Source organism: Blastococcus aurantiacus (genome assembly GCF_900102425.1).
Classification (GTDB): Bacteria; Actinomycetota; Actinomycetes; order Mycobacteriales; family Geodermatophilaceae; genus Blastococcus; species Blastococcus aurantiacus.
In genome coordinates this window covers 1-112,192 of sequence record NZ_FNBT01000009.1, presented here as the reverse complement: position 1 = coordinate 112,192, position 112,192 = coordinate 1, and the positions used below count along the sequence as shown (strand labels likewise).

The window sequence follows — 112,192 nt, the reverse complement described above, 5'->3', positions numbered from 1 at the left end:
GCCCTGGCAGGAGGAGGGCGGCGTGAGGATCGCGGCGGTGCAGCACGACATCGTCTGGGAGGACCGGGCGGCGAACTTCGCCCGGCTCGCGCCGCAGGTGGCGCGGGCCGCCGGTGCCGGCGCCGAGCTGGTCGTGCTCAGCGAGACCTTCTCCACCGGCTTCTCCATGACGCCGGGAATCGGCGAGCCGGAGGGGGGACCGTCGGCAGCCTTCCTGGCGGGATGCGCCGCCGAGCACGGCATCTGGGTCGGCGGCAGCTGCCCGGAGGTCGCCGGGGACGGGGCGGGTGGTGAGGCGGCGCTGCCCTACAACTCCTTCGTCCTGGCCGGTCCGGACGGCGACGTGCACCGCTACCGCAAGCTGCACCCGTTCACCCACGGCGGCGAGCACGAGCGGTTCCGTGCCGGTGAAGGACCGGTGACGCTGACCGTCGGCGGCCTGCGGATCACGCCGTTCGTCTGCTACGACCTGCGCTTCGCCGACGTCTTCTGGGCGGCCGCGGCCGACACCGACGTCTACCTGGTCACCGCCAACTGGCCGGCCGCCCGCCGCGAGCACTGGACGACGCTGCTCCGCGCCCGGGCGATCGAGAACCAGGCCTACGTCGTCGGGTGCAACCGGGTCGGCACCGCCGGCGACGGCACCGCGCACACCGGCGACAGCCGGATCATCGACCCGATGGGCGAGGTGCTGGCCGCGGCTGCCGGCACCGAGACCGTCGTGATCGCGGACGTCGACGCCGCCGAGGTCGCGGCCACCCGCGACCGCCTGCGGTTCCTGGGGGACCGGCGCGGCTGAGCGGACGGCGGTACCGACCGCTCCGTCACCCGTCGTCGTCGGGCAGGTCCACCTGCACCACGAGGCCACCGTCGGGACGCGCGACCGCGTCCACCGTCCCGTCGTGGGCGGTCGCGATCGACCGGACGATGGTGAGGCCCAGCCCGGCTCCACCGCTGTGCACCAGCCGGTCGCCGCGGGCCCGCCGGAACGGCTCGAACAGGGTGGGCACCAGCTCGGCGGGCACGACCGGGCCGCTGTTCTCGACCTCCAGCACCGGCTGCCCGTCGGCCACCCGGACGCAGACCCAGCCGCCGGGCTCGTTGTACTTGACGGCGTTGTACAGCAGGTTGCTCAGCAGCCGGTCCAGCAGCGCGGCCTCGCCGGGGACGGTCACCGGTGCCAGTTCCGCGTGCAGCGTCACCCCGGCCGTCCGGGCCGTGTCGGCGTGCAGCGCGACCGCCGCGCGGGCCAGCTCGTCGAGCTGCTGCGGCGTGCGGGAACGCAGCCCCTGGTCGGTCTCGGCCAACACGAGCAGACCCTCGATGAGCTGCTCGTTGCGCTCGTTGGTCTGCAGCAGCTGGCGGGAGAGCAGCTCCAGCTGCTCCGGGGTCGGGTCGCCGGAGAGGCCGACCTCGATCAGCGTCCGCTGGACGGCCAGCGGCGTCCGCAGCTCGTGGGAGGCGTTGCCGGCGAACCGGCGCTGCCCGTCGTAGCCCTCGGCGACCCGGTCCAGCATCCGGTCGATCTCGGCCGACAGCCGGCGCAGCTCGTCACGGCGGCCGGGGGTCCCGATCCGCTCGGCCAGGTTCTGCGGCCCGAGCCGGCGCACCGTGCCGGTGACCTGGTTCAGGGGGCGCAGCACCCACCGCAGCAGCACGAACAGCCCGACCGCCACGACGGCGGTGACGCCCAGGAGGAGCGTGAGGCCGTAGGGGCCGAGGAACTGGACGTTCTCGCAGGCGTAGCCGAGCTCGCGCCAGTCGCCGTAGCAGGTCGTGTAGGACGGCGTCCCGACGTGGTCGATGAGGTTGGTGCCCAGGTGCCACGCCCAGTCGAACCAGAAGCGCCCCACGACCACTGTCAGCAGGACGGCGAGGACGACCCGGGCACGCAGGCCGATGCGCACTCAGGCCGCCCCGAGCCGGTAGCCCACCCGGGGCACCGTGTGCAGCACCGGCGGCTCGCCGAGCTTGCGGCGCAGGGTCATGACGGCCACCCGGACGGCGTTGGTGAAGGGGTCCGCGTGCTCGTCCCAGGCCTGCTCCAGCAGCTGCTCGGCGCTGACCACCTCTCCGCGGGCGCGCAGCAGCACCTCCAGGACGGCGAACTCCTTCGGCGTCAGGTTCAGCAGCGCGCCGTCCCGGGAGGCGCTGTGCCGGGGGACGTCGAGGACGATGCCGTCCTGCTCGAGCACGGGCGGTGCCGCCGCCCGGCTGCGGCGCGCCAGCGCCTGCACCCGTGCGACCAGCTCGGCGAAGGCGAACGGCTTGGTCAGGTAGTCGTCGGCGCCCAGGGACAGGCCGTCGACCCGGTCGCGGATGCCGGCGGCCGCGGTGAGCAGCAGCACCCGCGTCTCCAGGCCCGACGAGATGACGTACCGGCACAGGTCGTCCCCCGTGCGCCCGGGCATGTCCCGGTCGAGCACCGCCACGTCGTACCGGTTCACCGACAGCCGCTCCAGCGCGGCGTCCCCGTCGTGGCAGACGTCGACGGCCATCGCCAGCCGGCGCAGCCCGTCGGCCACGGTGTCGGCGAGCAGCCGTTCGTCGTCGGCGACCAGCACCCGCATGTCCGTCCCTCCCCGTCGCACCGAGCCGACCGTGCCCCCGGTCTGCCGGTCACGGGCGCCGCGCCGCCCTCGCCCGCTCGGCGAGGCCGGTCGAGCGTGACCGGCGGAGGATAAGAGAACGATAAGCGGAACGCTGACGTCCGCCGAACGCCCGCGCCGTCACCGTTCGCCCCATGACGCAGCACCCGACCACGCGGCAGCGCCCCGCCGCCCGCCGCAGCCACGGCCCGTCGCCGCGCGCTGTTTCCACCCAGCGCGCCGTTCCGATCCGGCGCCCCGCCCGGCCCGGGCCGCTCCCGGCCGAGCTCTCCCCGCGCCGCCCGGCCACCGGACCGGTCGGCGCGCGGCGGACCGGAGGGCGTCCCTCGCGCCTGCTGGTCCTGCTGCTCGGTGCCGCCCTGGCTGCCGGGCTCGGGGCGTGGCAGCTGGACCGCTACCGGGCCGACCACGGCTCCCTCACGGCGCCGGTCCGTGCGGCGGGGGACGCCGCGGGTGGCGAGATCGAGGTCGCCGTCGTCGGGCCCGGCGGCACGGTGGCGGAGTCCTCCGGCGCCTCGTCGCCGGTCTACACGGCCTCGCTGGTCAAGCTGCTGGTCGTCGAGCAGCTGCTGGAGGGGGCCGCCGAGGACGGGCTGCCGCTCGACGCCGCGGACCGCCGCGACCTCGAACGGGCCGTCACGATCTCCGACGACCAGGCGATGAACCGGCTCTGGGTCGCCTTCGACGGCGCCCGGCTGGTGCGGTCGGCCGTCGTCGAGTTCGGCCTCGAGCAGACCGCGCCTCCCGCGGTCCCCGGTCAGTGGGGGCAGGCCACGGCGAGCGCGGCGGACATGGCCCGCTTCCTGACCGCCCTCCCCGCCCATCTGGCCCCGGACGACCTCGCCGCCCTGAGCGGGTGGATGCGGGCCGCCTCCACCCAGGCGGCCGACGGCTTCGACCAGGGCTTCGGGCTGCGCTCGGCCGGGGTCGGTGCGCCCGAGGGCACCGCGGTCAAGCAGGGCTGGATGTGCTGCGTCGACGGGCACCGGCAGCTGCACAGCGCCGGCCTGCTGCCCGACGGGACCGCCGTGGTGCTGCTGGGCGAGTTTCCCGAGGAGGTCCCGTGGGACACGGCCCGGTCCGCGCTGGACGCGGCGGCCAGGGGTGTGGTGGAGGGGCTCCTCCCGGCGCTGGCGGCAGGCTAGCGTCCCGGGGGCATGGGACACGCGCCGGCCGGCCTCCGGGAAGAAGTCCGCACCCCGACGGCGCTGGGCGCGACGTGAGCGTCGTCGGCGGAGTCAGCCGCCCCCAGTCCCGTCATCTCAGCGGCCAGCTGTCCGCGCCCGTCCGCCGGCTGGTCCGGTCGGGTCTGGCCGGGGCGACGCTGCTGGTCGCCGCGACGCTCCTGGCCCTGATCTGGGCCAACTCCCCGTGGGGCGGGTCCTACGAGCGGCTGTGGCACACCGAGTTCGCCGTCCGGCTGGGCGACAGGACCATCGGCCAGGACCTGCAGCACTGGGTCAACGACGGCCTGATGGTGTTCTTCTTCTTCCTGCTCGGCATGGAGGTGCGCCGCGAGCTCTCGATGGGGGAGCTGGCCCAGCGCAGCCGGCTGACGGTTCCGGCCGTGGCCGCGGTCGGCGGGCTGGTCCTGCCCGCGCTGATCTACTACGCGTTCAACGCAGGCACCCCCGCCGCCCACGCCTGGGGCATCCCGATCGCCACCGACACCGCGTTCGTGCTCGGCGCGCTCGCAGTCTTCGGCCGGCATTTCCCGATCCAGCTACGGGTCTTCCTGCTCTCCCTGTCGGTGGTCGACGACATCGGCGCGCTCAGCGTGATCGCGATCTTCTACACCGACGACATCGACCTCGGCGCTCTGGCGGTGGCCGGCCTGTGCGTCCTGGTGTTCATCGCGCTGTCCAAGCTGCAGGTGTGGCGCGGTCCGGCCTACTTCGCCGTCGGCGTCGTCATGTGGTTCGCGATGTACCAGTCCGGCGTGCACGCCACCATCGGCGGCGTGGTCCTGGGGCTGCTGGTCAGCGCCTACCCCCCGCGCCGGGACGCGGTCGAGCTGGCCGGGTCGCTCACCCGGGCCTTCCGCCAGTCCCCCGACGTCGACCTCGCCCGGCAGGCCAAGCTCTCCGTGGAGCGGGCCATGTCCCCCAACGAGCGGATCGGCGCGGTCCTCGTGCCGTGGACCACGTACCTCGTCGTCCCGGTGTTCGCTCTGGCCAACGCCGGGGTGCGGATCGACGGAGACCTGCTGGACCGAGCGCTCGGGTCCCCGGTCACCCACGGTGTCTTCCTCGGCCTGGTCGTCGGCAAGCTGCTCGGCGTCGCGCTGGGTGCGATGCTGGCGGTCAAGCTGCGCCTGGGATCGCTGCCGCCCGGGGTGACGCTCGGCAGCGTCTGGGCCGGTGCGGCGCTCACCGGGCTGGGCTTCACGGTCTCCTTGTTCGTCACGGACCTGGCCTTCGACGACGAGGGCCTGCGCGACGAGGCGACGGTCGGCATCCTCGCCGCGGCGGTCGCCTCCACACTGCTGGGCGCACTGGCCTTCCGGCTGCTCACCCGCCGCACGACCTCGGCCGCCGCACCCCGGCCGGTGCGCCTCGATCCCCCGGTCGATCCCGCCGTCGACCACGTGCGCGGGCCCGAGGACGCGCCGCTCACCCTCGTGGAGTTCGGCGACGTCGAATGCCCGTTCTGCGGCCGGGCCACCGGTGTGATCGGCGAACTGCGCGGGCGCTTCGGCGACGAGCTGCGCTACGTCTTCCGGCACCTGCCGCTGGTCGACGTCCACCCGCATGCCGAGCTGGCGGCCGAGGCGACCGAGGCCGCCGGCGCCCAGGGCGCCTTCTGGGCCATGCACGACCGGTTGTTCAGCCACCAGGGCGAGCTCGACGTCCCCGACCTGCTCAACCACGCGGCCGCGCTGGGCCTGGACCTCGAGCGTTTCACCCGCGAGCTCGGCCGGGAGACGCACGCCGCCCGGGTGCGGGACGACGTCGCCAGCGCGGAGGCCAGCGGAGTGGGCGGCACCCCGACCTTCTTCGTCAACGGCATCCGGCACGACGGCCCGACGACGACCGACGCGCTGGCCGCCGCTCTCCTGCGCACCGATCCGCGCGGCGCACCCGGCGAGCGGCTGCCGGAACCGGCCGAGGCCAGGGGCGACGTGCCGATGGCCGTGCCGGTCTCGCCGCAGGCGCGCCTGGACCCGGTCGCCGAGCTGGCCGGCCTCGACGGCGCGGCGGAGACGCCGGACACCGACGGCTCCTCCCCCCGGCTGAGCGACTCGCAACTGGCCGTGCTGCACCGGTTCGGGCGACGGCGCCCGACGGCGACCGGCGACGTGCTGGTGAAGGGTGGCAACGCCGAGTGGGACTTCGTGGTCGTGCTGACCGGGACGGTCGCGGTCGTTGAGGACGCCGACGGGCCGGACGACGAGCCGCGAGTGATCTCCGTCGTGGGCCCGAAGCGTTTCCTCGGCGGGCTGAACATGCTGGCCGGCCAGCGCGCCGTCCGGTCGATCGTCGCGGCCGCGCCCGGGGAGGTGCTCACCCTGTCGGTGGACCGGCTGCGCGCAGCCCTCGCCGCCGACCGCGAGCTGTCCAACGCGGTCATGCGGGCGATGCTCATCCGTCGCGCCATGCTGATCGGCCGGGCCACCGGCATCCGCGTGCTCGGCGACCGGCGGTGGCCTGCCAGCGAGCGGCTGCGCCAGCTGCTGGCCGACCACGGCGTCGGGCACACCTGGCTGGACCCGACCGACGACCCGGCGGCCCGCACGATGATCGAGGAGCTGGAGGCTCCGGCGGACACGCCGGTGGTCCTGGCCGCGGACGGGCGGGTGCTGTTCGACCCGAGCGGCGACGACCTCGTGCGCCTCGGGTCCGCACCCGTCGGCTGAGCCGGGGCGCCGTCAGCTTCCGCGGGGGACGGCGTGCTGGTCGACGGTGACCTGCTCGCGCCGCACCGTCTCGGAGACCGAGGTCTGCCCGGCCACCACCTCGGTGGTCAGTCGCACGCGCTCGACGGGCACGACCTCCACCGTGACGACGGGACGCTCGGTGTGCAGCACGATCTCGTCGGGAAGCCCGTCGGTGAGGGAGCCGCCCGCGCGGGTGCCGCCCGCGAGCTCGTCCGTCGCGTATCCCGCCTGCAACGGCTCGCCCTCGGTGACCACGCCGCCGTCGGTGTCGAGGGCGTCCATCGGGACCTCCTCGATGCGGATCTCCTCCCGCCGGACGGGCACGGTGATCTGCACCTCCTCGGTGACCACGTACTTGACCACGCGCATGCGCTTGGCAGCCACCTGCTCGGTGCCCACCCGCAGCTGCTCCTCGCTGCGCACCATGCTGCCGTCGCCGCCGCCGGCCACGTCGTGCACCGGGGCTGCGTGGGCGGGAGTTCCGGAGGCCTGGGTCGCGGCGCCGTCCACGACGGGCCGGCGCTCGCTGTCGTCCACGACGGCCCGGCGCTCGACGTCGTCGCCGCCCGCGGCAGCGCCGCGCGCGTAGTGCCGGCGCAGCGCCTCCTCGTCCTCCGGCGCGAGGTGCTCGCCGCTCATCCGCGGCGCCTGGGACACCGAGTCGGCGGGCACGGACAGCTGCAGCCGGCCGTCGACGAACGTGGCGTCGTCCGCGGGGGCGATCGCCTGCTTGCGCCCCAGCAGGCCGCTGGACACCGAGACCCACGTCGTGGCTCCGGTGACGTCGTCGGTGTAGAAGGTCTCGACGGTGCCGACCGACTCGCCGTCACTGCCGTACGCGGTGCTGCCGATCGCCGCTGACACGTCTCGTTCGCTGACCATGGGCCGACCTCCAGCTTCGCGGTGCCCCGTCCCGGGCCCCGGCCTTCTGGGGCGTGCCCACCCCCGGACCGTCGTGAACATGGCGAGGGGTCCCGGACCAGCGGCGCGCGCCTCCTCGACGCTCCGCCGTACGGTTCCCTGGTGCCCGCCGACCACCTCGAGATCGAGACGAAGTTCGACGTCCCCCTGCCGTACGCGCTGCCCGAGCTGACCGCGGTGGACGGGGTGGCGTCGGCCGACGCCCCCGTCGAGCACCGGCTCGAGGCGCAGTACTTCGACACCGCCGACCTGCGGCTGGCGGCAGCGCGGATCACGCTGCGGCGGCGCACGGGCGGGCCCGACGACGGCTGGCACGTCAAGCTCCCCGCGTCCGGCGACGCCCGCCGGGAGCTGCACTCCCCGCTGGGCCGCGCGACCCGCCGCCCGCCCAAGGCCGTCGTGGCCCCGCTCGTGGGCGTGCTCCGGGGCGCGGCGCCGGTGGCCGTGGCGCAGCTGCGCACCCGTCGGGTGGTCACCGTGCTGCGCGACGTCGACGGGCGCCCGCTCGCCGAGGTGGCCGACGACTCGGTGAGCGCCACCCGGCTGTCCGGCCCGGAGGGCACGGTCGAGGTGCGCAGTTGGCGGGAGGTCGAGGTCGAGCTCCTCCAGGGGGACCGCGACCTCCTGACGCGGGTGGGCGAGCACCTGGTCGAAGCGGGCGCCGAGCGCACCTCCCGCGCCTCCAAGCTGGCGCGGGCCCTCGGGCTCGAGCCCGGGCAGCCGGATGCATCGGCAGCGGAGGTGGAACCGCGGCGGAAGAAGGGCGGGAAGAAGCACCGGGCCGCCGGACCCCCGGCCGGTGAGGTGGTGCTCGCCGTCCTCCGGGAACAGGTGACCGCGCTGCTCCTGGCCGACGTCGGGCTGCGCACCGGTGCCGACGACGGCCTGCGCCGGATGCGGATCGCCTGCCGCACCCTGCGCGCGACCCTGGCCGCCTTCCGGCCGGTCCTGGAGCGCGACGCGACCGAGCCTCTGCGCGCTGAGCTCGGCTGGCTGGCCGGCCGGCTGTCCGAGGCCCGGGACGACGAGGTGGCGTTCGCCGCGCTGCGTGCCGCGGTGGCCGAGCTGCCGGTGGAGCTCGTGCTCGGGCCGGTGGTCGCCCGGCTGCAGGCGGAGCAGGTGGCCGCCCACGAGCTCGGCCGCACCCGCGCCGTCGGCCTCGTGGCCGAGCGGCGGCACCTCGACCTGCTCGACGCCCTGCACGGCCTGCTCGCCGATCCGCCCCTGACCGAGCGGGCCGCCGAGCCCGCGGGCCCGGTGCTGGACCGGGTCCTGCACCGCGAGGCACGGCGGGTGCTCCGCGCCGCCTCGGCGGCCGAGGCGCTGGAGGGTCCCGAGCGGACCGAGGCGCTGCACGGCGTCCGCCGGGTGGCGCGGCGGGCGAGGCACGCCGCCGAGGCCGTCGCGCCGGTCGCCGGCGAGGGTGCGCGGGACGTCGCCCGGGCCGCGAAGAAGACGCAGCGGTTGCTGGGCGCCCTGCAGGACGTGGTCGTCGCCGGTGAGCACTGCCGGCAGCTCGCGATCAACGCGCACGCCGCGGGGGAGCCCGGCTTCACGTACGGGCTGCTGCTCGGGCGTGCGGAGGCGCGGGCCCGGGACGCCGAGCAGGCCTTCGCGGAGCGCTGGCCGGCGCTGGGCCGGCGGCTCGGCGGCTGACCGCTCCGGTGATCGGACTGCTGGTGTTCGGCACGGTCGTCCTGGCCGCCATGGCCCTGCTGCACGCCTACCTGTGGCTGCGGCTGGTCCGGGACACGACCCGCTCGGGCCGGGCCCGACGGCGGCTGACCGTGCTCCTCGCCGTCCTCGGGCTCCTGCCCGTCGCGGCCCTGCTGCTGCGGCGGACCCTCCCGCTGGAGGCCGCTGCTCCGCTGGACTGGGTGGCCTACTGCTGGCTGGGCGTCGCGTTCTACGCGTTCCTGTCGCTGCTGGTGCTCGAACCGGTGCGCTGGCTCGCGGCGCTCTCCCGCCGCCGTCGCCGGACGCGGGAGGTGGCCGCCGCTCCGGTGACCGTGGCAGGCGGGCCCGGTGATCCGGCCGGCGACGACGTCCCCGCACCCTCGCGCCGGTTGTTCCTCGCCCGGTCGCTGGCGGTGACCGCGGGCGCGGTGGCGGTCGGGACGGCCGGCACCGGTGCCTACTTCGCGAACAGCGCGCCGGTGGTCCGCCGGGTGCCGGTCACCCTGGCGGGGCTGGACCCGGCGCTGGACGGTCTGCGCATCGTCACCTTCTCCGACGGGCACCTGTCGGCCACCTACGGCGGACGGCGCTTCGAGCGCCTGGTCGAGCTCGTCAACGCCCAGCAGCCCGACGTCGTCGCCATCGTCGGCGACCTGGTCGACGGGGACGTCTCCGAGCTGCGCGAGGAGGTCGCCCCGCTCGCCGACCTGGTGAGCCGGCAGGGCGTCTACTTCGTCACCGGCAACCACGAGTACTTCGTGGACACGAACGCCTGGCTGCGCCACCTCCCGACGGTCGGCGTGCAGGTGCTGCGCAACGAGCGGGTGGCGATCGGCCGGGCGGGCGCCACGGTCGACCTCGCCGGCATCGACGACCGCACCGCGGCGTCCTCGGGGCTGGCCGGTCACGGGGCGGACCTCGACGCCGCGCTCGACGGCCGGGACGACGCCACCCCGGTGGTCCTGCTCGCCCACCAGCCGGTCATGGTCGAGCAGGCGCGGGCCGCGGGGGTGGACCTGCAGCTGTCGGGCCACACCCACGGCGGGCAGCTGTGGCCGTTCGACTACGCGGTGCGGCTGGACCAGCCGGCGGTCCAGGGCTGGTCCCGGCACGGGGACACCCAGCTGTACGTGACGCCCGGGGCGGGCTACTGGGGGCCGCCGATGCGGATCGGGGCCCGCCCGGAGGTCACCGTCGTGGAGCTGCGCTCGCCCTGAGCAGGGCGTCAGTCGGAGAGGGCGCGGAAGGCCCGGTCGACGGCTTCCACCAGCTCCAGCTCGCCGTTGCTGTCGGCCCAGTTCAGCAGGCCCGTGGTGTACGCGACCAGCGCGGCCCCGGTCTGGACGACCTCCACCGGCCCGGGCGCCTTGCCGGAGGACGACGCCAGGCTGTCCAGGAACATGCCGGCGGTCCTGCGCTCGAACTCCGCCGCCCGCGTGCGCAGCGTCGGCGTCGCGGCGATGATCCGCCAGCGGGCGCGCATCGCCTCCTGCTCGTCGGGCGGCATCTCCGCCAGGAACACGGGCAGGGCCCGGCGGATGCGTTCGCCCATCGGCAGCTCGGCCGGCTGGCTGGCGAGCAGCGCGCCCACCATCTCGGCGGTGGGCAGCGCCATGATCAGGTGTTCCTTGCTCGGGTAGTGCGCGTAGAAGGTCGGCACCGAGACGTCGGCCCGTTTCGCGATCTGGTTGACGCTCACCCGCTCGTAGCCGAAGTCCTCGAACAGGGCCAGAGCGGTCGCGAAGAGGCGCCGGTGGGTGGCCTCCCACCGGCGGGTTCGCCAGTCCGGCGTCTCGGTCACGCGGAGATGGTGCGGCCACACCCCCGTTTCGGCCACTCGCCGCTCCGGAAGGCCGCTGAGCAGCGGGTACGTTCGGGTCGTGAGCTCGGTGACCGGCACCCGCGAGCTGCCCGAGCGGCGGGACGACGTCTGGCGTGCGCTGGCCGTGCTCGCCCCCTACTGCCCGGTCTGCGACGTCTCCTACGTCGTCACGGGCTCGGGCCGGCGGACCACCTTCGTGGCGGTGCCCGGCCGGCCCGAGGGGGAGCCGCCGGAGGGGGCTCCGCGGGGGCGGATCGTCGAGTGGGTGCCTGGGCGCGTCGTCGTCACGTCGCTGGAGCTCACGCCGGAGACCTGGACGACGCGGATCGAGCTGGCCGACACCCCCGCCGGTGGCACGCAGGTGACGCTGACGATCACGCACGAGACGCGGGCGAAGGGCCGGCTGGCACGGCTCGTGCACGGCCGGGCGGCGCGCCCCATGGTCGCGCAGACGGTGGAGTCCGAGCTGGACAAGGTGCCCGCCCACGTGGCCCTGGTCCGCGGAGGCTGAGCGCCCCGGCTGCCCGGCCGTGATCACGAATGGGTCCCCGATCGGGCGAACGGCGCTTCGATGATCTTCTCCGGGGGTACCAGCTCCTCCGTGCACCGACGGCGTACCCGGCACCGTGCCGGGGACGGGCGCGTTCGTCGGCCCTAACGGAGGAGTCATCCATGGAGATCATCGGTCTCATCGTCGCGGGCATCATCATCGGCCTGCTGGGCAAGTTCGTCGCCCCCGGCGACAAGGACAACATCCCGATCTGGCTGACGGTGCTGTGCGGCATCGGCGGTGTGCTGATCGGCTACTACGTCGCAGGCGCGCTGGGCGTGGACAAGACCGACGGCATCGACTGGCTGCGCTGGATCATCTCGATCGCCGTGGCTGCGGTGCTGGTCATCGCCGCCTCCACCCTCACCGGTCGCAGCAACCGCTCCGTCCGCTGACGTCGCGCTCCGGGGGCACGGTCCGACGACCGTGCCCCCGGGGCCTCGTCACCGTCCCGGCCCGCTCGTCCGAGCGGCCGGGTCGACGCCAGTCCAGGCGTCCCCCGAACAGAACAGAACGAACAGAAGGAGAACCTCAGTGATCGGCTTTCTCGTCGCCGGGCTCATCATCGGCGCCCTGGCCCGCCTCATCGTGCCGGGCCGGCAGAACCTCGGGATCCTGGCCACCCTCGCGCTGGGCCTCGTCGGTTCGATCATCGGCGGGCTCATCGCCCAGGCGTTCAACAAGGGCGACATCTGGGAGCTGAACGTCGTGGGCTTCGTGCTCGCCGTCATCGCCGCCGTGCTGCTGATCGGCGTCGCCGAGGGCATCGCGGGTCGCTCGAAGCGCGGCGCCGTCCGCTGACGTCCCACCCGGGGGACGCGGCCGGGCTCAGAGCTCGACCGTGTCTCCCGGGGCCAGCCGGCTGAACGGCGTGGGCGTACCCGGCCCCCGTTCGCCGAGCAGCCCGGTGACCATGCCGAGGCCGATGTCGTTCAGCGCCCCGTCGTGCACGGCGAACGCCTGGTCGGCGTGCACCGCCCGCACGTAGTCGATCAGGTCGGCGGTGCGGGACCACGGCGCGTGCATCGGCACCAGCAGCGTCGCCACCGGCTCGTCGGGCACGGTGAGCGCGTCGCCGGGGTGGAAGACCTGACCGCCCACCAGGAACCCGATGTTGGTGATCCGCGGGATCTCCGGGTGGATCTCCGCGTGCAGCTCGCCGTGCACCTGCACCTCCACGCCGGCCACCGTGACCGCGTCGCCGTGACCCACGACGTGCACCCGCCCGGCCGGCCCGTCGAGCTGGCCGGCCACCGACGCGTTCGTCCACACCTCCAGGGCCGGGTCCGCGTCCAGCGCAGCCCGCAGCCGGTCGGGGACGAAGTGGTCGGGGTGCTCGTGGGTGACGAGGACGGCCGACGCCCCCTCGAGGGCCGCGGCGTCGGTGAAGGCCCCCGGATCGATCACCAGCCGCTGCGCGCCGTCGCTCACGACGACGCAGGCGTGGCCGTACTTGGTCAGCTCCATGCCCGCATCCTGCACCGGCTGCCGTCGCCCCGCGCCCGGTGGCCGCCCCACCCTTCCGGGGGAGGACGGCGGCCCGCGCCGTCACGCCGGTCGACCCGGTTGCCGACGTCGTCCCCATGATGCTGCAGACCACCGTGCACGCCCCGGCCCTCAGCCGCGCCCACGGCTCGACCGCCGCGCTCTGGCACGCCGTCGAGCTGCACCGGCCCGCCGCCGAGATCGACGGCGCCTGCGAGCTCACCGTCTGCGGCTCCCTGGCCCGCGTCTCCCCCGACGACTCGTGGCCGCGGACCGGCACGGACGTCTGCCCGGCCTGCGCGGCCCTGGCGGGCTGACCGGCTCACCCCGCCGTCGGGGTGCCGCACGCCTGCGGAGCTCAGCCGCTCTGCGCGATCTCGAGGCGGAGCCGCGCCAGCAGGTCGGAGCGGTTGCTGGCGCCCAGCCGCTGCCGGATCCGCGAGACGTGGTGCTCGACGGTCTTGGCCGAGATGAACAGCCGGCTGCCGATCTCGCGGTAGGTCTGACCGGCCACGACGAGTTCGGCCACCTCCCGCTCCCGGTCGCTGAGCCGGCCGGCCGGCGGAGGGGTGGACCCCGGCCGCCCGGAGCCCGGCCCGGTGGCCGCCGTCCTCGCGCCCAGGTCGTGGGCCTCCGCGAGCGCCCGGGCGCAGGACAGCAGCGTCGTCCGCGCCCGCGGGTCGACCGTGCGGGCAGCCGCCTGCCCGGCCAGCCGCGACCCGTCCCAGGCGAGCCCCACCGCGGCGAGGTCGTGCGCCGTGGACTCCACGACGCCCGCGACGATCTCGCCGGTGAGCACCTGCAGCCAGCACCGCCCGGCCCGGGCCAGGTTCGCCGCGTAGGGGCTCGTTCTGGCCGCAGCCTCGAGCGCCGCGGCGTGCGGTCGCAGCGCTGCGGGGTCGTCGAGCAGGATCGCGGCCTGCGCGCCGCTCCAGTGCAGCGGCGTGGCCCAGAGCTCGGGGGAGCCCAGCCGCTCGAGCAGGGCCTGCGCGTCGGCCACGTTGGGCGCGATCCGGTCGCTCTCGCCCAGCCGCGCACCGGCGATCATGAGCTCACCGAGCGGGAGCAGGCTGAACAGGTCGACCGGGTACCGCAGCAGGGCCTCGCGGGCGCGGGCCCAGGCCGCGGCCAGGCCGGGCGCATCGCCGCTCCGGCGGGCCAGCCCGACGTCGAGTGCCTGCAGGTACAGCTCGTCGCGTGGCTCCAGCGCGTGCTCGGGGTCCTGCGCCCGCAGCAGGTGCTCCCGCGCGCGGTCGAGTCGTCCGCGCAGCATGGCCGCCCACGCCAGCAGCAGGAGGTGCCGTGCGCGGTTGGGCGCTCCGCCGGTGTCGGCGGCGACGGCCCGGTCGAGCACGGACTCGGCCACCCCCAGCTCCCCGCAGTGCATCGCCACCAGCGCCGCGAGGGCCGACGGCGTCTCCTGGAGCAGCGCGCTGCGACCGAGCGGCTCGAGCATGGCGGCGGCGCGGGACAGCGTCGACAGGGCCGCGCTGATGTCGCCGCCCGCGTGCTCCCCGGCGCCGAGCGACTGCAGCACGCCGCGCGCCATCAGCTCCTCGCAGCCGGCCAGGAGACTCGGCACCTCCGCGGCATGGCCCGGGCCCGCCATCACCGCCCGGGCCTCGTTGGCCGAGCCCGTGCTGACCAGGGAGAGCGCCACCGCCCCGGTCCGCTCGGACCCGGCGAGCCGGTAGAGCCGAGCGCTGTGGGACGGCAGCCCGCGGTGGGCCAGCACCGTGGCGGCGACGCCCGCCGCCCGCGGACGGTCGAGGGCCTCGTCGTCGCAGAGCACGGCGTCGGCCCACCGCAGGGCGGCGTCGAACTCGCCCGACAGCGCAGCCGCCTGCGCCCGACGCGCCCCGACCACGGCACCCGGGGACCCGCAGGCGACCGCCGCGTCGAGCAGCCCACGTGCCGTGGCGGGGTCGGAGCGGAGCGCGATGTCGGCCTGCCGCTCCAGCAGCCGGGCCGCCGCCGTGTCGCGGACCCGGTCCGCCGCCAGCCGCCGCGCGAGGCCCACGGGCTGGTCCCCACGCCGGACCAGCACGTCGAGCGACCGGCGGAGGACGTCGTGGACGAGCTCGGGCGGCGACGTCTCCCGGAGCACCCGGGCGGCGAGCGGCACGACCGCGCCGCTGCCGAGCACCAGCCCGCTCGACCGTGCCTCGGCCAGCAGCTCGCCGATCACGTGCGGCGGGACCGCGAGCGCCGCCGCCAGCACGTCGGTCTCGAGCGGAGCGCCGGCCGACAGCGCCAGCATCATCGCCCGGGTGCCCGCGTCGAGCGTGCCCAGGGAGGCGCGGACGACGTCGAGGACGTCGTCGGGGACGGGCAGCCGACCGTCGGGGAACGCGTCCGGACGGGCGTGCGCCAGCGACCGGAGCAGCGGCTCGACCAGCGCGGGGAGCCCACCGGTCGCGGTGACGACGGCCTCCAGCAGCGCCGGGGGCAACGCCCCACCGAACCTCTCCTGCGCCCATCGCTGGACGGTTCCCCGGTCGAGGTGGCCCAGCACGAGCCGCTCGCCGCCCAGGGCGTGCACCAGCCCGGTCAGCGCGTCGGGGCGCGGCCACGGCCGGAGGCCCAGGGCCACCTGGGAGCTGCCCTCGTCCACCAGCCGCCGGAGCCGGTCGAGAGCCGCCGTGGACAGCCACTGCGCGTCGTCCACCACCACCGCGGACGGCCCCGGAGCCGCCTCCGGTGCGGGGTCCCCCGCCAGGTCCAGGACCGCCACGTCGAGGACCGTCGTGCCCGCGGACCGGAAGTCGTCGGCCATCCGGTCCAGCACCAGCGACTTCCCGGTGCCGCCCGGGCCCTCGACGACCACGTGCCCGTGGGGGCTCCCGGACGCCGGCGGTCGGCGGGTGCGCGCCCCGCGCTCGGGCGCCTGGCTGCGCGAGGCGGGCAGGTCGGTGATCACGGTGCGGCCGGGGGCTCGCTCGCCGGGGCCGGCGACTCGGCGGGCGGGGTCCTCACGGGGGGTTCCGGCTCCGGCTCCGGCTCCGGCTCGGGCTCCGGCTCGGGCTCGGGCTCGGGCTCGGGCTGCGGCTCGGGCTGCGGCTCGGGCTGCGGCTGCGGCTGCGGCTGCGGCGCGGGGGACGTCGAGGACGGCGAGCCGGCGGGCGGCGCCTGGGTCGTGGGGGATGCCTGGGTGGTCGGGGAGGGGCTCGCCTGGGTCGTCGCTGCCGGAGGTGCACCGGTGGGTCCGGGCGCAGTGGTCGTGGCGGACGGCGTCCCCGCGGTGGCAGGAGGCGAGGCCCCAGCGGGGGTGGGGGCCGACGGCGACGGCCCCGTCGGGGCAGGTGAGCCGGGCATAGCCGAAGACGTGTCCGCTGCCAGACGCTGGGCCGCGGTCCGCACCGAGGCCGCCGCTTGGGCGAGGGCCGAGGCCGGGGACGGGGCCTCCCGTCGGTCGGCTGCCGACCGCAGGCCGCTGCCGTCCGTGCCCGCGCGTTCCCCGGGCCCGGTCCGCGGCGCCGGGCCGGTCTCCGCGGCCGCTGTCTCCGCCTCCGCGGCAGGAGGGGCGCCGACCGGGCCGGGTCCGGAGACGAGGCCATTCGACAACGTGGGCGGGACGAGCACCAGCCCGAGCAGCAACCCCGCCACCACGACGGCGCGGCTGGTCGACCGCCAGGACGAGCGCCCCACGGGACGCGTGACCGGACGCCTGCGCCGTGCCGTCGGCGGGCGGGCCACGAGCAGGCCGCCGTCAGCGGGCCGGCTGCGCCCCGGCGCGAGGACGTGCGTCACCGCGTCCGGCGCCGGGCTCCCGTCCTCGAGCCGCGCAGCGGCGAGACCGTGGGCCAGGCGGGCCGCCCCGCGGGCCGCCGTCAGCTCGGGCTCGGGATCGACCACCAGGGGGCGCCCCAGCACCGCCGACAGGCGCTCGCCCACCAGGGGCACGCGCGCGGAGCCGCCCACCAGGACGACCGCGTCGATCCGGGCCGCGTCCAGCCCGGCGTCCTCCACCGTCGCCACCAGGGTGTCCACCGACTGCTCGATCCCGGCGCCGACGAGCTCGTCGAGCTCCTCGCGCGTCAGCCGCAGTCCGTCCGTGTGCCGGCCGGTCCCGGGAGGAGGGGCCATCGTCGTCGTGGTGTCCGAGCTGAGCGCCTCCTTGGCGGTGACCACCGCATCGCGCAGTGCGCGCCCGCTGTCCCGGTCGGGAGGGAGCCCGGCGGCCAGCGCCTGCACCACGTGGCCCATCAGTGCGTCGTCGATGTCCTCCCCGGCCCAGGGCGAGGGGGCCGGCGGCGTGCCGACGTGCCGGAGCTCGCCCCCGGGGACCCCCCGGACCACGGCGGTGTCGAGGGTGGAGGCCCCCAGGTCGTGGACGGCGACGGTGGCCGCGTCGGGCAGGCGTCCGGCGTGCAGGTGGGCGTAGGTGGCGGCCAGCGCTCCGGACACCACGGAGGTCGCCGGTCCCAGGGCGGCCGCGAGGGCATCGGCCAGCAGCCCGGTCCGGTACGCGCCCCAGGAGGGGGGGACCGTCACGACGGTCCAGGCCGGTGCCCGCCCGCGCTGCGCCTCCGCGGCCGCCCGGGCCGCGTCGACGACGTCCACGGCGATCCCGACGGCGGGGCGTCCCGTGCCGTCCTCGTACAGCGGGACGGGGGCTCCCACCCGCCCCATCACGCGTGCGGTGCGTCCGGCGGCGAGCGGCACCGGGATCGCCTCCGGCTCGTCGGCCGTCCCGGTGCAGGCCGCGACGGACACGCCGCCGGCGCCGATGTCGACGCCCAGTCCGTAGTCGTCCTCGTCCATCTGTCCCCCTGGCTGTGCCGTCCCCCCGGCCGGCCTGGTGGCGGTTCTGCTCCGGCCGGAAATTAGCGGCCGAATCGTGACCTGCGACAGGGCCATCGGATGTATTCGTCCGTACGGCCCGAGGAAGAGGCAACACCCCGGGTGCCCCTAACGGTCGGTGACCGCGAATCCCCCAACGTCGGGTGACAGACACCGGACCGTCCCCCGATGGGCCCCGGCCCCGACCGGTCCTTGACTGCGTCCGCCAGCCGGCCGACGGCGGACGGCTCGATCATCGGGAGAACGACATGACCACTGTGGCGAGCACCCTGCTCGACTTCATCCTCGGGCTGTTCGGCGACGAGGAGGCGGCCAAGGCCTTCGAGGAGGACCCCGAGGCCGCGCTGGCCGCGGCCGGGTTCCCCGACGTGGACCCGGCCACCGTCCACGCCCTCATGCCCGTCATGGCCGACTCGTCGCCGGCCGCCCACGGCCGCTACGGCGGCCACCGGGACGACGGCGACCACGACGACAAGGGCCACGGCGGGCACCACGGCGGGCACAAGCCCGTGAAGGACGAGGACTGCGACAAGGACGACGGCCACTGGCACAAGGTCTGGCACGACGACGACGACTGCGACGTCGAGTACAAGGACCACTGCGACGACGACGACCACGGCGGTCACGACAAGGACCACGGCGGGCACCGGGGCCACGACTACGCCGGGCACGGTCAGGACGCCGCGGTCATCCACAACGTCCGGTACGTCGAGAACAACTACTCGCACACCGACGTCGACGTCGACATCGAGAACGCGATCTGGGCGGGGGCCGGATCCCAGGTCGTCACCGGCGACGACAACGTCGTGGCCGGCGGCGGTTCCGTCGCTGCGGGCGACGACATCGAGGACAGCACCATCCACACCGGGGACTCCGACGACGACACGCTGAACATCAACAGCGGCAACACGATCAACAGCGGGAACGTCATCGGCAACGAGGACAACGACACCCTGAACATCGGCAGCAACAACCAGGACAACGACACCCTGAACATCGGCAGCCACAACCAGGACAACGACGGGTCCGAGGTGAACCAGGTCGGCCTGGTCAACACCGTCGGCGACGGCAACTTCGACGCCTCCGACGACGACGGCGTCGACCAGGACGGTCTCGTCAACGTCATCGACAACGACGGCGTCGACCAGGACGGTCTGGTCAACGCCAACGGCGACGGCAACTTCGACGCCTCGGACGACGACGGTCAGGACGTCGACCAGCACGGCCTGGTCAACGGCAACGCCGGCGGCGACCTGGACGCCTCCGACGACGACGGCATCGACCAGGACGGCCTGGTCAACGTCGGTGACGACGTGGACGCCTCCGACGACGACGTGCTCAGCAACAACGACGTGCTGAGCCACAACGACGTCCTCAGCAACAACGAGGACAACGACGTCAACGACCAGGACGGGCTCGTCAACAACTTCGACCCCGATCTCATCGACGTCGACGTGCCGGTGGCCCTCGACGCGGCACCCGCCGCCTGATCCCCCCTGCACCGACCCCGGTCCCGGCTGCCGCCGGGACCGGGGTCGGACCCTGTTCCCCGTGCGGACCCGGTGGTAGACCGGGGGAGGACCTCCCGAGGAGGGCACATGGCCGTGCCGAAGACCGAGCTGATCGACCGCGCCGCCGCGCTGGCCGCGGAGTGCGACCGGCCGGACCTGCAGCGCCGGCTGGACGAGGTGCGCCGGCGGGTGGAGCGCCCGAGCGTGCGGGTCCTCGTGGTCGGCGAGCCGAAGAAGGGCAAGAGCTCGCTGGTCAACGGCCTGGTGGGCGCGCCGGTGTGCGCGGTGGGCGAGGACGTCACCACGGTCGTCCCCACCGTGGTCGCGGGCGGCACCGAGCCACGAGCGGAGCTGGTCCACGCCGTCGACGGCGCGCCGGGCACGGGAGAGGCTGTCCGACGGGAACGGGTGCCGCTGTCCTCCCTGGCCTCCCGGCCGCCGGACCCCGACGACGAGCACCGGCCGCTGCGCATCGAGGTCACCCTGCCCCGGCGGGTGCTCGACGGCGGGCTCGAGCTGGTCGACACCCCGGGTCCGGGCGGCATCGGCGCCGTCCCCTCGCTGTCCGCGCTGGACCTCGTGCCCGGGGCCGACGCCGTCCTGGTCGTCACCGACGCGACGCAGGAGTTCACCGCGCCGGAGATGGCGTTCCTGGAGCAGGCCGCCGCGCTGTGCCCCACCGTCCTCCTCGCGATCACCAAGACCGACGTCGCGCCGGGGTGGCGGACCGTGGCCGAGCTCGACCGGCGGCACCTGGCCGACCGCGGAGTCGAGGCGCCGGTGTTCCCCGTGTCCTCCGCCCTCGCGCTCCTGGCCGCCCAGCAGGGGGACGCCGAGCTGCGCGAGGAGTCGGGGCTGGGGGCACTCGTCCAGCACCTGCGCGAGCAGGTCGTCGCCCGCGCGGAGGCCCTGGCCCGGCGCTCGCTGGCGCACGACGTCGCCACGGTCACCCAGCACCTGCGGCTGGCCACGCGCACCGAGCTCGCCGGCCTGGAGGACCCCGCATCGCAGGACGCGCTGGTCCAGGACCTGGAGTCGGCGCGGGCGTCGGTGGACCAGCTGCGTCGTCGCTCCTCCAGGTGGCAGCAGATCCTGGGCGACGGCGTGACCGACCTGATGGCCGACATCGACTACGACCTGCGCGACCGGTCCCGCGTCGTCACCCGGGAGGCCGAGGAGGCCATCGACGCGGACGATCCGGGCGCGCTCTGGCCCGAGTTCAGCAGCTGGCTGCAGCAGCGCATCGAGATAGCCGTCGCCGACAGCTTCGTGTGGGCCGAGCAGCGCTCCCGGTACCTGGCCGACCAGGTGGTCGAGCAGTTCGCCCGCGACGGCGGGGCGGCGCTGCCGGAGCTGGCCATCGGCGAGGCGACCGACGTGCTGGCCGCCGTCGTCGACCTGCCGGAGATCGACGACGGCTACCTGCGGCTGCGGGAGCGGTTCCTCATCGGCGTACGCGGCTCCTACACCGGCGTGCTCATGACCGGGCTGGCCACGAGCCTCGCCGGCATGGCCCTGATCAACCCGATCTCCCTCGCGGCCGGCGTGCTGCTCGGGCGCAAGGCCTACAACGACGACAAGGCGCAGCGCCTCCAGCGCCGGCAGGCGGAGGCGAAGTCGGTCGTCCGGCGGCACGTGGACGAGGTCGTCTTCCAGGTGGGCAAGCACCTCAAGGACCGGCTGCGCGTGGTCCAGCGGACGCTGCGGGACCTCCTCGGCGACACCGTCGAGGAGATGACGCAGTCGCTGACCGACGCCGTGCGGGTGGCCCAGCGGACGACCAAGGAGGCGGCCGGCGAGCACGCCGCCCGCCTGCGGACGCTGCGCCAGCGGCTCGAGCGCATCGACGCGCTGGCCGCCGAGGCGCGCCGACCGGCCCCGACGTCGCCGGCACCGACGTCCCCGGCACCGGCCCGCGCGTCGTCCGCACCACCCGGCGCCACCCGCCCGCTCACCGCGGCCGGCGGACCGCCCCGATGACCGGGAACCCGGCCGTGTGCGACCTGCTGGCGGCCACCCTGGACGCCCGCCGTGGGTACCCGCAGGTCGCCGCCCGGCTGGCCGACCACCGGGCGAGGCTCGACTCACCCGTGCGCATCGCCCTGGCCGGCCGGGTGAAGGCCGGCAAGTCCACCCTGCTCAACGCGCTCGTGGGTGTCCGCATCGCCCCGACCGACGCGGGCGAGTGCACCCGCCTGGTCACCGTCTACCGCCACGGGCAGTGGCCCCGCGTCGCCGCGCACACCGCGGACGGGGAGCGGCACCTCCCCGTCCACCGGGTCGCCGGAGGGTTGCGGCTCGACCTCGCGGGTCTGGACCCCGCCGACGTGGACCACCTGCGCGTCGACTGGCCGACGGCGGGGCTGGCCGAGGCCACGCTCGTGGACACCCCGGGCATCGCCTCCCTGTCCACGGATCTCAGCGCGCGCACGAAGGGGTTCCTGGAACCCGGCGACGCACAGCCGGGCGCCGACGCCGTCGTCTTCCTGACCCGCCGGCTGCAGGCGGAGGACATCGAGGTGCTGCGCGCCTTCCAGGAGCGGACGGGGTCGCGCGCCACCACGATCACCGTCCTGTCGCGGGCGGACGAGATCGGCTCGGGGAGCCTCGACGCGTTGCAGCGCGCCGCCGAGGTCGCCGGGCGGTGGGCCGCGGACCCGGCCCTGGCCGAGGTCGCCCCCACGGTCCTCCCGGTCACCGGCCTGCTGGGCCTGGCCGGGCGGACGCTGCGGCACGGTGACTTCGTCGCCCTGCGGAGCCTGGCCGGCACGCCCCCTGCGGACCTGCAGCCGCTGCTGCTGACCGCGGACCGGTTCGGCCGCCCGGACGTCCCGGGCGGGGTGGCGCAGGCGGTACGCCGGACGCTGGTGGAGCGCTTCGGGCTCTTCGGGGTCCGGCTCTGCATCGTCCTCGTACGGGCGGGGATCGACAGCGCGCAGGCCCTGGCGGACGAGCTGGTGCGGCGCAGCGGCCTCGAGGAGCTGCACCGCCGGATCACGGTGGACTTCACTGCGCGCGGCGCCCAGCTGCAGGAGGGCTCCGCGCTGGCCGCGGTGGAGTGGGCGCTGCGGACGGCGCCGGCCGACGACGACGGGCAGCTGTGGGCGGAGCTGGAACGCCTGCGCCTGGCCCGGCACGTCGTGGAGCTCTCCGCCTGCCATCCGGGCGGCGCCGTGAGCCGGCTGCCCGAAGAGCTCCGGGCGGAGGGAGCCCGGCTGCTCGGTGCGGACGGTGGCAGCCCGGCAGCGCGCCTGGGGATGCCGGCCGGCGACAGCACGCCCGACGCGCTGCGGACCCGCGCGGGCGAGACGCTCGACCGCTGGCAGGCGCACGCGGCGGACCCGCTGGCCCCGCGCACCGTGCGGGACGCGGTGGCGGCGGTCGTGCGGTCGCTGGAGTCGGTGCTCGCCGAACTCGACGCCGGATCTCCAGCCGACGCGGTACCTCCAGCCGACGCGGTGCCCTCAGCCGCGGCCGGGACGCAGCCACTGGCGGGATGACGGCCAGAACAGCGCCACCAGCGCCGCCACGACCAGCCCCGCCTGCACGACCAGGGCGCTGCGGTCCAGCTCGGCCCCGCCGGAGACGACGCTCTGCGCGACGTCGTCGGCCACCAGGACGAGCAGACCGGTGCCGAGCAACGGCCACCGTGCCCACGCCCGCCGGCGGAGCACCAGGGCCGTCCAGACGAGCAGGGCCACGCTCAGGACCGTGACGGACCCGAGCACGAGCCCTGTCGTCGCGGCCACCCCGTCCGCGATCGCGTCCGCCGGGAGATCCGGGTCCGCCTCGGTCGCCTCGGCGGTGAGCTTCGCCCGCAGCGCCTCGCGGTCGGCGAGGGCCCCCAGCACGCCGGCGCCCCCGGCGACCGCGGCCAGGACCCAGCCGGCGGCCGAGAGCCGCAACGACCAGGGGCGGGGGGCCACCGGCGTCCGCGCCGGCGGTGCGAGCCGGCTGGTCACCTGCGGCCGCGGTGGGGGGCCGGCGGTGGGTGCAGGGAGGGGCTGCTTGGGCACCCGCGGCCGGACGACGCCCTCGGACGGCGGCGACGAGCGGGCCCGGTCGGCCTCCGGGTCGGCCACGGGCTCCACCTCCGTCGGGCTCGACGTCCTCGCAGGGTGGCACCCTCGCACGGCCCCGAGACCGTCCGCGAGGGAAACGCGGGATGTCGCGGCCCGTGTCGATCACTTACCGGTTCTGGCCTCTTGCGGTCAGTGACCGGTGAACTGCGCGGGTCGCTTCTCCAGGAAGGCCGCCACCGCCTCGCGGTGGTCGGCGGTGCGCCCGGCCACCTGCTGCAGCCGCGCCTCGAGGTCCAGGGTCTCCTCGAGGGAGTCCGTCGCCGCCGTGGCCAGGACGGTCTTGATCGCGCGGTAGGCCACCGTCGGACCCGACGCGAGCCGGGCGGCCAGGGCGTACGCCTCCGCCCGGACCTCCTCGGCCGGCACCACGCGGTGCACCAGGCCCCAGTGCGCCGCCGTCTCGGCCAGGAAGGGCTCGGGCAGCAGCAGCAGCTCGGTGGCGCGGGCACCACCCACGCAGTGCACCAGCCGCGAGGCCACCGCCGAGTCGCTGGACAGGCCCACCCCCGCGAACGCCGTGGTGAACTTCGCGCCGGCCGCCGCCACCCGCAGGTCGCCGGTGAGCGCCAGCCCCATGCCGGCGCCGGCGCACGCGCCGTTGATGCCCACCACGAGCGGCACCGGCAGCCGGGAGAGCGCCAGGACCAGCGGGTTGTACTCGTCGACGAGCACCGCGAGGGGCTGGTCGGGCTCCTCCGGTGGCCCTGCCGGCGCCTCCCGGCGCGCGCGGGACTCGTGCAGGTCCTGGCCCACGCAGAAGGCACGCCCGGTGCCGGTCAGCAGCACCGCCCGCACCGACTCGTCGGCGGCGATGTCGCGGACGTACCCGAGCAGCTCCTGGCGGGAGGCAGAGGACAGACCGGGCCGCAGCATGGTCAGCGTGGCGACGCCGCCGGAGTCCTCCCTGGTCACGGTCTCGGCCATCGTCGTCCGCCTCTCGCGCGCTGTGGTCCGGGCGCCGGACCGCCCCCGTGGGCCCACCCTGCCACGCCGGTGGTCCAGGTCACGGTGCCGGCCGGAGGGTGGCGCACGACGGATCGACCGCGTCCGGGGTGCGCCTGCACTGCGGCCGTCCGGCGGGGCTCCGGTACGGCACGTCAGCGGCGGTGTCCGCCCCGCCCGCCGGGGATCCGGGCGACGACGCACACACGCTGAGCAGCCGCCGCGCCGGGCGCGCCGGGATGGTCGCGGGCGTCACGTCCGCCGGCCGAGGGCAGGGGCCGGCCCGCGGGCGACCATGGGATCCGGCCCTCGCATGTGTAGACCCGGCCGGGTCTGGACACCGTGGGGGGCGGGGAGCGGTCGCACCGGTCCCCGGTGCATCAACCGGACGTTGACGAGGAGTGGCCCCCGTGGTCGAACCAGGACGACGGTGCCTGGGCGACCGGTACGAGCTCCACCAGATGATCGCCGCCGGCGGCATGGGCCAGGTCTGGCGCGCGACGGACATCGCCCTGCACCGGTCGGTGGCGGTGAAGGTACTGCGCAGCGAGTACACCGGCGACCCGAGCTTCCTCGCCCGTTTCCGCGCCGAGGCGCAGCACGCGGCGTCCCTGAGCCACCCCCACGTCGCCGCCGTCTTCGACTACGGCGAGGAGACCGCCCAGGACGGCACGGGCGAGACGCTGGCCTACCTGGTGATGGAGCTCGTCGAGGGCGAGCCGCTGTCGGCCCTGCTGGCCCGCGAGGGCGCCCTGGACCCCGACACCACGCTGCGCCTGCTCCAGCAGACCGCCTTCGCCCTCGCCGAGGCCCACCGGATGGGCCTGGTGCACCGGGACGTCAAACCCGGCAACATCCTGGTGCGGGACGACGGCAGCGTGAAGATCACCGACTTCGGCATCGCCTGGTCGGCCCGCAGCGTCGCCCTCACCCGCACCGGCCAGGTGATCGGCACCCCGCAGTACCTCTCGCCCGAGCAGGCCGAGGGCCGGCTGGCCACGCCGGCCAGCGACGTCTACGCGCTCGGCCTCATCGGCTACGAGTGCCTGACCGGCCACCCCGCCTTCGAGGGCGACAACGCGGTCACCATCGCGCTCAAGCAGGTCCAGCAGGAGCCCGAGCCCCTGCCCGGCGCGCTGCCGCCCGGCGTCCGCACGCTCATCTCCCGCGCGCTGGTCAAGAACCCCGCGGCACGGATCCCCGACGGCGCGGCCTTCGGCGCCGCCATCGACGACGTCCTGGCCGGGCGCGAGCCGGCGGAGGTGCCGGCGCCCCCGACCCAGCAGGTCGACGCGCTGCCCCTCCCGTCCGGCGACGGCGCAGGGCCGACGACCGGGACGACCGTGCTCGGCCCGCCCGCCCCGCGGCGCGGTCGCCGGTTGGCGACGGCCGTGCTGCCGCTGGTGGCCCTGCTGGCCGGCGCGGGCATCGCGGCCGGGGTGCTGCAGACGATCTCCGACAGCCCGCCCGCGTCCACGGCGGTGGCGGCCGAGCAGCGGGACAGCGCGAGCGTGCTGCTCAGGGCCGGGGACCACGTCGGCCGCCCGGTCGACGAGGTCGCCGAGGAGCTCACCGCGCTGGGACTGGTCGTCGAGCTGAAGGCGGAGCCGTCCGCAGCCGTCCCGGCGGACCAGGTCACCGGCATCTCGCCGACCGGCCGGCAGCTGCGTGCCGGCGACGTCGTCGTCGTCCGCTACGCCGTACCGCTGCCGCGGACTCCGGAGAGCACGGGCGGCGGAGGTCCGCGGGAGGCCCGCGTCACCGACGCCGCCCCGGAGTCCGACGTCCCCGCGGGCGGGGACGCGGCCGAGGCGCCCGTGTCGTCGGAGCCCACGCTCCAGGCAGGGCAGCCCAGCGCGACGCCGACGGAGCCCACCGGGGAGCCGCTGCCCACGGTGACCCCCACGGAGCCGACGGAGCCGACGACCCCGACGGAGACCTCGACCCCCACACCGACGGAGACCTCGACGCCCACGACGACGGGGTCCTCGACGCCCACGACGCCGACGACCCCCTCGACCGGTCCCAGCCAGACCTGAGGTCCCTCGTACGGAGGACGGCGGTCGCGCCGACGGCCCCGGCCGGGTAGGACGAGCACGGAACGCGAGGTGAGGCCGGTGGCGGAGCCCGGACGGCGGCTGCTCGGCGGCCGCTACGAGCTGGACACCCTGCTGGCCACGGGCGGGCAGGGGCAGGTCTGGCGCGCCCGCGACACGGTGCTGTCCCGGCCGGTCGCGGTGAAGGTGCTCCGGAGCGAGTTCACCGGCGACCCGACCTTCATCGCCCGCTTCCGGGCCGAGGCCCAGCACGCCGCGCTCGTCGTCCACCGGCACATCGCCGCGCTGTTCGACTACGGCGAGCTCGACGACGCGCTCACCGGGGAGCGGCTGGCCTTCCTGGTCATGGAGCTGGTCGAGGGGGAGTCCCTGGCCGACCTGCTCGCGCGCGAGGGGCGGCTGCCGGCGTCACGCACCCTGGCGATCCTGCGGCAGGCCGCCGACGCCCTGGCCGCGGCGCACGCTGCCGGGCTCGTCCACCGCGACGTGAAGCCGGGCAATGTCCTCGTGGCCGCCGACGGCTCGGTGAAGCTGACCGACTTCGGCATCGCCGTGTCGGCCTCGAGCCTGCCCCTGACCCAGACGGGCCAGGTCGTGGGCACCGCGCACTACATCTCACCGGAGCAGGCCGAGGGGCACCGGGCCCGAGCGGCGAGCGACGTCTACGCCCTCGGGCTGGTCGGCTACGAGTGCCTGGCCGGGCGGCGTGCGTTCGACGGCGAGAACTCCGTGCAGATCGCCCTGAGTCACCTCCGGGACACGCCCGACCCGCTGCCCGACGACGTCCCGGAGCAGGTGCGGGTGCTGATCCGGCGCGCCACGGTCAGGGACCCGGCGCGACGGCTGCCGGACGGTGCGGCCTTCCGGGACGCGATCGACGACGTGCTCGCCGGCCGGCGGCTGTCCCCGCCGGCGCCGGACACCAGCCCGCTGCCCACCGGGCCGATAGCCGGCCGGGGGCGTCGCCGCACGCGCGTGCTGGCCCCGCTGGCCGCGCTCCTCGTCGGTGCGGGCCTCGGCGTCGGCGCGCTGCAGATGGCCCTCGACGCCCCTCCGGCTCCGGCGGCGGGGGCCGACACCGCCGATACCGTCCTGCTGGTCGCGGCCGACCACCTGGGACGACCGGTCAGCGAGGTGGAGGCCGAGCTCGGCCGGCTGGGCCTGCGGGTCGAGCGGGTCGCGGACGACACCGCGGACGGGGCGGCCGGCGCCGTCACCGCTCTGGGCCCCACGGGTGCGCTGGAACGCGGGACGCTCGTCCGGGTCACCTACGCCACGGGCCGGCCGGAGGCTCCCGCTGCGGGCGGTCCGGAGGTCTCCGACGTGACCTCGGAGGCGCCGGCACCGGCGTCGCCCGCACCGGTCGTGGTGCCCCCGGGCGCTCCGGCCGCGGGCGCACCCGGCACCGCTCCGCCGGCCGAGGCCCCAGTGACCGGCCGGCCGGCTGCCGAGCCACCACCGGCGCCGGCGGGCGGGAACGGCAACGCCCGCGGCAAGGGGAACGGCAACGGGAACGGTGCCGCCCAGGGGAACGCCGGCCGCGGCAGGGGCTGACCGTCCGGCGGCTCCCCGATCAGCTCCGGCGGCCCGGACCGGTCCAGAGGGCGCCACCCAGGCACGCCAGAGCAGCGGTGAGCAGGAAGCCGCGGTCGGTGGCGACGACGGGCAGCACCACGAGGACCCAGAAGACGGCGAGCCCGACCAGCCCGCCAGCGGCGATGCGCCAGGCGGTTCCCGCGCCGATCCGCCGGCCGCCGGGCAGCAGCGAGGCGGAGGCGGCGAGGCCCAGCGCGGTGCAGGCGGTGGCGAAGGCGGACCACAGCGGGATGTCCGACCAGAACGACTCCCCGCCGAACCGCAGCGCCAGGCCCACCTCCAGCAGGACGAGGGAGGCCAGCACCAGCCCCAGGACGACCAGGGACGACCGGTCGGGCGTCCGCCGGGCCGGCGGCTCGGCGGCGTCCTCGAGCATCGGGACCGGCCCGGTCACCAGCGAGTCGGGCCACCCCGCCGCGGGACCCGGCTCCTGCGGCGGGGGCGTGGACGCGGGCGGCGCTGCCGCCGGCCCGACGGCGGTCGCTCCAGCAGCGGTCGCTCCAGGATGCGGGGGAGCCCCGGGCAGACCCGGGACGAAGCCCACCGGTCCGGTCGCCTGCACCGTCGGCACGGGCGCCGGGCTGGTGGCCGCAGGGTGCGGCGGCAGCTGCGGTGCGGGCGCCGCCGGTGCGACGACCGGGATCTCCTGCGTGCGCGGTGGCGCGGTAGCCGCGGGCTCGGCCGGCGGCTGGGCGTCGTCGGGCGGCTGAGGGTCGGTCGGGGAACTCACGGGCCCTCCCTCGCAGCGTTCGGCCGGCCGTGCGGCCGGTCCGTCCCAGCACCGTATCCGGGCGAGTGCTCCGGGCGGGCCGGGCGCACCGGCAGCCGCCGTCCTAGGGTCGGGCGGGTGAGCATCCGCGCCGGCATCGTCGTCACCGGTACCGAAGTCCTCACCGGGCGCGTCGCCGACGCCAACGGGCCCTGGCTCGCGGAGCGGCTGCGCGAGCTGGGCGTCGACGTCGGCCACGTCGTGGTCGTCGGCGACCGCCCCGACGACCTGCATGCCGCCCTGGCCTTCCTCGCCGGCACCGGCGTGCCGCTCGTCGTCACCACGGGCGGCCTGGGCCCCACGGCCGACGACCTCACCGCCGACGTCGTCGGCGGGTACCAGGGGCGCCCCTCGTCGGTCGATGAGGCGCTGGAGCAGCGGATCGCCGCCGTCGTCGAGCGGCTCATGGCGATGCGGGGCTGGCGGGCCGACGCGGAGTCCACCGCGGCCGGGGTGCGCAAGCAGGCCCGGGTCCCCGACGGCGCCACCGTGCTGGACCCGGTGGGCACCGCGCCCGGGCTGGTCGTCCCGCCCGCGGAGGGCCGGCCGGGGCCGGTCGTGCTGGTGCTGCCCGGGCCGCCGGGGGAGCTGCGCGGCATGTGGCCGGCCGCGGTGGCCAGCGGACCGGTGGCCGCGCTGCTGACCGGCGCCCCGGAGCTGCGCCAGGCCACGGTGCGCATGTGGGGCACGCTCGAGGCGCAGCTGGCCGCCACGCTCCGCGACGCCGAGCCCGAGCTGGGCGGTCTGGAGATCACCACCTGCCTGCGCGAGGGCGAGCTCGAGATCGTCACCCGGTACGCCCCGGACGCCCAGCCGGCCTACGACCGGCTGGTCGAGGTGCTCACCGAGCGGCACGGGGACACCGTCTTCTCCACCGGGCCCGACCTGGACGCCATCGTGGCCGACGCCCTGTCCGGCCGGGGCCTCACGATCGCCACCGCCGAGTCCTGCACCGGTGGGCTGCTCGCCGGCCGGCTGAGCGCCCGCCCCGGATCCTCCGCCCACCTCCTGGGCGGGATCACCGCCTACGCGAACAGCGCCAAGGAGGCGCTGCTCGACGTCCCGGCCGACCTCCTCGCCGGGCACGGGGCGGTCAGCGCCGAGGTCGCCGCCGCCATGGCCGACGGCGCGCGGGCCCGGTTCGGCGCCGACGTCGGGGTGGGCATCACCGGCGTCGCCGGGCCCGATGGGGGCACGGCGGACAAGCCGGTCGGGACCGTGCACGTGTGCGTCGTCGGGCCGGACGGCCGGGTCGCCCGCGCCCTGCGGCTGCGCGGCTCCCGGACGGCCGTGCGGGAACGATCCGTCACGATGGCGCTGCACCTGCTGCGCGAGCTGCTTCTGGGCGGTCCACCGGCGTGACGGGCCGGCCGGACCTCCGTGGGCGGTCAGCCGGACGGACCGGGTCAGGAGTCGAGCGCGGGCGGCCCGCCAGGGGCGGCCGCCTTGCTGAGGGGTGCCCCGTCCAACCGTGCGTGCACGACGAGCCGCTGCTCGGCGGAGTACTTCGGATGGCAGGTGGTCAGCGTGAGGTAGGCGTCCGACGGCGCGGCCGTCGTCGGTCCACCCGGTGTCGGCGCGATCACGTCGACGTCGCCCGGGCTGACGATCTGCTGCCCCGGGATCCCGCTCGGGTCGCTGCCGAAGTCCCCGGTGGCCTGGTCGCCGAGCACCCGGTAGGTGAACCAGTCGCTCCCGGTCTCGACCACGATGGCATCCCCGGGACGCAGCCGGTCCAGATCCACGAAGGGTGAGCCACGGCCGACCCGGTGACCGGCCACCGCGAAGTTCCCCTGCTGCCCCGGCATCGCGGTGTCGATGTAGTGCCCCGGCCCCTGGTCGAGCTGGTCCTGTGCCGTCCCCTCCACGATGACGCGTGAGTAGTCGTTCCCGAGCGCCGGGACGTGGAGCACTGCGAACGGCTCTCCGACGTCCACCCGGACCGACTCCGCCGCGGGGCCTGGGGCGGGAGCGGGCGCGCTCTCCGGTGCCACCACGGTGGGTGCGTCGGCGGGCGGCACAGTGGTGGGTGGTTCGTCCGCCCACTGTTCCTCGATCTGCTGGGTGAGCTGGTCCTGTGCACGGGCGGCGAGGAGGTCCGTCGCCCACAGTTCGTAGACGACGAAGAGCAGGGCGACCAGCCCGAAGGTCATCAGCGTCTGGCCGATGCCGCGGCTGACAGTGCGCACCAGGTCGCCCCGTCGACGAGGTGCCCGCACGCGGGTCTCCCGCGGCGGCGCGTCGAGCTCGGCTTCGTCGCTCACCACGCACTCCCGTCTGCCGATGGCCCTCGATGGAGCGGACGCCGCCCGTTCGGAAGGTCTCCGTGCGGGCGACGTCCGAAGGTGGTGCCCGGCCCGCCGCCGTGGGTGGTTCCGGCGGCGGGCCGGTGGATCAGACCGCCGCGGTTGCGGTGCGGCGACGGCCGGCGAGGGTGAGCGCGCCACCCGCGCCGAGGGCGATCAGGCCCAGGGTGAGCGGGACCGAGGTCTCGGCACCGGTGTAGGCGAGCTGGCCCTTGGGCTGTGCGGAGGTGTTCATCGCCGCGGACCGGTGGGCGGCCGGAACGGCCACCTTCGTGGAGGCGACGTGGACGGCGTGGGCCGGCTTGTGGTGCTGGGCGACCGGGTGCACGACGTGAACGGGCTTGTGGCCGGCCGGCTTCTCGCCGTCCGTGCCGCCGTTGTTGCCGCCGTTGTTGCCGCCGTTGTTGTGGCCGTTCCCGCCGTTGTTGTTGCCGACCGAGGCGTTGCCCGAGTTCTCGACGGTGCCGCCGTTGGCGTGCTGGTCGATCGAGTTCCCACCGCTGTTGACGATGATGTAGCAGTCGATGTTGATCGTGGTGGTGTTCTCGCCGGCGTTGGCGATGCAGGTGAGGTCACCGCTGTTGCCGCCGGTGATGATGCCGGCGTTGTTCGTGCCGCCGCTGGCGTCGGTGTCCCCGCCGGTGGCGGTGTTGTTCTCCTCGTTGGAGACGTCGACGACGTTGGTGTTGGTGCTGTCCGAGGTGCTCGAGCCAGAGGTGGAGCCGCCGTCCTCGTCGTCGTCGGTCTCGACGGTGGAGGAGCTGGTGGTGGTGGAGTCGATCACCGCGGTGCCCGAGGCGCCACCGCCGCCGGAGGAGGGCGAGACGCCGGCGTTGCCGGAGTCGCGGACCGTTCCGCCGTTGGCGTGCTGGTCGATGGAGTTGCCGCCGCTGTTGACGACGATCGAGCCCTCCACGTCGGTGTTGCTGTCGCTGTCGTCACCCTCGCCGGAGGTGGAGGAGCTGGCGTCGACCGAGCCGCTGTTGCCGAGGGTGGCGATGCCGGCGTTGTTGTTGCCGCCGCTGGCGTCGGTGTTCCCGCCGGTGGCGGTGTTGTTCTCCTCGTTGGTGACGACGACGGTGTTGCTGTTGTCGCTGGTGGACTCAGCCGAGCCACCGGTGCTGCCGCTGCCGGAGCCACTGGTGTCCTGGGCGCTGGTCGTGTCCGAGACGATGGCTGCGTTGCCTTCGGCGCCGGTGTCGGCGCTGGCCACTGCCTGGCCGAGGAAGAGCATTCCTCCGGCCATACCTGCGATGGCGAGTCCGTTGCGCACGGAGCGATTCATGACGTGGATGTCCTTCGTGTCGTGTGGTGTGGGAGTGGTGCGGAGTGGAGTGCTGCGCGCCGCAGGGCCATGGATGGGCGCGTGGGAGATGCGCGGTGGACGAACCGCGACGTGGAACGGATGGCGGAGCAGGAGACGAGGCTCAAGGCGACCGCACCGGGTCGTGATGTGCCCCCCGTGGCACACCGGGACGGGTGCGGATCCGGGTGGCCGGAGCTCAGTCGGGTCGGGTACCGCGGTCGGCGACCGGGCCGCCGATGGAGCCCTCGAGAGGGGCGCTGCGTCCGGCGCTGAGGGCCAGGACGAGATCGACATGCGTGGCCGGGAGCACGACGGAGGTGTGCGAACCGCCCCCTGCGGAGCCGCCCTGACCGGCGCCGTTCGTTGCGCATCCCGTGGGCGCACCGGACGCCGCCGGAGCGGCGGGGGCCGGAGCCGGGAGCGGGAGGGGAGCGACCGGGTGGGTGGGCTGGGAGGGGTACTGGCCCGCATCCACCAGCACCTGTGGGGCGGGAGCCGGAGCCGCAGCGGCGACCTGACGGACCGCCACCGCGGTGCGGGACGAGGGGGCCGCGGCCGACGTCTCGACATCGGCGGCGGCCGCGGTGGCGGGGGCCGCGGCGGGATCCGCGACCGGGGTCGGCGCGGGCGTGGCAGCCGGAGCGGGCCCCGGGGACGCAGGGGGACAGTTCTCGCCGGTGTCGACGGCGGGTCCGGCGCCTGCGTCCTCCGCGGCGGACGCTCCGCACGACGAGGCGCCGGCGGTGGGTGTCGCGGCCACCGCGGGCGTCGTTCCCGTGGTGGCCTCCGAGACGGTCGAGACCGTCACCGTGGCGCCCTCGGTCGTGGTCGTGGTCGTCGTGGTGGTGGTCGTGGTCGTCGTGGTGCTGGACGGCGTCGCGCTGTCGGTCGTCGTCGCGGAACTGTCGTCCCGGGTGCTCGTGCTCGTCGTCGACACCGTGCTGGTCGTCGACACCGTGCTGGCCGTCTCGGCGGACGACTCGTCCCGGTCGGTGGTGCCCGGAGCCGCGTCGGTCCCGGCCTGCTCGTCCGTCGCGTCCGCGGGCGGGGCCGTCTGCTCCGCCGGCGCGCTCGGGACGGATTCTTCGGCGCGTGCGGTGTCGGCGGCCACGGCCAGCCCGGCGTAGAGCCCGGCGCCGAGGAGCCCGGCGGCCAGCGTGCGGCGGAGCCAGGGACGCCCGGCAGCGGGCAGCACGCGCCCGTCGTCGACTCCTGGGCGGTCCGTCACGCGGCGGACGTTAGGAACTGGTCCGTCTCGCGGCCAGTCCGCTCGGCCCGGCGAATCTCGGTCATCGGTGTGTCTTGAGTCACACACGATCGGGTGAATACGCACGGTCACGTCCGAATGTCCTCGCCGGTCCCGTGCGGCCGCCGCGGTGCCGTGCGCGGCGAGACCTCGACCTCCGGGCGGGGTGACGACGACGCGTGTCCAGCGCGCCCGGGCGGGGCACCTCCGGGCCGTGACCACGCTGACCCTGCACGCGACCGGCACCGCTCCACCCGCCGAGGTCTGGGAGCGGTACGCCGTCCCCGCCCGGTGGCCGGGGTGGTCGCCGCAGATCACCGGCGTGGAGCTCCCGGCGCACCGGCTGGCCCCGGGCCTCTCCGGGCGTGTCCTCGGCCCCTTCGGGCTGGCCGTGCCCTTCACCATCGAGGACGTCGACGAGGCCGCCCGGCGGTGGTCGTGGCGGGTGGCGGTCGGGCCGCTGGGCGTGCGGCTGCTGCACTGGGTCGCCGAGGGTCCCGGGGGCGGGACGACGACCGGGCTGCGGCTCTCCGGACCGGCTCCGCTCGTCCTGGCCTACGCCCCCGCCGCCCTCCTGGCCCTGGGGCGCCTCGTGCGCGCCTGACCCGCTCCTGGCGGGCGCAACGGGGGCCGCGATCGCGCCCGGCTGGATTACCGTGCCGTCATGCCCGCCACCCACGAGGTCACCAACCAGGTGCCGCCGCTGGCCGGCCACGACCCGATCGCGGGCGACGCCGCGCTGGCCGAGGCCTGCGTCCGGCACGCCGACCGGGCGACGCTGGACTCCCTCGCCGGGCTGGGCCGGCTGGCCGGCAGCGAGCAGGCCCAGGAGTGGGGCCGTCTGGCCAACGAGAACCCGCCCCGGCTGCGCACCCACGACCGCTACGGCCACCGGATCGACGAGGTGGAGTTCCACCCCGCCTGGCACGAGCTCATGCGGACCGCCGTGGAGCACGGCCTCGCCGGGGTGCCCTGGCGCGCCTCGGCCGCGGGGGACGCGCACGCGCACGTGCGGCGGGCGGTCGGCTACCTCGGCTGGACGCAGGTCGAGATGGGGCACGGCTGCCCCACGACCATGACCTACGCCGTCGTCCCGGCCCTGCGCCGGACGCCGGAGCTGGCGGCACGCTTCGAGCCGGGGCTCACCGCGGCGGCCTACCAGTTCGGGCTGGCCGAGCCCACCGGCAAGCGGGGCCTGATCGCCGGCATGGGCATGACCGAGAAGCAGGGCGGCTCGGACGTCCGGGCCAACACCACGCGCGCCGTCCCCCAGCTCGACGGCACCTACCGGCTGACCGGCCACAAGTGGTTCACCTCGGCGCCGATGAGCGACCTGTTCCTCGTCCTCGCGGTGCTCGACGAGGGGGTGTCGTGCTTCCTCGTCCCGCGGGTGCTGCCCGACGGGACGCGCAACGTGTTCCACGTGCAACGTCTGAAGGACAAGCTCGGCGACCGGTCGAACGCCTCCAGCGAGGTGGAGTTCGACGGCACGACCGGCTGGCTCGTCGGCGAGCCCGGACGTGGCGTGCCGGCCATCATCGAGATGGTCAACATGACCCGCCTGGACTGCGTCCTGGGCTCGGCGGCGACGGTGCGCGCAGCCCTCACCCAGGCCGGCCACCACGCGCGGCACCGATCGGCCTTCGGGGCGCTGCTGGCCGACCAGCCGCTCATGCAGAACGTGCTCGCCGACCTCGCCGTCGAGAGCGAGGCCGCCACGGCGCTGGCCGTCCGGCTGGCCGCGGCCGTGGACGCGGGGGAGACGGCGTTCCTGCGGCTCGCGGGGGCGGCGGCGAAGTTCTGGGTGTGCAAGCGGACGCCGGGCGTCGTGGCCGAGGCGATGGAGGTGCTGGGCGGCAACGGCTACGTCGAGGACTCGGGTCTCCCGCGGCTCTACCGCCAGTCGCCGCTGAACTCGATCTGGGAGGGCTCGGGCAACGTCATCGCGCTGGACGTCCTGCGCGCCCTGGGGCGTTCGTCGGAGTCGCTGGCCGCCGTCACCGCGGAGCTCGAGCTGGCGCGCGGCGTGGACGCCCGGTTCGACGACGCCGTCAAGCGCCTCTCCGCCGAGCTCGGCGACCCCGACCGGCTGCCGCTTCGGGCGCGCCGGATCGCCGGGCTCCTGGCGCTGTGCCTGCAGGGCTCGCTCCTCCTCCGGCACGCGCCGGCGCCGGTCGCGGACGCCTTCTGCGCCTCCCGTCTGGGAGGCGACTGGGGTGCCGTGCTGGGCACCCTCCCGGCCTCCACGGACGTCGCGTCGCTGGTCAGGCGCTCGTCGATCGAGGCCCCCGGCTGAGGGCCCCGCAGGCAGTAGTCTCGGTAGGCCGGAGCGCGGGCCCCACCCAGGAGGGCGGGGACGGTCCGGCGCCGGGATCCGTGCACACAGGGGTCCTGGGGCCAGGGGGACGGAGAGCGGGGAGCGTGGCTTCAGACGACGGGGCGCGACCGGTCCGACCGGACCTGGCCGCCGCGCCCGACGCCGTCTTCCGGCTCGATCTCGAGGGCCGCTTCACGTACGTGAACGCCGCCGCCGAGCTGCTGCTGGGGCACGGCGTCGACGAGCTGATGGGCCGCCGGGCCCGGGACCTGTTCCCGGCCGCGGTGGACACCCTCGCCGCGGAGCGGTACCAGCAGACGCTCGCCGACGGCTGCGCCCGGGAGTTCGACTACTTCTACGAGCCGCACGGCCGCTGGTACGAGATCCGGGTCTTCGCCGATCCGCCCGGGATCTCGGTGTTCTTCCGGGACGTCGACTCCCGGCACCGGGCCGATGCGGAGCGCGACGCGGAGCTGCGGCGGCTCACCTCGGTGCTGGAGGCGCTGCCCTCCGCGACGGTGCTCCTGGACGAGGACCGGCGCATCCTCACCGCCAACCGCGCGTGGATCACCGGCCGGACGCAGCCCGTCCAGTCGGCCGGGGTCCCCGGCAGCGACTACCTCGCCGCGATCCGGCCGGGGCTCGCGCCCGCCGACGCCGAGACGATCGAGGCCGGGATCGGCTGCCTGCTCGAGGCGCCGGCCGGATCGGCGGCGGCCGGCTTCGAGCACGAGTACCCCCGGTCGACTCCCACCACGACGGGCTGGTTCCGCCTCCAGGCGTCCCGGGTCGAGCAGTCGCGCCGGATCGTGGTGACCCATACGGACATCACCGAACGGGTGCGCAGCGAGCAGGCGCTGGCCTGGCGGGCGCGGCACGACGACCTGACCGGGCTGGCCAACCGCGGCACCCTGCTCGACCTCACCGCCGAGGCGCTCGCCGACGGACCGTCCGACGACGGTGCCGGCGCAGCCCTGATCGTGCTGGACCTGGACGGGTTCAAGACCATCAACGACTCGCTGGGCCACGGCATCGGCGACCAGTTGCTGCGCCAGGTGGGCCACCGGCTCGCCGGCGCACTCCGCCCCGGTGACGCGGTCGGCCGGCTGGGCAGCGACCAGTTCGTCGTGCTGGCGCGCGGGTGCCACGTTTCGGACGCCGCGGACCTCGCCTTCCGCCTGCAGGGCACCTTCACCCGGCCCTTCCCGGCATCCGGCATCTCGGTGCCGCTGTCGGCCAGCGTCGGTGTGGCGGTCGCCCAGCCGGAGGCGCGGGACCCGCACCAGCTGCTCAGCGATGCCGACGCGGCGATGTTCGCGGCCAAGAGCATGGGCCGGGACCGGGTACGGCTGTTCTCGCCCGGGCTGCGGGAGGCCGCCCGCTGGCGGCTGGAGGTCGCCACGAGGCTCCGCGACGAGGCGATCGACCAGCTGGTCGTCTACTACCAGCCCGTCGTCCGCCTCGACACCGGTGCGGTGGAGGGCGTCGAGGCGCTGGTCCGCTGGCAGCACCCCGAGCGCGGGCTCCTCGGCCCGGACACCTTCCTCTCCGTCGCCGAGGAGACGGGGCAGATCATCCCCATCACCCGGTGGCTGCTGCGCGAGACCACCCGTCGCGCCGCCGCGTGGGCTGCCGAGGGGCTGCCGCTGCGCATGTCGGTGAACATCAGCGCCCGGCACTTCTCGGCCGAGACCCTGGTCCGCGACGTGCGGCTGGCGCTGCGCGAGTCGGGCCTGGCCCCCGACCAGCTGGTGCTGGAGCTGACCGAGACCAGCGTCGCCGAGGACCCGACCCGCGCCGAGGACCAGCTCACCGTGCTGCGCCGGGCCGGCGTCCGCATCGCCATCGACGACTTCGGCACCGGCTGGTCGTCGCTGGCCCAGCTTTTCTCGCTGCCCATCGGGACGCTGAAGATCGACCGGTCGCTGTTGGTGGCCGCCGAGCAGGTCACCGGCGGCGAGGGCGGCGCCGTCCTGGCCGCGATCGTGGCGCTCACCCGGACGCTGGGCATCCGCTCGGTCGCCGAGGGCGTCGAGACCGTCGACCACCTGCGGATGGTGCGCGAGGCCGGCTGCGACATGGTGCAGGGATGGCTGCTCGGGCACCCCATGCCGGCGGACGAGCTGCCGGGCTGGCTGCGCCGGGTGCAGGAGGCGGGAGGCGACGCCTGCGCGCTGGCCGCGGCCCGCACCCCGGTCACCACCGCTCCGTGAGCGCCCGTCGGATCACCCGACGGGCGACGGCGCCGGCCGGACCCCCGGCTGCCCTCCGGCCGTCCCCACCCGCACCGCCGACGGCGGACCCGGGCCCGGCGGGGCAGACTGCTCCCGTGCTGGACAGTCCCCCCTCCTCCGCCCCGGTCGACGACGACGTCCGGGATCCGCTGCCGGCCGACGCCGCCGGCTCCGGCGAGAGCCGCCCGCGGCCTGCGCTGGACCTGCTCATCTGGGACGCCCCGAACATCGACATGACCCTGTCGACGGTCATCGGCGCCCGGCCCACGGCGGCGTCCCGGCCCCGCTTCGACGCCATCGCGGCCTGGTTCGTGGCCGCCGCCGGCGATCCGTCGGCCGCCGGGCGCGACGGCAGCGCGCCCGACGTCGAGGCGTGCGTCTTCGCCAACATCCCGCCGGTGCCGGGCACCCTGCAGCGCTGGGTGGAAGCGCTGCGGGGCTTCGGGTACGCGGTGTTCGCCCGGCCCAAGACCTCTCCCGACGACGACATCGACCAGGACATGCTCGACCACATCGCGGTCCGGGCGCACAGTCACCACCTGCGCCGGCTGCTGGTCTTCTCCGGTGACGGCCGGAACTTCGCCGAGCCGCTGGAGGACCTGGCCCGCCAGGGCACCCAGGTGGTCGTCGTCGCCTTCAGCGAGGTGGCCGGCTACGCGATCAGCTCCGACCTCATCCAGTTCATCGACATCGAGGACGTGCCCGGCGCGTTCACCGAGCCGCTGGACCGGGTGCGGCTGGACGCGCTGCCCGCCGACGGCGCCTGGCTGCGCCCGACGCGCAGCCTGCGGGACTTCGTCAGCTCCTACACGGCACGCCGCACCTGAGGGCACGCGCGCGCGGAACGGCGGATACCGTTCCCCACCGCGGGCGCCGGCCGATCGGGCGCGGCTCCGTGCGCGTGCGCGGACGAGAACGGAGATCAGCATGACGAGCGTTCCTGGCGTCGACCACCCCGAGGAGCAGTCCGACGCCGACGTCACCCTCGCGGCACGCGGCATCTCGGTGAACTCGCGGGTCGAGTTCGTCGGGGACGGCGTCATCGTGGTCCGGCCCTCGGCCGGTGACTACGTCGGGCAGTCGGTCGTCGTCCCGGGCGACGCCGTCGAGATCTACTGGAAGGCCGCCGAGACCCGTCGGGCAGTGCCCGCCGACGTCCTCGAGGTGGAGACCGGCACGATCGTGCGCTGGCGGCTGAAGGTCACCGGTCCCGCCGAGGACAGCCAGCGCAGGACGGCGGTCCGCGGTCGCGTCGTCCTCCCGGTCACGGCCGGCCACGGCGCCGTCGAGCTCGCCGGGGAGAGCGTGGACGTCAGCGAGAACGGGATCCGCGCCCAGTTCGAGAGCTTCGGGGTGCTGCCCGAGGCCGGGGCGTCGCTGGACCTCTCGGTCATGCTCGAGGACGGCGAGCTGCGCACCAAGGCGGAGGTCGTCCGCGCCCAGGCGCGGGGCGCCCGCTGGCTGATGTCGATCCGTTTCGTCGGCATCCAGGAGAAGGACCAGGACCGGGTGCGCCGGCGGGTGTTCCAGGCGCTGCGCGAGGAGCGCGCCAAGAGCATGGAGTGACGTCCGGCCCTACTCGCGGCGGATCTCGCCGGAGCGGGGCTCGGGGAGGCGGTCGCGCTGCTGACCCTGGGGGGACTCCGCCCGGCCGGACGGCAGCCGCGCCCACACGTGCTTGCGGCCGGGGCGCTCCTCCCAGCCGTAGGTGGTCGACAGCTGGGTCACCAGGTGCAGGCCCATGCCGCCGAGCGCCGGGTCGCGGTCGACGGCGGGGACCGGCGGGCGGTCGGGTGCCTCGTCGCTCAGGTCCAGCAGCCAGCCCTCCGGGCCGGCCACCACGAGGGCTCGGACGTCGCCCCCGCCGTGCCGGAGGGCGTTGGAGGCCAGTTCCTCGAAGACCAGCAGCAGCCCGTCCCGGGCGTCCTCGGTGGAGGCCGAGGCCACGGAGGGGTGGGCGATCCGCGCGCGCAGATCCGACCGCACCCGCGAGACGACGTGCATCGCCTCCAGCTGCCAGTGCCACACGTCGCCGGGGACCGACGGGACGGGCGCGGAGGGCCACGTGTCCCGGGCCGGCTCGTCGGCCATGGCATCTCCCTCGCGTCTGCTTCGCAGGGTGGCCGGGGGGTCCCGGCCGCGCCCCATCCTGACCGATAGGGCCTGGACGCGCGAAGGGGGGCCGGGCACGGCGGTCTGAGCAGGCAGACTGTGCCCATGGACGCGCTGTTGCGGGAGCTGAACCGGGTGACCTTCGTGGGCCGGACGCTCACCGAGGTGCTGACCGACATCACGCGGATCGCCACTGCCGGGATCCCCGGTGCCGAGTCGACGTCCATCACACTCCTGAAGAACGACAAGCCGTTCACCGCGGCCCACCACGGCGACATGGCGCTGGCAGCGGACGAGCTGCAGTACGAGAAGGGCTACGGGCCCTGCATGGACGCCGGCCGGGGCGGGGTGCTGCTGCGGATCGACGACGTGCAGGCCGAGGAGCGCTGGCCGGACTACGTGGCGCACGCCCAGGAGGTCGGTGTCCGCAGTTCTCTGTCGGTGCCGCTGCCGTACCAGGGTTCGAGCATCGGGGCGCTCGACATCTACTCCACGAGAGTGGCGGCCTTCGCCGGCCCCGAGGCGCTGGAGGCGGGGCTGGAGACGGCTGAGGTGGTGGCCGTCGCGGTCGCGAACGCCGACGCGCACTGGCAGCTCTCCGAGCAGACCCGCAACATGCGGATCGCCATGGAGTCCCGGGCGGTGATCGAGCAGGCGAAGGGCATCCTCATGGCTCAGCGGCACCTCACCGCCGAGCAGGCGTTCGAGGTCCTGCGCGGGGCCTCCCAGCGGTACAACCGCAAGCTCCGCGACATCGCCGCGGGCATCGTGGAGTCCACGCAGGAGAGCTAGCCCGGCAGCACCTGTCCGTCGAGCCGCGACAGCCGCGACACGAGGAACTCGACGGCCGCCTCGCTGTCGACGGTCTCGGCCACCTCCACCGCGGTGGGGGACGGCGAGACCGACCGCCGGTCGACCAGCGTCTGCCCGCGGCCGGCGCCCAGGGTCGTGTCGACGACGACGTCCCGGCGGACGGTGCCCAGCGTGCCGGGCGCGATGGCCTCGGTGAGGGCAAGCGCGTCGTGCACGACGACCCCGGGGACGCCGTAGGCGTCGCGCGCGTGGTCGAGGTACTGCTGGAGGATGGCGGCGGCGGTCGCACCGACCGGGCCGGCCGCGGCGAACCGTGCGATGCCTTCCTCGGACAGCACCGTGGGCAGCGTGACGTCCAGGCCCACCATGACCGTGGGGACGGTCGAGCCGAAGACCGCCGCGGCCGCCTCCGGGTCGGACCAGATGTTGAACTCCGCCGCCGCGGTGACGTTCCCGCCGCGTGCCGCCGAGCCGCCCATGACGACCAGCCGGTCGATGCGGGCCGCCGCCTCGGGGTAGACGGCCAGCAGCAGCGCGATGTTCGTGAGCGGCCCGATGGCCGCGACCGTGACCGGCTCCGGCGAGCCGGCGAGCAGCTCCGCGAGGGCCACCACCGCGGGGCGTGGGTCGAGCCGCGCCGGCGAGGGCGGCAGCTGCACGCCGCCCAGCCCCTCCGCGCCGTGCACGTGGCCGGCCCGCTCGGGCTGCGGGTGGATCAACGAGGCCCGGGCGCCCACCGCGACCGGGACGTCGGAGCGGCCCGCGAGCTGCAGCACCCGCAGCGCGTTCTCCGTCGTCAGCGCGAGGTCGACGTTGCCGTGCACCGTGGTGACCAGCCGCAGGTCCACCTCGGGGCTGGCCAGCGCCAGCAGAATCGCCAGCGCGTCGTCGATGCCGGGGTCGGTGTCGATCACCAGGGGGATGCGGGTCACCCCGGCATCCTCGCAGTGGCCCCGCCCCGGCGAGGAACAGGTCCCGCACCCCTCAGGAGGCGGTCGGGGCCTGCTCGTCGCGGACCCGCTGCGGCGTGGCCCGCCACCAGGGGGCCTGGGCGAGCAGGTACAGGGCGATGCCGACGACCAGGAGGATGGCGGCGCGGAACCAGATGCCCGCCTCCTGCTGCCACAGCAGCAGCACGCAGGAGCCGATGGCCAGCACCGGGACGACGGCCCACACCCGGAAGTGGTCGGCCGCGACCTCGTCCTTCCGCAGCACCAGGACGGCGATGTTCGTGCTGAGGAAGACGAAGAGCAGCAGGAGGACGACGGTGTTGGCCAGGTCGCCCAGGTCGCCGGTGAGCGTCAGCGCGATCGCCACGGCGGTGGTGACGACGATGGCCACCCACGGCGTGCGGCGGTTGGGCAGGACGGCGGCGAGCGGGCGGGGGAGCAGCCCCTGCTCGGCCATCCCGAACAGGAGCCGGCTGGACATGATCATGGTGAGCAGCGCGCCGTTGGCCACGGCGATCAACGCCACGGCGCTGAACAGCTTGTCGGGGACGCCGACGTCGGCGGCCCGGACGACCTCGAGCAGCGGTCCGGTCGAGCCGGCCAGCTCCTCCGGCGCGAGCACGATCGAGGCGGCGAGGCCCACCAGCAGGTAGACGACGCCCGCGACGAGGAGCGCACCGAACAGCGCCCGGGGGTAGACGCGGCGGACGTCGCGGACCTCCTCGGCGACGTTCGCGGAGACCTCGAACCCGACGAAGGAGTAGTAGGCCAGCAGCGCCGCGGCGAGGACCCCGGAGCCCACCGAGACGCCGTCGGGGAACTCCGTCACCCGGCCGACGTCCCCGTCCCCGCGGCCGAGGACCAGCGCGCCCAGCACGACCACGAGCACCAGGCCGGAGACCTCGATGACGGTCATGACCATGTTGGCCCGCACCGACTCCTTGATCCCGCGGGCGTTGAGCAGCGCCACGAGCACCAGGAAGACGACCGCCGCGAGGACCGCGGGCACGTCGAGGAAGACGCCCAGGTAGTCGCCACCGAACGCCAGAGACAGACCGGCCGCGCTGGTGACACCGGCGGCGAGCATGCAGTAGCCGACCAGGAACGAGACCAGCGGGCTGCGGAAGGCGCGCTGGGCGAAGACCGACGAGCCGCCGGCCTTCGGGTACTTGGTCACGAGCTCCGCGTAGGACGCCGCCGTCAGCATCGCGAGCACGAGCGCGACCAGCATCGGCAGCCACACCGCGCCGCCCACCTCGGTGGAGATCTCCCCGACCAGCGCGTAGACGCCCGCGCCCAGGACGTCGCCGAGGATGAAGAGGAAGAGCAGCCGCCCGGTCACCGAGCGCTTGAGGCGGGTGTCACCCCCGTCGGCCTGCGGAGGGGTGGCCGGCGCGTCCTGCGCGTGATCATGCACGGGCCGAGTCTCGGAGCCCGCCGCTGCGGTGGCAATTCGACGGAGCCCGATCGGGTGGCGCGCCGCTGCGGGCCCGCGACACGCGGGCGCGTCACGGACCGGCCGGGTGCCACCGGCCGGCCGGTCACGCGTGTCCACGCTCGGGGAGCGCCTCTTGTCGACAAGGACATCCCCTGGAGGACGGGTCACCGGCCGGTCCGGGACGGCCGGACAACAGTTGGGTCACGCGGGTCGGAGGAGGTGTCCGGAACGACGGCCGGAGGGCACCGGACTGCCTAGTTTTCTCCTTGTCCGCGACACCTTCCCCGGTCGCGGACGACGACCTGGAGGCGAGATGAGCAGCAGCGAGGCGAGCGTTCTGACGCCCGCACGCGGGGGCGCCTCCCCCGCCGAGCCCGGTGCCTCCCTGGCCGGCCTGATCGGTCTGCTGGACCGCGCCGACGGCGCACCGTCGGCGCAGCGGAGCCGCCCGGTCCACACCAGCGCCTACCGCGCCTCGGCGCGCGCCGTCCCGCTGCGGTCGGTGCCGGCGGCACCCACGGCCCGCCCCGGGCGCGTCCCCGTCGTCGCTCCGCGCAGGCCCACGGTCACCGTCGTGCCGGACCCGGAGCGCCGTCCCGTCACGGGGCTGCGCGACCTGGCCCGCCGCGCCGCCCTCTGGGGCGCCGGACCGCAGGGCGAGTACGCCGCCTGGCGGACGACGGAGCCCGCGCCCCGGCCCCCGCTGCGGCCACGGCTGCGGGCGCTCACCCGGCGGATCGCGCTCTGGGGCTCCGGGCCCCGGGGCGAGCACCTCGCCTGGGGCGGGCCCGCACCGGTGGCGGCGCCCCGGCAGGTCGACCCCCCCGTGGTGCTGCGCGAACTGCCCAGCACCCCCACGATCCGGCCCGCGGCGTCTTCCCCCGCCGTGGCGCTGCTTCCCGCACCGACGGTCCCGTCCCCCCGTACGGGTCGGACCGTCCTGCGGGCTCCCGCGACCGCCCCGGCGGCCGCGGTCCGGCCCACGCCGACCGGGCCCGTCGGTCCCGGGTGGGCACCGCCGCCGCCCGGCTGGCCCCAGCCCCCGGCGTGGGGCAGTCGCCGCCAGGTCGCCGTCCCGGTCGGCCGGACGACGGTCCTCCCACCGCTGCCGGCGGGTCCCCGGCGCACCGTGCCCGCCGCCCGGGCGTCCGCCGGTGTCCGCGCCGGTCCGGCCCGGGCCAGGGGCGACCCGAGGTCGATCCCCGCTCTGCGCCCGGCGCCCGCCGCGCCCGGCTGATCCTTCTGCGCGACCACGGCCACCGGGCCGTGCCGCCGTCCTCCGCTCCACCCGAGCACGCCGCGACCGTCCCCCTCATCCCGGGGATCGCGACCGCCTCGGTCGTCCGAGTGCGACCCTTCCGGGCCGACTCGGCCTCCACCTGGCCCACCCCGACGGTGCCCCTCCGGGCGCCGGCAGACCGCACCGCGCGACGAATCCCGCCTCGACCCACCGCCGACTGCCCAGCAGCGAGCGGACCCTCCAGGGAGGCGGAGACCGTGGCCGGCGCCGGCTGCCGGGAACCCGGATCCGCCGAGGCGAGACCAACAGGCCTGCCGGTACCCGGTGCGACACGACCCCCACTCGTGACCACCACCGGGTCTCTGACCGTCAGCACCTGGCCGGCTGGACGCCGATACGACCCGCAACGGCGACGCACCACGACCGGCGCGATCCGGAAGCGGCCTCCCCGGGAGGCGACGAGGCAGGACGCTCCACGGCCCTCGGGCCCGTGGCCGCGCAATGGGCGAGCACCTCGCCCGCACACCCCCGTCGAGCGGCGGGCGCCGTTCCCCCGGCGCCCGCCGCTCGGCCGTTCGCCCCTGTGCTCCGCCGGTCCCCTCCGCCCTCCGGTGCCCGGTCCGCCCCTTGGCCCGCGCAGCAGACAGAATGGGCCGGAGGCCCGATCCGGGCCGCGGAACCACCGGCCGACAGGGAGGGGACGACGTGACTCCCGTCGACCCCACGCCCGGCGCCGGTGAGCGGGTGGCCGCCGTCGCCCGCCTCGAGGCCACCGCGGTGGGCTCGCCCGCCCTCCAGCGGCTCACCGCCCTGGCCGTGCAGCTGCTGGGCGCCGATGCCGCGCAGGTGTCCCTCTTCGGGATCGACGAGCTGGTGCTCGGAGGCACGGGCCTGCCCCAGGGGACCGTGGGCATCCGGGTCCCGCTGGCCGAGTCGCTGTGCGCCGTCACGACCACCGCCGCTCCCGATCCGGTCGTGGCTGCGGACGCCCGCCTCGACCCGCGCCTGGCCGGCCTGCCGCCGGTGGCCGGGGGAACCGTGGCCAGCTACCTCGGGCTCCCCCTCGCCGTCTTCGACGGTCAGGTGGTCGGCGCGCTGTCGGCGTTCGGCCGCCGGCCGCGTGACTGGTCCGACGCAGACGTCGCCCTGCTCCGCCAGCTGGGTGACGCCGTGGCGGTCGAGCTGCAGCTGGCCGCCCAGGTGCGGGAGCTGGAGTCCAGCCGGCTGGCCTTCGAGCTGGCCATCGACGCCGCCGGCATCGGCAGCTTCGACTGGGACCTGGCCGGCGGCCGACTGGTGTGGGACGACCGCCTCCAGGAGCTGATGGGCTTCGAGCCGGACGCGTTCGACCAGACGATCGAGGCGTTCGCCGCCCGCTGCCACCCCGACGACCGGGAGCGGACGATGGAGGCGCTGCAGGCGGCCATCGACACGGTGGGGGAGTACGACGCCGAGTTCCGGGTCGTCCTGCCGTCGGGGGAGACCCGGTGGATCCAGGGCCGCGGTCGCGCCCTGGCCGACGAGACGGGGGTCGCCGTCCGCCTCGTCGGAGCCGGCTACGACACGACAGCCCAGCGGCACGCCGACGCCCGCGTCGCCCGGGTCATGGAGTCGGTGAAGTCCGCCTTCTTCAGCCTGGACCGCGACTGGCGGTTCACCTACCTCAACGCCGAGGCCGAGCGGGTGCTGCAGTCCTCCCGCGACGACCTGCTGGGCCAGGTGGTGTGGGACGCCTTCCCGGAGGCCGCCGAGGCGGAGTTCGGCGTCCGCTACCTCGAGGCCGTGGGGACCGGGCGCGAGCAGGTCTTCGAGGCGTACTACCCCGCCCCGCTGGACGCGTGGTTCGAGGTGCGCGCGTGGCCGGGCCCCGACGGCCTCTCCGTCTCCTTCCTCGACGTGACCGAGCGCCGCGCCGCCGAGGACCGCGCCCGCCGGAGCGCGGCGCGGCTGCGCCTGATCGCCGACACCACGGCCGCGATGGCCCAGCGGCTCGCCACCGGGGCCGGCGAGGAGGCCGCGCTGCAGAACGTCGCCGAAGCGCTGGTCCCGGTGAGCGGCGACTGGGTGATCGCCAGCCTGGTCGACGAGGACGGGCGGGTGCGCGACGTCGCCGTCCGGCACCGGGACGCCGCATCGACCCCGCTGGTGGAGCGGTACGCGGCCCTACGGCTGGCCGCGCTGCCACCCGGCGCGCCCGTTCTCGCGGCCCTGGCGACGGGGCAGCCCCGCGAGATCCCGGACGTCATGGCCGCCGTCGGCCGCTCCATGCCCTCGGGCGAGGCCGCCGAGGTGCTGCAGGAGCTCGCACCCAGGTCGGCGGTGACGCTCCCGCTCACCGCCCGGGGCCGCACGCTGGGCGCACTCAGCGTCTACCGGTCGGCCGATCGGCAGCAGGCCGACGCCGAGGACGTCGCCACACTGCGCGACATCGGCGACCGCGTCGCGCTGGCGCTGGACAACTCACGTCTCTACGAGCAGCAGCGCCGGCTGGCCGAGGGGCTGCAGCGCAGCATGCTCACCGAGCCGCCGGAGCCCGACCACGCCGAGATCGTGGTCCGCTACCTGCCGGCGGTGCAGGTCGCCGAGGTCGGGGGCGACTGGTACGACGCCTTCCTCCAGCCCAGCGGGGCCACCGTGCTGGTGATCGGCGACGTCGTCGGGCACGACACGGCTGCCGCGGCCGCGATGGGCCAGCTGCGCGGCATGCTGCGCGGGATCGGTTACCGGGACGGCATCGGCCCGGCGGCCGTCCTCGCCGACCTCGACGCCGCCATCGACGGCCTCGGCATGGGGACGATGGCCACGGCCGCGATCGCCCGGGTGGAGCAGACCCCCGAGGAGCGCGCGCAGGGGCTCAGCCGCCTGCGCTGGTCGAACGCGGGGCACCCGCCCCCGCTGCTGCTGCACCCCGACGGCCGGATCGAGGAGCTCGCCACCGAGCGGGCCGAGCTGATGCTCGGCGTCGACCCGTCCGCCCGCCGCACCGAGACGGTGGTCACCGTCCGGCGGGGCGCCACGCTGCTGCTCTACACCGATGGGCTGGTCGAGGGCCGGGACCTGCCGCTGGACGAGGGCATCGACCGGCTCCGGAAGGCCTTCGCCGAGCTCGCGGACCGGCCGCTGGCCGAGCTGTGCGACGAGGTGATCACTCGCCTGCGCCCGGAGGGTCTGCAGGACGACGTCGCGCTCGTGGCGATCCGGCTGCACCGGGAGGACCGCCCGCGCCCGCGGGAGGCCGGTCCGGAGCAGCTGCCGTCGCGGTTCGCCTGACCGCTCAGGACCGGGGGAGCAGCGCCCAGACGTGCTTGGCCCGGGCGCTGGCGTACCAGCCGTGCCGCAGGGCCATCCGGGCGATCAGGTAGAGGCCCAGTCCGCCCTGGCTGGGGTCGCGGTCGACCGCGGGTGTCGGGGGCCGCGCCGCCGCGGAGTCCGACACCTCGACGAGGTAGCCGGTGTCGGTCGTGCGGATGGAGGCCTCCACCGGTCCGACCCCGCCGTGCCGCAGTGCGTTGGAGGCCATCTCGTCCAGGGCCAGGATGATCTGGTCGAGGGCGTCGGAGTCGACCGTCGGCTGGAGTACCCGGCGCACCCGGCCGCGCATCGCCGGGAGCTCGGCCACGTCGGCCAGCTGCCACTGGAGGAGCTGCTCGGCAGCCGGAGGGGACGAGGACGGCCACAAGCTCTCCGCCGCCTGCCCTGTCACGTACTGCACCCTCGCATTCCCGGACACCGCACGCCGGCGGTCGAACAACTGTGTATGGGTTCGGCGGGGATGCGCCAAACATGAGTGCGACCTACATCACGTCGGGTACGTCGCCTCTCCCGCAGGCAGATCCCGCAGAGCGGAGACGTAGCCACGCATGGTCCGCGGATCCCGCATGACGGCGCCCATGACCGCGACGCCGTACGCCCCGGCCCCGAGGCAGCCCGGCACGTCCTCGGGGCGGATCCCGCCGAGCGCGAAGGCGCGGGGCGCTCCGGGCAGCAGCCGAGCCAGCCCGTCCAGCCCGAGGGCCGGGCCGTAGCCCGGCTTGGACGACGTCGCGAAGACCGGCGAGATCGTCACGAGGTCACAACCCTCCTCCCCCGCGCGCGCGAGCTCGTCGGCCGAGTGGCAGGACCGGCCCACCAGCCGTGGCCGGACGGCGGGGAAGGGATCGCTGCCGGACAGGTGCACCGCCTCGCTCCCGGAGCCACCGGCCAGGCCGCCGTGGATCAGCAGACCGCCGACCGGGTCCAGGACGGCGCGCAGCTGGTCGCCCAGCTCGCGGCGGGCGTCCTCGGGCAGGTCCTTCTCCCGGAGCACCACCGCCCGTGCGCCGCAGTCGACCGCGGTCGCCACGGCCTGCACGAGCGGGCCGGCGCACTGGGTCCGGTCGGTGAGCACGAGCAGACGGGGGAGGCTCACAGCTCCGGCAGCCCGGACATCTGTGTCGACGCCTCCGCGTGCCAGCGCCGGGGTATGCGGCCGGCACCCCGGGCCAGCCGCCCGGCCTCCACCGCGTGGCGCATCGCCAGGGCCATCCGCTCGGGTTCGCGGGCCCGCGTGACGGCGGAGGCCAGCAGGACGGCGTCGCACCCCAGCTCCATCGCCAGGGCCGCGTCCGAGGCCGTGCCGATGCCGGCGTCCAGCACCACGGGCACCGACACGGCGTCCCGCAGCAGCGCGATGTTGTGCGGGTTGCGGATGCCCAGGCCGCTGCCGATGGGCGAGCCCAGCGGCATGACGGCGGCGCACCCCGCGTCGGCCAGCCGGCGGCCGAGGATCGGGTCGTCGGTCGTGTAGGCCAGCACGGTGAACCCGTCGGCGACGAGCTGCTCGGCGGCGTCGAAGAGCTCGATCGGGTCCGGGAGCAGGGTGTGCTCGTCGCCGATGACCTCGAGCTTCACCCACGGGGTGCCGAAGGCCTCACGGGCCAGCCGGGCGGTGAGCACGGCCTCCCGCGCCGTCCGGCACCCGGCGGTGTTGGGCAGCAGCCGGACGCCGCACCGGTCCAGCACCTCGAGCATCGCCCCGCTGCTGGACGCCTCCACGCGGCGCAGCGCCACGGTGACCAGCTGGGTGCCGGAGGCCCGGATGGCCCGCTCGAGCGACTCCAGGCTGGGGGCCCCACCGGTGCCCAGCAGCAGGCGGGACGTGAACGTCTCGCCGCCGAGCAGCAGCGGGTCGGTGCTCTCCTCGTGGTGCAGGGCCGTGACGACCTCGGGCACGCTCATGCGTTCAACCTCCTGCGGTGGGGGCGAGGACCTCCAGGCGGTCCCCGGGGGTGAGCCGGGTGTCCGCCCAGCTGCTGCGCGGGACGACGTCACCGTTGCGGGCGACGGCCACCCGGTCGTGCCCGCCGGCGCGGGCCGCGACGAGCGTGGCGACGGTGGCGTCCTCGCCGACGTCGGTGGGGGTGCCGTTGACGGACACCTTCATGTCGGTCCTCTCCCGAACCTGTCGAGGGCGAACGGAGCGGCGAGCGCGGGCGGCTCGCCGGAGACGACGAGCTCGGCCACCAGCTCGCCGGTGAGCGGGGTGAGCAGCACCCCGTTGCGGTGGTGGCCGGTGGCCAGCACCAGCCCGGGCATCCCGGAGGCGCCCAGCACCGGGGCGTTGTCGGGGGTGCCGGGACGCCAGCGGGTGAGGGTCTCGGCCAGTTCCAGCTCGGTCACCCCCGGGACCAACTCGATCGCGTCGTGCAGCAGGTCGTGCACGCCGCCGGCGGTGACGGTGGCGTCGAAGCCCCGCTCCTCCACCGTCGCGCCGACGACGAGGCCGTCGTCGCCCTGGGGCACGAGGTAGACCGAGCGGCCCCGGACCAGCGCCCGCACGGTGCCCTCCAGCAGCCCCGCGGCGCCGCGCAGGCGCAGGATCTGGCCCTTCACCGGCCGGACCGGGATCGGCGGCGTCCCGGCGAGGCCGCCGCTTCGCGGGCCGAGCGCCAGCACCACGGTGGAGGCGCGCACCTCGCCGCCGCCGTCGAGCGCCAGCCCGCAGGCGCGCCCGTCCTCGGTGAGCAGACCCGCCACGCGCGAGCGGACCAACCGGACGCCGGCTCCCTCGGCCGCCGCCAGGAGCACCGGGTGCAGCTCGCGGGGGTCGACGGAGAGGTCGCCGGCGACGTGCAGGGCGCCGCGCACGCGCGGGCTCAGCGCCGGTTCCCGGCGGCGCACCTCGCGGCCCAGGAGCCGGTGCACCTCCAGCCCGAGTTCCACGTGGAACCTCTGCAGGTCCGCCAGCACCCGCATGTCGTCGTCGTCGAAGCCGACCACCAGCGTGCCGGCCGTCCGCAGCGGCACCCGGACGCCGGTGGCGTCCGCGAGCTCGTCCAGGAAGGCCGGGTAGCGCTCCAGCGAGGCGAGGCAGAGCCGCAGCAGCGCCTCCTCGCCGTAGCCGGCCTCCGAGACCGGCGCGAGCATCCCGGCGGCGGCCCGCGAGGCACCGCTGCCCGGGGCGTCGTCGACGACGGTCACCGACAGGCCCCGCTGGGCGGCCCGCCAGGCGACGGACAACCCGATCAGCCCTCCGCCGGCGACGGCGAGGTCGACCGGTGTCACCGGAGCTCCCGCCTCCGGCGGAGCGCGGACGGCGCCACCAGCAGCGCGGTGAGCGTCGCTGCGACCGCGAGGCTGATCAGCGAGGCCGACCATCCGTTCGCCGGGTCGATGCCGAGGTCGGCCTGCCGCGCCGTCCACCACGCCGTCCAGCCCGAGCCGGGGCCGCCGAAGAAGGTCGGCAGCGTGAGCTGGTAGGCCACGAACCCCGCGGCCCAGGGCAGCAGGAGCGCCGGCCGGGCGCGGGCGGTGTCGGAGGTGTCCCAGGCGCCCTTCGGGGTGAGCGCGTAGGCCACCCCGAAGACGCCGACGAGCGGCACGAACACCGCGCCGATGAGGAAGAGGAACGGCTCGTAGGCGACGATGTCGAAGCTCAGCGCCAGGAGCGTGGCCAGGGTGCCGACCACGAGGACCGCCACCCGGCGGTCCAGCCGGCCGACCACGTTCTGCGCCGACACCGCCGTCGAGTAGAGGTTCGCGAAGGCCTCGTCCAGTTCGACGGTGACGAGGATCAGCACCGCGAGCGCACCCAGCGGCACGGCCAGGAGGGCGTCGATGACGTCGAACCCGCCGCTGCCGTAGGCGGCCAGCGCGAGAACCCCGAGGGTGAACATCACCATCGTCGCCAGCCCGTAGCCGATGCTCGCGCCGGCGAAGGCGGCCCGGCCGCTGCGCACGTGCCGGGTGTAGTCGGCGGCCAGTGGGAACCACGAGATCGGCAGGGCGATGACGATGTCGGTCGCCGTCCAGAACGACGTCGCCACGCCGTCGTCCATCGTGTCCGGCAGCGGCTGGGAGAGGACCTCGACGAGCAGGTAGACGACCGCCGCGAGCGCCGCCCAGATCGCGTAGCGGGCGAGCAGGCGCACGACGCCGAGCGGGCGCAGGGCCATGAGGGTCGCCAGCACGCCGGCGGCCAGCACGAACGGCCAGCGCGGCGCGTCCAGGACCCGGGACGCGGCCTCGGCGATGATCACGATCTCGAACGTCGCCCAGCCGACGCACTGCACGAGGTTGAACCCCGTCGGCAGCCAGGAGGTGCGTCGGCCGAGGAGCCCGCGCAGCAGCACCATGGCCGGCACGCCCTCGCGGGCGCCCGCCGCGGCGCCGATCCCGAGCAGCAGCGCACCGATCACCGCCCCGACGACGACGGCGCCGAGCGTCTCGACCAGCGGCCGGCCCGGCAGGACGACGAACACCGCGGCCACGGGCAGCAGCAGGCTGACGCCGAGGTTGCCCCAGAGCCCCAGGGCGTCCCGGAACCCGAGCGTGCGGGCGGGCCGCTCGGTGAGGGTGAGGGGAGCGTCCCCCGAGGAGGACGCGCGGACGACGTCGGACGTGCTCATGACCAGCTCCCTACGCCGGCATTACCCGGACAGGTTCCAGCGGTCGGCGGCGCAGTCAGCCGCCCTCTCAGCCCGGTCCGCCCGAGCTCCCGCACATGTGCCACAGGACTCTAGACCCGCCCGTACTGTCGCGCCGTGCCGACGTCCGAACTGCTCCGCGACCACCCCGCCGCCTGGGATCACGCCACCCGCCACCGCTTCCTGCTCGGTGTCCGCGACGGCACCCTGCCCGCCGGGGCCTTCGACACGTGGCTGGTGCAGGACCACCACTACGTCGGCGACCTGCTGCGCTTCCAGGCCCGGCTGCTGGCGCGCGCCCCCCGTGCGGCGCAGGCGGTCCTCGCCGGTGGAGCGGTCGCCCTGGTGGAGGAGCTGGCCTGGTTCGAGCAGCTGGCCGGGCGCCGTGGCCTCGTTCTCGGCGCGCCCCGCCTCCCCGCCACCGCGGCATACGGCGAGCTGCTCGAGCGCCTGGACGCCGCCGACGTCCCCGCGGCCCTGACCGGCCTCTGGGCGATCGAGCGCGTCTACCTCGACGCGTGGACCACCGCGGCTCCCGGGGCGCAGGAGTACGCCGGGTACGTCGAGCACTGGACCGCGCCGGCCTTCGCCGGGTACGTGGACGGGCTGGCGGCCGCGGCCGACGCGCTCGGCGGGCGGCACGACGACGTGGTCCTCGAGGTGCTCGGCGCCGAGGTCGCCTTCTGGGACACCGCCTGGGCCGCCGCGTGAGCCTCGCCCGCCGCCTGTGGGCGGACACCAGCGACCTCGCAGACGCCACGCTGGCGCACCCGTTCGTGCAGGGCCTGGCCGACGGGTCGCTGCCGCGCGAGCGGTTCACCGGCTACGTCGCCCAGGACGCATTCTTCCTCCAGGCCTTCGCCCGCGCCTACGCCATGGCCGTCGTCCGCAGCCCCGACCGGGCCGGCCTGGAGGCGTTCGCCGACCTGCTGGCCGGCGTGCGGGAGGAGCTGCGGCTGCACGACGGGTACGCCGCCCGCTGGGGGATCGACCTGGCCGGAGTCGCGCCCGCCCCGGCGACCTCGGCCTACACCGACTTCCTGCTGGCCACGGCCGCGACCGGCGGACTGGGGGAGATCTGCGCGGCGATGACGCCGTGCATGCGGCTGTACGCCCACCTCGGGCAGTCGCTGGCCGGGCGCCCCGCCGGCACGTACACGGAGTGGGTGACCACGTACGCCGACCCCGGCTTCGAGGAGCTGGCGGCCACGCTGGAGCGCCTGCTCGACCGGTACGCCGAGGACACCCCGGACGTGGCGCGGGCCTACCGGCGGGCCATGGAGCTCGAGCTGGGCTTCTTCGCGGCGGCCTGGTCGCCGGGGGACGGGCGGGCCTGAGGGCGCGGGCGAGCTAGGCTCGTCCGCGACACGGGGTGCCCGCTGGCCGGGCTGAGAAGACACCCGTCGAACCTGCCCAGGTCATGCTGGCGAAGGGATGTCATCCGCTGTGGACCTCGATGCGCTCGCGGCCGCCCGTGCCGCACTGAGCACCAGCAGCCCGCTCGTGCACTGCCTCACCAACACGGTCGTGCAGACCCTCACCGCGAACGTGCTGCTCGCGGTGGGCGCGGCACCGGCGATGGTCGAGGCGCCCGAGGAGGCCGGCGACTTCGCCGCGATCGCCTCGGCCCTGCTGGTCAACGTGGGCACGGTGCACGGCCGCTCCGCCGAGGCGATGCGCGTCGCCGTCCGCTCCGCCGGCGCGGCCGGGACCCCGTGGGTGCTCGACCCGGTCGCCGTGGGCGGCCTGCGGTTCCGCACGGACCTCGCCGTGGAGCTGGCGGACAGCGGGCCGGCCGTGGTGCGGGGCAACGCCTCGGAGGTCATGGCGCTGGCCGGCGCCGGCGCGGGCGGGCGGGGCGTGGACTCCACGGCCACCGCTGACGACGCGCTGGAGGTGGCCGTCGTGCTGGCCGGGCGCACCGGCGGCGTCGTGGCCGTCAGCGGCCCGGTCGACGTCGTCACCGACGGCGCGCGAGTGGTGCGGGTCGGCGGCGGGCACCCGCTGCTCACCCGGACGACGGGGGCGGGCTGCGCGCTGGGCGCGCTCACCGCCGCCTACGTCGCCGTGGCCGGCGACCGGCTCGACGGCGCGGTCGCCGCGCACGCCCACGTGGCGCTGGCCGCCGAGGCCGCCGCCGCGGTCTGCTCCGGGCCGGGCACCTTCGCGGCCGCCTGGGTGGACGCCCTCGACGCCGTGACCGCCGAGGACCTCCTGCGCGCCGATGTCCGGGACGACACGTGAGGCCGGCCCTCGACCCGGCGCTCTACCTGGTCACCGACACCGAGCTCTCCCGCCCGCGGGCCGTCGCCGACATCGTGCGGGCCGCGGTGGCCGGGGGCGTGACCGCGGTGCAGGTGCGGGACAAGACCGCCTCCCGGCGCGAGCTGTACGCGCTCACCCTCGCCGTGCGGGAGGCACTGGCCGCGACGCCCGGGGTGGCGCTGTTCGTCAACGACGCGGTCGACGTCGCCCTGCTCGCGGGCGCCGACGGCGTGCACATCGGCCAGGACGACCTGCCGCCGGCCGAGGTCCGTGCGCTCCTGGGCCCGGACCGGCTGCTGGGGCTGTCGGCCGGGAGTGCGGCGGAGATGGCGGCCACGCTGGCGCTGCCCGCGGGCACCGTCGACGTCGTCGGCATCGGGCCGGTGTGGTCGACCCCCACCAAGCCGGACGCCGGCACCGGCCTCGGCCCCGAGGGCGTCGCGGCGCTGTCGGGGCAGGCCCGGGCCGCGGGGCTGCGGACGGTGGCGATCGGCGGCATCGACGCCGCCCGGGCGGCCTCGGTGTCCGGCGTGGACGGCATCTGCGTGGTCTCGGCGATCTGCGCGGCGCCCGACCCGGAGGCGGCGGCACGCGAGCTGCGCTCCGCCCTGGCGACGGCGGTGACGCCATGACCGCTGTTGCGCTGACCGTCGCGGGCAGCGACCCCAGCGGGGGCGCGGGGATCCAGGCCGACCTCAAGACCTTCAGTGCCCTCGGCGTCTACGGCACCGCGGTGCTCACGGCGCTGACCGCGCAGAACACCCGCGGCGTCACCGGCGTGCACGCCGTCCCCGCCGCCTTCGTGGGCGACCAGCTGCGCACGCTGCTGGACGACGTGCCGGTGGGAGCCACCAAGCTCGGCATGCTGGGCACGGCCGACGTCGTCCGGGAGATCGCCGCGGTGCTCGCCGAGCGGCGGCCCGGACCGGTGGTCTGCGACCCCGTCATGGTGGCGACCAGCGGCGACCGGCTGGTCGGGCCGGACGCCGTGGATGCCATCCGCGCCGACCTGCTGCCGCTGACGGCGCTGGTGACGCCCAACGTGCCGGAGGCGGCGGCGCTGCTGGACCGGGCGCCGGCGGAGTCGGTGGACGGGATGGTCGAGCAGGCGGAGGCCCTCCTCGGGCTCGGCCCGGGCGCGGTGCTGCTCAAGGGCGGCCACCTGGGCGGTGCGGAGAGCGTCGACGTCCTGGTCGACGCCGCTGGGGTCGTCGTGACCCGGCGCCCCCGGGTGGCGACGTCGGCCACGCACGGCACCGGCTGCACGCTCTCCTCGGCGATCGCGGCTCTGGTCGCGCGCGGGCAGGGCGGGCCGGGGGCGTGGGCTCCGGTCGTCGAGCAGGCCCGGGACTACCTGCAGGAGGCGCTGGTGGCAGGGAAGTCCCTGGGCATCGGCTCCGGGCACGGTCCGGTCCACCACTTCGTCCGCTGGTGGTGAACGGACCTCCCCCACGCCCGCTTTTCCGCGGAAGAGCCGCCCGCCTATCCGCGGAAAAGCGGGGGACCTCCTGTACAGGAAGTCCCTAGAGGACGAAGCCGAGGAGCAGGTGGCCGTTGAGGCCGATGATCAGTGCGGCGACGACGGCGCCGACCAGGGTCGTGGTCCGCCGGTTCACCCAGCCGCCCATGAGGTCGCGGCTGCCGGTCAGCCACAGCAGCGGCACGAGGGCGAACGGGATGCCGAAGGAGAGCACCACCTGCGACCACACCAGGGCGGTGGTGGGGTCCCCGCCGAACACCAGGACCGCCAGCGCCGGCGCCAGGGTGATCAGCCGCCGGGCCAGCACGGGGATGTGGCGGCGCAGGAACCCGGCCATGACCACCTGGCCGGCGTGCGTGCCCACCGACGAGGACGCGAAGCCCGAGGCCAGCAGCGCGAGGGCGAAGGCCAGCGCCGCCCCGGTGCCCAGTTGGTCGCCGAGGCCGGCGTGGATGCCCTCGAGGCTGTCGGCGTCGTTCCCGCCGGTGAACAGCTGGGCGGCGATGATCAGCATCGCGGCGTTGACGAGGCCGGCCAGGCCCATGGCCAGCAGCACGTCCAGGCGCTGGGCGCGGAGCAGGCGACCCCGGCCCTCGGCCGTGCGGCCGGCGGTGACGACGTCGCCGTAGCGGCCCGGAGTGAGCGCCGAGTGCACGTAGATGACGTGCGGCATGACCGTCGCGCCCAGGATGCCGGTGGCCAGCAGGACGCTGTCCGCGCCCTCGAACGAGGGCACCATGCCGCCGGCGACGCCGCCCATGTCCACGCCCGAGCCGACCAGCGTGTAGCCGAAACCCAGGCCGATGACGAGCAACAGGCCGGTGATGACCCGCTCGAAGGGCCGGTGGCCGCGGGACTGCGCCGCCAGCAGCACGAAGGCGACGACGGCGGTGATCACCCCGCCGATCGGCAGCGGCACCCCGAACAGCAGGTTGAGCGCGACGGCGCCGCCGACGATCTCGGCCACGTCAGTGGCGATCGCCACCGCCTCCGCCTGCACCCACAGCCCCCAGGTGACCGGCCGGGGGAACCGCTCGCGGCACAGCGTGGCCAGGTCGCGGCCGGTCGCCATCCCGAGCTTGGCGGTGAGCGACTGGATGAGCATCGCCATGAGGTTGGCCGCGACGATCACCCAGAGCAGGGTGTAGCCGAAGGTCGCGCCGCCGGAGAAGTTCGTCGCGAAGTTGCCGGGGTCGACGTAGGCCACCGCCGCCACGAACGCCGGGCCCAGCATCGGCCAGATCCGCCGCCGTCCCGCCGGGCCGGGGGCCGGTGCCACCGGGCGGGGCCCGGCGACGAGCGTGGTCGGCAGGACGGCGGCCTCGGTCTTGGACAGGTACACGGCGGCCTCGCAGCGGGGTCATCAGGCGAGCGGGTGGGCGGGCGCTCCTGTCCTGCCCGGCGCCGGTGACACGTCGGGGCCGACCCGTGGCCCCCGGGGGCCAAGCAAGGCTCACCGAAGATCAGCCCTGTCCAGAGGGGCCTCCCGGCCCCGGGAGACCCCGGCAGGCCAGTGCTCGTCGGGTGAACCAGCCCGACTTACTTGAAGTCTCAAGTACATGCGGGCACACTGAGGGTCCCCGTCCTAGGAGTTCCCGTGCCCGTCCAGCGCCTCAACCACGCCGTCCTGTACGTCCGCGACGTCGAGCGGAGCCTCGCCTTCTACCGCGACGTGCTCGGCTTCCGGGTGAAGGTGGAGATCCCCGGCCGGGCCGTGTTCCTGCAGGCGGAGGGGTCGACCAACGACCACGACCTGGGCCTGTTCGCGATCGGCGCCGGCGCCGGCCCGTCCCAGGCCGGCCACAGCACCGTCGGGCTCTACCACCTGGCGTGGGAGGTGGACACGCTCGCCGAGCTGTCCCGCATCCGGGATGCCCTGCTCGTCGCCGGCGCCCTCGTCGGCGAGTCCGACCACGCCACCACCAAGGCGCTCTACGCGCAGGACCCCGACGGCCTGGAGTTCGAGGTCTCCTGGCTGCTGCCGGCCGACCTGATCACCGACGACGTCCGGGCCCAGGGCGCCACCACCCGCCCGCTGGACCTGGCCGGCGAGATCGAGCGCTACGGCGCGGCCACCCTCGGGGGCATCGGGGTCTCGGTGCGCGCCTGAGGGTCCACCCCGCGAGTGAGGCGGCGGGCCGCGGGGCAGTGACGGACTGTTCCCGACTGCCCCCGGAGGCTCCCGTGTCCGCACCCACCCGCCCGCTCGCCCTCGTCACCGGTGCCTCCAGCGGCATCGGCCTCGAGCTCGCCAAGCAGTTCGTCCAGAACGGCTTCGACCTGATCGTCGTCGCGGAGGACGACGAGCTCGAGCCCGCGGCGGCCGAGCTCCGCGGCCTGGGCGCGGCCGTCTCCCCCGTCCGCGCGGACCTGACCCAGCGCGCCGAGGTCGAGAAGGTGGTCGCGGCGGTGCGCGGGGCAGGCCGGCCGCTCGATGCCGCGGCCCTCAACGCCGGTGTCGGCGTCGGCGGTCCGTTCATCGAGACGGACCTGGACGCCGAGCTGGACCTGATCGCGCTGAACTGCACGTCCACGATGCACCTGGGCAAGCGGATCGCCCAGGACATGGCGGCCCGGAACGCGGGCCGGATCCTGTTCACCTCGTCGATCGCCTCGCAGGCACCTCAGCCGTTCCAGGCGGTCTACGGCGCCTCGAAGGCGTTCGTCCAGTCGCTGGCCCTGGCACTGCGGGAGGAGCTGAAGGACACCGACGTGACCATCACGAGCCTGCTGCCGGGCGTCACGCACTCGGAGTTCTTCGACCGGGCCGGCCTCACCGACACCAAGCTGGGCGCCACCGAGCACAAGGACGACCCCGCCAAGGTGGCGGAGGACGGCTTCAAGGGCCTGATGAACGGCGAGGCCAGCGTCTTCGGCGGCTCGCTGACCAGCAAGGCGATGGGCCACCTGTCCGCGATGACGCCGGACAGCATCGCGGCGAAGACGTTCCGGCCGGTCGCCGAGCCCGGCTCCGCCGAGTAGCCGACCGGGAGGTGTCAGGACCGCGCTACGGCCCGCCTGCCCCGCCCGCGCCTGGTCACAGGGGCACGGCGAGGCCCTCCGGGCTCGGTCGCGCCAGGGCGTTGGAGATCGCCTCGGGCATCGGCTCGAGCCCCGTCCCGGCCAGGACGACGTCCGTGGCGAAGCGGTGCCAGCGCCCGGACCGCCGCACCATGCCGTGCCCGCCGGGAATGGTGAAGCGGGCCACGCGGGCGGAGGCCCGTCGGGCGCGGACGGCGAACTCGGCCGACAGACGGGGTGGCACCCAGCGATCGCCCAGACCGTGCAGGATCGCCACGGTCTGCCCGGCCAGGTGCATCACCGGCTCGCCGGGCGGGGTCCACGGAGCGAGCGCGCAGACGGCGGTGACCGATGGCTCCCCGCCGGCTCGCAGGGCGGCCCGGCCGCCCATGGAGTGGCCCACCAGCACGATGGGGACGTCGGCGCCGTGCTGGGTGCGCAGCCGGTCGACGGCCCAGCGCACGTCCTGGAACGCGTCGGCGGCCTCGCCGTTCCAGCCGGCCACGCGGTAGCGGAGCAGGGCCGTGGAGACCCCGCGGTGGGCCGTGCTGCGGTGCACGGCCTGCTCGACGCCCCGCATGCGGACCACCGAGAGGGCCCGCTCCCGGGGTGGCTCGATGCCGGCGACGGTGCCGCCGTGGCAGAACAGGGCGATGCCCCGGGTCTCCTCGGGCGCCGGCCGCTGTTCCAGCTCCGGGGAGCGGCGGGCCGGGCGGTCTGCGCCGGGGCCGTTCGGGGCGCTCACGGGTTGCGGAGCGGTCGACGCCGGGCCTTGCCGCCCAGCGTCACCCGCGCGCGCTCGCCGAACTCGCCCGCCTTGAGGAGGCCGTTGCTCACCACGGAGGGGCCGGTCCGCCGCTCCAGTGCGTGGCCGAGGCCACGGAAGACCCTGGTGGCCAGCGGGGCGAGGACGGTGAGGACGACCCACATGCGGAGCCGGCGGGTGAGGAAGAGCCACATGGCGTGCACCCTGCCCTCACCCGCCGGTGCTCAACCGGTCGGGCTCAAGCCGGGTCGTCGGCCAGCTTGACGATCATCTTGCCGGTGTTGCCGCCGCGCAGGAGGTCGAGGAACGCGGGCACCGCCTGGTCCAGCCCCTCGCGCACCGTCTCGCGGACGACGAGCTCGCCGGAGGTCACCAGCGGCGTCACCTTCTGCATGAAGTCCGCGCGCATGTCCGCGTGATCGCTGACGATGAAGCCGCGCAGGCTCAGCTTCCGGCCGACCATCAGCCCCATGTTGCGTGGCCCGGGAACCGGCTCCGTGGCGTTGTAGCTGGAGATGGCCCCGCACAGGGCGCCGCGGCCGAACTCGTTGAAGGCGCCGATGGCGGCCTCGAGGTGCTCGCCGCCCACGTTGTCGAAGTAGACGTCGATGCCGTCGGGCGCGGCCTGGGCGAGCAGCTTGGCGACCGGGCCGTCGTGGTAGTCGAAAGCGGTGGTGAAGCCGAGCTCCTCGGTCAGCCAGCGCACCTTGTCCGGGGTCCCGGCGCTGCCGATCACGGCGGCGGCGCCGTGCAGCCGGGCGAGCTGGCCCACGATGCTGCCGACCGCGCCGGCGGCACCGGAGACGAAGACGACGTCGCCGGCCTTGAACTCCGCGAGGCGGAACAGGCCGACCCACGCCGTCAGCCCGGGCATCCCGAGGACGCCGAGGTGGTAGCTGGGCGGGATGCCCGGGAGCTCGGGAAGGACCTGGACGGTCCGGGCGTCGAGGACGGCGACGTCGCGCCAGCCGGCGTTCGTGGACACCAGCGACTCGACGGGGACGTCGGGCGAGCGGGACTCGACGACGCGGCCGATCGCGCCGCCCTGCATCGTCTCGCCGACCTCCCACGCGGCCGCGTAGGACTTTCCCGCGTTCATCCGCCCGCGCATGTACGGGTCGACGGACATGGCCAGCATCCGGACGACGACCTGGCCCTCGGTCGGATCGGGGTGCTCGACCTCGACCAGGCGGAAGTCCTCGGGCTTCGGCTCGCCGTGCGGACGGGCCGCCAGCTGCCACTCACGTGTGGTTAGGGACACATGGCCGATCATGCCCGCGCCCCTCACCGGCCCCGAGGCGGGGTGATCGGGGTGTCCGACCGGCACGCCACCGGCGTCGCCCGCCCGGTCGGCCTTCCGGGGGTGCGGCCCGGCTGCTTGGGTGGGGGCATGGAGGCCCTGCGCACGCCCGACGAGCGGTTCGCCGATCTGCCCGACTTCCCCTACGCCCCGCGGTACGTCGAGGTCGACGACACCGAGGGCGGACGGTTGCGGGTCGCCTACGTCGACGAGGGACCGGCGGACGGCGAGACCGTCCTGCTCATGCACGGCGAGCCGTCGTGGTCGTTCCTGTACCGGCACCTGGTCCCCGTCCTGGTCGGGGCGGGCCTGCGGGTCGTGGCGCCGGACCTGGTCGGCTTCGGCCGGTCCGACAAGCCCGTGCACCGCGACGACTACAGCTACGCGAGGCACGTCGCGTGGATGCGCGAGGCGCTGCTCGATGGGCTCGACCTGCGGGACGCCACGCTCGTCTGCCAGGACTGGGGCGGGCTGATCGGCCTCCGTCTGGTCGCGGAGCACCCGGACCGGTTCGCCCGGGTCGTCGTCGCCAACACCGGGCTGCCCACCGGCGACCAGCCGATGAGCGAGGCCTTCCTCGCCTGGCAGCGGTTCTCGCAGGAGTCCCCCGACTTCCACATCGGCCGGATCGTCGGCAACGGCACCGCCCGAGGAGCCACCCCCGAGGTCGTCGCCGCCTACGACGCACCCTTCCCCGACGACCGCCACACCGCGGGCGCCCGGATCTTCCCCACGCTGGTGCCGACGTCGCCGGACGACCCGGCCGCCGCGGACAACCGTGCCGCCTGGGAGGTGCTCGGCCGCTGGGAGAAGCCCTTCCTCACCGCCTTCTCCGACCAGGACGCGATCACCCGCGGCGGCGAGCGGGTGTTCCAGAAGCTCGTCCCCGGCGCCCAGGGCATGCCGCACACGACGCTGGCCGGTGGCGGCCACTTCCTGCAGGAGGACGTCGGGCCGGAGCTCGCGCGCGTCGTGGTGGACCTGATCGCGGCCACGCCCCGGTGACCGCCTCCGACTTCTTCGACCGGCTGCGCCGCGCTCCCGACGTCGAGGCGCCCGAGCTGGTCGCGGTCGACGCCACCGACCGGCTGCTGCTCGACGAGGCGGCCGCGGCCCTCGCGCTGTGCGGGCCCGGTGAGGTCGCCGTCGTCGACGACTCGCACGGGGCGCTGACCCTCGGGGCGGTCGCCCTGCACGGCGCCCGCGACGTCCGGGTGGCCCAGGACCTGCTCGTGGGGGAGCGGGCGCTGGCCCGCAACGCCGAGCGCACGGGCCTGACAGGGACGTACCGGTCCGTCCCCCTGGCCGAGGCGCCCGCTGGTGCCCGCGTCGTCCTCGTGAAGGCACCCAGGGCGCTGGACGCCCTCCGGGAGATCGCCGAGCAGGTGGCCGCCACCGCGGCGCCCGACGTCACCGTCCTCGTCGGCGGCCGGGTCAAGCACATGACCCATGCGATGAACGACGTGCTCCGCGACTCCTTCGCCGACGTCTCCGCCACGCTGGCGCGGCAGAAGTCGCGGGTGCTGGTCGCCCGCGGCCCGAAGCCCGGCACGTCGTCGTTCCCGCGCTGCCATCAGCACGCGGACCTCGGGCTCGCCCTGTGCGCGCACGGCGCCGCGTTCGCCGGGACGAAGGTCGATATCGGCACCCGGGCGCTGCTCGGCCGGCTGGACGCCATGGCGCCCGGGGCCGCGACCGCGCTCGACCTCGGCTGCGGAACCGGTGTGCTCGCGGCGGCCCTGGCCGTGGCCCGCCCCGCGCTGGGTGTGCTCGCCGTGGACCAGTCGGCCGCGGCAGTGGCCTCCACACTGTCGACGGCAGCTGCCAACGGGCTCGGGGACCGGCTGCAGGTGATCCGCGACGACGCCGCCGAGTCCGTGCCCGCGGGGAGCGTCGACCTGGTGGTGTGCAACCCGCCGTTCCACGTCGGCGCCGCCGTCGTCACCACCGCGGCCGACCGGCTCTTCGCTGCTGCGGGCCGGGTGCTGCGGCCCGGCGGTGAGCTGTGGACGGTCTACAACAGCGCGCTCCGCTACAAGCCCACGCTGACCCGCCTCGTCGGGCCGACCCGGGTGGCCGAGCAGACCCCGAAGTTCACCGTCACGGTCTCCACGCGCCGCTGACGGACCGCTCCGGGATGCGGAACCGGAAAAAACGGCGAACTTCGAGCTCTCCGCTGTAGTCGATCCAGCCGGCGCCGATGCAGAGGATCGGGGGCACTCCCCCTTCCGCCCGGTGATGGAGTAACCCGATGTCGCGTTCCCTCTGGTCCGACCGTCCGCTCGGCGTGAAGCTGGCGGCGCTGGTCACCGCGGGCGCCGCGGCGCTCGGGGTGTTCGCGGTGGTCACGGTCGGCGCGCTGCAGGACACCGGCGAGCGCACCGACGAGGTGCTGGCCAGCGCCGAGGTGACCGGGGACGTCCTGCTCGCCGACATGATGCACGACGCCGTGCGGGCCGACGTGCTGCAGGCGCTGCTCAGCGACGGCGCGGGCGAGCTCTACAGCGGCGCGGTCAGCGACCTCGCGGACCACGCCGAGATCTTCCGCGGGATCATGGCCGAGGCGCTGGCCGACGATCTCAGCCCGGAGGTGACCGCGGCCGTCGAGACCGTCGTCCCCGCCGTCGAGGCCTACCTGACCTCCGCCGACGCGATCGTCACCACCGCGCAGAGCGACCCGGCCGGCGCCGAGGCCGCCTACCCGCAGTTCTCCGTGGCCTTCTCCGCCCTCGAGGAGGAGCTGCCCGCGATGGGCGACGCGGTGACCGCCTTCGCCGAGTCCGCCGCCACCCGGAGCAGCGACGAGCGCGGGACCGCGATCACGCAGGCGATCGTCGTCGCCACCGTCGGCGTGCTGGTGCTCGCCCTGCTCGGCTGGATCGTGACCCGGTCGGTCGTCGGCCCCCTGAACAAGGTGCGCGCCGTGCTGGCGGGGCTCGCCGAGGGAGACCTGCGCGGCTCCACCGACGTCACCAGCCACGACGAGGTCGGGCAGATGGCCGCCTCCCTGGAGGCGTCGATGGCCAACGTGCGCGAGGTCATGACGGCGATCGGCGACAGCTCCACGACGCTGGCGTCGGCCACCGAGCAGCTCACGGCCAGCGCCCGGGACATGGCCCGGCTCGCCGAGGAGTCCTCGCAGCAGAGCCGCATCGTGGCCACGGCCGCCGGCCAGGTGTCGACGAACGTGCAGACGGTCTCCGCGGGCTCGGAGCAGATGGGCGCCTCGATCCGCGAGATCGCGCAGAACGCCAGCGAGGTGTCCCGGGTGGCCGGGCAGGCCGTGGCCGCCGCCGACGACACGACGGCGACCGTCGCCAAGCTGGGGGAGTCCTCCCTCGAGATCGCCGGCGTGGTGAAGGTGATCACCAGCATCGCCGAGCAGACCAACCTGCTCGCGCTCAACGCCACCATCGAGGCCGCTCGGGCCGGTGAGGCGGGCAAGGGCTTCGCCGTCGTGGCCAACGAGGTCAAGGAGCTGGCCCAGGAGACGGCCAAGGCCACGCAGGACATCACCGCCCGGGTCGAGGCCATCCAGGCGGACACGCGGGGCGCCGTCCGGGCGATCGGGGAGATCTCCTCGATCATCGGGCTGATCAACGACTCGCAGGGCACGATCGCAGCCGCCGTCGAGGAGCAGACCGCCACGACGACCGAGATGAACCGCAACGTCGCCGAGGCCGCGGCCTCGGCCGGTGAGATCGCGGCCAACATCGACGCCGTCTCCACCGCCACGTCCTCGACGACCCGCGCGATGACCGACGCCCAGGCGGCCATCGACGAGGTCGCCCGCATGGCGACGTCGCTGCACGGGTCGGTCGCCCGGTTCCGCTACTGAGGTCCCTGATCCGCGCAGCCGGCGCGGTTAGACTCCCCGCGGCCACGGGCACGAGCCCGGACCGCTCGTCGTGCGGGTCGCCCGATTAGGGTCCCCCGGTCCCGCGCGAGCGGCCGGCGTGTCCGACACTGGATCGGCGTGGCCGGGACAACGGCCGGGACAACGGCCGGGAACGAGGACGAGGCGTCGGTGGAGCGAGCGGCGGGCGAGCAGGTGCAGCGCTCCGTGCTGCCCGTGCCGCGCCCACCGGGATCGGCAGGGGTCCGGTCGCACGCGGCGGCCGTGGTGGGCTCGGACGACGAGATCCTGGCGGCCGCTCTCCCCTTCCTCGCCGCGGGCCTCGAGGCCGGCGACACGACCGTGCTCGCCTGTCCCGACGAGCTCGCCGAGCTGATCCGTGCCGGTCTCGGGGTGCCGGCGGACACCCTGGAGAACCTCCCGCGCATCGGGCTGCTCGACACCCGTGCGCCCGACGCGCTCACCGTGACCCACCGGCTGCTCGAGCGTGCGCGCAGCACCGGGTCGGGACGGGTGCGGCTGGTCGGCCAGGTGCAGTTCGGGGAGCAGCCGCGGAGCTGGCGCGAGGGCGCCCGCTACGAGGCCGCGCGGAACGTGCTGCTGGCGAGGGAATCGCTCGCCGGCCTGTGCCTCTACGACTCGCGGATCCTGCCGGAGGAGGTCGTGGACGGCGCCCGAGCCACCCATCCCGAGCTCGTCGTCGGGGGCGTCCGCCGGAGCAGCGCCGAGTTCGCGGACCCCCGGGACTTCCTGCGCCGCCTCCCCGTCCACCGGGAGCCCGTGGAGGCCTCGGCCCCGGTCCTGGACCTCCCCGCCGCGACCGTCCTGGCCGACCTGCGGCACCGGCTGGGCGCCGCCCTGACGGCGCACGTGGCCGACGCCGACCTGGCCGACGACCTGCACCTGGCCGTCAGCGAGGTCGCGGCCAACGCCTTCCGGCACGGGGTTCCGCCCGTCTCCGCCCGCATGTGGGTCGGCCCCGACCAGTTGATCTGCGAGATCGGCGACCGCGGCTCGGCGTTCGCCGACCCGCTGGCCGGCTTCCAGCCCGCCCACGGGCCGGACCTGGGCCGCGGGGGCATGGGCCTGTGGCTGGCGCGCAAGCTGTTCGACCACGTCGACCTGCTGCCCGGCCCGGACGGGCTCGTCGTCCGGCTCGCCACCCGCGTCCCCTGAGCACGGTCCCGGTCCCCGGCGGCCCCTTGCCTCACCGGGGCTGCGCTGCTGAGGTGTCCCGGTGATCGTGGTGACGGGGGCGGGCGGTCGCGCGGGGGTCGCCGTCGTCCGGGCGCTGCGTGCCCGCGGGGAGCAGGTGCGCGCCGTGGTCGCCCGGCGCGGTCCGCGCCCCGAGCTGACCGACCTCGGGGCCGAGGTCGTGGTCGGCGAGCTGACCCAGCCGATGCCCTGGGCGAAGCTGCTCGACGGCGCCACCGCGTTCCACCTCCTCTGGCCGCAGTTCCACCCCGAAGAGGCCGAGGGCTCCGCCGCGCTGTTCGCCGAGGCGCGCCGGGCCGGCGTGGGCCGGGTCGTGTACCACTCGGTGCTGCGCCCCCAGACCCGTGTCCTGCCGCACCACGCGGCCAAGGACCGCGCGGAGGAGGCGCTGGAGAGCTCCGGGGTCGCCTGGCGGGTGCTGCAGCCGTGCGCGTACGCACAGGACTACGACACCGAGCTGCCGGAGGTCGCGCGCACCGGGGTGCTGCGCTCCCTGTGGGGTCTGCGCACGGCGCAGTCGCTGGTCGACGTCGAGGACGTCGCCGAGGCCGCCGCCGTGCTGCTGACCGAGGACGGGCTGGACGGCGGGACGTTCGAGGCAGCCGGGCCCGAGCCGCTGACCGCGGCGCGGATCGCCGAGCTGATGGGGGAGCGCCTCGGGCGGGAGGTGGTGGCCGACGACGTCATCCCGGCCGGCGAGCAGCCGAGCGCCTACGCCGCGCGGTGCCGGCGGGCGATGCTCGACCACCGGCGCGCCCACGGGTTCGTCGGCAGCCCGCGGGTGCTGACCGCCCTGCTGGGGCGGCCGCCAGGCACGTTCGCCGAGCACCTGGCCGGGCTGCCGCTGCCCACTGCGGACTGAGCGGCCGGCCGGGTCAGACGGTCGAGGCCGCTGCGCTGCCCAGCAGCGAGGAGGAGTCCTTGCCGGTCCGCTTCGCCTCGTACATCGCGGTGTCCGCGCGGTGCAGCAGCCGCTCCGCGGTGTCCCCCGGGGCGCCGAGTGCGCCGCCGACGCTCGCGGTCACCGACAGCGTCGTCCCGCCCAGCACCATGGGGGCGCGCAGCGAGGTGAGCAGCCGGCCGGCGACGTCCCGGAGGCGCTCGTCGTCGGCCTCGCAGAGCAGGACGGCGAACTCGTCACCGCCCAGCCGGGCGACGACGTCGTCGGCCCGGACGTCCCCGGTGAGCCGGCCGGCCACCGCGACCAGCAGGTCGTCCCCGGCGGCGTGGCCCAGCGAGTCGTTCACGCCCTTGAAGTCGTCGATGTCCACGAAGAGCACCGCGGGCGGTGCGGCGGGTTCGATCGAGGCGGTGGCCGCGGCCAGCCGTTCGGAGAAGGCGGCGCGGTTGAGCAGCCCGGTCAGGGGGTCGGTCCGGGCCTGCTGGCGCAGCTCGTCCTCGAGGCGCTTGCGGTCGGTCACCTCGCGGAAGTTGACCACCCAACCCTTGATGCCGGCGGCGTTCACCCGTCCGCTGATCCGCATCTCCACCCAGCGGGTCTCCCCGGAGACGTGGGAGACCCGGACGTCGGTGTCCACCGCACCCGCGTGGACGTCGGCGGCGTCGCCCGCGGCGGCCACGGCCGCGCGCAGGCGCGGCTGGTCCCGGGGGTCGGCCAGGTCGATGGCGTCCACGCCCAGGTAGTACGACGGCGGCCGGCCCAGCAGCGATTGCACGGCGGGGCTGATGTAGGTGATCGTGCCGGTCCGCGCCTCCACGATGGCGATGACGTCGGCGGCGTTCTCGAGCAGGAGCTGCAGCCGGGCCTCGCTGGCCGCCAGCGCGACGCGGGTCGCCTCCCGGTCGGCGTCGAGGGCCGCGAGCCGCCACAGCGCCAGGCCGGTCAGGGTGGCGGTGCCGAGGCCGAGGAGGTAGCCGAGGCCGCCGTTCCCGATGGTCCACAGGACCAGCAGGGCGGGGCTGATGAGCAGGGTCGTGCCGACGCCGAGGACCCGGGAGCCTTCCGCCTCGTCGTCCGGGTCCTGCCCGGCCCCCATCCGGGCGACGGACGGGTGCCGCGCGGCCACGGTCATGGCGGCGACGGCCAGGAGGGGGAGCGGATCGAGCAGCGGCAGCTCGCGCAGCGGCGCATCGGCGATCATCCGGCCGCCGTAGCCGAGGACGGTGAGGGCCGCCGCCGCCAGCAGGGCAGCCGTGGGGACCGAGCGGTGGTGGCGGGACATGGCCAGCGGGACGCAGACCATCAGCAGGACGACGCTGAGCACCGGGGTGCCGAGATCGAGTTCCAGCACCTCGCCGGCGGACGTCCGCCCGTTCCCGCTCACGGCGACCACGGTGAGCCCGCAGGCGAGGACCAGGGTCGCGGTGTCCAGCCACGAGCGGTCGCGGCGCCGGCGCTCGGCGCGGACGACGCCCAGGGCGCCGACGGCCATGGCGGCGTAGGCGGCGACGTCCAGGACCGCCTCCGCGGCACCCGAGGCGGCTGGCCGGATCCCGGCCAGCTCGAGGACCTCGGCGAGGCAGCTCAGCGCGAAGAAGGCCAGCCCCGCGCCCAGCGCCGCCCAGGCCGAGGCCGCGGGGGTCCGGTGGTGGACGATCGCGGTGCGGACGGCGGCGATGCCGAGGCAGAAGAGCGCGATCTCGGCCGCGGGGCGCCAGGGGCCCATGGGGACGGAGACGACGGCTGCCACCACCGCGACGACCAGCGCCCCGTGCAGCCAGGCGGCACGGGCGGTGGGTACGGCGGGAACGGTCACACCTACCCATCGACACCCGGGCCGCCGACCTTACGGTCGTTCACCCGTGAGGGGGATGCCGCCGCACGGCATCCGCCCAGGTCAAGGCAGGGGTGGGAGGTCCTCGACCCGCAGATCGGGACGCACGCGTAGGAAGCGCAGCGGGTGCCGGAAGACGCCCGCCTGCAGCGCGGCGTCGGCGCTCACCTCGACGACCACGTCCGGCCGCACGCGGGTGAGGGGCACCGAGAGCCGGCCCCCGCCGAAGCGGCCGGTGCCGATGCGGTCGGGCCAGGGGTGGTCGTCGTCCGCGGGACGGAGGACGGCGGCGAGCTCCTCGCTCTGCCGGGGCGCCAGCGGGCTGGTGCGCCCGACGACGACCAGCTCGCCGTCCCGGTAGCGGCCGGCCACCAGCTGGCTGGGCCGGTCCAGGGGGCCGATGACCCCACCGGCCACCACCTCGGTGCTCTCCCAGCTCTTCACTTTCAGCCATTCACGGCGGCCGGGCGCGTAGCGGCTGCCGGCCCCCTTGGCGACCAGGCCCTCGACGCCGGCCACCCGGAACTCCTCGAACCACTGCTGCGCGAGCTCGGGGTCCGCGGTGCTCGGGGACAGCTGCAGGGGCGGCGCCCAGCGGGCCGACAGGGTCTCCAGCTCGGCCCGGCGGCGGCCCAGGGTCTTCTCCCGGAGGTCGGTGCCCCCGAGGGCGAGCACGTCGAAGGCGACGTAGGAGGCCGGGTGCGCGGCGACCTGGGCGGCGATCCGCCCGGGCGCGGTGACCATGCGCTTCTGCAGCAGGCCGAAGTCCAGGCGGTCGTCGTGCCAGATCACGACCTCGCCGTCGAGCACCGTGCCGGCCGGGACCTGGGCGAGCGCGGCGGCGACGATGTCGGGGAACCGGTCGGTGAGGTCGCGGCCCTGCTTGCTCCACAGCCGCGTGGAGGCGGCGTCCCGGACGATCACGAGGCGGTAGCCGTCCCACTTCGGCTCGTACCGGCAGCCGCCCGGCAGCGCGTGGGGCGGGGGGATCTCGCGGACCGGCTTGGACAGTTGCACGCCGACGGGGCCGGTGAGCCCGGGCGGGAGGCCCGGGAGGCCGGGGGCGGTCAGCGGCACCCGGACAGCCTGGCGGCTGACCGGCGCGGATGCACGGCCGACCGGCGACGTCACACCCGATCGGGGGCGCGCCCGCACGCGCCGTGATCAGTCGAGGCGACCGGCCAGATCGGCGGCGAACCGCTCGGCGATGTCCAGCTGCTCGCGCAGTGCGTGCACCCGGGCGGCGGCCGCCTCGTGGAACATCCGCAGCCGGTCGGTCAGCGCGGCGTCCTCCGGGCGCTCGGTGAGGTCGGCCAGCAGGGTGAGCAGCTCCTGCATCTCCTCGAGGCGGAAGCCCAGCGGCTTCATCCGCTTGATGACCTCGAGCCGGGCGACGTCGTCGTCGCTGTAGAGCCGGAAGCCGCCACCGCTGCGCGAGGTGGGACGGACCAGTCCGTTCTCCTCGTAGAACCGGATGGTGCGCAGGCTGAGCCCGGTGCGCTCGGCGACCTGGCCGATCTGCAGCAGGCCGGTGCGGGCGACCATCAGTGCCCCGCCCCCAGTTGCCCGGTGTGCCGCTCGAACCGGGTCAGCGAATGATCGTCCAGGCCGACGATCTCCACCCGCTTCCCGCGGGTGGCGTACTTGTGCGTGATGGCGTCCAGCGCCGCGACGGTGGAGGCGTCCCAGACCTGCGCGTTCGACAGGTCGATGACCACCTCGGCCGGGTCCGCGGCGTACTCGAACTGGGTGTAGAGGTCGTTGCTCGACGCGAAGAACAGGGCGCCGTCCACCGAGTAGCGCACGCTGCCGTCGGCCCCGACGTCGCGGGTGACGTCGACGAGGTGGGCGATCCGCTGGGCGAAGAGCACGCAGGCGACGAGCACGCCGACGCCCACGCCGATGGCCAGGTTGTGGGTGAGCAGGGTGCCGGCGACGGTCGTGAGCATCACCGTGGTCTCGCTCTTGGGCATCTTGTGGATGGTCTGCAGGGAGTGCCAGTCGAAGGTCGCGATGGACACGAAGATCATCACCGCGACCAGGGCGGCCATCGGGATGGTGCTGACGATGTCCCCGAGTGCCACGACCAGCACCAGCAGGAAGACCCCGGAGAGGAACGTGGAGAGCCGGGTGCGGGCCCCCGACGCCTTCACGTTGATCATCGTCTGGCCGATCATGGCGCAGCCGCCCATGCCGCCGAAGAAGCCCGACGCCACGTTGGCAACGCCCTGGCCCATGGACTCGCGGGTCTTGTCCGAGTGCGTGTCGGTGATGTCGTCGACCAGCTTGGCCGTCATCAGCGACTCCATCAGCCCCACGAAGGCCACGCCAAGGGCGTAGGGGGCGATGATGCCCAGCGTCTCGAAGGTGAACGGCACGTCCGGCAGCAGGAAGAAGGGCAGGCTGTCGGGGAGCTCGCCCTCGCCGCCGACGTCGGGGATGTCCCAACCGACGGTCAGGACCAGGGCGGTCAGGATGACGATGGCGACCAGCGGTGCGGGGACGACGGTGGTCAGCCGGGGCAGCAGGAAGATGATCGCCAGGCCGGCGGCGACCAGCGGGTAGACCAGCCAGGGGACGTCGGTGAGCTGCGGCAGTTGCGCGGTGAAGATGAGGATCGCCAGGGCGTTGACGAAGCCCACCATGACGCTGCGCGGGATGAACCGCATGAGTCGGGCGAAGCCGAACAGGCCGAGCAGCACCTGGAAGATCCCGCCGAGGATGACCGCGGCGAAGAGGTACTGGACGCCGTAGTCGAGCGCCAGCGGAGCGACGACCAGCGCGATGGCGCCGGTCGCAGCGGTGATCATCGCCGGTCGGCCGCCGGTGAAGGCGATCACCACGGCCATGACGAAGGAGGAGAACAGGCCGACGCGGGGGTCGACGCCGGCGAGGATCGAGAAGCTGATCGCCTCGGGGATGAGGGCGAGCGCGACCACGAGTCCGGCGAGCACCTCGGTGCGGGCGGTGCGCGGCTCGAGCCACGACGGTCGGGTGAGGCGAAGGGCAGGCAGGACGGACATGCTCCCGTTTCCGGTCGGAGGGTGTGAGCTTCGCTCGACCGGCGTCGCGGCGAGCGGACTGGCCCCCATCCTGCCGCAACTCGACCCTCACGTCAGGGGAGAGTGGTTGAGTTCCTGGTCACGCACGCTCCAGCAGCAGGAGGGCGTACGCGGCCAGCGACGGGCTGTCGGTGATCCCACCGTCGCGCATCCTCCGGCGCAGCTCGGCCTCCGGGACGAAGGCCTGGCGCATGTCGGCCTCGGTCGCCTCCCGCGCGGTCGGTCCGGGGGTGAGGTCGGTGGCCCGCCAGACGTCGAACCGCTGGGTCAGGAGCCCGGAGGCGAGATCCAGCCGCCCCAGGTGCTCCCACCGTCCGGCCCGCAGGCCCGTCTCCTCGGCCAGCTCGGCCCGCGCCAGCTCCTCGGGTGACCCGGCCGTCCCGGCCGGCCACGTCCCCTGCGGGAACTCCCACGACCGGCGCCCCAGGGGGTAGCGGTACTGCTCGACCAGCCAGAAGCCGCCGTCCTGCTCAGGTAGCACCAACGCGAAGTCGGCCTTCTCGACGACGCCGTAGATGCCGGTCGAGCCGTCGTCGAGCTCGAAGGCGTCCTCCCGGACGCGTATCCAGTCGTTCCGGTAGACCTCTCGGCTGCTCGTCGTCCGCACCCTCCGACCCTGGCAGAACGGTGTCACGATGGAAGGGTGACCGAGCGGAAACCGCCGGGGATGTCCTTCGAGACATGGGTGGACCGGCAGATCGCCCAGGCGCAGGAGCGCGGTGACTTCGCGCGGCTCCCGAGCGGGCCGCTGAAGGGCCTCGACCGCGAGCAGACCGCCTACGACTGGGCGCTGGCCAAGGCCCGGCGCGAGGGCGTGGACACCGGGGCGATGCTGCCGCCGGGCCTGCGGCTGCGCCGCGAGCGCGACGACCTGCCGGAGCGGGCGGCGCGCCTGGCCACCGAGGCGGAGGTCCGGGCCCTCGCCGAGGACTACAACGCGCGGGTGGAGGCCTTCTGGCGGCTGCCGGCGGAGAGCAGGTGGGCTGCGGTGCCCGGCCTGGCCGACGTCGAGGCGCTCGTCGAGGGCTGGGAGCGCGACCGGCCGGCCCCGCAGCCCGCGCCGGAGGAACCGCCCGCGTCGCCGCCTGTGCGCCGGAGCTGGTGGCGCCGGCGCTGAGGGCGGCTGCCGGTCAGGCCTGCGCGTCGTCCTCGGCGGCGTCGTCCTTGTGCGCGTCGTGCTCGCGGGTGGCCATGCCGCCGTGGCCGCCCTCGTCGTGCTGGCCCGGGTGCAGGTTGTTGGCCTCGTCGTCCTCGCGCGGCTCGGTCACGGCGCGAGTCTCCCGCCGGCACGCACTCCGCGCACGGTCGGCCCCTGCCCACGGTGGTGGGCAGGGGCCGACCGTTCGCGGAACACCGGTCAGGCAGCGGCCGGCACCCGGTCGAGGAAGCCGAGCACGGCGCTGATCCGGCCGTCGGCGTCCAGCAGCGCCACGTCGGAGCCGACGACCGGCGCCTCGGCGCCCTCGGGCCCCAGCTCCCAGGTGAAGCGCAGCTGGTCGTGGTGGGGGTCGGCCGGCCCGGCCAGCCGGAAGACGAACCCCGGGAACTGCGCCTGGACGGCGCCGATCGTGGCGGCGAGCGCCTCGGCGCCCCGGACGTCGACCATCGGGTCGGTGTAGCGGACGTCGTCACTGAACACCTCGGCGACGGCGGCACGGCGGGCCTCCGGGTCGGTCTCGTTCCAGGCGGCCAGGTAGCGGTCGGCGTGGGCGGTGGTGGCGGTCATGTCGGTTCTCCTTCTTCGGGGCGGTGCGATACGCGGGACGGGGCGAACGGGGTGATCAGCGGCGGAGGCCGGCGACCTGGGCGGCGGCGAAGCCGGCGACGACGGCGGCCTGCAGGACCAGCCATCCCGCGCCGAGCCCGGTCAGCGAGCCGATGCCGACGACGGCGGCGGCGACGCTGCCGGCGGCCCACAGCAGGTTGGCGCCGATGACCGCCCCGACCGCCGCGCCGGGGATCCGGCGACGGGTCGCGACGAGCCAGACGGCGGCGGCGTAGACGAGCAGGAAGACGCCGACGCCGCGGAGCAGGCCGGGGGACAGGCCGAGCGGGCCGTCGAGCAGCGGGGCGCCGAGCAGGTAGGCGGCGCCGTTCGCGCCGGTGACGACGGCGTCGAGTCCGAGGGCGAGGCGGAGCAGTCCGCCGGCACGGGTGAGCGGGGAGGCAGCGGGTGCGGTGCGTGTCGTGGTCATGCAGCAACCGTGGACGCGCCGGTGCAGCAGGTCGATTACCTCCGAGGTAAGCGACAGCGCGCAGCCCGGTGGCTAGCGTCGCCCTCGTGACCAGCGCCGTTGCAGCAGACGCACCCGTCGGGGAGCTGCTCCGCCAGTGGCGGCAGCGCCGCCGGCTCAGCCAGCTCGACCTGGCCGGTGAGGCGGGCGTCTCTGCCCGCCACCTGAGCTTCGTCGAGACCGGCCGCGCCCGGCCCAGCCGCGAGATGGTGCTGCACCTGGCCGAGCAGCTGGAGATCCCGCTCGGTGCGCGCAACGAGCTCCTGGCGGCGGCCGGTTTCGCGCCGGTCTACCGGCGGCGTGACCTGGGGGACCCCGACATGACCGCCGTCCGGACCGCGCTCGACCTCGTGCTGACGGCCTACGAGCCGTTCCCCGCGCTGGTGGTCGACCGGTCGTGGCACCTGGTGTCGGCCAACCGGGCCCTGTCGGGGCTGCTCGACGGGGCCGCACCCCACCTGCTCGAGCCGCCGGTCAACGTGCTCCGGCTGAGCCTGCACCCCGACGGCCTGGCACCGCGCATCCTCAACCTGCCCGAGTGGCGTCGGCACGTGCTGCACCGGCTGGGGCGGGAGGCGCACCTCAGCGGCGACCTCGGGCTGGCGGCGCTGCACCGGGAACTGCTCGCGCTGCCCGGCGGGATGGACCGGACCCCGCCGAACGGCATCGCGGTGCCGCTGCGCCTCCGGTCCGGGGACGAGGTGCTCAGTTTCCTCAGCACGGTGACCACCTTCGGCACCGCCGTCGACCTGACTGCCGCCGAGCTGAGCGTCGAGGCGTTCCTCCCCGCCGACGAGGTGACCGCCGCCGCGCTGCGCCGGGCGGGCTGACCGCAGTCCGGGCCTGTTCGCCCGTGGCATAGCCGGGGTCGACGCTGCCGGGGCGGGGTAGGTGCCGGTTCCGACGCGCGAAGGAGACGCCATGACCGAGATCCCGGGAACCGACCGCGACCAGGCACGGAAGAACGTCGAGGAGGAGACCCCGCTGGTGCCCGAGGACGTGGAGGGCGCCGACGAGGACACCGCCCGTCCGCAGGGCGATGAGGGGGTCACCGGCGACGAGGCCAAACCGGCGCCGGGGAGCACCGACCTGGACGTCTGACGCCGGTCAGTCGCCCGTCGACAGGCTCCGCAGGGTGAGCCCGCGGTGGTCGGCCAGCCGCTCCGCCTGGGCCTCGACGGCGGCGCGCAGGCGGGACGGGAGCGGGCCGAAGGGCTCCATGGTCAGGTCCAGCGACGTCCCCGCCTTGCGCGCCCGCCAGCTGCCCACGACGTCGCCGTCGGCGAGCACCGCTCCCGGCCGGCCGATGATCCGCCACAGCTCCTTGGCGCGAGCGGCGTCGGGGACGATCGTGGCCCGGTCCCGGGCCTGGAGGAAGAGATCGTGGCTGCCCAGCAGCAGCGTCCCTCCCGGCGCCTCACCCGTCAGGCGGTCGGCGTCCTCGGCCAGGACCCAGCGCCGCTCCCCGTCGACCCGCACCTCCACCGCGTCGGTGGGCCAGTGGGCCTTGACCTCCTTCAGCGGCGCGTCCACGTAGCCCGCGACGTGCGCGGGGGTGGCGGGGCCGAGCAGCCGCAGGTAGCCCCGGACGACGTCGAGGTGCTCCGGCGCCGTCCCGGCCGGGGCGAACCCCGGGATCGGGCGCAGCACCGGCGGTGAGGTGCCCGGCTCCAGCTCCAGCCCGGCCCGCAGCGCGGCCAGCCGGAACGGCTGCTCGTAGGCGTGGACGGCGCCGCAGGGCACGCAGTTGCGCAGGTAGGGCTCCTCGAGGACGGCGGTGAGGCGGGTGGAGAGCTCGCCCTTGACCGTCGGCCGGTCCACGATCTCGCGCATCCGAGCCGCGACGGTGTCCAGCCCGGCCAGTGCGGGGGTGCCCGCCGCCTTCAGCGGACGGGCGGCGTCGAACATGCGCTTGGCGGCATCGGCGTCGGAGAACGGCGCCGTGGCCGCGGCGACCCCGCCCACGTCGGCCCGCCGGTAGGCGTGCGGTGCGCCGCGCAGCGTCCAGAGCAGCACGAGCTCGTCGGCCGGCGGGTCGGGCAGCCCGCGCAGCGCCAGGGCCCATGCCGCGCCGTCGGTACCGGTGTCCTGCACGCCGAGGTCCAGGACGGCGGTGTCCTCGAGCGAGCCCGCGTCGCGGCCCAGCTGCTGGGCGCGCGCCCGGAAGGCGAGCACATCCCGCCTGGTCAGGTCCACGGGAGGATCCTGCTCCGCGTGGGGTCGTCAGTCGAGGAGGGCGCCGAGCAGGCGAGCCAGGGTGGCGCGGTCGTCGGCGGAGAGCCGGGACAGCAGTTCGTCGTTGTCCGCCGCCCGTGCGCGGCCGACCTCGGCGCGGACGCGGCGGCCCTCCGCGGTCGGGCGCAGGATCACCGCGCGCCGGTCCGCCGGGTCGGGGGTGCGCTCGACGAGGCCTCGTGCCTGCAGGCCGTCGGCCACCTCGGTGGCCGAGCGCGGCGCGATGTGCAGGGACTCGGCGAGGTCGGAGAGGCGGACGCCGTCCCGCTCGACGACGACGCGGAGGGCGCGGGCCTGGTGCGGCGAGAGGTCCCACGGGGCGAGGGCCTCGCGCCAGCGGCGCCGCTGGTTCCGGGCGACACGCATGAGCAGCTCGCCCAGCTCTCCGGTCGCGTCGTCGGGCACGGGGGAACACTAGCGGAGGTGCAGGGGCTACCGGACCATGAGGTAACCTCAGCATACATTCTGGAGGTGTCGGTATCAGCGAGATGATGATGGGTGGCCGTGGCGGCGGCCCCGGCGGTGGCGGTCCCGGGGGCCGCAAGCCCGACCCGGCCGACCGCGCGCAGCTCGAGCGTTCCCCCGTCCGCTGGAGCCGGGTCGCCGCCCTGTTCCGGCCCTACCGCGGGCAGCTCGCCGTCGTGATGGCCCTGATCGTGGCCTCCTCCGTCGTCGCGCTGGCCACGCCGTTCCTCATCCGCATGGTCATCGACGAGGCGATCCCCGCGCAGGACGTTCCGCTGCTGCTGTGGGCGGTCGGCGGGATGCTGGCCGTCACCGTGCTGACGGCGGTCTTCGGCGTCGTCCAGACCTGGCTGTCCACGACGGTCGGCCAGCGGGTCATGCACGGTCTGCGGACGGCGGTCTTCACGCACCTGCAGCGCCAGTCGCTCGGCTTCTTCACCCGCACCAAGGGCGGCGAGGTCCAGTCACGGCTGATGAACGACATCGGCGGCATGCAGTCCGTGGTCACCTCGACCGCGACGTCCTTCGCCGCGAACGCCACCACCGTCATCGGGACGGTCGTGGCCATGGCGGTGCTGAGCTGGCGGCTGTCGCTGCTCTCGCTCGCCGTGCTGCCGCCGGCGATCTGGCTGACCCGCCGGGTCGCCCGCATGCGCCGCGCCCTCACCGCGCAGCGCCAGCGGCACCTGGCCGACCTGCACTCCCAGGTCGAGGAGGGGCTGAGCGTCAGCGGCGTCCTGCTCGGCAAGACGCTGGGCGCCGGCCCCGCGCAGTCGCGGCGGTTCGCCGGTACCTCGGAGTTCCTCGTCGACCTGGAGGTGCGCTCCCAGCTGGCCGGCCGTTGGCGGATGGCCACGATGAGCATCGTCTTCGCCGGCATCCCCGCCCTGATCTACCTGGCCGCCGGGCTGCCCGCGACGTCCGGCGGCATGACCATCGGCACGCTGGTCGCCTTCACCACGCTGCAGGGCGCGCTGTTCCGCCCGCTCATGCAGCTGCTCGACATCGGCGTCTCGCTGACCGCCTCGATGGCGCTGTTCAGCCGGGTCTTCGAGTACCTGGACCTGCCCGTCGACATCGACGACCGCGAACACCCGGTCGCGGTCGACCCGGCCGCCGTGCGCGGCGAGGTCCGCTTCGAGCGCGTCGGGTTCCGCTACCCCGAGGGCGCCCGGCCGGCGCTGAGCGACGTCGACGTCACCGTGCCCGCCGGGACGACGCTGGCGCTGGTCGGCGAGACCGGCTCGGGCAAGAGCACCCTGGCGTCCCTGGTGGCGCGGCTCAACGACCCGACCACCGGCCGGGTGCTCGTCGACGGCGTCGACGTCCGCGACCTCGCGCTGGCCGACCTCGCCCGCATCGTCGGCGTCGTCTCCCAGGAGACCTACCTGCTGCACGGCACGGTGCGGGAGAACCTCCTGCACGCCAAGCCCGACGCCACGGACGAGGAGATGGTGACGGCGGCCCGCCGGGCGCAGGTGCACGACGTCATCGCGGCGCTGCCCGAGGGCTACGGGACCGTCGTCGGCGCGCGCGGCCACCGCTTCTCCGGGGGCGAGAAGCAGCGCCTGGCCATCGCCCGCACGCTGCTGCGCGACCCCGCGGTGCTGGTGCTCGACGAGGCCACCAGCGCCCTGGACACCGTGACCGAGCGGGCGGTGCAGGCGGCCCTCGACGAGGCCGGCCGAGGCCGGACGACGGTCACCATCGCGCACCGCCTCTCGACGGTGCGCGACGCCGACCGGATCGTCGTCCTGGATGCCGGGCGGGTCGTCGAACAGGGGTCGCACGACGAGCTGATGGCCCGAGGCGGCCGCTACGCCCGGCTGGTCGGATCCGCCGAACGGGCGGTGGAGCTGGTCGGCTGGACCGCCGAACGCGCCACCGCCAGCGCGACCAGGGCGTCGGCCTCCGCTGCCAGCCGGCGCCGGTAACCGCCGGCCAGTACCGGATTCAGGACGGCGAGCAGCCCGGTCATCCGGACACCGACCTCCAGGACGACGGTGCAGCCGCCCCCGGCATCCGGGACGACGGTCCGGCGCCCCTCGACGACGGCGTTCGCGTTGCCTCCGGCGAAGGAGCCCGACCGCTCGTCCGCCGCAGTGATGGTCGTCGGCGTGACGAAGGTTCGGCCACCGAAGTGCAGCTCCTCGGTGATCCGCTGACCGATCCGCGCCCGGCCGGGCGGTTCGACGTCCATCCGCACCACCGCGGCCCGCCACTCGGCGTCCCTCGACCAGTCGAGGACGAGGGCGGCGGCATCCTCCGCGGACCAGGGCAGGTGCCGGCGCTCGACGTTCACCGCGCCACCTCCTCGGCGGGCTCGCCCCAGAACTCGTCCACCTCGTACTGGTCCCGGCTGTGCAGCCAGGACTCCGCGATCCGGCCGTCCCTGAGCCGGGCCACGTGGGCGAGGTTGTTCTCCAGCGGCCGGTCGCGGTCGGGGCGGGTGGCGCGGTAGGTGGCGAGGGCGACGCCCCACTCGCCGTCGTCCAGCACGCGGTGCACGGTCAGCTGCAGGGTGCCCCCGGTGACCTCGGCGGCGTGGCCGACGAAGCCGAGGACGGCGTCGCGACCGGTGTAGGTGCCGGTGTTCGTGCTCCGGCCGGGGACGTGCAGCACGGTGTCCTCGGTCAGGTTCTCCGCGGCGGAGGCGAGGTCGCCGGCGGCCAGGGCGTCGTACCACCGCGTCAAGGGTGAAGCCATGTCGTCCTCCAGGGGTGCCTGTGCGGACGGATCGCCGCCCGCTGTCGTTTCGACGTCGAAATGATGCACCCGGAGTCATTTCGATGTCAAACTGTTCCCGTGGCGGAGGCGGACGCGGTGGACGAGATGGTGCGGCAGTGGCGACGTGAGCGGCCCGACGTCGACCCGTCGTCCATGGCCGTCTTCGCGCGGCTCACCCGGGCGCACCTGGCCGCGTCGCGGGCGATCGAGGCGACGCTGGGCCGGCACGGCCTGAACCGCGGGGAGTTCGACGTGCTGGCGTCGCTCCGCCGCTCGTCGGCGCCCTACCGGCTCTCGCCCGGCGAGCTGGCGCGCGCCCTCGTGCTGTCGCCCGCGGCCACGACGAACCGCCTGCAACGCCTGGAGGAGCGCGGTCTCGTCGTCCGCCGGCCCGATCCGGCCGACGGCCGGTACGGCGTCGTGGAGCTGACCGGGGCCGGACGGGCGCTGGTCGACGAGGCGGTCACCGACCACGTGGCCACCCTCGACCGCCTGCTCGCCGACGTCCCCGGTGCCGACCGGGCCGGTCTCACCGCGATGCTCGCGGCCGTGGAGCGCACGGCGGTGCCGTGAGCCGGCCCCGGCCGGGATCACGGCCAGCGGTCGGCCGGGGTGCTCCTCCCGCGCTCGGTGGGCACGGGGACGGCGAAGCCGTCGGGCGTCGCGTCGGTCCAGCGCTCCGGCGCGGCGAGCAGGGCGCGGGCGTCCTCCGCCGGGATGCGCGGCAGCTCGGCGGCGGCGTAGTCGAGGTCGGTGGCCGGTGCGTCCTTCGGCGGATCGCGGTCCTGGTGCAGCTCGATCAGGCCGGCGTCGAACCAGCGCAGCAGCACCGCGGAGCAGTCCGCCGGGTCGAACGGCCCGCCCGGAGGCGCCTCGCCCTCCCAGTCGACGAAGTCGCCGTCGGGGATGTCGAAGAGCCATGCGTCGTCGTGCACCGAGCGGTACATCGCCCGGTGCAGGTCCGGTCCGGGGTCGTCCGCCCGCGGGGTGGGCTCCGGCGCCGGGACGTGCGGCTGCGGCCGTCCGGACACCATGCCGGGGATCTGCGGGATCTCCTCTGTGCCCCGCCCGAAGAGCCGGGCTAGGAAGCCGGTCACCGACTGGCCAGCCGGGCCACCCGCCGCTGCCAGGCCAGCAGGACCGGGATGCCCACCAGCTCGAGCGCCGTGGCGCCCACCAGCACCGGGTGCGGGCGGCCCGTGGCCCGCCAGGAGACGAGCCGGGCCAGACCGCCGAGGAAGACGGCGGCGGAGACGGCCCGCACGGCGGCCGCCTCCTCCTCGATGCGGGGAAGCGCGCGCCAGAGGGTCGGCGCCGCGGTGAACCACATCGCGTGCGTGTAGCGGTACTCGCTGTCGACGTCCGTGGGCACGGGCCCGTCGACGCCGGGAAGGGCGCGCGGCCCCACCAGGACCCCCGCCGCCCCGGAGGCGAAGGGAATCAGCGACAGGGTGCCGAGGACGATCTGGAGGCCGCGCCGGCCGCCGTCCGGAGTGGGGATCATGCCCGCACGCTGGCACAACGCGGCCGGACCCGCGCGGGCGGACCCTGACACGCCACTGGAGGGCTGACCGTGGTCAGCCCTCCAGCGAGGTCGTTCCGTGCTTGGTGCCCACGAGGCCCGTGGGCGGCCGGATCAGTGAGCGGTGCGTCCGGCGTCGACGCGGTGGGCGTCGTGCCAGTCGTCGTCACCCTCGGGCTCCTTGGCCAGCAGGAAGGCGCCGACGGCCCAGACGAGACCGCCGATCAGGCCGATGTAGGAGCCGATCTCGGAGGAGTAGTCGCCGCCGCGCTCGAGCGCACCGGGGGCGTCGATGACGTAGCTGAGCGCCACGAGGGTCGCGGCGACGCCGGCAGCCATGGTGACGAGGGACAGGCCACGGTGCTGGCGCCCGCGTGCCCGGTTGAGCGTGTAGAGCAGGGCAGCGGCGAGACCGATGCCGAAGTAGGCGAGGTACGGGATCACGGTGTCGGTCTCGTAACCGCTGCCGGTCACCGTGTCGTCCTGGGTGGAGACCCAGTCGAGGAAGACGCTGATCAGGAAGACGACGACACCGGCGGTGGCGACGTAGGCACCCATCGGGTTCGCCCGGCGGTCGTGCCGGCGATCGCCATCGTGCGAATGTGCCTGTGAAGCAGAGTTGGACATGCGCAGCCACTACCCATCACGACAGTCACAGGAAACTCACAGGCACCCGGACGGGTGAAGTGTGAGCGGCGTCTCCGCGCTGCGTGACCGCCCGGAACGGACCCGACACGCTGCCCGCGTTGTCGCTCCGGTGTGCTCGTGATGTCATCCCGGGACGGTGTGGCAACGGTGCCGCTCCGGGACGGAGGGCGGACATGGCCGAGGTCCACGGCTCGTGCAGCGAACGGTTCGCCGGCGTGCGGGAGGCGATGGCCCACCAGCTCGACGCCGGGGAGGAGCTCGGCGCCTCCGTCGCCGTCGACCTGGACGGGGAGACCGTCGTCGACCTCTGGGGCGGGCACCGCGACGCCGAGCGCACGAAGCCCTGGTCGGAGCACACGATCGTCAACGTCTGGTCGACGACGAAATGCGTGCTGGCGCTGGCCGCGCTGATGCTCGTCGAGAGCGGCGAGCTCGACCTCGACGCGCCGGTCGCTGACTACTGGCCCGAGTTCGCCGCCAAGGGGAAGAAGGACGTGCGGGTGCGGCACCTGCTGTCGCACACCTCAGGCGTTTCGGGCTGGGAGCAGCCCTTCTCGATCCGGGACATGTACGACTGGGACTCCGCGACCGAGCGGCTGGCCCAGCAGGCCCCGTGGTGGGAGCCCGGCACGGCCTCGGGCTACCACGCCAACAACCAGGGCCACCTGGTCGGCGAGGTCATCCGCCGGATCACCAACACCACGTTCAAGAAGTTCGTCGCGGACCGGATCGCAGGCCCCCTGGGGGCGGACTTCCAGATCGGAGCACGGGAGTCCGAGGTCTCCCGCATCGCCCCCGTCGTCGCCCCGCCCCCGCCGGAGACCGGCGCGGCGCCGCCGGATCCGGACTCGGTCGCCGTGAAGACCTTCACCGGCCCGCGCGCCTCGGCAACCGCGGCGAACTCCCCGGAGTGGCGGGCCGCCGACCTGGGCGCGCTCAACGGCCACTCCAACGCCCGCGGGGTCATGCGCGTGCTGCGCACCCTGAGCCTCGGCGGTGAGGCCGGCGGCGTGCGACTGCTCTCGCCGGAGACGGTGGAGGAGGTGTTCGCGCAGCAGTCCGACGGCGTGGACCTGGTGCTGGGCGTGCCGTTCCGGTTCGGGACGGGCTACTGCCTCGGCTCGCCGATCGTGCCCTACGTGCCGGAGGGTCGGACCTTCTTCTGGGGCGGCTGGGGCGGCTCGCTGGCGGTGATGGACCTCGACCGGCGGCTGACCATCACCTACATGATGAACCGGATGGGCAGCGGGATCCTCGGCTCGCCGCGCAGCGAGGCCTACGTGCGGGCCGTCTACGCCGCGCTGGCCTGATGGAGCTCGACGACGTCGTCCCGCGTCCGGACCACGTCACGCGGCAGGTCCGCTGGATCGCGGCGGAGCCCGCAGCCGTCTGGGACGCGCTGCACGGTGTGCGGTTCTCGGGACTCCCGCTCACGCTGGCGCTGTCGGCCGCCCGCTTCCTCCCGGTGGCGCTCTCCGGGCGGGGGCTGGGGCAGCTGCGCGACCGGCCGTTCCTCGAGGCCCTCCCCGTCCCGCTGCTGGAGGCGCGGCCGCCGTCCTCGGTGGTGTTCGGCGGCCTGCTCCAGCCCTGGCGCCTGACCGGCGGTGGGCCCGCGCCGGAGCTCGACGCCGCGACGCTGCGCGACTGGGACGGGCCGGGCTGGGTGAAGGTCGCGATGGACTTCCGGCTCACCCCCGCCCGCGGCGGCACGGAGCTCTCCTCGGAGACTCGGGTGAGGGCCACCGACGACGCCAGCCGCGCGGCCTTCGCCCGGTATTGGCGGGTCATCCGCCACGGGAGCACCGCCGTCCGCTGGGAGCTGCTGACGGCGGTCGAGCTGCGCGCGACCGCCTGAGCTGCGCGAGGATCGGCCCGTGGCCTGGACCGAGAAGGACATCCCCGACCTGAGCGGTCGTACCGCCGTGGTGACCGGCGCGAACGGCGGGTTGGGCTACCAGACGGCGCTCGCGCTCGCCGTCGCCGGTGCGCATGCCGTCGTCGCCGCCCGCGACCCGGAGAAGACGGCGTCGGCGACGGCGCGGATCCGCGAGCGCTACGCGGCCGCCTCGCTCGAGGTCGTGCCGCTGGACCTCGGCGACCTCTCGGTGGTCCGGGCCGCGGCGGAGGCCGTGCTGGCCGCGCACGAGCGGATCGACCTGCTCGTGAACAACGCCGGGGTGATGGCGATGCCGCAGCGGACCACGGCCGACGGCTTCGAGATGCAGCTCGGTGTCGACCACCTGGGGCACTGGGCGCTCACCGCGCACCTGCTCCCGGCCCTGCTGCGCGCCCCGGCGGCCCGGGTGGTCACCGTGACCAGCACGGCCCGGTTCATGGGCGGCCCCCTGGATCCGGCCGATCCACACATGCGCACGAAGTACCGGGCGTGGGGCTCCTACGCCCGCGCCAAGATGGCCAACTACCACTTCGGGCTCGGGCTGCAGCAGCACTTCGCGAAGGCCGGGCTCGCGGCGGCGTCGCTCATCGCGCACCCGGGGCTGTCGAACACCGACCTGCAGGCGCGCACGGTGCGCGAGGGCGGTGGCGGCTGGGTGGGTGCGGCGGCGCACGCGATGACGGCGCGCTCGGGCATGACGCCGCTCGAGGGCGCCCGGCCGCAGCTGCGGGCGGCCACCGATCCCGCAGCGGTCGGCGGCGAGCTGTACGCGCCTCGGTTCGGCTCGCACGGGCCACCGGTGCGCCGGCCGATCCTGCGCCGCTACGACCTGCAGAAGCAGATCGACGTCCTGTGGGAGGTCTCCGAGCGCGAGACCGGGGTGCCGCTGGTCGTGCCGCCCGCCTGAACGGCCGCAACTGCGGGGAAGTTGGACTTCTCGGCCGCTGGCTGAGCCCTGTTTCCCCGCAGTTGGGGACGACGTCAGGCGGGAGCGGGCTCGTGCCGGTCGCGGACGTGCCGCTCGATGCCCCGGCCCACCTTCTCGCCGCAGACGTCGCACACCCACGACGCCGTGATGCGGTGGCCGGAGTGGTGGAACTCGACCGGCGGCTCGTCGGCGACGTAGCGGTCGCCCCACTGCATGAGCGCCTGCAGCACCGGCAGCAGGTCCCGCCCGGCCTTCGTCAGGTGGTAGTCGGAGCGGGGCGGGCTGGCGCTGTACTGCCGACGCTCGAGCACCCCGGCGTCGACCAGCGCGTTGAGCCGCGCGGTCAGCTGTTCCCGGGGTGCGCCGGTGCCGCGCAGGATCTCGCTGAACCGGTGCGCGCCGAGCGACACCTCGCGCACGACGAGCAGCGCCCAGCGGTCGCCCACCACGTCCAGCGCGCCCGCGATGGAGCAGCGCCGGCCCGGCAGCTCGTCGAGTCGGTCCGTCATGCCGTCAAGGTTCGCATACCGAACCAACTCGTGTACGGTCCGGCTCAGTCGGTTCGAGGCACGAACCGAGGACGAGGCGGGGTGCCATGAGCGCGACGACGGATCCGGTCCCGATGGCGAGTCCCGCCCGCAGCCCGGGACTGGTGCTGCTCGTCGTCTCGGCGGCGGTCTTCCTGTCCGCGCTGGACCTGCTGATCGTCAACATCGCGTTCCCGACGCTCAGCGCCGAGTTCGACGCCTCGACCGTCGCCCTCTCCTGGGTGCTGAACGGCTACACGATCGTCTTCGCCGCGCTGCTGGCACCGGCCGGCCGGATGGCCGACCGGATCGGCCGGCGGCTGGTCTTCCTCGCCGGCCTGGCCACCTTCCTCGCCGGCTCGCTGGGCTGTGCGCTCGCCTGGGACGTGGGCAGCCTGATCGCCTTCCGGGTGGTGCAGGCGACCGGTGGTGCCATGGTGACGGCGACGTCCCTGGCGCTGCTGCTGGCCGCGTTCCCCCCGGCGCGCCGGTCGCAGGCGATCGCGGTGTGGTCGATGGTCGGGGGCGTGGCCGCCGCCCTCGGGCCGCCCATCGGCGGGCTGCTGGTGGAGATCTCGTGGCGCTGGATCTTCCTGGTCAACATCCCGGTCGGCATCGCGGCCCTGGTCGTCGGCCTGCGGGTGCTCCCCGAGTCGCGCGACGAGTCCGAGACCCGGCGTCCGGACTTCCTGGGCACGGTGCTGCTGGTCCTCGCCGTCGGCCTGCTGGCCTACGGGCTGGTCGCCGCCCCGGACCGCGGCTGGGACAGCGGCGTGGTGCTGGGCGCCTTCGCCGGCGCCGTCGTGGCAGGGGCGTTGGTGGGCCTGCGGGCGGCCCGCGCCCCGCGCGGCACCGTGCCGGTCCTGCCGCTCGCGCTGTTCCGGGTGCGGTCCTTCACGCTGGCCAGCCTGGCGATGGCGATCTTCATGGCCGGCTTCGCGGGCATGCTGCTGGGCAACGTCCTGTGGCTCACCGGTGGCTGGGGCTTCACCCCGACGCAGGCCGGATTCGCGCTGATCCCCGGCCCGGCGCTGGCTGCACTCACCGCCGTGCCCGCCGGACGGCTCGGCGCCCGGGTGGGGTGCGGGCCGGTCGCCGCGACGGGCATGACCCTGTTCGCGCTCGGCACCCTCGTCTGGTTCCTCCAGGTTGGCACCGAACCCGCCTTCGCCACCGAGTTCCTGCCCGGCCAGATCCTCACCGGGATCGGCGTGGGGCTCACGCTCACCAACCTGTCGGCGGCGGCGTCGTCATCGCTGCCGCCGGCGGCGCTGGCCACCGGGACGGCCACCTTCGGCGCGGCCCGCCAGATCGGCGCGACGCTCGGGGTCGCCGTGCTGCTGGCCGCGGTCGCCGGCCGGGGAGGGGAGCTCGCGGGTGCGGAGCGGGGATGGCTGCTCATCGTCTGCCTCGCCGTCACGGCTGCCCTGGTCGCCCTCGCCGTCGGCCGCGGGCACCACGCCGACCTGCAGGTGGTGCCCGCTCCCGTCTCGGTGCCCGCGCCCGTGCCCTCACCCGCGCCCGCGCCGGCCGCCGAGATCAAGGAGCTCCGATGAGCCTCGCCCCGTCGCCCGCGGCACCGGCCGGCACCTCCCGCCGGCTGGCGTTCGACCCCACGTGGCGCTCGTTCACCACCACGCAGGGCGGGCTGGTCATCGGCCACCTGCTCGCCGCCGCCGCGGACCTGGCCGGCGCTCCGCCCCGGGCCGTGACCGCGCACCTGCTGGGCGGCGTCGTCCCCGATGCCGAGGCCGTGGTCACCGCGGCCGCCGACCGGTCCGGCCGCACCGGCAGCGTCCGGAGCGAGCTGCGGCAGGACGGCGCGCTGCGGGCGGTCGCCCAGGTGCTCACGTCCGCCGGTCCCCCCGATCCGGTCACCGAGACGTACCCGCCGTCCTCCGTACCGGGGCTCGAGGACGGCGAGCCGTTCGAGCTGCCGCGCGATTACGTGCCGGTCGGCGAGCACACCGAGATCCGGGCCCTGGGCGCCTCGCGACCGATGGGCGGGGGCGACGAGCCGCGGCTGCACGCCTGGGTGCGCATCCGCGGCGCCGAGCTCCCGCCGCTGGTCCAGCTCGGCGTGCTGCTGGACGCGCTGCCGCCGTCGCTGTTCGCCGTCCGCACCGTGCCGGCGGCGATGCCGACCGTCGAGCTGACGGCCCACCTCGCCGGCCCGCCGCCGGAGACCGGCGCCTGGGTGCGGGTGGACCAGCGGACCGTCTGGTCCGACCACCGGGTCGCGGTGGACGACATCGAGCTGCGCGCGCTCGACGGCTCGCTGGTCGCGAGCGGCCGGCAGACCCGGCGGCTGCTGGGCGGTTAGGCGCCGTCGACCGCCCAGTCGGCGAAGACCAGGCTCACGGTGTGCCCGCTCGACGGCCAGTTCGGGACGTTGAGCGTCTGCGGCCGGTCGGCGTCGCCGCGGGGGAGGTTGCGGGCGGTGACGGTGCCGTCGGCGTCGGGGGAGGCCGGCAGGTACGCGTCGATGCCGCTCTGGAACGGCTGCTCGCCGAAGTACGGGAGCTTGGCCAGCGTGCTCTCGCCCGGGGTGGCGACGTCGTCGTGCACGTGGAGCCCGATCGCGCCGTTGCCGACGAAGTCGGTGATCACGTCCACCGGCTCGCCGCCGTCCACGCTGAGCTCCAGCACGTCGGCGTCGCCCTCCGAGTGCCACTCGCGCATGCGGCTGATGACCAGCGCGGTGTGCTCGTCGCCGATGTTGGTGTTCTGCCGGATGGTGCCGTCGGGCTCCGAGGAGAGCAGCCGCACGAAGGCGCTGCTGCGCACGTAGGGCTGCAGGTACAGGTGGTGGACGACGGGGGAGGCGTCGGAGCTGAGGGCGTACTCGTAGTGGGCGCCGCTCTCCAGCTCGATTGGGCCGAACTCCCCGTCGGGGCCGAGTTCGACGCTGGCGTGCGGCTCGTCCCCGGTGCGGGCACCGGTGTCGGAGTCGATGGCCCAGATGTCCAGCGTCGCCTCCCGTCCGGTGTTGGCGGGGAAGTTGACCGCCCGGCCCGAGATCTCCACCGGGTCGCGCTGCGGCACGATGTCGACCACCTCGGGCGCCTCGCCGACGAGGAACTCGTACTGCGCCGCGAACGACTCCTTCGACGTCGCCACCTCGACGTGCGTCTGCCCCGGGAACTGGGCCTGGTTCGGCGCGATGCAGGGGACGATCTGCGGCTCGGGGCAGGGCCGGCCGTCGATGGCGACGTACTTGGCCACCTTGGCGGCCTGCGCCGGGTCGCCGAGGAAGAGGTTCGAGACGGCGGTGCCACGCGAGTGACCGATCAGGTAGACCTGCTCGGCGTCGAACTCGGCCAGGGTCTCGTCGACGACCTCGGTCAGCCCGGCCGCGTAGCCGGGGATGTCCAGGCCCGCGCCGTCGTGGTCGTAGGCGACGACGCGGTCCGCCGGGTAGCCGTTCGCCACGAAACGCATGGCGTTGGACTCGACCTGCTGGGCCGAGCCGGCGAACCCGTGCACGAAGACGATCGGCAGGGCGATGTCGTCGGGCAGGGCGGGCAGCGGGTCGGTGCCCTCGGCCGCCTCGGTCCGGTCGGCGGCCTCGGGCGTGCCGCCGTCATCGGAGTCCGACGAGCAGCCCGTCAGCGCGAGCGCGGCCGCGACGAGGACGTAGAGCGGACGGCGCAAGCGGGAGTCGATCACGCCGACACCTTAGAGGCTCGAAGTGACCTGGGTCGCACCTCGGAATGCGGTCCGTGTCCGGCCGCCTTCGAGCCGTCGTGGACCTGTTCTCCCCCGTCGCCCTGGGCGACCTGCAGCTGGCCAACCGCGTCGTCATGGCGCCCCTCACCCGCCTGCGCGCCGGTGAGAGCGGCGTACCCGGTGACCTGATCGTCGAGCACTACGCGCAGCGCGCGAGCCTCGGGATGATCATCACCGAGGGCGTCTGGCCGAACCCGCAGGGCCAGGGCTACCCCGGCCAGCCGGGCATCGTCACCGACGAGCAGGTCGAGGGCTGGCGCCGCGTCGCCGGGGCCGTGCACGAGCGGGGCGGGCTGGTCGTCATGCAGCTGATGCACGCCGGCCGGGTCACCCACCCCGACGTCAACGGCGGCCGGGACGCCGAGGCGCCGTCGGCTCTCGCCATCGAGGGCCAGGTACGTACGCCGGCCGGCAAGAAGCCGTACCCGGTGCCGCACGCGCTGACGACCGAGGAACTGGCCCGCGTCCGGGACGAGTTCGTGCAGGCCGCGCGCAACGCGGTCGCCGCGGGCCTGGACGGCGTGGAGCTGCACGGGGCCAACGGCTACCTGCTGCACGAGTTCCTGTCGCCGGCGTCCAACGAGCGCACCGACTCCTACGGCGGCACGCCTGCGAACCGGGCCCGCTTCGTCGTCGAGGTGGCGACGGCGGTGGCCGAGGCGATCGGCGCCGGTCGCGTGGGCCTGCGCATCTCGCCGCAGCACAACATCCAGGGCGCGTTCGAGACCGACGAGGCGGACGCGCTGCTGACCTACGGCTCGCTGCTGGACCAGCTGCGCCCGCTCGGCCTGGCCTACCTCTCGGTGCTGCACGCGGAGCCCGGCGGCGAGCTGGTGCAGGAGCTGCGACGGCGCTTCGGCGGTCCGCTGGTCGCCAACAGCGGCTTCGCGTCGGTCACCTCGCGTGCCGAGGCGATCAGCCTGATCGAGGACGCGCACGCCGAGGCCGTCGCGGTCGGGCGCCCGGTGATCGCCAACCCGGACCTGGTCGAGCGCTGGGCCGGCGAGCACCCGGAGAACGAGCCGCAGCCGCACCTCTTCTACGCCGCCGGCGCCGAGGGCTACAACGACTACCCCACGCTGGAGCAGGTCGGCTGACTCTCGCATGATCACCACGCACTGAGGGCGCCTCTCCCCGCGCCGGGGAGAGCCCTCAGCGCGTTCTCGCGACGGCCGGCTCGGTCCGCAGGCCCTGGTCCCACAACTCCCAGGTCTGGCACCCCCAGAAGACGGCGAAGCAGCCGATCAGGCTCGCCTCGATGACGAGCAGCCAGTGCTCGACGCCCAGCCAGGCCAGGAGCAGGCTGCCGACGACGCAGGCGGCCATCGCCAGCGCGATCCAGGTGTAGCGGTTGAGCCGCCGGACGGGCGCATCGGTGCCGCGGCGCTCGTAGTAGATGTTCACCGCGTTGACGACGACGTTGACGAAGACGAAGACGAACATCGCGATGGCGGCGACCGGGTGGCCGTACCGGTCGAACCACTCCGGCTGCAGCCAGAAGACGGCGACCGCCGCGAGGAAGACCAGAACCGACTCCGCATACCCCAGGATCTCGATGCCGGTGGGCGCCGGTTCGTCGTTGCTGCTCCTGCGGTTGTGCCACCGGAGCGCGGCGAGGGCGACCAGCCCGGCACCGAAGACGACGAGCAGCGCGACGACGTTGTTCGCGATGTTCAGGTCCCGGTTGAGACCGTCGGTCACGACCCCGCACGCGCTGGGATCGTGGATGGGCACCAGTGCGACGAACGGCGCGCAGATGCCGGCGAAGTTCAGCAGCACGTCCTCGGAGTCGGTGTTGCCCTTGAGCGACACCAGGCACACGCCGATGGCGACCAGCGCGCCGACGAACAGGTTCTGGACCGGGGTGTAGTAGTAGCCGCTCAGCGAGGTCTGCCAGCAGGTGCCGTCGACCCGCAGCACCTCGTGGACCACGGCGACGGCCAGGCCGAGCACCATCGCGACCATCGCCAGCCGCAGGTACCGGTACGTCTTCACGGCGGCGACCGCCGGCCGCGGCCCGGGCGTCTGCCCGGTCGCGACGCGCTCCAGCCACCTCATGACCGCCCCCGTCCCTCGCCGGGAATGGTCGGGGCGGTGGCCGCCCGAGGCAATTCCGTGCGCCGGTCAGCCCTCGAGCAGGCCGGCCTCGTGGGCGAGGATCGCCGCCTGGGTGCGGTTGGCCAGGTCCAGCTTGGTGAGCAGCCGGGAGACGTAGGTCTTCACCGTCGCCTCGCTGACGAACAGCCGGCGCGCCAGGTCGGCGTTCGAGTCGCCGGTGCCCAGCAGCGCCAGCACCTCCCGCTCGCGGTCGGACAGTCCGGCGACCTTCGACAGCGCCTCGGCCCGTCGCGGGGCGGCCCGCCGGCCGACGTAGGACTCGATGAGCGTCGCCGTCACCTTGGGCGAGAGCGTCGCCGTCCCCTCGGCCACCGCCCGTACCGCCGCGGCGATCTCCCTCGGCGGCGTGTCCTTGAGGAGGAAGCCCGCGGCTCCGGCGGCGAGCGCGGCGTACACGTACTCGTCCAGGTAGAAGGTCGTGAGGACGGCGACCTGCGGCGGCTCCGGCAGCGCGAGCAGCTGCTCGGTCGCGGCGAGCCCGTCCAGCACCGGCATGCGGATGTCGACGAGCACGACGTCCGGCGCCTGCTCCCGGGCCGCCCGGACGCCGTCGGCACCGTTGCCCGCCTCGCCGACGACCTCGAAGTCGCCCGCGGCCTCGAGCACCGTGCGCAGGCCGAACCGCACCAGCTCCTCGTCGTCGACCAGCAGCACGCGGATCACGCCGGCAGCACCGCCTCGACGCAGAACCCGCCGTCGAGCCGAGGTTCCGCGGTCAGCCGGCCCCCGAGGGTCCTTACCCGCTCGCCCAGCCCCACGAGGCCGAACCCGCCGCCGGGCGTCGTCTCCGGGGCTGCGGACGTCCGGCCGTCTCCGTGCGGCGCCCCGTTCACCACCCGCACGGCCAGGTGGTCGCCGGTCCGGACGACCGTCAGCTGCACGGGAGCGCCGGGGGCGTGCCGCCCGGCGTTGGTGAGCGCCTCCTGGGCGATCCGGTAGGCGGCCCGGCCGACCGGCGGGGCGACGTCGACCGCCGGCAGGTCCAGCTCCACGGCCATGCCCGCCTCCCGCGCGTGGGCGACCAGTCGCGGGAGGTCCTCCAGCCCGGGCTGCGGGCCGAGCGGGGCCTCCTCGTCGAGGTCGCCGGCGCGCAGCACGCCGACCATCTGGCGCAGCTCGTCCAGCGCGCGGCGTCCCGCGGTCTGCACCTGTCCGGCCAGCTGCTCGACCCGATCGGCGTCCCGCGCCGCCATCTCGATCGCGCCGGCCTGGAGCACCATGAGGCTCACCCGGTGGCCGACGGCGTCGTGCATCTCGCGGGCGATGCGGGTCCGCTCGGTGAGGACGGCGTCCCGCGCGAGCAGCTCCCGCTCGGCCTCGGCCCGCTCGGCCCGCTCGCGCAGCGCGGCGAACAGCTCGGCGCGCGTGCGCTGCCAGACACCCAGTGCGCCGGGCAGCAGGACGAGGAGCGCCGCCGTGCCGATCCCGCCGATCCAGTCGCTGCGGGTCTCGAGCCCCCACGGCCGCAGCGCGAGCAGGCTCCCGATCCCCCCGGCGACGGCGAGCGTGCGCCACGAGGCGACGTACCGGGCGACGGCGTAGGCGGAGATCAGCAGGCCGGTGGCGATGCCGATGGCGCTCAACGCCGCACCGACGGCGAAGGGAACCAGGGGTGCCCGCCGCCGCAGGAGGAACAGCAGCACGCCGAGGACCAACCCGACGAGGACCAGCAGGAGCGAGCCCAGCGGCCCCGGGTTCACCGCGGCGACCTCGAAGGCGACGACCGCCGCGCAGCTCACCGCCACGTGCAGCTCGAGCCAGACGGCGCGCGCGCCGAGGCCCGGCCACAGGCGGTCCCGGAGCGTCATGCGGGGAGCGTATTTCCGGACGGACGGGCCGCGGGTCGCCCGTGCGTGCACTCCTGGGCCAACTTTCGGATGACGGTGCAGAGCCGTCCGCAGACCCGGTTCCGCTGCTCGCGGCCGACGCGGCAGCCCCCGCCGCCCCGGCAGGTTCGTCGTCACCACCTCGACGAACTGCGGAGGCACCATGATCACGGTCAGCGGGCTGACCAAGAGGTACGGCGACCGGACCGTCGTCGACGACGTCTCGTTCACGCTCGAGCCGGGCACGGTCACGGGCTTCCTCGGCCCGAACGGCGCGGGCAAGACGACGACGATGCGCATGATGACCGGGCTGGTGCCGGCGTCGGCCGGCGTCGCGACGGTGGACGGGCGGTCGTACGGCGAGCTGCCCAACCCGGGCGCCGTCGTCGGCACACTGCTCGACGCCTCCGCCGTGCACCCCGGGCGCACCGGACGCACGCACCTGCGGCTGCTGGCCTCCGCGGTCGGCGTCCCGGCCGCGCGGGTGGACGAGGTGCTGCACCAGGTGGGGCTGGCCGACGCCGCCCGGAGGCGGGTGGGCGGCTACTCGCTGGGCATGCGGCAGCGGCTGGGCATCGCCGGGGCGCTGCTGGCCGATCCTCCGGTGCTGATGTTCGACGAACCGGTCAACGGCCTGGACCCGGAGGGCATCCGCTGGATGCGCGACCTGCTGCGCGGGCACGCCGCGCGCGGCGGCACGGTGCTGCTGTCGTCGCACCTGCTGGGCGAGGTGGAGCACACGGTCGACCGGCTACTGGTGATCGGGGACGGACGGATCGTCGCCGACGGCTCGGTGACCTCGCTGCTCGGTGCCGACGGCGTGGCGGTCCGTGCGCTGCAGCCCCGCGCCCTGGCCGTGGCCCTCGAGGCCGCCGGGTTCCACGTGGAACGCGAGGACGACGGCGTGCTCGTCGTCGCCGACGCCTCGCCGGCCGAGGTCGGCGCGGTGGCCGCCGCCGGTGGCCACGTCCTGGTCGATCTGCGACCCGTGCAGCGCGGCCTCGAGGACCTGTTCTTCCAGCTCACCACTTCTCCGAAAGGGAACCTCCGATGACCACGACCCTGACCTCCTCCGCTCCGCCGCTCGGCGCCACCGTCGAGGTGCGCCGGACCGGTCCGTCCCTCCCGTCCCTCGTCGGGCTGGAGGTGCGCAAGTCCCTGTCCTCGCGCTCGGGCATCGCGATCGCCGCGTCGGCGGTGGTGATGGGCCCGTCCGGGTTGCTGCTGGCCGCGCTGGACGCCGAGTTCGGCTGGGTGGCAGCACCGATGGGTGTCGTCGCGATGATGACCGGGCTGGTGCTCCTGGCGCTGGGCGTCGTCTCGACCGCGGGGGAGTGGACCCACGGAACCGTGCAGACGACATACCTGCTGGTGCCGCGGCGCGGGCTGGTGCTGGCCGCCAAGTCGGTGGCCGTCGCGCTCCTGGGTGCTGCGTTGGCGGCCGTGTCGGCGGCGCTGTCGCTGGCGGTCATCGCCGCGGTCGGTGTGGACTACCTGAACTGGGACGGCTGGGTCCAGGCAACGGTGGTGACGCTGGCCGCTGGAGCGGTGTTCGCGGTGATCGGTGCCGGCATCGGAGCGGCCACCGCGAACACCACGGCCGCGCTGACCGTGCTCTACCTGTTCATCATGGGCGTGCTGCCACTGGTCCGGGTCGGGAAGCCCGAGCTCGGGGACGCGGTCGACCCGGCCCACGCCACCATGCTGCTGGCTCAGGGCATGGAGGAGACCCGGTCGATCCTCATCCTCGCCGGCTGGGTGGTCGTCTCCTCGGTGGCCGGCTGGACCCTCACCCACCGGCGCCCGGTGCAGTGACTCGCGGAGTGCGGTGATCCATCGGCCGGGGCGGAATGCCGCCCCGGCCGATGACTCGTCAGACCCGCAGTGCTGCGGCGACCGGGCCGAGCTGGACCGCCGACGGGGTGAAGCCGGTGACGATCAGTCGCACGGCGAGGCAGATCTCCCAGGCGGCGACGGGGATGGCGGCCACGAGGGCGACCGCCGACGTCTGCGCGTACAGCCCGAAGAGCACCGCGGTGGACGACGCGAGGACCAGCGCACCGCCCGCCAGCCCGAGGCGGGCGATCCAGCGGGGGACCAGTCCCGAGCGCAGCATCAGCCAGGCCAGCAGCATGCTGTTGACGCCGATGACCAGGCCGGGCCCGAGCAGGAACGTCCAGTCGTGCAGGGCGATCAGCGTCCGGGCGGCAGTGGTCAGGGCGTCGTCACTGCCGGCCGAGGCCTGGCGCAGGCTGACCAACGACAGCGTGGCCACGATGCCCACGCTGATGATCGCGGCCTCGAGCAGCCGCCCGCAGACGTAGCCGAGCGCGACGCTGGGGCCGTACTGCCTGATCACCGGGTAGAGCGCCACGCCGGTGCCGATGCAGGAGCCGGCGAGCAGCAGCTCGAGGAAGCCACCCAGGAGCACCTGCGAGTCGGCCCCGGCGCCGAGGACGTAGGCCGGGTCGCTCAGCGCAGGCTGGTACAGCGCCAGGCCGGCGATCGCGGCGACGAACGCGACGACGAAGAACCACCCTGCCGCGACGGCGTTCCCTCTGCTCGGTCCCATGGTGCTACCTCTCGATTGGCGGTGTACGGCGTACACCCGATGGCTCGAACGTTAGGTGTACGGTGTACGCCTGTCAACCATGGGGGTGCGGACGTTGACCGACGGGGTGGTGCGACGTACGCCGCTGAGCCGCGACCGGGTGCTGCGGGCGGCGGTCGACCTCGCGGACGTCGTGGGCATCGAGGCGCTGAGCATGCGGCGGCTGGCGCAGGAGCTGGGCGTCGTCCCCATGGCCCTCTACAAGCACGTCGCGAACAAGGACGAGCTGGTGGACGGCATGGTCGACGTCGTCCTGGGCGAGATCGAGCCCGCCGATCCCACGCCCGACTGGCAGGCCGCCGTCCGCCGTCGCCTGCTCTCGGCACGGGAGGCCGTGCTGCGCCATCCCTGGGCGCGCAAGGCGATCGAGTCGCGCACGCGGCGCACGCCGATGGTCCTGGGCTACATGGACTCGCTGGCCGGGATGTTCCGCGCCGGCGGCTTCTCGGCCGACCTCACCCACCACGTCATGCACGCGCTGGGCAACCGGATGTGGGGCTTCAGCCCGGAGCTGTTCGAGGAGGCGCGGGATCCGGACGCCCCGCCGCCCGCCGTCGAGGAGCAGGAGGCGATGGCCGCCGAGTTCGGCCGGAGATTCCCCCACATCCTCGAGATCGCGACGGTCGCCACCCAGGGGGATCTCTCCGGCGTGGGGGGTGGCTGCGACGAGCAGTTCGAGTTCGAGTTCGCCCTCGACGTCCTGCTCGACGGGTTCGAGCGGCTCCGCGTGCAGGGCTGGACGTCCCGCCGCTGAGAACGCGAACGGGCCCGCCTGCGGGTGCAGGCGGGCCCGGATCGGTTCCGCACGGGTCAGCCGGCGGCCTCGATGAGCTGGGCCATGCGCTCCTGCTCGCCGAGCACCTCGCCGATGCGGTTCTGCACCTCGTCGAGCCGTCCGATGATCTCGCCGGTCGTGCGGATGCCCTCGCCGACGGCCTTGCTGCTGGTCTGGATGCCGGCGATCTGGTCGGCCACCCGCTGGGTCGCCTTGGCCGTCTCCCGGGCGAGGTCCTTGACCTCGCTGGCCACGACCGCGAAGCCCTTGCCCACCTCGCCGGCCCGCGCCGCCTCGATGGTCGCGTTGAGCGCCAGCAGGTTGGTCTGGTCGGCGATGCCCGAGATGATCCGGATGACCTCGCCGACGGCGGCCGACGCCTCGTCCAGTGCGACGACGTCCCCGGTCATCGTCGAGGCCTGGTGCACGGCGCTCTCCGCCACGCGGCCGGCCTCGTTGGCGGCCTCGCGCAGCCTCGCGACGGTGACCAGCAGTTCGCGGGCCTGCTCCGCGCTCTCCTCGTTGCGGCGCAGCACGTCCAGCCGCTGCGACACCAGCTGCTGCACGTTGCGCAGGGACGCGGACCGGGAGTCGGAGAGCTCGATGGTCTTCGTGACGAAGAAGTCCATCGTGCCGACCACCTTGCCGCTCACCACGAGCGGGAAGCAGACGCCGGACTTCACGCCGGCGCGCTGGGCGGCGGGTGCGCGGACGCAGTCGGTCACCTGGCCGATGTCCTGCACGAACACCATCTCCTTGGCCCGCCAGGCGCGGCCGGACAGGCCCACGCCCTCGGCGAAGCTGGCGCTCAGGGTGACGGCGCGGAACTCCTCGCCCGCCGAGCCCGACTCCTGCTGGAAGCGGAGCACGTTCGCCGACTCGTCCAGTGCCCAGTAGGAGCCGTACGCCCAGCCGAACGCGCTGCGCACCGTGTCCAGGGCGACGCGCAGGGCCTCCTCCTGGTTGCGCGCAGCGCCGATCTTGGTGACGACGGTGGTCACGGCCTCGCGGTCGTGCAGCGTCTCCTGCAGGTGTGCGCGGGCGACGGCAGCCCGCTGGGCGTGCACGAGGACGCCGCGCAGTGCGCGCCACTTGGACGCCCGGGCGCCGACGAACGGCAGTTCGCCGGCGTTGTAGAACTCGTACAGGGAGACGACGGTGCCGCGCTCGTCGAGGATGGGCAGGACGCACCCCCGGGTGGCGCCGGCGGACTGTGCGGCCTTCCAGCGCCCGCAGAACGCCGGGTCGGTGGTCTCGTTGGCCAGGACGACGTCCTGCGTCTTGATCGCCTGGCCGGCCAGCCCCTCGGAGGGCAGGAGCCGCGCGACACGTGCGGCCTGCATCGTCTCCGTGTAGCCGCCGCTCTCGGCCGCCAGCGAGAAGCCGCCGTCGGCGTCGACCATCCAGGCAGCGCCGTAGTCGAGGCCCAGTTCCCGCGCCAGCGTGGTGACGATGGTCCGGTGCGCCTCGGTGGCGTCGCTCACGCCGGTGTCCAGCGCGTTGATGACCGCCTCGACCGCCTCGACGTCGCGGGGGACTGGAACGGGTGCGGTCCCGGGTGTGATCCCGCGCGTACGTCGGTTCATCGGTCTCTCTCGGCTCGCTCGTCGGACGGCGACCGGAGGCCGGGACGCCGTGAGGCGGTATCGGCAGCTTGAGTTCCGAGACGTACCGGAGACGCCTCGCTTCATGGCGCGCAACCGACACCGCCGTCAGGCGGTTCCCCGCCCCGCCTCACCGGCCGGCGTCGGGTCCTCCGCGCCGTGCACCGTCCCGAAGGTGGAGCCGGCGGCGGGGTGCGGGCCCTCGCGCGTCAGCGACGCCTTCATCTCCGCGGGGGCCAGCGCCCGCGCGACGTGCCAGCCCACCACCGCGACGATGGTGCCCAGCGCGATGCCGCCGAGGGAGAAGTCGTCGGTGATCTGCAGGAGAGGAGCGTCGTTGCCGGAGTTGCCGACGGCGATGACGATGCCGGCGGCCAGCGGTACGAGGTTGACCGGGTTGCCGAAGTCGACCCGGTTCTCCTTCCAGATCTTGGCGCCGAGCAGCCCGATCATCCCGTAGAGGACGACGGTGATGCCGCCGAGCACCCCGCCCGGGATCGCGTTGATCAGGGCGCCGAACTTGGGCACCAGGCCCAGGCAGATCGCGACCACCGCCGCGACGTAGTAGGCGGCCGTCGAGTACACCCGCGTCGCGGCCATCACGCCGATGTTCTCCGCGTACGTGGTGGTGGGGGAGCCGCCGACCGACGTCGCCAGCACGGTCGTGACGCCGTCGGCCAGCACCGCCCGGCCGATCATCGGGTCGAGGTCGCGCCGGGTCATCTCGGCCACCGCCTTCACGTGGCCGGCGTTCTCCGCGACCAGGGCGATGACCGCCGGCAGCACCAGCAGCGCGAAGTTCGCCGAGAACGACGGACCGGTGAAGTCGGGCAGGCCGAACCAGGGCGCGTTCCCGACCGCGTCGAAGCTGACCCGGTCGTGCGCGAAGGGGGCCGCCACGCAGTACGGGCCCTCGGCGGTGCAGGCCTCGCCGGAGGCGTCCCGCAGGTTCTGCCCCGGCAGGGCCGAGGTGTGCGGGCCCGCGGTGGCGTCGAGCAGGATCGAGAGCAGGTAGCCGAACACCAGGCCGAGCAGGATCGAGATGCGGGCCAGGAAGCCGCGCAGCAGCAGCGAGGCGACGACGACGAACGCCATCGTCGCCAGCGCCACCCACTGGTCCTGCTGCCAGTAGGTCGCCGTCGCCACCGGCGCGAGGTTGAAGCCGATGAGCATGACCACGGCGCCGGTCACCGCCGGGGGCAGCACCCGGTTGACCACCCGGACGCCGACCAGGTGGATGACCAGGCCGGCCAGCGCGAGGACGACGCCGGACACGAGCAGGGCACCGAGGACGTCGGCGTCCGAGCCTCCCGCGGCGCGCACCGCGACGACGCCGCCGACGAACGACGCGGAGCTGCCCAGGTAGCTGGGCACCTTCCCCTGCACGATCAGCAGGAACAGGATGGTCGCGACCCCGCTCATCATTATCGCGAGGTTCGGGTCCAGGCCCATGAGCAGCGGGAAGACGAACGTCGCCCCGAACATGGCGACGACGTGCTGCGCGCCGATGCCCGCCGTCCGCGGCCAGCTGAGCCGCTCGTCGGGGGCCACCGCCTCGCCCAGAGGCAGGGTCTTCCCGTCCCCGTACAGCTTCCACCCGAACGCCATCGGTGCCTCCTCGACCAGCACGGACGCCCGCGAACCGGCAGCGGGCGACGCGCATCGTCGCACCCCGGGACGGCGCCGCCCCGGGGGTGGTCGGCCCTCAGTCCAGAGCGCAGCTCAGCAGGCTCCCGACCGCGTCGGCGAACTGTTCGCTCCGGGTCAGCGGCTCGGGGAAGGCGACCCGTACGTCGTAGCCACCCCGCGGCGACTCCACCCGGTAGCGGACGCCGAACCGGTCCAGCCCGAGGAGCCGGACGTCGTCCCGCCGCCCGGCCCAGGCCTGCACCCGCACGCGCAGCCGGGCCAGCGCCTCCTCCTCAGCCGCCAGCAGGTCGGCCTCGGCCTCGGTGACCGGGTCGGGGGCGGCGGCCACGAAGTCCTCGGGTTCGACGTGCTCGACCGCGTGCGACTCGTGCAGGACGACCTCGGCGACGTCGAGCTGCAGCAGGGCGGCGGTCAGGCCCACCTCGAACAGCGCGTCGCACGGGCACGCGTCGGCGAAGGCCAGCACGGCGGCCGGCACGTCCGCGCCGGGCACCGGCGTCAGCCAGCCGGCGAGCTCCACCAGCGCGCGGATCGGCTGGCGCAGCCGGGAGGGCGCCCGGTCGGTCACGGTCAGCCGGGCGGGGAGGTCGCCGACCGGGGAGCCGGCGAGCGCCGGCAGGAGCGGTCCGGCGCACGGGACGACGACCAGCGTGCGGCCGTCGGACGTCGTCGCCGCTGCCAGGGCGGGCGTCGTGCCCGTGCCGAGGACGTGCAGCGCGGCCGTCGGCCGGGCCGCGACCGTGCGCGCCCGCTCGGCCGGCGACGGCTGACCGCCCGCGGCGGGGGGAGCGGTGACCGGAGCCGGTGTGCCGGCGCGGAGCCGGCTCGGCCTGCGACCAGTCGTCATGGGACCACCTCGGTACTCTCGGTCGGGGCTAGTAAGGTGAGCCTAACCAAAGACGGAGGTTCTCGTGAACACACCCCGGCCCAAGATCCGGATCAGCCGCGCCCTGGGCATCGCGCTCACCCCCAAGGCGGTCGCCTACTTCGAGCGCCGGCCCTACCCACCGGGCGAGCACGGCCGCAAGCGCCGCAAGGACAGCGACTACTCGACCCGGCTCAAGGAGAAGCAGCGGCTGCGAGCGCAGTACGACATCAGCGAGACCCAGCTCCGGGCCGCCTTCGACCGCGCGAAGCGGAGCGGCGGCAAGACCGGCGAGGCGCTGATCCAGGATCTCGAGTCGCGGCTGGACGCCACCGTGCTCCGCGCCGGCTTCGCCCGGACCATCTACCAGGCCCGCCAGTTCGTCACCCACCAGCACGTCCTGGTCAACGGCAGGCGCGTCGACCGGCCCTCCTACCGCCTGAGGCCGGGCGACTTCGTCCAGATCGCGGAGCGGTCGCAGACCTTGGAGCCGTTCGTCGTCGCCGCCTCGGGTGCGCACGCCGAGCCCCCGAAGTACCTCGAGGTCACGCTGGCCGACCTGGTCGCGCGCTACGAGCGGACGCCGACCCGCGACGAGGTCCCGGTCATCTGCGAGGAGCAGCTGGTCGTGGAGTACTACTCGCGCTGACCTCCGCCGGGTCGGGGCCCCGGCGCACACTTCCTCCCGTGGACGTCGTCCGTGCCAGCAAGCGGCTGTCGTACGTGCTGCGGCACCGGCCGGACTCCGTCGGGCTGGTCCTGGACGACGCCGGCTGGGTGGAGGTCGATGCTCTCCTGGCGGCGCTGGGCATGTCCCGGGACGAGCTCGAACGCGTCGTCGCCACGAACGACAAGCGGCGCTTCGCGCTCGATGCGACCGGCACCCGCATCCGGGCCAGCCAGGGCCACAGCGTCCGGGTCGACCTCGGCTACGCGGCCCGCCGTCCACCGGAGACGCTGTTCCACGGCACGCCGGAGCGCAACGTCGCGGCGATCCTCGCGGACGGTCTGCGGCCGGGGCGGCGTCATGCGGTGCACCTGAGCGTCGACGCCGCCACGGCCCGGCGGGTCGGGGAACGCCGCGGGAGGGCGGTCGTCCTGCGCGTCGATGCCGGGCGCCTGGCCGACGACGGGGCGGTCCTGACCCGCTCCGAGAACGGCGTCTGGCTGGTCGACGCCGTCCCGCCGTCCTACCTGTCGGTCCTCAGCGCCTGAGCTCGGCCGGCACCCGGACGACCAGCAGCGCGACGTCGTCCTCGGTGCCTCCGCCGAGCTCGGAGAGCAGCCCGTCGCAGAGCTCGTCCAGCGGCTCGCGTGCCCGCAGCTGGAGCTGGCCGAGCAGCCAGTCGGTGCCTTCGTCGAGCGTCCAGCGGCGTCGCTCGACGAGCCCGTCGGTGTAGAAGAGCAGCGTGTCACCCGGGCGCAGGCCCAGTTCGTGGTCCGTGCGCCGGGTCGCCGCGGCGACCCCGAGCAGCGGTTCGGGGGTTCGCGCCAGCAGTTCCGTGGTGCCGTCGTGGCGCACCAGCACCGGCGGTGGATGACCGGCGTTCGACCACCGCAGCGTCACGGTGCCTCCGCCCCCGTCCACGGTGGCGACGACGAGGGTGATCAACGTCGGCAGGCGCAGCCCGGTGAGCACGTCGTCGAGCCCGGTGAGCACCGCCGCGGGCGACGACGGGCCGGTCCGGGCGATCGCGCGGAGCATTCCCCGCGCCTCGGCCATCGTCGCCGCTGCCTCGGCGTCGTGGCCGGCGACGTCCCCGATGACCAGCACGGTGCCGCCGTCCGGGAGCCCGAAGCCGTCGTACCAGTCCCCGCCCACCTGCGCGTGCCGGCTGGCGGGCACGTACCGCACGGCGGACTGCAGCGCGGGCAGGTCCGGTGGCACGCCCAGGAGGTGCCGCTGCAGCGTCCGCGCCGTGTCGAGCCCGACCCGCGCGGCCGCTGCCTCCACACCGAGCCGGGCGACCTCGGCCTCTCGTCGGAGCCGCAGGGTGCAGGCGACGACGGCGGCGACGGTGCCTGCCGCGATGCCGATCAACCGGATCACCTGGGCCGTCAGCTGGGCGTCGGCGTACAGCCCGTCGTAGAGGCCCAGCAGCGCGCCGACGACGACCGCCAGCGCCCCGTGCGCCACGGTCGCCCGCCGGCCCAGCGCGGTGGCCGCGACGAGCGGCGCGATGACGACGAGCGTCAGGACCACACGGTCGCGCCCCAGTCCGACGTCGAGGGCGGCGACGAGGATCAGGACGCCGAGCGGCAGTGCTCGCTGGATGCGGTCCGAGCCGCCCAATCGTCGCTCCCCACAGCCGGGCCAACGGCCGCATCCGGACTTCGGTGCACCGTAGATGACCGGATGCCCACGTCCCGCGCACCGGGGTGGCGGGTCGCCGTCCTGGTGGTGGAGCGCCGCGCGCCCGCTGCTTCCTGCTTGCCGTGCGGTTCCCGGACCGACAGGCTCCGCGGCATGTGGAGTCATGCCTTCGGGAACGGCGACCCGGACCTCGAGCGACGGATGAACCGGCCGGAGAACGAGGTGCCGGCGGCGCTGCCGATGAACCGACTGCTCGTCCGCACCCCCGACGTCGCCGTGGCGCTGCTCGGGCTGCAGGTCTACACGACGGGCGTGGCCTTCCAGCTCGCTGCCCGGGCCAGGGGCCCCGAGGACCCCGCCGCCCCGGACCGCCTCGGCGACCTCTTCTGGAACCACCGCGGCGGCAGCCCGCGCTTCCTGCTCGGCGTGCAGTTCGCCGACGGTCGCCGGGCGAGCAACGTGCCGGTTCGCGGAGCCGACGGAGACCTGGTCTTCCACCCGGGTGGCGGCAGCGGAGGGTCGGTGTCGGTGGACCAGGACTGGTGGCTCAGCCCGCTGCCGCCCGAGGGGCCGCTGCTCGTCGTCGTGCGCTGCCCGGAGATCGGGCTGGAGGAGACCGGAACAGAGCTCGACGGCACGGCGATCCGCCGGGCCGGGGAGTCCGCGACCGTCCTGTGGCCCTACGAACCGCCTCTCGAGCAGCCTCACGAGCCGCCGCCTCCGCCCGACCTCCCGGCCGGCAGCTGGTTCGCCGGCTGACTCAGGCGTCGAGCAGGTCCTCGACGGCGGCCAGCCAGCAGCGTGGCGCGCGCCGCCCCGGGGTCGGCCAGGTCTCGGTCACCGTGCTTTCCGCGTCCGGCAGAGTCGACTCGGCTGCCCGCGGAGCGGTATTCCCGGGCGCCGCTCCCGCCTCCCCACCAGGGCGTTCGTCATTCCGCAGGAATGGCGGACGACGACCGATCCGCCGTGTCGACTCAGCGACTCGAGTTTCTTTTGGGACAGGAGTCAAGAACGGCGGAGCCCTGCCGAAAGCTGCTCCGTCAAGGATGACGGCGCAGCTTTCGCGAACCGGCTGAGAAGCATTCGGGCGGGTCTGGGCCACTGAGAGAACGGATTCCTCCCATGCGCCTGTCGCGCGTTCTGCTCGCCGGTGTCGCGGTCGCCGCTGCCGGCATCGCCACCTCCGCCTTCACCGCCAGCAACGACGTGCCCGACAGCGTTGCCGGCTACGGGCAGGGGCTGGTGACCGGTGCGGAGATCGACACGATCCACTACGTCCGCAACGCGGACGACGGCACGATCCTCGACGCCGTCGAGTTCACCGTGCTGACGGACATCTCGACCGCCACGTCCACCATGACGCTCAAGATCGGGGCTGACAGCCAGGGCGACGGTGGAACTGTCGTCGGGGACCCCTACGCCTGCACGGTCAAGACGCCCTGGAACGCCGGCGGTACCCCGCCCAGCCTGGTCCTGATCTGCGACACGACCGGTTCCGTCCGGAACTTCGAGGACTTCAACGCCGTCGGTCTGACGGTCGTGCAGTAACCAGGAGACCGTGCCCCCGTTATGAGCAACGCAGTCAAGGCCGCCAGCACCAGCGCCGTCGTCGCGCTGGTGCTGGCGGCTGTCTGGCTGTTCTGGCCGGTTCAGCTCGGCGGTGCCACGGTCTACGTCACCACGCACGGCGTGAGCATGGAGCCGGGCTTCTCCACCGGTGACCTCGCCGTGCTGCGTCCCGCCGACGCCTACGAGGTCGGCGACGTCGTGGCTTATCACTCCGGGACCCTCGACACGGTCGTCATGCACCGGATCGTCGCCGTGGACGGCGACCGGTTCGTCCTGCAGGGCGACAACAACGACTGGCTCGACGAGGACCGCCCGACGTCCGACGAGCTGCTCGGCCGGCTGTTCCGCCAGGTCCCCCAGGGCGGCAAGGTGCTGGCCGCCATCGCCTCCCCGTGGTCCCTGACCCTGATCGGCGCCGTCGTCGTCGGGTTGGTCGGTACCGGCACCGCCCGTCGGCCGAAGGGCCGGCACGCCGCTCGTCCGCGGGCCACAGGCTCCCGTGCGCCGGCCGCGCTGACCCTGCCGACAGCGTTCTCCATGCCCACCCGCGCGCAGGCCCGCCAGATCGCGGTCGCCTCCGGCGCCGTCGCAATCCTCGCCGCGGGTGCGGGCGCGGTGCTGCTCGCCCTGCCCTCGACGGAGACCCAGGTCCGCAGCCAGCCGGTGACCCAGGAGGGCCGGTACACCTACGCCGGTGTCGCCGAAGCGGGGACGACGTACCCGACCGGTGTCATCTCGACCGGCGACCCGATCTACACGAAGCTCGCCGACGCGCTGACGGTCTCCTTCGAGCACGGCGTGACCGCCCCTGGCCTCGACGAGGTCGAGGGCGACCTACGGCTCGACCTCTCCGTCGCCACCTCCGACGGCTGGACCGCCGCCCTGGGCAGCAGCCCCACCGTCCCCGTGCGGGACGGGACGGCCACCGCCACGGCCGACCTCGACCCCACCCTCGCTGCGGCCCTTGTCGGCCGGCACAACGCGGAGATCGGCGGCAACGCCGGTTCTGCCACCATCGTGGTCACGCCCGTCGTCGCGGTCCGCGGGAGCCTCCAGGGGAAGCCCTTCACCGCGGCCGACCTGGACCCGCTCGCCTTCACCATGGACACGATGTCGCTGCGGCCCCCCGCGGTCGACGCCGCCTTCACACCGGCCGGCTCGATCCCGGTGTCCGTCGACGAGGTCGTCCCGCGTTCGTTCACCGCGCTCGGCGTGGACCTGCCCATCGACGCGGCCCGGGTCGTCGCGGTTGCCGTCCTCCTCGCGGCCCTGCTCGTGACCGCGATCGCCGGTGGGATCAGCCACTCGACCAGCGGGAACGCGGCCGACGCGTTCGCCGTCCGCAACGCCGCGCGGATCCTGCCGGTCACCGGGCTCACCCCCGGGGGCAGCGTCGTCGACGTCTCCGACGCCCAGGCCCTGCGGCGGGTGGCCGAGCGGGTCGACGGACTGGTGCTGCACCACGCCGGGCCCGAGGGCCAGACCTTCGCCGTCCAGGACAACGAGACGACCTACCGCTTCGTCTTCCCCGACACCGCGATCACGCGGACGCCCCCGCCGCCGCCACCCCCGCCGGTCCTGGTCTCGCTGGCGGCGCCGGCCACCTCCCCTCTCCCGCGCATCGCCTGAGTGCGCCGGCGGCCGCTCAAGAGGGAGTCCCCGGCTGCCGACGACAGAGGTGTGACTGCAGCACCCCTCCTCGCCTCCGGCCCGAGCCCTGACCTGCTGCGCGAGTACGAGCTGCCCGAGGGCGCCCCGGCCGAGCAAGTGCGCGCCGTGACGCGCGTGGCCGCGACCGTCTGCGGCGTGCCCCATGCGGTGGTCAACCTGCTCGACGAGTGCTTCCAGCACCAGGTGGGTGAGATCGGCTTCCCCGGCTCGCGGTCCGATCTCTCGGAGTCCATGTGCGCGCTGGCCATGCGCGAACCCCGGCTGCGTCACGTCCCCGACGCCAGCAGCGAGCCCGCCTACGCGGGCAACCCCTGGGTCGACGGCCGCCTGGGCAAGGTGCGCCTCTACGCCACGGCGCCGATGCGGCTGCTCGACGGGCGGGTGCTCGGCACCCTGTGCGTCTTCGCCGAGGAACCCGGCTCGCTCTCGCCCGCGCAGCTGGGAGCCCTCGAGGATCTCGCTGCCCAGGCCGTGGCGCTGTTCGAGCAGGGGCGCCTGGCCCGCGAGCTCGCTGCGGCGAGGGACCAGGCGCTGGCCGCCACCCGCGCCAAGACCGCCTTCCTGGCCGCCGCGAGCCACGAGATCCGGACGCCGCTCAACGGCGTCCTGGGCATGCTCGAGGCGCTCGAGCTCGAGCGGCTCACCCCCCGCCAGGGCGAGTTCGTCTCCCTGGCCCGCAGCTCGGCGGAGTCCCTGCTCGCACTGCTCAACGACGTGCTCGACCTGTCCAAGGCGGAGACCACCGCCGTCACGCTCGCCGAGCGCGAGTTCCGGCCGGCCGACGTCGCCGCCGAGGTGGTCACCGCCCTGCTGCCCGTGGCCCGGCGCAAGGGGATCGAGCTGGCGGTCCGGGGCAGCGACGACGGCCTGCTCCTGGGTGACCCGGTGCGGCTGCGCCAGGTGATCATGAACCTCGTCGGCAACGCACTCAAGTTCACCGAACGCGGTCGGGTGCACGTCGCCGTCCGCATCGACCACGACCCTGACGCGACGGCAGCGCGACTGCGACTGTCCGTCTCCGACACCGGTGCCGGCATGGAAGCCGATGAGATCCAGCGGCTCTTCCGCCCCTTCGTGCAGGGGGCGCAGGGCGCGCGCTTCGGCGGGACCGGACTGGGCCTCGCCCTCAGCCAGCAGATCGTCGGGCTCATGGGCGGGCGGATCGACGTGGTCAGCCGCCCGGGCACCGGCTCTCTGTTCACCGTCGTCGTCGACCTGCCCGGGGCGACCGGCGACGCTTCCGCCGCCGTCCCGGCCGATCGGCCGGCCCCCGCGGCGTGGACCGTCCCGGGACCACGGGCGCCGTCGCGCCGCGCGGTCCGCGTGCTCGTCGCCGACGACAGCGAGGTGAACCTGCGCGTCGCCGAGGCGTTGCTCCAGGCCGAGGGCGCGGAGGTCGTGACCGTCGAGGACGGCGACGAGGCCGTGCGGACCGTGGCGGCGGAGCACTTCGACCTGGTGCTGCTCGACATGCAGATGCCCCGCATGTCGGGGCCGGACGCCGCGCGCGCCATCCGGGCACTGGACGGACCACGCTCCCGCACGCGGCTGCTCGCCCTCACCGCCGCGACCACGGAGGAGGACCGCGAGGCCTGCCTCGCGGCGGGCATGCAGGGCGTGCTGCTCAAGCCCGTGCGCCGGGCGGAGCTCCGGGCGGTCCTCGACGAGGCCACGCCCGCCTGAGCGCGGCGTCGGCGCTCAGCGGCGCCAGAAGTCGAAGCGGTCGCGGCCGGGCCGGAAGCCCGCCGCCTCCACGACGTCGACGGCGAGGTCGAACTTCTGGCCGACCGCCGAGGGGTTGTGGGCGTCGCTGCCGTAGCTGACCGCCTCGCCGCCCTCCTCGTAGAACCAGCGGATCTGGTCCGCCGACGCCAGCGGGCTGCTCGTGTTGATCTCCAGTGCCCGGCCGGACCGGGCCAGCGCGCGGAAGACTGCCCGGTACTCCTCCTCGTAGTCCTTCTCCACGAAGCGGTGCGTCCCCCCGGGCCAGTAGCGGCGCGGGAAGTCGACGTGCGCGAGCACCTGGAAGACGGCGCTGCTCTCGATCATGTCCACCAGCTCGGCGAGGTAGCGGCGCATCGTGCCGTCCTCGTCGTTCCACAGCAGGTGGCCGACGCCGTAGAGCTTGCCGTTGTGGGAGAGCGAGTGCAGCGAGCCCAGGACGCGGTCCACCGGGGCGTCGCGCAGGTAGGCGGCCACGCTGCTGCCGAACAGGTGCGGCTCGCCCGTCTCGACGCCGGAGAGGATCCGCAGCTCAGGGAAGCGCTCCCGGACCTCGGTCAGCTCGGCGAAGTAGCCCTGGACGTCGATCTCGGCGTGCCGGGACGCGTGCCGCTCGACCAGACCCTCGTCGGTCGCACGGTCGTCGGGGTCCCAGACGGTGAAGTCGAGGTGCTCGGTGAAGGCGATCGACGGCAGCCCGAGCTGGATCGCCTTCTCGCACGCCCGGCGCATCGTCGAGGAGTCGGCCGTGTCCCACGACCAGTGCGTGTGGACGTGGTTGTCCGGCGGTCGCTGTCGCTGATGTGCCATCGCCTGTGGATTCTCCACCGTCGCCCACAGGTCCCGCGCGCTGGTCCGTGCTGTCACCCGGGATGCCTACTGTCGGGGGCATGACCACCGCCGCGCCGACGTCCGAGGCCGCCAGCTCCGTGCACGCGGAGGCGCTGGCCGTGCTGCGCGAGCTCACCGGCCGGCCCGACGCCGTCTTCCGCGAGGGTCAGGACGCCGCCGTCTCCGCCCTGGTCGAGCGCTCCCAGCGAGCCCTGGTCGTGCAGCGCACGGGTTGGGGCAAGTCGGCGGTCTACTTCGTCTCCACCGCGCTGCTGCGCCGCCGGGGCAAGGGACCCACCTTGCTCGTGAGCCCGCTCCTGGCGCTCATGCGCGACCAGGTCGCGGCCGCGGCACGCGCCGGCATCCGCGCGGTCGAGATCTCCAGCGCCAACATGACGGAGTGGGACGACATCGCGGCCCGCCTGGTCGCCGACGACGTCGACGTCCTGCTGGTCTCGCCCGAGCGCCTCACCAACCCGCGGTTCCGGGAGGAGCAGCTGCCCGGGCTCGTGGCCCGCTGCGGCCTCGTCGTCGTCGACGAGGCGCACTGCGTCTCCGACTGGGGCCACGACTTCCGTCCCGACTACCGCCGCATCCGTGACCTGCTGGGCACCCTCCCGGCCGGGACGCCGGTGCTCGCGACGACCGCCACCGCCAACGAGCGCGTCGTCGAGGACGTCGCCGAGCAGCTGGGCGCCGGTGGGGTCGAGGTCACGACCGTGCGCGGGCCGCTGTCGCGGGACTCCTTGCGGCTGGGCGTGCTCCGGCTGCCGTCGGACCGGGCCCGGCTGGCCTGGCTGGCCGCGCGCATCGGCGACCTGCCCGGCAGCGGCATCGTCTACGCGCTCACCGTCGCCGCGGCCGAGGAGACCGCCGCGCTGCTGCGGGACGCCGGCCACGTGGTGCGCTCCTACACCGGGCGGCTCGACGACGCCGACCGCAAGGACGCCGAGGAGGCGCTGCGCAACAACGAGGTGAAGGCGCTGGTCGCGACCTCCGCTCTCGGCATGGGCTTCGACAAGCCCGACCTCGGCTTCGTCGTGCACCTGGGCGCGCCGTCGTCGCCGGTCAGCTACTACCAGCAGGTCGGCCGCGCGGGTCGCGCCGTCGAGCACGCCGACGTGCTGCTCCTGCCCGGGCCCGAGGACATCGCCATCTGGCAGTGGTTCGCCACCTCCTCCATGCCCCGCGAGGACCACGCCGCCGCGGTGCTCACCGCCATGGCCGACGGCAAGGCCTGGTCGGTGGCCCGGCTGGAGACCGTCGCCGACGTGCGCCGCTCCCGTCTGGAGCTCCTGCTCAAGGTGCTCGCCGTCGACGGCGCCGTGGAACGGGTGCAGGGCGGCTGGCGCTCGACCGGGCAGCCCTGGGTCTACGACGCCGACCGCTACGCCCGGGTCACGCGCACCCGGGAGGCCGAGCAGCGGGCGATGCTGGCGTACGCCAAGCCCGTCGACGAGGCCGAGTGCCGGATGGCCTTCCTGCAGTCGGCGCTGGACGACCCGACCGCGGCGCCCTGCGGGCGGTGCGACGTCTGCGCCGGTCCCTGGTACTCCACCGACGTCCCCGAAGCGGCTGCGGATGCCGCCTCGGCGGCGCTGGACCGACCCGGTGTTGAGCTGCCGCCCCGGGCGCAGTGGCCCACCGGCGCGGACCGGCTGGGTGTCGACGTGAAGGGGAAGATCGCCGCCGGCGACCAGCTCGAGCCCGGCCGCGCCGTCGCCCGGCTCACCGACCTCGGCTGGGGTCAGCGGCTGCGCACCCTGCTCGGTGACGACGGTGTGGGTGGGGTGGTCGCGCTCGACCTGGAGGCTCCCGGCATCGAGGAGGACCCGGACGCCGCCTTCGACGTGCCGGTCCAGCGCTCCATCTCCGATGTCCCCCCGGACGAGGAGCTGATGCGGGCCTGCGCGCGCGTGCTCTCGGCGTGGGACTGGTCCCAGCGCCCGGTCGCCGTCGTGGCGATGCCGTCGCGGCGCCGTCCCCGTCTGATCACCGGCGTGGCCCAGGGGCTGGCCCGCATGGGCCGGCTGGACTACCTGGGCGAGCTGTCGCTGGCGCACGGCGGACCGACCGGTCAGCCCGGCGGCAACAGCGCCTTCCGCCTGGCCGCCGTCTGGGACCGGATCGTCGTCGGCCCGGAGTTGCAGGAGCGGCTGGCCGCCCTGTCGGGCCCGGTGCTGCTGGTCGACGACCTGGCGGACTCCCGCTGGACCATGACCGTGGCCGGCCGCGAGCTCCGGCGGGCCGGGGCGTCGGCCGTTCTGCCCTTCGCCCTGGCGCTCACCGCCTAGCGAGCTCCGTCCACACCTTTTCGCACACCTGTGCGAAAAGTCGGGGTAGCGTCCACGGCATGGGACTCGCCCACCAGCCGTCGATGTGGGACGTGGCCGAGGAGGCCACGCTGACCCCGCTGGCCGGCCGCGTGCAGCGGCATCTGCTGAGCGCCGGTGCCTGGGTCGACCACCTGCCGGGCTGGGTGTCCGGCTCGGACGAGGTCCTCGAGGTGCTGCTCGGCGACATCGGCTGGCGCGAGGACACCCGCCAGATGTACGAGCGCGAGGTCGTCGTCCCCCGGCTGCTGCGCTGGTACGGCGGCGACGAGACGCTGCCGCACCCGCTGCTGACCGAGGCGCGGACGGCGCTGAACACCCACTACGGCCCGGAGCTCGGCGAGCCCTTCGTCAGCGCCGGCATGTGCCTCTACCGCGACGGGCGCGACAGCGTCGCCTGGCACGGCGACCGGCTGGGCCGGGGGCGGAGCGGCGACACGATGGTCGCCATCGTCTCGTTCGGATCACCACGCCCGCTCATGCTCCGACCGGTGACCGGCGGACCCAGCCTGCGGTTCCCGCTGGGGCACGGCGACCTGGTGGTGATGGGCGGGTCGTGCCAGCGCACGTGGGAGCACTGCATCCCCAAGACGACGAAGCCGGTCGGGCCGAGGGTCAGCGTCCAGTTCCGCCCCAGCGGCGTGGCCTAGGCCCGTCCTCGCGGTCGCCGGGGCAGGGAGAAGCCCAGGTGACAGGGGTTCGCAGGGGTCCTCGCGACGTCGTCGCGGGGCTGCGGGGGACCCCCCTGCAGAGGCCCCCGATCGTCATGTAATGTTCTCCATGCGCCGCGCGGACCTGAGGGTCTGCCGGACCGGGACCCGCCGCTGGCGGGGGCAACGGAAACCGGCGTAGTGTTGGACATCCAGCCAGGGACGACGCCCGGAAGGGTCGAGTGTCTGCGCGTCCGCTCTTTGAGAACTCAACAGCGTGCCGAAAGTCAGTGCCAAGTAATACCCCGTGTCCCGGCTACTTGTGGTCGGGGCAGGGATTCCTTTGGTTGATTGATATCGAGAGTGCTAGCTCTCGGTTCTCAGCTGCGATCAAATCATCTACGGAGAGTTTGATCCTGGCTCAGGACGAACGCTGGCGGCGTGCTTAACACATGCAAGTCGAACGGTGAACCC

At 74.9% G+C, this 112,192-nt stretch carries 109 protein-coding genes, 1 rRNA gene and 2 riboswitches; of the genes, 59 read left to right on the top strand and 51 right to left on the bottom strand.

Going from position 1 to position 112,192, the window contains the following annotated elements:
• Positions 1-22: 22 nt before the first annotated feature.
• Positions 23-799, top strand: coding sequence for a nitrilase-related carbon-nitrogen hydrolase (locus tag BLS70_RS17515; RefSeq protein WP_091770583.1), 777 nt, complete (start codon positions 23-25; stop codon positions 797-799).
• A gap of 25 nt (positions 800-824) precedes the next feature.
• Here BLS70_RS17515 and BLS70_RS17510 read toward each other — a convergent pair whose 3' ends face one another.
• Both BLS70_RS17510 and BLS70_RS17505 read right to left on the bottom strand, forming a co-directional pair.
• The gene (locus BLS70_RS17510; protein WP_091770580.1) at positions 825-1,907 is read right to left on the bottom strand and encodes a sensor histidine kinase; all 1,083 of its coding nucleotides are present in this window, start codon (positions 1,905-1,907) and stop codon (positions 825-827) included.
• Positions 1,908-2,591 (bottom strand): response regulator transcription factor, encoded by a 684-nt coding sequence (locus BLS70_RS17505; RefSeq protein WP_439645393.1) that lies wholly within the window; start codon positions 2,589-2,591, stop codon positions 1,908-1,910.
• Between the two features lie 152 nt (positions 2,592-2,743).
• Between BLS70_RS17505 and BLS70_RS17500 the strand changes: the two genes are divergently transcribed.
• Both BLS70_RS17500 and nhaA read left to right on the top strand, forming a co-directional pair.
• Positions 2,744-3,754: a serine hydrolase gene (locus BLS70_RS17500; RefSeq protein ID WP_091770576.1), complete on the top strand. Its 1,011-nt coding sequence runs from the start codon at positions 2,744-2,746 to the stop codon at positions 3,752-3,754.
• Between the two features lie 74 nt (positions 3,755-3,828).
• Positions 3,829-6,465 carry a Na+/H+ antiporter NhaA gene (nhaA, locus tag BLS70_RS17495; protein ID WP_091770574.1) on the top strand — a complete coding sequence of 879 codons (2,637 nt, stop codon included), beginning with the start codon at positions 3,829-3,831 and terminating at the stop codon, positions 6,463-6,465.
• A gap of 12 nt (positions 6,466-6,477) precedes the next feature.
• On the opposite strand, the gene BLS70_RS17490 is transcribed toward nhaA, so the two are convergent.
• The gene (locus BLS70_RS17490) at positions 6,478-7,368 is read right to left on the bottom strand and encodes a YsnF/AvaK domain-containing protein (protein WP_091770572.1); all 891 of its coding nucleotides are present in this window, start codon (positions 7,366-7,368) and stop codon (positions 6,478-6,480) included.
• Between the two features lie 141 nt (positions 7,369-7,509).
• On the opposite strand from BLS70_RS17490, the gene BLS70_RS17485 reads away from it, so the two are divergent.
• Both BLS70_RS17485 and BLS70_RS17480 read left to right on the top strand, forming a co-directional pair.
• Positions 7,510-9,063 carry a CYTH and CHAD domain-containing protein gene (locus tag BLS70_RS17485; protein ID WP_091770570.1) on the top strand — a complete coding sequence of 518 codons (1,554 nt, stop codon included), beginning with the start codon at positions 7,510-7,512 and terminating at the stop codon, positions 9,061-9,063.
• A gap of 8 nt (positions 9,064-9,071) precedes the next feature.
• Positions 9,072-10,301, top strand: coding sequence for a metallophosphoesterase (locus BLS70_RS17480; protein ID WP_255362550.1), 1,230 nt, complete (start codon positions 9,072-9,074; stop codon positions 10,299-10,301).
• A gap of 8 nt (positions 10,302-10,309) precedes the next feature.
• On the opposite strand, the gene BLS70_RS17475 is transcribed toward BLS70_RS17480, so the two are convergent.
• Entirely contained in the window at positions 10,310-10,885 is a 576-nt protein-coding gene (locus tag BLS70_RS17475) for a TetR/AcrR family transcriptional regulator (protein WP_176946472.1), read from the bottom strand.
• Between the two features lie 79 nt (positions 10,886-10,964).
• Between BLS70_RS17475 and BLS70_RS17470 the strand changes: the two genes are divergently transcribed.
• The 3 genes from BLS70_RS17470 (at position 10,965) to BLS70_RS17460 (ending at position 12,257) form a co-directional block, all read left to right on the top strand.
• Positions 10,965-11,417 (top strand): SRPBCC family protein, encoded by a 453-nt coding sequence (locus BLS70_RS17470; RefSeq protein WP_091770566.1) that lies wholly within the window; start codon positions 10,965-10,967, stop codon positions 11,415-11,417.
• A 161-nt stretch (positions 11,418-11,578) separates the two neighbouring features.
• Positions 11,579-11,851 (top strand): GlsB/YeaQ/YmgE family stress response membrane protein, encoded by a 273-nt coding sequence (locus BLS70_RS17465; RefSeq protein WP_091770564.1) that lies wholly within the window; start codon positions 11,579-11,581, stop codon positions 11,849-11,851.
• A gap of 139 nt (positions 11,852-11,990) precedes the next feature.
• Complete coding sequence (locus BLS70_RS17460) at positions 11,991-12,257, top strand: GlsB/YeaQ/YmgE family stress response membrane protein (RefSeq protein ID WP_091770562.1); 267 nt, start codon at positions 11,991-11,993, stop codon at positions 12,255-12,257.
• Positions 12,258-12,284: 27 nt separating this feature from the next.
• On the opposite strand, the gene BLS70_RS17455 is transcribed toward BLS70_RS17460, so the two are convergent.
• A complete protein-coding gene (locus tag BLS70_RS17455) occupies positions 12,285-12,923 on the bottom strand; it encodes an MBL fold metallo-hydrolase (RefSeq protein WP_091770560.1) in 639 nt (212 codons plus the stop codon).
• A gap of 38 nt (positions 12,924-12,961) precedes the next feature.
• Between BLS70_RS17455 and BLS70_RS17450 the strand changes: the two genes are divergently transcribed.
• Positions 12,962-13,258 carry a hypothetical protein gene (locus BLS70_RS17450; RefSeq protein ID WP_255362549.1) on the top strand — a complete coding sequence of 99 codons (297 nt, stop codon included), beginning with the start codon at positions 12,962-12,964 and terminating at the stop codon, positions 13,256-13,258.
• A gap of 41 nt (positions 13,259-13,299) precedes the next feature.
• On the opposite strand, the gene BLS70_RS21415 is transcribed toward BLS70_RS17450, so the two are convergent.
• Together BLS70_RS21415 and BLS70_RS17440 are read right to left on the bottom strand one after the other, a co-directional pair.
• Entirely contained in the window at positions 13,300-15,861 is a 2,562-nt protein-coding gene (locus BLS70_RS21415) for a helix-turn-helix transcriptional regulator (protein ID WP_091770558.1), read from the bottom strand.
• A complete protein-coding gene (locus tag BLS70_RS17440) occupies positions 15,858-17,705 on the bottom strand; it encodes an Hsp70 family protein (protein ID WP_176946471.1) in 1,848 nt (615 codons plus the stop codon). Before BLS70_RS17440 ends, BLS70_RS21415 begins: the two co-directional genes overlap by 4 nt.
• Before the next feature lie 287 nt (positions 17,706-17,992).
• Here BLS70_RS17440 and BLS70_RS17435 point away from each other — a divergent pair, with 287 nt between their 5' ends.
• The 3 genes from BLS70_RS17435 to BLS70_RS17425 all read left to right on the top strand — a co-directional run bounded on the left by BLS70_RS17435 (position 17,993) and on the right by BLS70_RS17425 (position 22,755).
• Positions 17,993-19,234 carry an IniB N-terminal domain-containing protein gene (locus BLS70_RS17435; RefSeq protein ID WP_143030446.1) on the top strand — a complete coding sequence of 414 codons (1,242 nt, stop codon included), beginning with the start codon at positions 17,993-17,995 and terminating at the stop codon, positions 19,232-19,234.
• 108 nt (positions 19,235-19,342) lie between these two features.
• Complete coding sequence (locus BLS70_RS21530; protein ID WP_091770552.1) at positions 19,343-21,235, top strand: dynamin family protein; 1,893 nt, start codon at positions 19,343-19,345, stop codon at positions 21,233-21,235.
• Complete coding sequence (locus BLS70_RS17425) at positions 21,232-22,755, top strand: dynamin family protein (RefSeq protein ID WP_091770550.1); 1,524 nt, start codon at positions 21,232-21,234, stop codon at positions 22,753-22,755. Before BLS70_RS21530 ends, BLS70_RS17425 begins: the two co-directional genes overlap by 4 nt.
• Here BLS70_RS17425 and BLS70_RS17420 read toward each other — a convergent pair.
• Both BLS70_RS17420 and BLS70_RS17415 read right to left on the bottom strand, forming a co-directional pair.
• Positions 22,720-23,337: a hypothetical protein gene (locus tag BLS70_RS17420; protein ID WP_143030445.1), complete on the bottom strand. Its 618-nt coding sequence runs from the start codon at positions 23,335-23,337 to the stop codon at positions 22,720-22,722. The two genes, BLS70_RS17425 and BLS70_RS17420, sit on opposite strands and share 36 nt — an antisense overlap.
• 129 nt (positions 23,338-23,466) lie before the next feature.
• Positions 23,467-24,261 carry an enoyl-CoA hydratase-related protein gene (locus BLS70_RS17415; protein WP_091770546.1) on the bottom strand — a complete coding sequence of 265 codons (795 nt, stop codon included), beginning with the start codon at positions 24,259-24,261 and terminating at the stop codon, positions 23,467-23,469.
• A gap of 428 nt (positions 24,262-24,689) precedes the next feature.
• Between BLS70_RS17415 and BLS70_RS17410 the strand changes: the two genes are divergently transcribed.
• Positions 24,690-26,318 (top strand): protein kinase domain-containing protein, encoded by a 1,629-nt coding sequence (locus tag BLS70_RS17410; protein WP_255362548.1) that lies wholly within the window; start codon positions 24,690-24,692, stop codon positions 26,316-26,318.
• Between the two features lie 78 nt (positions 26,319-26,396).
• On the top strand, positions 26,397-27,890 hold the full coding sequence (locus BLS70_RS17405; protein WP_091770544.1) for a protein kinase domain-containing protein: 1,494 nt from the start codon (positions 26,397-26,399) through the stop codon (positions 27,888-27,890).
• Between the two features lie 19 nt (positions 27,891-27,909).
• Here BLS70_RS17405 and BLS70_RS17400 read toward each other — a convergent pair whose 3' ends face one another.
• Positions 27,910-28,662, bottom strand: a complete 753-nt coding sequence (locus BLS70_RS17400; protein ID WP_091770542.1) for a hypothetical protein — start codon at positions 28,660-28,662, stop codon at positions 27,910-27,912.
• Positions 28,663-28,779: 117 nt separating this feature from the next.
• Here BLS70_RS17400 and BLS70_RS17395 point away from each other — a divergent pair, with 117 nt between their 5' ends.
• Positions 28,780-30,063 (top strand): competence/damage-inducible protein A, encoded by a 1,284-nt coding sequence (locus tag BLS70_RS17395; protein ID WP_091770540.1) that lies wholly within the window; start codon positions 28,780-28,782, stop codon positions 30,061-30,063.
• Between the two features lie 44 nt (positions 30,064-30,107).
• Here BLS70_RS17395 and BLS70_RS17390 read toward each other — a convergent pair whose 3' ends face one another.
• Positions 30,108-30,965: a class E sortase gene (locus BLS70_RS17390; protein ID WP_255362547.1), complete on the bottom strand. Its 858-nt coding sequence runs from the start codon at positions 30,963-30,965 to the stop codon at positions 30,108-30,110.
• A gap of 130 nt (positions 30,966-31,095) precedes the next feature.
• The gene (locus tag BLS70_RS17385; RefSeq protein ID WP_143030444.1) at positions 31,096-32,292 is read right to left on the bottom strand and encodes a hypothetical protein; all 1,197 of its coding nucleotides are present in this window, start codon (positions 32,290-32,292) and stop codon (positions 31,096-31,098) included.
• Between the two features lie 764 nt (positions 32,293-33,056).
• Between BLS70_RS17385 and BLS70_RS20560 the strand changes: the two genes are divergently transcribed.
• The 6 genes from BLS70_RS20560 to BLS70_RS17355 all read left to right on the top strand — a co-directional run bounded on the left by BLS70_RS20560 (position 33,057) and on the right by BLS70_RS17355 (position 39,676).
• Positions 33,057-33,440: a hypothetical protein gene (locus BLS70_RS20560; RefSeq protein ID WP_143030443.1), complete on the top strand. Its 384-nt coding sequence runs from the start codon at positions 33,057-33,059 to the stop codon at positions 33,438-33,440.
• Positions 33,441-33,773: 333 nt separating this feature from the next.
• On the top strand, positions 33,774-34,163 hold the full coding sequence (locus BLS70_RS17375; protein WP_176946470.1) for an SRPBCC family protein: 390 nt from the start codon (positions 33,774-33,776) through the stop codon (positions 34,161-34,163).
• A gap of 60 nt (positions 34,164-34,223) precedes the next feature.
• Positions 34,224-35,855: an acyl-CoA dehydrogenase family protein gene (locus BLS70_RS17370; RefSeq protein ID WP_091770534.1), complete on the top strand. Its 1,632-nt coding sequence runs from the start codon at positions 34,224-34,226 to the stop codon at positions 35,853-35,855.
• A gap of 125 nt (positions 35,856-35,980) precedes the next feature.
• Positions 35,981-38,089, top strand: a complete 2,109-nt coding sequence (locus BLS70_RS17365; RefSeq protein ID WP_255362546.1) for a putative bifunctional diguanylate cyclase/phosphodiesterase — start codon at positions 35,981-35,983, stop codon at positions 38,087-38,089.
• Between the two features lie 116 nt (positions 38,090-38,205).
• Complete coding sequence (locus BLS70_RS17360; protein ID WP_255362545.1) at positions 38,206-38,937, top strand: NYN domain-containing protein; 732 nt, start codon at positions 38,206-38,208, stop codon at positions 38,935-38,937.
• 100 nt (positions 38,938-39,037) lie between these two features.
• Positions 39,038-39,676 (top strand): PilZ domain-containing protein, encoded by a 639-nt coding sequence (locus BLS70_RS17355; protein WP_091770530.1) that lies wholly within the window; start codon positions 39,038-39,040, stop codon positions 39,674-39,676.
• A 9-nt stretch (positions 39,677-39,685) separates the two neighbouring features.
• Here BLS70_RS17355 and BLS70_RS17350 read toward each other — a convergent pair whose 3' ends face one another.
• Positions 39,686-40,201, bottom strand: coding sequence for an ATP-binding protein (locus tag BLS70_RS17350; protein WP_091770528.1), 516 nt, complete (start codon positions 40,199-40,201; stop codon positions 39,686-39,688).
• Positions 40,202-40,327: 126 nt separating this feature from the next.
• Here BLS70_RS17350 and BLS70_RS17345 point away from each other — a divergent pair, with 126 nt between their 5' ends.
• A complete protein-coding gene (locus tag BLS70_RS17345) occupies positions 40,328-41,014 on the top strand; it encodes a GAF and ANTAR domain-containing protein (RefSeq protein WP_091770526.1) in 687 nt (228 codons plus the stop codon).
• On the opposite strand, the gene BLS70_RS17340 is transcribed toward BLS70_RS17345, so the two are convergent.
• Positions 41,011-41,967: a nucleoside hydrolase gene (locus BLS70_RS17340; protein ID WP_091770525.1), complete on the bottom strand. Its 957-nt coding sequence runs from the start codon at positions 41,965-41,967 to the stop codon at positions 41,011-41,013. The genes BLS70_RS17345 and BLS70_RS17340 overlap by 4 nt on opposite strands.
• Before the next feature lie 52 nt (positions 41,968-42,019).
• Positions 42,020-43,402 (bottom strand): APC family permease, encoded by a 1,383-nt coding sequence (locus tag BLS70_RS17335; protein WP_091770523.1) that lies wholly within the window; start codon positions 43,400-43,402, stop codon positions 42,020-42,022.
• A gap of 334 nt (positions 43,403-43,736) precedes the next feature.
• On the opposite strand from BLS70_RS17335, the gene BLS70_RS17330 reads away from it, so the two are divergent.
• Positions 43,737-44,660: a hypothetical protein gene (locus tag BLS70_RS17330; RefSeq protein ID WP_091770521.1), complete on the top strand. Its 924-nt coding sequence runs from the start codon at positions 43,737-43,739 to the stop codon at positions 44,658-44,660.
• 708 nt (positions 44,661-45,368) lie between these two features.
• Positions 45,369-47,933, top strand: coding sequence for a SpoIIE family protein phosphatase (locus BLS70_RS17325; RefSeq protein ID WP_255362544.1), 2,565 nt, complete (start codon positions 45,369-45,371; stop codon positions 47,931-47,933).
• A 4-nt stretch (positions 47,934-47,937) separates the two neighbouring features.
• Here the strand turns inward: BLS70_RS17325 and BLS70_RS17320 are convergent, their stop codons facing one another.
• From BLS70_RS17320 to BLS70_RS17295, 6 genes are all read right to left on the bottom strand, one after another.
• Complete coding sequence (locus BLS70_RS17320; RefSeq protein ID WP_091770794.1) at positions 47,938-48,366, bottom strand: ATP-binding protein; 429 nt, start codon at positions 48,364-48,366, stop codon at positions 47,938-47,940.
• A 96-nt stretch (positions 48,367-48,462) separates the two neighbouring features.
• Positions 48,463-49,071, bottom strand: coding sequence for a thiamine phosphate synthase (locus BLS70_RS17315; protein WP_091770517.1), 609 nt, complete (start codon positions 49,069-49,071; stop codon positions 48,463-48,465).
• Positions 49,068-49,880: a thiazole synthase gene (locus BLS70_RS17310; RefSeq protein ID WP_091770515.1), complete on the bottom strand. Its 813-nt coding sequence runs from the start codon at positions 49,878-49,880 to the stop codon at positions 49,068-49,070. Before BLS70_RS17310 ends, BLS70_RS17315 begins: the two co-directional genes overlap by 4 nt.
• Positions 49,881-49,884: 4 nt before the next feature.
• The gene (gene thiS / locus BLS70_RS17305) at positions 49,885-50,085 is read right to left on the bottom strand and encodes a sulfur carrier protein ThiS (RefSeq protein ID WP_091770513.1); all 201 of its coding nucleotides are present in this window, start codon (positions 50,083-50,085) and stop codon (positions 49,885-49,887) included.
• Positions 50,082-51,206, bottom strand: coding sequence for a glycine oxidase ThiO (gene thiO, locus BLS70_RS17300; RefSeq protein ID WP_255362543.1), 1,125 nt, complete (start codon positions 51,204-51,206; stop codon positions 50,082-50,084). The genes thiS and thiO overlap by 4 nt, the downstream gene beginning before the upstream one ends.
• Positions 51,203-52,549: a purine-cytosine permease family protein gene (locus BLS70_RS17295; protein ID WP_091770792.1), complete on the bottom strand. Its 1,347-nt coding sequence runs from the start codon at positions 52,547-52,549 to the stop codon at positions 51,203-51,205. Before BLS70_RS17295 ends, thiO begins: the two co-directional genes overlap by 4 nt.
• A riboswitch (TPP riboswitch) is annotated at positions 52,540-52,652 on the bottom strand. It overlaps the preceding gene by 10 nt.
• Positions 52,653-52,684: 32 nt before the next feature.
• Here BLS70_RS17295 and BLS70_RS17290 point away from each other — a divergent pair.
• From BLS70_RS17290 to thiD, 5 genes are all read left to right on the top strand, one after another.
• Positions 52,685-53,278 carry a TenA family protein gene (locus tag BLS70_RS17290; RefSeq protein ID WP_091770509.1) on the top strand — a complete coding sequence of 198 codons (594 nt, stop codon included), beginning with the start codon at positions 52,685-52,687 and terminating at the stop codon, positions 53,276-53,278.
• The gene (locus tag BLS70_RS17285) at positions 53,275-53,904 is read left to right on the top strand and encodes a TenA family protein (RefSeq protein WP_091770507.1); all 630 of its coding nucleotides are present in this window, start codon (positions 53,275-53,277) and stop codon (positions 53,902-53,904) included. Before BLS70_RS17290 ends, BLS70_RS17285 begins: the two co-directional genes overlap by 4 nt.
• Positions 53,905-53,925: 21 nt before the next feature.
• Positions 53,926-54,019, top strand: a riboswitch (TPP riboswitch).
• Complete coding sequence (thiM, locus tag BLS70_RS17280) at positions 54,002-54,811, top strand: hydroxyethylthiazole kinase (RefSeq protein ID WP_176946468.1); 810 nt, start codon at positions 54,002-54,004, stop codon at positions 54,809-54,811. Its footprint overlaps the riboswitch before it by 18 nt.
• Positions 54,808-55,464 carry a thiamine phosphate synthase gene (thiE, locus tag BLS70_RS17275; protein ID WP_091770503.1) on the top strand — a complete coding sequence of 219 codons (657 nt, stop codon included), beginning with the start codon at positions 54,808-54,810 and terminating at the stop codon, positions 55,462-55,464. The genes thiM and thiE overlap by 4 nt, the downstream gene beginning before the upstream one ends.
• Positions 55,461-56,270, top strand: coding sequence for a bifunctional hydroxymethylpyrimidine kinase/phosphomethylpyrimidine kinase (gene thiD / locus BLS70_RS17270; RefSeq protein WP_091770501.1), 810 nt, complete (start codon positions 55,461-55,463; stop codon positions 56,268-56,270). Before thiE ends, thiD begins: the two co-directional genes overlap by 4 nt.
• Before the next feature lie 85 nt (positions 56,271-56,355).
• On the opposite strand, the gene BLS70_RS17265 is transcribed toward thiD, so the two are convergent.
• A complete protein-coding gene (locus BLS70_RS17265) occupies positions 56,356-57,654 on the bottom strand; it encodes an Nramp family divalent metal transporter (RefSeq protein WP_091770499.1) in 1,299 nt (432 codons plus the stop codon).
• A gap of 255 nt (positions 57,655-57,909) precedes the next feature.
• Between BLS70_RS17265 and BLS70_RS17260 the strand changes: the two genes are divergently transcribed.
• Positions 57,910-58,422: a VOC family protein gene (locus tag BLS70_RS17260; protein WP_091770497.1), complete on the top strand. Its 513-nt coding sequence runs from the start codon at positions 57,910-57,912 to the stop codon at positions 58,420-58,422.
• Between the two features lie 74 nt (positions 58,423-58,496).
• Positions 58,497-59,294: an SDR family NAD(P)-dependent oxidoreductase gene (locus tag BLS70_RS17255; protein WP_091770495.1), complete on the top strand. Its 798-nt coding sequence runs from the start codon at positions 58,497-58,499 to the stop codon at positions 59,292-59,294.
• Positions 59,295-59,349: 55 nt separating this feature from the next.
• On the opposite strand, the gene BLS70_RS17250 is transcribed toward BLS70_RS17255, so the two are convergent.
• Genes BLS70_RS17250 through BLS70_RS17240 form a run of 3 tightly spaced genes read right to left on the bottom strand, consistent with a single transcriptional unit; the run spans position 59,350 to position 61,360 of the window.
• On the bottom strand, positions 59,350-60,078 hold the full coding sequence (locus BLS70_RS17250; protein WP_091770493.1) for an alpha/beta fold hydrolase: 729 nt from the start codon (positions 60,076-60,078) through the stop codon (positions 59,350-59,352).
• Positions 60,075-60,293 carry a hypothetical protein gene (locus BLS70_RS17245; RefSeq protein ID WP_091770491.1) on the bottom strand — a complete coding sequence of 73 codons (219 nt, stop codon included), beginning with the start codon at positions 60,291-60,293 and terminating at the stop codon, positions 60,075-60,077. Before BLS70_RS17245 ends, BLS70_RS17250 begins: the two co-directional genes overlap by 4 nt.
• 44 nt (positions 60,294-60,337) lie before the next feature.
• Entirely contained in the window at positions 60,338-61,360 is a 1,023-nt protein-coding gene (locus BLS70_RS17240) for an NADP-dependent oxidoreductase (protein WP_218122472.1), read from the bottom strand.
• A gap of 51 nt (positions 61,361-61,411) precedes the next feature.
• Here BLS70_RS17240 and BLS70_RS17235 point away from each other — a divergent pair, with 51 nt between their 5' ends.
• The 5 genes from BLS70_RS17235 to BLS70_RS17215 all read left to right on the top strand — a co-directional run bounded on the left by BLS70_RS17235 (position 61,412) and on the right by BLS70_RS17215 (position 67,332).
• Positions 61,412-62,404, top strand: coding sequence for a haloalkane dehalogenase (locus BLS70_RS17235; protein ID WP_255362542.1), 993 nt, complete (start codon positions 61,412-61,414; stop codon positions 62,402-62,404).
• Entirely contained in the window at positions 62,401-63,522 is a 1,122-nt protein-coding gene (locus BLS70_RS17230) for a class I SAM-dependent methyltransferase (RefSeq protein WP_091770487.1), read from the top strand. Before BLS70_RS17235 ends, BLS70_RS17230 begins: the two co-directional genes overlap by 4 nt.
• Before the next feature lie 128 nt (positions 63,523-63,650).
• Positions 63,651-65,237, top strand: coding sequence for a methyl-accepting chemotaxis protein (locus BLS70_RS17225; RefSeq protein ID WP_091770485.1), 1,587 nt, complete (start codon positions 63,651-63,653; stop codon positions 65,235-65,237).
• A gap of 138 nt (positions 65,238-65,375) precedes the next feature.
• Positions 65,376-66,431: an anti-sigma factor RsbA family regulatory protein gene (locus BLS70_RS17220; protein WP_091770483.1), complete on the top strand. Its 1,056-nt coding sequence runs from the start codon at positions 65,376-65,378 to the stop codon at positions 66,429-66,431.
• Positions 66,432-66,492: 61 nt separating this feature from the next.
• Positions 66,493-67,332, top strand: a complete 840-nt coding sequence (locus tag BLS70_RS17215) for an SDR family oxidoreductase (protein WP_091770481.1) — start codon at positions 66,493-66,495, stop codon at positions 67,330-67,332.
• Between the two features lie 13 nt (positions 67,333-67,345).
• Here BLS70_RS17215 and BLS70_RS17210 read toward each other — a convergent pair whose 3' ends face one another.
• The 5 genes from BLS70_RS17210 to BLS70_RS17190 form a co-directional block, all read right to left on the bottom strand.
• A complete protein-coding gene (locus tag BLS70_RS17210) occupies positions 67,346-69,187 on the bottom strand; it encodes a sensor domain-containing diguanylate cyclase (RefSeq protein ID WP_091770479.1) in 1,842 nt (613 codons plus the stop codon).
• An 81-nt stretch (positions 69,188-69,268) separates the two neighbouring features.
• Complete coding sequence (locus BLS70_RS17205) at positions 69,269-70,282, bottom strand: ATP-dependent DNA ligase (RefSeq protein ID WP_091770788.1); 1,014 nt, start codon at positions 70,280-70,282, stop codon at positions 69,269-69,271.
• 87 nt (positions 70,283-70,369) lie between these two features.
• Entirely contained in the window at positions 70,370-70,750 is a 381-nt protein-coding gene (locus BLS70_RS17200; protein ID WP_091770477.1) for a MerR family transcriptional regulator, read from the bottom strand.
• Entirely contained in the window at positions 70,750-72,228 is a 1,479-nt protein-coding gene (locus BLS70_RS17195) for a SulP family inorganic anion transporter (RefSeq protein WP_091770475.1), read from the bottom strand. Before BLS70_RS17195 ends, BLS70_RS17200 begins: the two co-directional genes overlap by 1 nt.
• A 118-nt stretch (positions 72,229-72,346) precedes the next feature.
• Positions 72,347-72,874, bottom strand: a complete 528-nt coding sequence (locus BLS70_RS17190; protein ID WP_091770473.1) for an NUDIX domain-containing protein — start codon at positions 72,872-72,874, stop codon at positions 72,347-72,349.
• Positions 72,875-72,910: 36 nt separating this feature from the next.
• Between BLS70_RS17190 and BLS70_RS17185 the strand changes: the two genes are divergently transcribed.
• Positions 72,911-73,384, top strand: coding sequence for a DnaJ family domain-containing protein (locus tag BLS70_RS17185; protein WP_091770471.1), 474 nt, complete (start codon positions 72,911-72,913; stop codon positions 73,382-73,384).
• 13 nt (positions 73,385-73,397) lie between these two features.
• Here the strand turns inward: BLS70_RS17185 and BLS70_RS20900 are convergent, their stop codons facing one another.
• From BLS70_RS20900 to BLS70_RS17175, 3 genes are all read right to left on the bottom strand, one after another.
• Positions 73,398-73,535: a hypothetical protein gene (locus BLS70_RS20900; RefSeq protein WP_176946467.1), complete on the bottom strand. Its 138-nt coding sequence runs from the start codon at positions 73,533-73,535 to the stop codon at positions 73,398-73,400.
• Positions 73,536-73,624: 89 nt separating this feature from the next.
• Positions 73,625-73,993 (bottom strand): nuclear transport factor 2 family protein, encoded by a 369-nt coding sequence (locus BLS70_RS17180; protein ID WP_091770469.1) that lies wholly within the window; start codon positions 73,991-73,993, stop codon positions 73,625-73,627.
• Positions 73,994-74,048: 55 nt separating this feature from the next.
• The gene (locus BLS70_RS17175; RefSeq protein WP_091770467.1) at positions 74,049-74,462 is read right to left on the bottom strand and encodes a hypothetical protein; all 414 of its coding nucleotides are present in this window, start codon (positions 74,460-74,462) and stop codon (positions 74,049-74,051) included.
• Between the two features lie 86 nt (positions 74,463-74,548).
• On the opposite strand from BLS70_RS17175, the gene BLS70_RS17170 reads away from it, so the two are divergent.
• Positions 74,549-75,331 carry an MmyB family transcriptional regulator gene (locus BLS70_RS17170; RefSeq protein WP_091770465.1) on the top strand — a complete coding sequence of 261 codons (783 nt, stop codon included), beginning with the start codon at positions 74,549-74,551 and terminating at the stop codon, positions 75,329-75,331.
• A gap of 91 nt (positions 75,332-75,422) precedes the next feature.
• On the top strand, positions 75,423-75,602 hold the full coding sequence (locus BLS70_RS17165; RefSeq protein ID WP_091770463.1) for a hypothetical protein: 180 nt from the start codon (positions 75,423-75,425) through the stop codon (positions 75,600-75,602).
• 6 nt (positions 75,603-75,608) lie between these two features.
• Here BLS70_RS17165 and BLS70_RS17160 read toward each other — a convergent pair whose 3' ends face one another.
• Both BLS70_RS17160 and BLS70_RS17155 read right to left on the bottom strand, forming a co-directional pair.
• The gene (locus BLS70_RS17160; RefSeq protein WP_091770461.1) at positions 75,609-76,697 is read right to left on the bottom strand and encodes a DNA glycosylase AlkZ-like family protein; all 1,089 of its coding nucleotides are present in this window, start codon (positions 76,695-76,697) and stop codon (positions 75,609-75,611) included.
• A gap of 27 nt (positions 76,698-76,724) precedes the next feature.
• Positions 76,725-77,141 (bottom strand): MarR family winged helix-turn-helix transcriptional regulator, encoded by a 417-nt coding sequence (locus BLS70_RS17155; protein ID WP_091770459.1) that lies wholly within the window; start codon positions 77,139-77,141, stop codon positions 76,725-76,727.
• 89 nt (positions 77,142-77,230) lie between these two features.
• Between BLS70_RS17155 and BLS70_RS17150 the strand changes: the two genes are divergently transcribed.
• Positions 77,231-79,135, top strand: a complete 1,905-nt coding sequence (locus tag BLS70_RS17150) for an ABC transporter ATP-binding protein (protein WP_304457110.1) — start codon at positions 77,231-77,233, stop codon at positions 79,133-79,135.
• On the opposite strand, the gene BLS70_RS17145 is transcribed toward BLS70_RS17150, so the two are convergent.
• Positions 79,018-79,503, bottom strand: coding sequence for an SRPBCC family protein (locus BLS70_RS17145; protein WP_176946466.1), 486 nt, complete (start codon positions 79,501-79,503; stop codon positions 79,018-79,020). The genes BLS70_RS17150 and BLS70_RS17145 overlap by 118 nt on opposite strands.
• On the bottom strand, positions 79,500-79,907 hold the full coding sequence (locus BLS70_RS17140; protein ID WP_091770455.1) for a nuclear transport factor 2 family protein: 408 nt from the start codon (positions 79,905-79,907) through the stop codon (positions 79,500-79,502). Before BLS70_RS17140 ends, BLS70_RS17145 begins: the two co-directional genes overlap by 4 nt.
• Before the next feature lie 99 nt (positions 79,908-80,006).
• Between BLS70_RS17140 and BLS70_RS17135 the strand changes: the two genes are divergently transcribed.
• Positions 80,007-80,501: a MarR family winged helix-turn-helix transcriptional regulator gene (locus BLS70_RS17135; RefSeq protein ID WP_255362541.1), complete on the top strand. Its 495-nt coding sequence runs from the start codon at positions 80,007-80,009 to the stop codon at positions 80,499-80,501.
• Positions 80,502-80,518: 17 nt separating this feature from the next.
• On the opposite strand, the gene BLS70_RS17130 is transcribed toward BLS70_RS17135, so the two are convergent.
• The 3 genes from BLS70_RS17130 to BLS70_RS17120 all read right to left on the bottom strand — a co-directional run bounded on the left by BLS70_RS17130 (position 80,519) and on the right by BLS70_RS17120 (position 82,008).
• The gene (locus BLS70_RS17130; protein ID WP_091770453.1) at positions 80,519-81,025 is read right to left on the bottom strand and encodes a hypothetical protein; all 507 of its coding nucleotides are present in this window, start codon (positions 81,023-81,025) and stop codon (positions 80,519-80,521) included.
• Positions 81,022-81,432, bottom strand: coding sequence for a DUF4345 domain-containing protein (locus BLS70_RS17125; protein WP_091770451.1), 411 nt, complete (start codon positions 81,430-81,432; stop codon positions 81,022-81,024). Before BLS70_RS17125 ends, BLS70_RS17130 begins: the two co-directional genes overlap by 4 nt.
• Positions 81,433-81,564: 132 nt before the next feature.
• Complete coding sequence (locus BLS70_RS17120) at positions 81,565-82,008, bottom strand: hypothetical protein (RefSeq protein WP_091770449.1); 444 nt, start codon at positions 82,006-82,008, stop codon at positions 81,565-81,567.
• Positions 82,009-82,271: 263 nt separating this feature from the next.
• On the opposite strand from BLS70_RS17120, the gene BLS70_RS17115 reads away from it, so the two are divergent.
• Genes BLS70_RS17115 through BLS70_RS17105 form a run of 3 tightly spaced genes read left to right on the top strand, consistent with a single transcriptional unit; the run spans position 82,272 to position 84,902 of the window.
• The gene (locus tag BLS70_RS17115) at positions 82,272-83,408 is read left to right on the top strand and encodes a serine hydrolase domain-containing protein (RefSeq protein WP_091770447.1); all 1,137 of its coding nucleotides are present in this window, start codon (positions 82,272-82,274) and stop codon (positions 83,406-83,408) included.
• Complete coding sequence (locus tag BLS70_RS17110; protein ID WP_091770445.1) at positions 83,408-83,953, top strand: hypothetical protein; 546 nt, start codon at positions 83,408-83,410, stop codon at positions 83,951-83,953. Before BLS70_RS17115 ends, BLS70_RS17110 begins: the two co-directional genes overlap by 1 nt.
• Before the next feature lie 19 nt (positions 83,954-83,972).
• A complete protein-coding gene (locus BLS70_RS17105) occupies positions 83,973-84,902 on the top strand; it encodes an oxidoreductase (protein ID WP_091770443.1) in 930 nt (309 codons plus the stop codon).
• Between the two features lie 74 nt (positions 84,903-84,976).
• On the opposite strand, the gene BLS70_RS17100 is transcribed toward BLS70_RS17105, so the two are convergent.
• Positions 84,977-85,432, bottom strand: coding sequence for a winged helix-turn-helix transcriptional regulator (locus BLS70_RS17100; RefSeq protein WP_091770441.1), 456 nt, complete (start codon positions 85,430-85,432; stop codon positions 84,977-84,979).
• Positions 85,433-85,545: 113 nt separating this feature from the next.
• On the opposite strand from BLS70_RS17100, the gene BLS70_RS17095 reads away from it, so the two are divergent.
• Together BLS70_RS17095 and BLS70_RS17090 are read left to right on the top strand one after the other, a co-directional pair.
• The gene (locus BLS70_RS17095; RefSeq protein ID WP_176946465.1) at positions 85,546-87,006 is read left to right on the top strand and encodes a DHA2 family efflux MFS transporter permease subunit; all 1,461 of its coding nucleotides are present in this window, start codon (positions 85,546-85,548) and stop codon (positions 87,004-87,006) included.
• Positions 87,003-87,773: a thioesterase family protein gene (locus BLS70_RS17090; protein ID WP_091770437.1), complete on the top strand. Its 771-nt coding sequence runs from the start codon at positions 87,003-87,005 to the stop codon at positions 87,771-87,773. Before BLS70_RS17095 ends, BLS70_RS17090 begins: the two co-directional genes overlap by 4 nt.
• Here the strand turns inward: BLS70_RS17090 and BLS70_RS17085 are convergent.
• Positions 87,770-89,119, bottom strand: a complete 1,350-nt coding sequence (locus BLS70_RS17085) for an alpha/beta fold hydrolase (RefSeq protein WP_091770436.1) — start codon at positions 89,117-89,119, stop codon at positions 87,770-87,772. The genes BLS70_RS17090 and BLS70_RS17085 overlap by 4 nt on opposite strands.
• A gap of 77 nt (positions 89,120-89,196) precedes the next feature.
• On the opposite strand from BLS70_RS17085, the gene BLS70_RS17080 reads away from it, so the two are divergent.
• A complete protein-coding gene (locus BLS70_RS17080; RefSeq protein WP_091770434.1) occupies positions 89,197-90,276 on the top strand; it encodes an alkene reductase in 1,080 nt (359 codons plus the stop codon).
• A 55-nt stretch (positions 90,277-90,331) separates the two neighbouring features.
• Here the strand turns inward: BLS70_RS17080 and BLS70_RS17075 are convergent, their stop codons facing one another.
• The 3 genes from BLS70_RS17075 to BLS70_RS17065 form a co-directional block, all read right to left on the bottom strand.
• Positions 90,332-91,237 (bottom strand): hypothetical protein, encoded by a 906-nt coding sequence (locus tag BLS70_RS17075; RefSeq protein WP_091770432.1) that lies wholly within the window; start codon positions 91,235-91,237, stop codon positions 90,332-90,334.
• A gap of 66 nt (positions 91,238-91,303) precedes the next feature.
• Entirely contained in the window at positions 91,304-91,960 is a 657-nt protein-coding gene (locus tag BLS70_RS17070) for a response regulator transcription factor (protein WP_091770430.1), read from the bottom strand.
• Positions 91,957-93,105, bottom strand: coding sequence for a sensor histidine kinase (locus BLS70_RS17065; RefSeq protein ID WP_176946464.1), 1,149 nt, complete (start codon positions 93,103-93,105; stop codon positions 91,957-91,959). The genes BLS70_RS17070 and BLS70_RS17065 overlap by 4 nt, the downstream gene beginning before the upstream one ends.
• A 181-nt stretch (positions 93,106-93,286) precedes the next feature.
• On the opposite strand from BLS70_RS17065, the gene BLS70_RS20555 reads away from it, so the two are divergent.
• Positions 93,287-94,177: an ABC transporter ATP-binding protein gene (locus BLS70_RS20555; RefSeq protein WP_143030441.1), complete on the top strand. Its 891-nt coding sequence runs from the start codon at positions 93,287-93,289 to the stop codon at positions 94,175-94,177.
• Positions 94,174-94,938 (top strand): ABC transporter permease subunit, encoded by a 765-nt coding sequence (locus tag BLS70_RS20550; protein ID WP_143030440.1) that lies wholly within the window; start codon positions 94,174-94,176, stop codon positions 94,936-94,938. The genes BLS70_RS20555 and BLS70_RS20550 overlap by 4 nt, the downstream gene beginning before the upstream one ends.
• Before the next feature lie 58 nt (positions 94,939-94,996).
• On the opposite strand, the gene BLS70_RS17055 is transcribed toward BLS70_RS20550, so the two are convergent.
• On the bottom strand, positions 94,997-95,695 hold the full coding sequence (locus BLS70_RS17055) for a DUF4386 domain-containing protein (protein WP_091770426.1): 699 nt from the start codon (positions 95,693-95,695) through the stop codon (positions 94,997-94,999).
• Between the two features lie 94 nt (positions 95,696-95,789).
• Between BLS70_RS17055 and BLS70_RS17050 the strand changes: the two genes are divergently transcribed.
• Entirely contained in the window at positions 95,790-96,488 is a 699-nt protein-coding gene (locus tag BLS70_RS17050) for a TetR/AcrR family transcriptional regulator (RefSeq protein ID WP_255362540.1), read from the top strand.
• A gap of 56 nt (positions 96,489-96,544) precedes the next feature.
• On the opposite strand, the gene BLS70_RS17045 is transcribed toward BLS70_RS17050, so the two are convergent.
• The 3 genes from BLS70_RS17045 to BLS70_RS17035 all read right to left on the bottom strand — a co-directional run bounded on the left by BLS70_RS17045 (position 96,545) and on the right by BLS70_RS17035 (position 100,610).
• Entirely contained in the window at positions 96,545-98,095 is a 1,551-nt protein-coding gene (locus BLS70_RS17045; RefSeq protein ID WP_091770422.1) for a methyl-accepting chemotaxis protein, read from the bottom strand.
• Positions 98,096-98,221: 126 nt separating this feature from the next.
• A complete protein-coding gene (locus BLS70_RS17040) occupies positions 98,222-99,721 on the bottom strand; it encodes a uracil-xanthine permease family protein (protein ID WP_091770784.1) in 1,500 nt (499 codons plus the stop codon).
• 97 nt (positions 99,722-99,818) lie between these two features.
• The gene (locus BLS70_RS17035) at positions 99,819-100,610 is read right to left on the bottom strand and encodes a hypothetical protein (RefSeq protein WP_091770420.1); all 792 of its coding nucleotides are present in this window, start codon (positions 100,608-100,610) and stop codon (positions 99,819-99,821) included.
• Between the two features lie 64 nt (positions 100,611-100,674).
• Between BLS70_RS17035 and rpsD the strand changes: the two genes are divergently transcribed.
• Together rpsD and BLS70_RS17025 are read left to right on the top strand one after the other, a co-directional pair.
• Positions 100,675-101,277: a 30S ribosomal protein S4 gene (gene rpsD, locus BLS70_RS17030; RefSeq protein WP_091770418.1), complete on the top strand. Its 603-nt coding sequence runs from the start codon at positions 100,675-100,677 to the stop codon at positions 101,275-101,277.
• Between the two features lie 38 nt (positions 101,278-101,315).
• Positions 101,316-101,843, top strand: coding sequence for an RNA 2'-phosphotransferase (locus BLS70_RS17025; protein ID WP_091770415.1), 528 nt, complete (start codon positions 101,316-101,318; stop codon positions 101,841-101,843).
• On the opposite strand, the gene BLS70_RS17020 is transcribed toward BLS70_RS17025, so the two are convergent.
• On the bottom strand, positions 101,833-102,921 hold the full coding sequence (locus BLS70_RS17020) for a PP2C family protein-serine/threonine phosphatase (protein ID WP_255362539.1): 1,089 nt from the start codon (positions 102,919-102,921) through the stop codon (positions 101,833-101,835). The genes BLS70_RS17025 and BLS70_RS17020 overlap by 11 nt on opposite strands.
• Before the next feature lie 174 nt (positions 102,922-103,095).
• On the opposite strand from BLS70_RS17020, the gene BLS70_RS17015 reads away from it, so the two are divergent.
• From BLS70_RS17015 to BLS70_RS17000, 4 genes are all read left to right on the top strand, one after another.
• A complete protein-coding gene (locus BLS70_RS17015; RefSeq protein WP_143030439.1) occupies positions 103,096-103,701 on the top strand; it encodes a hypothetical protein in 606 nt (201 codons plus the stop codon).
• Positions 103,702-104,064: 363 nt separating this feature from the next.
• Positions 104,065-104,490 carry a hypothetical protein gene (locus BLS70_RS17010; RefSeq protein WP_091770411.1) on the top strand — a complete coding sequence of 142 codons (426 nt, stop codon included), beginning with the start codon at positions 104,065-104,067 and terminating at the stop codon, positions 104,488-104,490.
• 21 nt (positions 104,491-104,511) lie between these two features.
• On the top strand, positions 104,512-106,140 hold the full coding sequence (locus tag BLS70_RS17005; RefSeq protein WP_091770410.1) for a signal peptidase I: 1,629 nt from the start codon (positions 104,512-104,514) through the stop codon (positions 106,138-106,140).
• A gap of 51 nt (positions 106,141-106,191) precedes the next feature.
• Entirely contained in the window at positions 106,192-107,865 is a 1,674-nt protein-coding gene (locus tag BLS70_RS17000; RefSeq protein WP_091770408.1) for a GAF domain-containing hybrid sensor histidine kinase/response regulator, read from the top strand.
• Positions 107,866-107,880: 15 nt separating this feature from the next.
• Here BLS70_RS17000 and BLS70_RS16995 read toward each other — a convergent pair whose 3' ends face one another.
• Positions 107,881-108,771, bottom strand: a complete 891-nt coding sequence (locus BLS70_RS16995; RefSeq protein ID WP_255362538.1) for a histidinol-phosphatase HisJ family protein — start codon at positions 108,769-108,771, stop codon at positions 107,881-107,883.
• 23 nt (positions 108,772-108,794) lie between these two features.
• Between BLS70_RS16995 and BLS70_RS16990 the strand changes: the two genes are divergently transcribed.
• The 3 genes from BLS70_RS16990 to BLS70_RS16980 all read left to right on the top strand — a co-directional run.
• Entirely contained in the window at positions 108,795-111,029 is a 2,235-nt protein-coding gene (locus BLS70_RS16990; protein ID WP_091770404.1) for a RecQ family ATP-dependent DNA helicase, read from the top strand.
• Positions 111,030-111,088: 59 nt separating this feature from the next.
• Positions 111,089-111,718, top strand: a complete 630-nt coding sequence (locus tag BLS70_RS16985) for an alpha-ketoglutarate-dependent dioxygenase AlkB (RefSeq protein WP_091770402.1) — start codon at positions 111,089-111,091, stop codon at positions 111,716-111,718.
• A gap of 398 nt (positions 111,719-112,116) precedes the next feature.
• Positions 112,117-112,192, top strand: a 16S ribosomal RNA gene (locus tag BLS70_RS16980); the annotation flags it as partial.

Bases quoted from the DNA above. Each gene is read 5' to 3' on its own strand.
- BLS70_RS17500 (WP_091770576.1), top strand. From the start codon at position 2,744: ATGACGCAGCACCCGACCACGCGGCAGCGCCCCGCCGCCCGCCGCAGC.
- BLS70_RS17490 (WP_091770572.1), bottom strand. From the start codon at position 7,368: ATGGTCAGCGAACGAGACGTGTCAGCGGCGATCGGCAGCACCGCGTAC.
- BLS70_RS17465 (WP_091770564.1), top strand. From the start codon at position 11,579: ATGGAGATCATCGGTCTCATCGTCGCGGGCATCATCATCGGCCTGCTG.
- BLS70_RS17455 (WP_091770560.1), bottom strand. From the start codon at position 12,923: ATGGAGCTGACCAAGTACGGCCACGCCTGCGTCGTCGTGAGCGACGGC.
- BLS70_RS17440 (WP_176946471.1), bottom strand. From the start codon at position 17,705: ATGGACGAGGACGACTACGGACTGGGCGTCGACATCGGCGCCGGCGGC.
- BLS70_RS17435 (WP_143030446.1), top strand. From the start codon at position 17,993: ATGACCACTGTGGCGAGCACCCTGCTCGACTTCATCCTCGGGCTGTTC.
- BLS70_RS21530 (WP_091770552.1), top strand. From the start codon at position 19,343: ATGGCCGTGCCGAAGACCGAGCTGATCGACCGCGCCGCCGCGCTGGCC.
- BLS70_RS17425 (WP_091770550.1), top strand. From the start codon at position 21,232: ATGACCGGGAACCCGGCCGTGTGCGACCTGCTGGCGGCCACCCTGGAC.
- BLS70_RS17415 (WP_091770546.1), bottom strand. From the start codon at position 24,261: ATGGCCGAGACCGTGACCAGGGAGGACTCCGGCGGCGTCGCCACGCTG.
- BLS70_RS17385 (WP_143030444.1), bottom strand. From the start codon at position 32,292: ATGAATCGCTCCGTGCGCAACGGACTCGCCATCGCAGGTATGGCCGGA.
- BLS70_RS17370 (WP_091770534.1), top strand. From the start codon at position 34,224: ATGCCCGCCACCCACGAGGTCACCAACCAGGTGCCGCCGCTGGCCGGC.
- BLS70_RS17355 (WP_091770530.1), top strand. From the start codon at position 39,038: ATGACGAGCGTTCCTGGCGTCGACCACCCCGAGGAGCAGTCCGACGCC.
- BLS70_RS17350 (WP_091770528.1), bottom strand. From the start codon at position 40,201: ATGGCCGACGAGCCGGCCCGGGACACGTGGCCCTCCGCGCCCGTCCCG.
- BLS70_RS17345 (WP_091770526.1), top strand. From the start codon at position 40,328: ATGGACGCGCTGTTGCGGGAGCTGAACCGGGTGACCTTCGTGGGCCGG.
- BLS70_RS17330 (WP_091770521.1), top strand. From the start codon at position 43,737: ATGAGCAGCAGCGAGGCGAGCGTTCTGACGCCCGCACGCGGGGGCGCC.
- BLS70_RS17310 (WP_091770515.1), bottom strand. From the start codon at position 49,880: ATGAGCGTGCCCGAGGTCGTCACGGCCCTGCACCACGAGGAGAGCACC.
- thiS (WP_091770513.1), bottom strand. From the start codon at position 50,085: ATGAAGGTGTCCGTCAACGGCACCCCCACCGACGTCGGCGAGGACGCC.
- BLS70_RS17295 (WP_091770792.1), bottom strand. From the start codon at position 52,549: ATGAGCACGTCCGACGTCGTCCGCGCGTCCTCCTCGGGGGACGCTCCC.
- thiM (WP_176946468.1), top strand. From the start codon at position 54,002: ATGTCATCCGCTGTGGACCTCGATGCGCTCGCGGCCGCCCGTGCCGCA.
- thiD (WP_091770501.1), top strand. From the start codon at position 55,461: ATGACCGCTGTTGCGCTGACCGTCGCGGGCAGCGACCCCAGCGGGGGC.
- BLS70_RS17245 (WP_091770491.1), bottom strand. From the start codon at position 60,293: ATGTGGCTCTTCCTCACCCGCCGGCTCCGCATGTGGGTCGTCCTCACC.
- BLS70_RS17225 (WP_091770485.1), top strand. From the start codon at position 63,651: ATGTCGCGTTCCCTCTGGTCCGACCGTCCGCTCGGCGTGAAGCTGGCG.
- BLS70_RS17200 (WP_091770477.1), bottom strand. From the start codon at position 70,750: ATGGTCGCCCGCACCGGCCTGCTGCAGATCGGCCAGGTCGCCGAGCGC.
- BLS70_RS17195 (WP_091770475.1), bottom strand. From the start codon at position 72,228: ATGTCCGTCCTGCCTGCCCTTCGCCTCACCCGACCGTCGTGGCTCGAG.
- BLS70_RS17180 (WP_091770469.1), bottom strand. From the start codon at position 73,993: ATGACCGCCACCACCGCCCACGCCGACCGCTACCTGGCCGCCTGGAAC.
- BLS70_RS17175 (WP_091770467.1), bottom strand. From the start codon at position 74,462: ATGACCACGACACGCACCGCACCCGCTGCCTCCCCGCTCACCCGTGCC.
- BLS70_RS17165 (WP_091770463.1), top strand. From the start codon at position 75,423: ATGACCGAGATCCCGGGAACCGACCGCGACCAGGCACGGAAGAACGTC.
- BLS70_RS17150 (WP_304457110.1), top strand. From the start codon at position 77,231: ATGGGTGGCCGTGGCGGCGGCCCCGGCGGTGGCGGTCCCGGGGGCCGC.
- BLS70_RS17140 (WP_091770455.1), bottom strand. From the start codon at position 79,907: ATGGCTTCACCCTTGACGCGGTGGTACGACGCCCTGGCCGCCGGCGAC.
- BLS70_RS17125 (WP_091770451.1), bottom strand. From the start codon at position 81,432: ATGATCCCCACTCCGGACGGCGGCCGGCGCGGCCTCCAGATCGTCCTC.
- BLS70_RS17120 (WP_091770449.1), bottom strand. From the start codon at position 82,008: ATGGGTGCCTACGTCGCCACCGCCGGTGTCGTCGTCTTCCTGATCAGC.
- BLS70_RS17115 (WP_091770447.1), top strand. From the start codon at position 82,272: ATGGCCGAGGTCCACGGCTCGTGCAGCGAACGGTTCGCCGGCGTGCGG.
- BLS70_RS17110 (WP_091770445.1), top strand. From the start codon at position 83,408: ATGGAGCTCGACGACGTCGTCCCGCGTCCGGACCACGTCACGCGGCAG.
- BLS70_RS17100 (WP_091770441.1), bottom strand. From the start codon at position 85,432: ATGACGGACCGACTCGACGAGCTGCCGGGCCGGCGCTGCTCCATCGCG.
- BLS70_RS17095 (WP_176946465.1), top strand. From the start codon at position 85,546: ATGGCGAGTCCCGCCCGCAGCCCGGGACTGGTGCTGCTCGTCGTCTCG.
- BLS70_RS17090 (WP_091770437.1), top strand. From the start codon at position 87,003: ATGAGCCTCGCCCCGTCGCCCGCGGCACCGGCCGGCACCTCCCGCCGG.
- BLS70_RS17075 (WP_091770432.1), bottom strand. From the start codon at position 91,237: ATGAGGTGGCTGGAGCGCGTCGCGACCGGGCAGACGCCCGGGCCGCGG.
- BLS70_RS17065 (WP_176946464.1), bottom strand. From the start codon at position 93,105: ATGACGCTCCGGGACCGCCTGTGGCCGGGCCTCGGCGCGCGCGCCGTC.
- BLS70_RS20555 (WP_143030441.1), top strand. From the start codon at position 93,287: ATGATCACGGTCAGCGGGCTGACCAAGAGGTACGGCGACCGGACCGTC.
- BLS70_RS20550 (WP_143030440.1), top strand. From the start codon at position 94,174: ATGACCACGACCCTGACCTCCTCCGCTCCGCCGCTCGGCGCCACCGTC.
- BLS70_RS17055 (WP_091770426.1), bottom strand. From the start codon at position 95,695: ATGGGACCGAGCAGAGGGAACGCCGTCGCGGCAGGGTGGTTCTTCGTC.
- BLS70_RS17045 (WP_091770422.1), bottom strand. From the start codon at position 98,095: ATGAACCGACGTACGCGCGGGATCACACCCGGGACCGCACCCGTTCCA.
- BLS70_RS17040 (WP_091770784.1), bottom strand. From the start codon at position 99,721: ATGGCGTTCGGGTGGAAGCTGTACGGGGACGGGAAGACCCTGCCTCTG.
- BLS70_RS17035 (WP_091770420.1), bottom strand. From the start codon at position 100,610: ATGACGACTGGTCGCAGGCCGAGCCGGCTCCGCGCCGGCACACCGGCT.
- BLS70_RS17015 (WP_143030439.1), top strand. From the start codon at position 103,096: ATGTGGAGTCATGCCTTCGGGAACGGCGACCCGGACCTCGAGCGACGG.
- BLS70_RS17010 (WP_091770411.1), top strand. From the start codon at position 104,065: ATGCGCCTGTCGCGCGTTCTGCTCGCCGGTGTCGCGGTCGCCGCTGCC.
- BLS70_RS17005 (WP_091770410.1), top strand. From the start codon at position 104,512: ATGAGCAACGCAGTCAAGGCCGCCAGCACCAGCGCCGTCGTCGCGCTG.
- BLS70_RS16990 (WP_091770404.1), top strand. From the start codon at position 108,795: ATGACCACCGCCGCGCCGACGTCCGAGGCCGCCAGCTCCGTGCACGCG.
- BLS70_RS16985 (WP_091770402.1), top strand. From the start codon at position 111,089: ATGGGACTCGCCCACCAGCCGTCGATGTGGGACGTGGCCGAGGAGGCC.